The sequence below is a fragment of the Streptomyces sp. MCA2 genome (genome assembly GCF_023544705.1).
In the GTDB taxonomy this organism is placed as follows: domain Bacteria; phylum Actinomycetota; class Actinomycetes; order Streptomycetales; family Streptomycetaceae; genus Streptomyces; species Streptomyces decoyicus.
This window is the reverse complement of record NZ_JAMJFM010000013.1, coordinates 1-115343: the sequence shown is the minus strand read 5'-3', so window position 1 is coordinate 115343 and position 115343 is coordinate 1. Positions and strand designations below refer to the sequence as shown.

General features: G+C 71.1%; 92 protein-coding genes, 4 tRNA genes and 1 pseudogene (1 of these 97 running past the window's edge). 67 read left to right on the top strand and 30 right to left on the bottom strand.

Annotated features, from left to right (window positions below; genetic code table 11):
* The 6 genes from M8I34_RS13590 to M8I34_RS13565 form a co-directional block, all read right to left on the bottom strand.
* A protein-coding gene (locus M8I34_RS13590) for a 6-phospho-beta-glucosidase (protein WP_250049707.1) crosses the window boundary here: on the bottom strand, positions 1-378 show its 5' end (the start). 942 nt of this gene lie to the left of the window's left edge; only the first 378 of its 1320 coding nucleotides appear in the window; it begins with the start codon at positions 376-378; the stop codon falls past the left edge of the window.
* 6 nt (positions 379-384) lie between these two features.
* Positions 385-1293 (bottom strand): carbohydrate ABC transporter permease, encoded by a 909-nt coding sequence (locus M8I34_RS13585; RefSeq protein ID WP_250049706.1) that lies wholly within the window; start codon positions 1291-1293, stop codon positions 385-387.
* A gap of 6 nt (positions 1294-1299) precedes the next feature.
* Positions 1300-2256, bottom strand: a complete 957-nt coding sequence (locus M8I34_RS13580; RefSeq protein WP_250049705.1) for a carbohydrate ABC transporter permease — start codon at positions 2254-2256, stop codon at positions 1300-1302.
* A gap of 12 nt (positions 2257-2268) precedes the next feature.
* Positions 2269-3609, bottom strand: coding sequence for an ABC transporter substrate-binding protein (locus M8I34_RS13575; protein ID WP_250049704.1), 1341 nt, complete (start codon positions 3607-3609; stop codon positions 2269-2271).
* Positions 3610-3696: 87 nt separating this feature from the next.
* Entirely contained in the window at positions 3697-4890 is a 1194-nt protein-coding gene (locus M8I34_RS13570; protein ID WP_374210903.1) for an ROK family protein, read from the bottom strand.
* 289 nt (positions 4891-5179) lie between these two features.
* Positions 5180-6268, bottom strand: coding sequence for a mechanosensitive ion channel family protein (locus M8I34_RS13565; RefSeq protein WP_250049703.1), 1089 nt, complete (start codon positions 6266-6268; stop codon positions 5180-5182).
* Between the two features lie 289 nt (positions 6269-6557).
* Here M8I34_RS13565 and M8I34_RS13560 point away from each other — a divergent pair, with 289 nt between their 5' ends.
* The gene (locus M8I34_RS13560; RefSeq protein ID WP_030984321.1) at positions 6558-7094 is read left to right on the top strand and encodes an HNH endonuclease; all 537 of its coding nucleotides are present in this window, start codon (positions 6558-6560) and stop codon (positions 7092-7094) included.
* A gap of 274 nt (positions 7095-7368) precedes the next feature.
* Here the strand turns inward: M8I34_RS13560 and M8I34_RS13555 are convergent, their stop codons facing one another.
* Positions 7369-10323, bottom strand: coding sequence for a beta-N-acetylglucosaminidase domain-containing protein (locus M8I34_RS13555; RefSeq protein WP_250049702.1), 2955 nt, complete (start codon positions 10321-10323; stop codon positions 7369-7371).
* A gap of 467 nt (positions 10324-10790) precedes the next feature.
* Here M8I34_RS13555 and M8I34_RS13550 point away from each other — a divergent pair, with 467 nt between their 5' ends.
* From M8I34_RS13550 to alc, 7 genes are all read left to right on the top strand, one after another.
* On the top strand, positions 10791-11060 hold the full coding sequence (locus tag M8I34_RS13550) for a hypothetical protein (protein ID WP_026169402.1): 270 nt from the start codon (positions 10791-10793) through the stop codon (positions 11058-11060).
* 6 nt (positions 11061-11066) lie between these two features.
* Complete coding sequence (gene malQ / locus M8I34_RS13545) at positions 11067-13292, top strand: 4-alpha-glucanotransferase (RefSeq protein WP_250049701.1); 2226 nt, start codon at positions 11067-11069, stop codon at positions 13290-13292.
* A 146-nt stretch (positions 13293-13438) separates the two neighbouring features.
* Positions 13439-15115 carry an alpha-L-fucosidase gene (locus tag M8I34_RS13540; protein WP_250049700.1) on the top strand — a complete coding sequence of 559 codons (1677 nt, stop codon included), beginning with the start codon at positions 13439-13441 and terminating at the stop codon, positions 15113-15115.
* A gap of 79 nt (positions 15116-15194) precedes the next feature.
* Positions 15195-15443 (top strand): hypothetical protein, encoded by a 249-nt coding sequence (locus M8I34_RS13535; protein WP_244414770.1) that lies wholly within the window; start codon positions 15195-15197, stop codon positions 15441-15443.
* A 288-nt stretch (positions 15444-15731) separates the two neighbouring features.
* On the top strand, positions 15732-16712 hold the full coding sequence (locus M8I34_RS13530; protein WP_244414771.1) for an acyl-ACP desaturase: 981 nt from the start codon (positions 15732-15734) through the stop codon (positions 16710-16712).
* Between the two features lie 74 nt (positions 16713-16786).
* Positions 16787-17773 carry a LysR family transcriptional regulator gene (locus tag M8I34_RS13525; RefSeq protein WP_250049699.1) on the top strand — a complete coding sequence of 329 codons (987 nt, stop codon included), beginning with the start codon at positions 16787-16789 and terminating at the stop codon, positions 17771-17773.
* Positions 17774-17864: 91 nt separating this feature from the next.
* Positions 17865-19010 carry an allantoicase gene (gene alc, locus M8I34_RS13520; protein ID WP_250049698.1) on the top strand — a complete coding sequence of 382 codons (1146 nt, stop codon included), beginning with the start codon at positions 17865-17867 and terminating at the stop codon, positions 19008-19010.
* A 145-nt stretch (positions 19011-19155) separates the two neighbouring features.
* Here the strand turns inward: alc and pepN (M8I34_RS13515) are convergent, their stop codons facing one another.
* Positions 19156-21744 (bottom strand): aminopeptidase N, encoded by a 2589-nt coding sequence (pepN, locus tag M8I34_RS13515; RefSeq protein ID WP_250049697.1) that lies wholly within the window; start codon positions 21742-21744, stop codon positions 19156-19158.
* 211 nt (positions 21745-21955) lie between these two features.
* Here pepN (M8I34_RS13515) and M8I34_RS13510 point away from each other — a divergent pair, with 211 nt between their 5' ends.
* Entirely contained in the window at positions 21956-22483 is a 528-nt protein-coding gene (locus tag M8I34_RS13510) for a DUF1203 domain-containing protein (protein WP_250049696.1), read from the top strand.
* A 74-nt stretch (positions 22484-22557) separates the two neighbouring features.
* Here the strand turns inward: M8I34_RS13510 and M8I34_RS13505 are convergent, their stop codons facing one another.
* Entirely contained in the window at positions 22558-23589 is a 1032-nt protein-coding gene (locus M8I34_RS13505) for an aspartate-semialdehyde dehydrogenase (RefSeq protein WP_250049695.1), read from the bottom strand.
* 405 nt (positions 23590-23994) lie between these two features.
* Here M8I34_RS13505 and M8I34_RS13500 point away from each other — a divergent pair, with 405 nt between their 5' ends.
* On the top strand, positions 23995-25740 hold the full coding sequence (locus M8I34_RS13500) for a TIGR03767 family metallophosphoesterase (protein ID WP_250049694.1): 1746 nt from the start codon (positions 23995-23997) through the stop codon (positions 25738-25740).
* A 37-nt stretch (positions 25741-25777) separates the two neighbouring features.
* Here M8I34_RS13500 and M8I34_RS13495 read toward each other — a convergent pair whose 3' ends face one another.
* Both M8I34_RS13495 and pepN (M8I34_RS13490) read right to left on the bottom strand, forming a co-directional pair.
* Positions 25778-26800, bottom strand: coding sequence for a hypothetical protein (locus M8I34_RS13495; RefSeq protein ID WP_250049693.1), 1023 nt, complete (start codon positions 26798-26800; stop codon positions 25778-25780).
* Between the two features lie 124 nt (positions 26801-26924).
* Positions 26925-29528 (bottom strand): aminopeptidase N, encoded by a 2604-nt coding sequence (gene pepN, locus M8I34_RS13490; protein WP_250049692.1) that lies wholly within the window; start codon positions 29526-29528, stop codon positions 26925-26927.
* Positions 29529-29655: 127 nt separating this feature from the next.
* Here pepN (M8I34_RS13490) and M8I34_RS13485 point away from each other — a divergent pair, with 127 nt between their 5' ends.
* The gene (locus tag M8I34_RS13485; RefSeq protein WP_250049691.1) at positions 29656-30351 is read left to right on the top strand and encodes a DsbA family protein; all 696 of its coding nucleotides are present in this window, start codon (positions 29656-29658) and stop codon (positions 30349-30351) included.
* Between the two features lie 117 nt (positions 30352-30468).
* Here M8I34_RS13485 and M8I34_RS13480 read toward each other — a convergent pair whose 3' ends face one another.
* The 3 genes from M8I34_RS13480 to M8I34_RS13470 form a co-directional block, all read right to left on the bottom strand.
* A complete protein-coding gene (locus M8I34_RS13480; protein WP_250049690.1) occupies positions 30469-31110 on the bottom strand; it encodes a superoxide dismutase in 642 nt (213 codons plus the stop codon).
* A 136-nt stretch (positions 31111-31246) separates the two neighbouring features.
* A complete protein-coding gene (locus M8I34_RS13475) occupies positions 31247-32683 on the bottom strand; it encodes an amino acid permease (protein WP_250049689.1) in 1437 nt (478 codons plus the stop codon).
* 295 nt (positions 32684-32978) lie between these two features.
* A complete protein-coding gene (locus tag M8I34_RS13470) occupies positions 32979-34388 on the bottom strand; it encodes an amino acid permease (RefSeq protein WP_250049688.1) in 1410 nt (469 codons plus the stop codon).
* A gap of 326 nt (positions 34389-34714) precedes the next feature.
* Between M8I34_RS13470 and M8I34_RS13465 the strand changes: the two genes are divergently transcribed.
* A complete protein-coding gene (locus tag M8I34_RS13465) occupies positions 34715-35311 on the top strand; it encodes a biotin transporter BioY (protein WP_250049687.1) in 597 nt (198 codons plus the stop codon).
* 87 nt (positions 35312-35398) lie between these two features.
* Here the strand turns inward: M8I34_RS13465 and M8I34_RS13460 are convergent, their stop codons facing one another.
* Positions 35399-36883 carry an amino acid permease gene (locus M8I34_RS13460; protein WP_250049686.1) on the bottom strand — a complete coding sequence of 495 codons (1485 nt, stop codon included), beginning with the start codon at positions 36881-36883 and terminating at the stop codon, positions 35399-35401.
* Positions 36884-37094: 211 nt separating this feature from the next.
* On the opposite strand from M8I34_RS13460, the gene M8I34_RS13455 reads away from it, so the two are divergent.
* Together M8I34_RS13455 and M8I34_RS13450 are read left to right on the top strand one after the other, a co-directional pair.
* A complete protein-coding gene (locus M8I34_RS13455) occupies positions 37095-37580 on the top strand; it encodes a ribose-5-phosphate isomerase (protein WP_250049685.1) in 486 nt (161 codons plus the stop codon).
* Between the two features lie 70 nt (positions 37581-37650).
* Complete coding sequence (locus M8I34_RS13450) at positions 37651-38469, top strand: DNA-formamidopyrimidine glycosylase family protein (RefSeq protein ID WP_250049684.1); 819 nt, start codon at positions 37651-37653, stop codon at positions 38467-38469.
* Between the two features lie 25 nt (positions 38470-38494).
* Here the strand turns inward: M8I34_RS13450 and M8I34_RS13445 are convergent, their stop codons facing one another.
* On the bottom strand, positions 38495-39724 hold the full coding sequence (locus M8I34_RS13445) for a GNAT family N-acetyltransferase (protein WP_250049683.1): 1230 nt from the start codon (positions 39722-39724) through the stop codon (positions 38495-38497).
* A gap of 127 nt (positions 39725-39851) precedes the next feature.
* On the opposite strand from M8I34_RS13445, the gene M8I34_RS13440 reads away from it, so the two are divergent.
* Positions 39852-40997 carry a PP2C family protein-serine/threonine phosphatase gene (locus M8I34_RS13440; RefSeq protein ID WP_244414788.1) on the top strand — a complete coding sequence of 382 codons (1146 nt, stop codon included), beginning with the start codon at positions 39852-39854 and terminating at the stop codon, positions 40995-40997.
* A 132-nt stretch (positions 40998-41129) separates the two neighbouring features.
* Here the strand turns inward: M8I34_RS13440 and M8I34_RS13435 are convergent, their stop codons facing one another.
* On the bottom strand, positions 41130-42293 hold the full coding sequence (locus M8I34_RS13435; RefSeq protein ID WP_250049682.1) for an acyltransferase family protein: 1164 nt from the start codon (positions 42291-42293) through the stop codon (positions 41130-41132).
* 616 nt (positions 42294-42909) lie between these two features.
* On the opposite strand from M8I34_RS13435, the gene M8I34_RS13430 reads away from it, so the two are divergent.
* On the top strand, positions 42910-43104 hold the full coding sequence (locus M8I34_RS13430) for a hypothetical protein (RefSeq protein ID WP_030082107.1): 195 nt from the start codon (positions 42910-42912) through the stop codon (positions 43102-43104).
* Between the two features lie 54 nt (positions 43105-43158).
* On the opposite strand, the gene M8I34_RS13425 is transcribed toward M8I34_RS13430, so the two are convergent.
* Both M8I34_RS13425 and M8I34_RS13420 read right to left on the bottom strand, forming a co-directional pair.
* Entirely contained in the window at positions 43159-43545 is a 387-nt protein-coding gene (locus tag M8I34_RS13425) for an arsenate reductase family protein (protein WP_250049681.1), read from the bottom strand.
* Positions 43546-43658: 113 nt separating this feature from the next.
* Positions 43659-43729 (bottom strand) — tRNA-Gly (locus M8I34_RS13420).
* Between the two features lie 181 nt (positions 43730-43910).
* On the opposite strand from M8I34_RS13420, the gene M8I34_RS13415 reads away from it, so the two are divergent.
* The 5 genes from M8I34_RS13415 (at position 43911) to clpX (ending at position 48702) form a co-directional block, all read left to right on the top strand.
* A tRNA-Pro gene (locus tag M8I34_RS13415) sits at positions 43911-43987 on the top strand.
* A gap of 233 nt (positions 43988-44220) precedes the next feature.
* A complete protein-coding gene (tig, locus tag M8I34_RS13410; RefSeq protein ID WP_250049680.1) occupies positions 44221-45606 on the top strand; it encodes a trigger factor in 1386 nt (461 codons plus the stop codon).
* A gap of 297 nt (positions 45607-45903) precedes the next feature.
* Positions 45904-46506 carry an ATP-dependent Clp protease proteolytic subunit gene (locus M8I34_RS13405; protein WP_030082101.1) on the top strand — a complete coding sequence of 201 codons (603 nt, stop codon included), beginning with the start codon at positions 45904-45906 and terminating at the stop codon, positions 46504-46506.
* Positions 46507-46571: 65 nt separating this feature from the next.
* On the top strand, positions 46572-47249 hold the full coding sequence (locus M8I34_RS13400) for an ATP-dependent Clp protease proteolytic subunit (RefSeq protein ID WP_030082099.1): 678 nt from the start codon (positions 46572-46574) through the stop codon (positions 47247-47249).
* Positions 47250-47418: 169 nt separating this feature from the next.
* Complete coding sequence (gene clpX / locus M8I34_RS13395) at positions 47419-48702, top strand: ATP-dependent Clp protease ATP-binding subunit ClpX (RefSeq protein ID WP_020397704.1); 1284 nt, start codon at positions 47419-47421, stop codon at positions 48700-48702.
* Positions 48703-48828: 126 nt separating this feature from the next.
* On the opposite strand, the gene M8I34_RS13390 is transcribed toward clpX, so the two are convergent.
* Positions 48829-49791 carry a hypothetical protein gene (locus M8I34_RS13390; RefSeq protein ID WP_250049679.1) on the bottom strand — a complete coding sequence of 321 codons (963 nt, stop codon included), beginning with the start codon at positions 49789-49791 and terminating at the stop codon, positions 48829-48831.
* A 151-nt stretch (positions 49792-49942) separates the two neighbouring features.
* Here M8I34_RS13390 and M8I34_RS13385 point away from each other — a divergent pair, with 151 nt between their 5' ends.
* The gene (locus M8I34_RS13385) at positions 49943-52591 is read left to right on the top strand and encodes a valine--tRNA ligase (protein WP_250049678.1); all 2649 of its coding nucleotides are present in this window, start codon (positions 49943-49945) and stop codon (positions 52589-52591) included.
* Here M8I34_RS13385 and M8I34_RS13380 read toward each other — a convergent pair.
* A complete protein-coding gene (locus tag M8I34_RS13380; protein WP_250049677.1) occupies positions 52557-53771 on the bottom strand; it encodes a hypothetical protein in 1215 nt (404 codons plus the stop codon). The two genes, M8I34_RS13385 and M8I34_RS13380, sit on opposite strands and share 35 nt — an antisense overlap.
* Positions 53772-54028: 257 nt before the next feature.
* Here M8I34_RS13380 and M8I34_RS13375 point away from each other — a divergent pair, with 257 nt between their 5' ends.
* From M8I34_RS13375 to M8I34_RS13335, 9 genes are all read left to right on the top strand, one after another.
* On the top strand, positions 54029-55483 hold the full coding sequence (locus M8I34_RS13375) for a penicillin-binding protein 2 (protein ID WP_250049676.1): 1455 nt from the start codon (positions 54029-54031) through the stop codon (positions 55481-55483).
* 133 nt (positions 55484-55616) lie between these two features.
* A complete protein-coding gene (locus M8I34_RS13370) occupies positions 55617-57131 on the top strand; it encodes a folylpolyglutamate synthase/dihydrofolate synthase family protein (RefSeq protein ID WP_250049675.1) in 1515 nt (504 codons plus the stop codon).
* A 2-nt stretch (positions 57132-57133) separates the two neighbouring features.
* Positions 57134-57487 (top strand): DUF4233 domain-containing protein, encoded by a 354-nt coding sequence (locus M8I34_RS13365; protein WP_250049674.1) that lies wholly within the window; start codon positions 57134-57136, stop codon positions 57485-57487.
* Positions 57488-57623: 136 nt separating this feature from the next.
* On the top strand, positions 57624-58037 hold the full coding sequence (gene ndk, locus M8I34_RS13360; RefSeq protein WP_250049673.1) for a nucleoside-diphosphate kinase: 414 nt from the start codon (positions 57624-57626) through the stop codon (positions 58035-58037).
* A gap of 294 nt (positions 58038-58331) precedes the next feature.
* Positions 58332-59351 carry a rod shape-determining protein gene (locus M8I34_RS13355; protein ID WP_003985182.1) on the top strand — a complete coding sequence of 340 codons (1020 nt, stop codon included), beginning with the start codon at positions 58332-58334 and terminating at the stop codon, positions 59349-59351.
* A 242-nt stretch (positions 59352-59593) separates the two neighbouring features.
* On the top strand, positions 59594-60526 hold the full coding sequence (gene mreC, locus M8I34_RS13350) for a rod shape-determining protein MreC (protein WP_250049672.1): 933 nt from the start codon (positions 59594-59596) through the stop codon (positions 60524-60526).
* A 3-nt stretch (positions 60527-60529) separates the two neighbouring features.
* Complete coding sequence (gene mreD, locus M8I34_RS13345) at positions 60530-61243, top strand: rod shape-determining protein MreD (RefSeq protein ID WP_244414799.1); 714 nt, start codon at positions 60530-60532, stop codon at positions 61241-61243.
* 48 nt (positions 61244-61291) lie between these two features.
* Entirely contained in the window at positions 61292-63442 is a 2151-nt protein-coding gene (gene mrdA / locus M8I34_RS13340; RefSeq protein ID WP_250049671.1) for a penicillin-binding protein 2, read from the top strand.
* A complete protein-coding gene (locus M8I34_RS13335) occupies positions 63439-64653 on the top strand; it encodes an FtsW/RodA/SpoVE family cell cycle protein (protein ID WP_250049670.1) in 1215 nt (404 codons plus the stop codon). The genes mrdA and M8I34_RS13335 overlap by 4 nt, the downstream gene beginning before the upstream one ends.
* 7 nt (positions 64654-64660) lie before the next feature.
* On the opposite strand, the gene M8I34_RS13330 is transcribed toward M8I34_RS13335, so the two are convergent.
* Positions 64661-65107 carry an ATP-binding protein gene (locus tag M8I34_RS13330; protein WP_250049669.1) on the bottom strand — a complete coding sequence of 149 codons (447 nt, stop codon included), beginning with the start codon at positions 65105-65107 and terminating at the stop codon, positions 64661-64663.
* 180 nt (positions 65108-65287) lie between these two features.
* On the opposite strand from M8I34_RS13330, the gene M8I34_RS13325 reads away from it, so the two are divergent.
* From M8I34_RS13325 to obgE, 9 genes are all read left to right on the top strand, one after another.
* On the top strand, positions 65288-66961 hold the full coding sequence (locus M8I34_RS13325; RefSeq protein ID WP_250049668.1) for a CYTH and CHAD domain-containing protein: 1674 nt from the start codon (positions 65288-65290) through the stop codon (positions 66959-66961).
* A gap of 76 nt (positions 66962-67037) precedes the next feature.
* Positions 67038-68960, top strand: a complete 1923-nt coding sequence (locus M8I34_RS13320) for a TIGR03960 family B12-binding radical SAM protein (RefSeq protein WP_250049667.1) — start codon at positions 67038-67040, stop codon at positions 68958-68960.
* A 79-nt stretch (positions 68961-69039) separates the two neighbouring features.
* Positions 69040-69609, top strand: coding sequence for a GNAT family N-acetyltransferase (locus M8I34_RS13315; RefSeq protein WP_250049666.1), 570 nt, complete (start codon positions 69040-69042; stop codon positions 69607-69609).
* Between the two features lie 53 nt (positions 69610-69662).
* Positions 69663-70847, top strand: a complete 1185-nt coding sequence (locus tag M8I34_RS13310; RefSeq protein WP_250049665.1) for a hypothetical protein — start codon at positions 69663-69665, stop codon at positions 70845-70847.
* A gap of 48 nt (positions 70848-70895) precedes the next feature.
* Positions 70896-71696 (top strand): TIGR03936 family radical SAM-associated protein, encoded by an 801-nt coding sequence (locus M8I34_RS13305; protein ID WP_250049664.1) that lies wholly within the window; start codon positions 70896-70898, stop codon positions 71694-71696.
* Positions 71697-71916: 220 nt separating this feature from the next.
* Positions 71917-75774, top strand: coding sequence for a ribonuclease E/G (locus tag M8I34_RS13300; protein ID WP_250049663.1), 3858 nt, complete (start codon positions 71917-71919; stop codon positions 75772-75774).
* 225 nt (positions 75775-75999) lie between these two features.
* Entirely contained in the window at positions 76000-76320 is a 321-nt protein-coding gene (rplU, locus tag M8I34_RS13295) for a 50S ribosomal protein L21 (RefSeq protein WP_030082047.1), read from the top strand.
* A gap of 14 nt (positions 76321-76334) precedes the next feature.
* The gene (gene rpmA / locus M8I34_RS13290) at positions 76335-76592 is read left to right on the top strand and encodes a 50S ribosomal protein L27 (protein ID WP_018088248.1); all 258 of its coding nucleotides are present in this window, start codon (positions 76335-76337) and stop codon (positions 76590-76592) included.
* A 158-nt stretch (positions 76593-76750) separates the two neighbouring features.
* Entirely contained in the window at positions 76751-78187 is a 1437-nt protein-coding gene (obgE, locus tag M8I34_RS13285; RefSeq protein ID WP_244414809.1) for a GTPase ObgE, read from the top strand.
* A gap of 115 nt (positions 78188-78302) precedes the next feature.
* On the opposite strand, the gene M8I34_RS13280 is transcribed toward obgE, so the two are convergent.
* Positions 78303-80399: a HupE/UreJ family protein gene (locus M8I34_RS13280; RefSeq protein ID WP_250049662.1), complete on the bottom strand. Its 2097-nt coding sequence runs from the start codon at positions 80397-80399 to the stop codon at positions 78303-78305.
* Between the two features lie 466 nt (positions 80400-80865).
* Between M8I34_RS13280 and proB the strand changes: the two genes are divergently transcribed.
* The 5 genes from proB to M8I34_RS13255 all read left to right on the top strand — a co-directional run bounded on the left by proB (position 80866) and on the right by M8I34_RS13255 (position 85992).
* Positions 80866-81963 carry a glutamate 5-kinase gene (proB, locus tag M8I34_RS13275; protein WP_250049661.1) on the top strand — a complete coding sequence of 366 codons (1098 nt, stop codon included), beginning with the start codon at positions 80866-80868 and terminating at the stop codon, positions 81961-81963.
* Between the two features lie 238 nt (positions 81964-82201).
* A complete protein-coding gene (locus tag M8I34_RS13270) occupies positions 82202-82696 on the top strand; it encodes a hypothetical protein (RefSeq protein WP_250049660.1) in 495 nt (164 codons plus the stop codon).
* Positions 82697-82768: 72 nt separating this feature from the next.
* Positions 82769-84037: a glutamate-5-semialdehyde dehydrogenase gene (locus M8I34_RS13265; protein ID WP_244414813.1), complete on the top strand. Its 1269-nt coding sequence runs from the start codon at positions 82769-82771 to the stop codon at positions 84035-84037.
* A gap of 62 nt (positions 84038-84099) precedes the next feature.
* Positions 84100-84759 carry a hypothetical protein gene (locus M8I34_RS13260; protein ID WP_250049659.1) on the top strand — a complete coding sequence of 220 codons (660 nt, stop codon included), beginning with the start codon at positions 84100-84102 and terminating at the stop codon, positions 84757-84759.
* Positions 84760-84867: 108 nt separating this feature from the next.
* The gene (locus M8I34_RS13255; RefSeq protein WP_250049658.1) at positions 84868-85992 is read left to right on the top strand and encodes a hypothetical protein; all 1125 of its coding nucleotides are present in this window, start codon (positions 84868-84870) and stop codon (positions 85990-85992) included.
* 17 nt (positions 85993-86009) lie between these two features.
* Here the strand turns inward: M8I34_RS13255 and M8I34_RS13250 are convergent, their stop codons facing one another.
* Positions 86010-87125, bottom strand: coding sequence for a M48 family metallopeptidase (locus tag M8I34_RS13250; protein WP_250049657.1), 1116 nt, complete (start codon positions 87123-87125; stop codon positions 86010-86012).
* Positions 87126-87277: 152 nt separating this feature from the next.
* Between M8I34_RS13250 and M8I34_RS13245 the strand changes: the two genes are divergently transcribed.
* The 7 genes from M8I34_RS13245 (at position 87278) to M8I34_RS13215 (ending at position 91767) form a co-directional block, all read left to right on the top strand.
* Entirely contained in the window at positions 87278-87427 is a 150-nt protein-coding gene (locus M8I34_RS13245; RefSeq protein ID WP_250049656.1) for a hypothetical protein, read from the top strand.
* 118 nt (positions 87428-87545) lie between these two features.
* Positions 87546-87707, top strand: coding sequence for a hypothetical protein (locus tag M8I34_RS13240; protein ID WP_030082024.1), 162 nt, complete (start codon positions 87546-87548; stop codon positions 87705-87707).
* A 52-nt stretch (positions 87708-87759) separates the two neighbouring features.
* On the top strand, positions 87760-88371 hold the full coding sequence (gene nadD / locus M8I34_RS13235; protein ID WP_051817862.1) for a nicotinate-nucleotide adenylyltransferase: 612 nt from the start codon (positions 87760-87762) through the stop codon (positions 88369-88371).
* Positions 88372-88395: 24 nt separating this feature from the next.
* The gene (locus M8I34_RS13230) at positions 88396-90240 is read left to right on the top strand and encodes a LytR C-terminal domain-containing protein (RefSeq protein ID WP_250049655.1); all 1845 of its coding nucleotides are present in this window, start codon (positions 88396-88398) and stop codon (positions 90238-90240) included.
* A 257-nt stretch (positions 90241-90497) separates the two neighbouring features.
* Positions 90498-90932, top strand: a complete 435-nt coding sequence (gene rsfS / locus M8I34_RS13225; RefSeq protein ID WP_030984431.1) for a ribosome silencing factor — start codon at positions 90498-90500, stop codon at positions 90930-90932.
* Positions 90929-91582 carry a histidine phosphatase family protein gene (locus M8I34_RS13220; RefSeq protein ID WP_250049750.1) on the top strand — a complete coding sequence of 218 codons (654 nt, stop codon included), beginning with the start codon at positions 90929-90931 and terminating at the stop codon, positions 91580-91582. Before rsfS ends, M8I34_RS13220 begins: the two co-directional genes overlap by 4 nt.
* A 112-nt stretch (positions 91583-91694) precedes the next feature.
* Positions 91695-91767: transfer RNA gene (locus M8I34_RS13215), tRNA-Ala, on the top strand.
* Between the two features lie 94 nt (positions 91768-91861).
* On the opposite strand, the gene M8I34_RS13210 is transcribed toward M8I34_RS13215, so the two are convergent.
* Complete coding sequence (locus M8I34_RS13210) at positions 91862-92425, bottom strand: hypothetical protein (protein ID WP_250049654.1); 564 nt, start codon at positions 92423-92425, stop codon at positions 91862-91864.
* A gap of 31 nt (positions 92426-92456) precedes the next feature.
* Here M8I34_RS13210 and M8I34_RS13205 point away from each other — a divergent pair, with 31 nt between their 5' ends.
* Genes M8I34_RS13205 through M8I34_RS13195 form a run of 3 tightly spaced genes read left to right on the top strand, consistent with a single transcriptional unit; the run spans position 92457 to position 93467 of the window.
* The gene (locus M8I34_RS13205; protein ID WP_250049653.1) at positions 92457-92924 is read left to right on the top strand and encodes a hypothetical protein; all 468 of its coding nucleotides are present in this window, start codon (positions 92457-92459) and stop codon (positions 92922-92924) included.
* A 57-nt stretch (positions 92925-92981) separates the two neighbouring features.
* Entirely contained in the window at positions 92982-93230 is a 249-nt protein-coding gene (locus M8I34_RS13200; RefSeq protein ID WP_250049652.1) for a hypothetical protein, read from the top strand.
* Positions 93231-93233: 3 nt separating this feature from the next.
* Positions 93234-93467: a hypothetical protein gene (locus M8I34_RS13195; RefSeq protein WP_129296442.1), complete on the top strand. Its 234-nt coding sequence runs from the start codon at positions 93234-93236 to the stop codon at positions 93465-93467.
* A 362-nt stretch (positions 93468-93829) separates the two neighbouring features.
* On the opposite strand, the gene M8I34_RS13190 is transcribed toward M8I34_RS13195, so the two are convergent.
* Positions 93830-95173 (bottom strand): glycosyltransferase 87 family protein, encoded by a 1344-nt coding sequence (locus tag M8I34_RS13190; protein WP_250049651.1) that lies wholly within the window; start codon positions 95171-95173, stop codon positions 93830-93832.
* A 153-nt stretch (positions 95174-95326) separates the two neighbouring features.
* Between M8I34_RS13190 and M8I34_RS13185 the strand changes: the two genes are divergently transcribed.
* From M8I34_RS13185 to M8I34_RS13165, 5 genes are all read left to right on the top strand, one after another.
* Positions 95327-95399 (top strand) — tRNA-Ala (locus M8I34_RS13185).
* Between the two features lie 361 nt (positions 95400-95760).
* Positions 95761-97719 carry a protease pro-enzyme activation domain-containing protein gene (locus tag M8I34_RS13180; RefSeq protein ID WP_250049650.1) on the top strand — a complete coding sequence of 653 codons (1959 nt, stop codon included), beginning with the start codon at positions 95761-95763 and terminating at the stop codon, positions 97717-97719.
* A gap of 315 nt (positions 97720-98034) precedes the next feature.
* Positions 98035-100932: a leucine--tRNA ligase gene (locus tag M8I34_RS13175; RefSeq protein ID WP_250049649.1), complete on the top strand. Its 2898-nt coding sequence runs from the start codon at positions 98035-98037 to the stop codon at positions 100930-100932.
* A gap of 387 nt (positions 100933-101319) precedes the next feature.
* The gene (locus M8I34_RS13170) at positions 101320-102075 is read left to right on the top strand and encodes a hypothetical protein (protein WP_250049648.1); all 756 of its coding nucleotides are present in this window, start codon (positions 101320-101322) and stop codon (positions 102073-102075) included.
* Positions 102076-102309: 234 nt separating this feature from the next.
* Complete coding sequence (locus M8I34_RS13165) at positions 102310-103155, top strand: DegV family protein (RefSeq protein WP_244414823.1); 846 nt, start codon at positions 102310-102312, stop codon at positions 103153-103155.
* Between the two features lie 52 nt (positions 103156-103207).
* Here the strand turns inward: M8I34_RS13165 and M8I34_RS13160 are convergent, their stop codons facing one another.
* A complete protein-coding gene (locus M8I34_RS13160; RefSeq protein WP_250049647.1) occupies positions 103208-103378 on the bottom strand; it encodes a hypothetical protein in 171 nt (56 codons plus the stop codon).
* Between the two features lie 106 nt (positions 103379-103484).
* On the opposite strand from M8I34_RS13160, the gene M8I34_RS13155 reads away from it, so the two are divergent.
* From M8I34_RS13155 to M8I34_RS13130, 6 genes and pseudogenes are all read left to right on the top strand, one after another.
* On the top strand, positions 103485-104423 hold the full coding sequence (locus M8I34_RS13155) for a ComEA family DNA-binding protein (RefSeq protein ID WP_250049646.1): 939 nt from the start codon (positions 103485-103487) through the stop codon (positions 104421-104423).
* Positions 104420-107125 (top strand): annotated as a pseudogene (locus M8I34_RS13150) (ComEC/Rec2 family competence protein); the annotation flags it as partial. The gene M8I34_RS13155 and the pseudogene M8I34_RS13150, both read left to right, overlap by 4 nt.
* Positions 107126-107543: 418 nt before the next feature.
* Positions 107544-108347 carry a helix-turn-helix domain-containing protein gene (locus M8I34_RS13145; RefSeq protein WP_250049749.1) on the top strand — a complete coding sequence of 268 codons (804 nt, stop codon included), beginning with the start codon at positions 107544-107546 and terminating at the stop codon, positions 108345-108347.
* Entirely contained in the window at positions 108344-109663 is a 1320-nt protein-coding gene (locus M8I34_RS13140; protein WP_250049748.1) for an MFS transporter, read from the top strand. The genes M8I34_RS13145 and M8I34_RS13140 overlap by 4 nt, the downstream gene beginning before the upstream one ends.
* Positions 109664-109851: 188 nt before the next feature.
* Positions 109852-110337: an Rrf2 family transcriptional regulator gene (locus M8I34_RS13135; protein WP_250049645.1), complete on the top strand. Its 486-nt coding sequence runs from the start codon at positions 109852-109854 to the stop codon at positions 110335-110337.
* Positions 110337-111131, top strand: a complete 795-nt coding sequence (locus M8I34_RS13130) for an arylamine N-acetyltransferase (protein ID WP_250049644.1) — start codon at positions 110337-110339, stop codon at positions 111129-111131. Before M8I34_RS13135 ends, M8I34_RS13130 begins: the two co-directional genes overlap by 1 nt.
* An 81-nt stretch (positions 111132-111212) precedes the next feature.
* On the opposite strand, the gene M8I34_RS13125 is transcribed toward M8I34_RS13130, so the two are convergent.
* The gene (locus M8I34_RS13125) at positions 111213-111497 is read right to left on the bottom strand and encodes a hypothetical protein (RefSeq protein ID WP_374210904.1); all 285 of its coding nucleotides are present in this window, start codon (positions 111495-111497) and stop codon (positions 111213-111215) included.
* Between the two features lie 174 nt (positions 111498-111671).
* On the opposite strand from M8I34_RS13125, the gene holA reads away from it, so the two are divergent.
* Positions 111672-112655: a DNA polymerase III subunit delta gene (holA, locus tag M8I34_RS13120; protein ID WP_250049643.1), complete on the top strand. Its 984-nt coding sequence runs from the start codon at positions 111672-111674 to the stop codon at positions 112653-112655.
* 427 nt (positions 112656-113082) lie between these two features.
* Here holA and M8I34_RS13115 read toward each other — a convergent pair whose 3' ends face one another.
* The gene (locus tag M8I34_RS13115; RefSeq protein ID WP_250049642.1) at positions 113083-113997 is read right to left on the bottom strand and encodes a hypothetical protein; all 915 of its coding nucleotides are present in this window, start codon (positions 113995-113997) and stop codon (positions 113083-113085) included.
* A gap of 757 nt (positions 113998-114754) precedes the next feature.
* Positions 114755-115021 carry a 30S ribosomal protein S20 gene (gene rpsT / locus M8I34_RS13110; RefSeq protein ID WP_244414831.1) on the bottom strand — a complete coding sequence of 89 codons (267 nt, stop codon included), beginning with the start codon at positions 115019-115021 and terminating at the stop codon, positions 114755-114757.
* Positions 115022-115343 lie beyond the last annotated feature (322 nt).

The following is a 115343-nucleotide window of genomic DNA, read 5'->3' as shown; positions in this document are numbered from 1 at the left end:
GGCGAGGCCGCCGGCGCCGGTGGTCTCCTGGCCGACGCAGCCGCACTCCAGCGGCCAGGTCTCGTCCTGGTTGCGGGCGGCCTGGCCGCCGATGCGCAGTTGCAGCAGCACGGCGTCCGCGCCGTCGACCCCGGCGTCCAGGTTGCCGGTCCAGGAGATCCGGCCCGGGTGCCCCTGCTTGGCGAAGATCCGCCGGGCCAGGCCGCCCACCAGCTCCAGCCGGTCGGCGGCCGGGTCGATGAGGACGAGTTCCTCCAGCGGCAGGACGTCACGCAGCCGCGCGAAGCCGTCGATGAGTTCGGGGGTGTAGGTGGAGCCGCCGCCGACCACGGCGAGTTTGAGGCGGGGGCGGGGGGTGCGTCCCTCGGGAGACGGCATGCAGGATCAGCCCTTCACTCCGGTGAGCGTGACGCCTTCGACGAAGGCCTTCTGTGCGAAGAAGAAAACGAGCATGACCGGCGCCATGACCAGCACCGTCGCGGCCATGGTGAGGTTCCAGTTGACGCTGTGGGCGCTCTTGAAGGACTCCAGCCCGTAGGAGAGCGTCCAGGAGGCCGGGTTCTGAGCGGCGTAGACCTGCGGGCCGAAGTAGTCGTTCCAGCAGAAGAAGAACTGGAAGAGGGCGATGGCGGCGATACCGGGCCTGGCCATCGGCACGATGATCTGGAGCAGGGTGCGCAGCTCACCGCAGCCGTCGACCTTCGCCGATTCGATGTACTCCTGCGGGATGGTCAGCAGGAACTGCCGCAGCAGAAAGATCGAGTACGCGTCGCCGAACGCCATCGGGATGATCAGCGGCCACAGCGAGCCGGCCAGATGCAGCTGCTGCGCCCAGACCAGGTACATCGGGATCACGATGACCTGCGGCGGCAGCATCATCGTGGAGATGACCAGCAGGAGCGCGGTGCGCCGGCCGCGGAAGCGGAACTTGGCGAGCGCATAGGCGACGGGGACGGCCGAGCAGACGGTGAAGAGGGTGCCCAGTCCCGCGTACAGCAGGGAGTTCTTCCACCAGTCCAGGAATCCGGGGGTCCGGAGGACGGTGACGTAGTGGGACCAGTGCCACTCGTGGGGCCACAACTCGCCGCTCATCGCCTGGTCGTCGCTCATCACGGAGGTGAGGAAGACGAACACGAACGGCAGCACGAAGAAGAGCGCGGCGGCGACGGCGACGGTGTGGACGGCGATCCAGTGCAGCAGCCGGGTGCGGCGGGCACGGGCGCGGGCGGCCGGGTCCCCGGTGGTGCCGCCGCGGGACGGGGCGCGGCGCGTGGTGAGGGTCGTGGTGGTCATCTCGGATCAGTCCTCCGCCGGGAGCAGGCCGGCGCGCTTGCGCAGCAGCAGGGTGGTGACGGCCATGGCGATGACGAACAGCACGAGGGAGAGCGCACACGCCGCGCCGGTGTTGAAGTTCTGGAAGCCCAGGGAGTAGACGAGCTGCGGGACGGTGAGGGTGGAGTGGTCCGGGTAGCCGGGCTGGATGACCGTGCCGGGGCCGATGGAGACGCCGGAGGCGAGCTTTCCGGCGACCAGCGCCTGGGTGTAGTACTGCATGGTCTGGACGACGCCGGTGACCACCGCGAACATCACGATCGGCGTGAGGAACGGCCAGGTGACATAGCGGAACTTCCCCCAGGCGCCGGCCCCGTCCAGCTCGGCGGCCTCGTACTGCTCCCTGGGGACGTCCAGCAGCGCCGCCATGAAGATCACCATCAGGTCGCCGATGCCCCACAGGGACAGCAGCACCAGGGACGGCTTGGCCCATCCGGGGTCGTTGAACCAGGAGGGGGCGGGGAGTCCGACCGCCCCGAGGATTTCGTTGACGGGCCCGGTGCCGGGGTTGAGCAGGAAGACGAACGCCACGGTGGCCGCCACCGGAGGCGCCAGATACGGCAGATAGAAGGCCGTACGGAAGAGGCCGGGCCCCGACTTTATTTTGGTGACGAGGATGCCGATGCCCAGTCCGAAGAGCACCCGCAGCGCGACCATCACCACGACCAGCCACAGGGTGTTCCACAGCGCGGGCCCGAACAGCGGCATCTGCGTCAACACGTATTTCCAGTTCCGCAGGCCCACGAATTCCGGGGGTTCGATCTGGTTGTAGTGCACGAACGAGAAGTAGACGGTGGCGATCAGCGGATAGCCGAAGAAGACCGTGAAGCCGATGAGCCAGGGGGAGAGGAATCCGAGGGTACGCAGCCGCTCGCGGGTGCGCTTTCGGCGTAGAGCGGCAGGCACGGGGCCGGTGGATGCCATGGCGGTTCTCCGTCAGTTCTCGGACTGAAGATTGTCGGAGTCGATCTGGGCGTCGAGTCCGCGCAGGCCCGCGTCGAGATCGGGGACCTGTCCGGCCTCGACGCGGTAGGAGAAGTCCTGGAGCGCGGTGACGTACTGCCCGCCGTTGACGGACGGCGGCAGTGCCACGCTGTGCGGATTCCGCGCGATATCGAGGAACGTGCGGAACGTCGGATCGGTGTCCAGCCGGGGCGATTTCAGTGCCGCATGCGTCGACGGCACGTTATGGATGGCATTGGCGAACCGGACCACCTGATCGGTGTCCACGGTCAGGAATTTCACCAGCTCCCACGCCGCGTTCTGATGCCGGCTGCTGTGGGCGATACCGGCGACGGTCCCGGTGAGGTAGCCGCGGCCGTAGGTGTCCGCCCGGTCGTCCGGCACCGGCATCGGCGCGGTGCCCCAGGCGAAGCGGGCCTTTGCCCGGCGGAGCATCAGTCCGCGCCACTCGCCGTCCATGTGCATGGCCAGCTTCTGCGTCAGAAAGGCGTTCTGTGCGGACATCTCGTCGCCGAAGGTGGTCCGGAATTTCTCCAGCGGCCGGAAGCCGCCCTGGGCGGCCGTCAACTCGCGTGCGGTGGCGAAGAATTCCTTGCTCGCCGGATCCCTGGCGAGCCGGGACTTCCCGTTCCTGTCGAAGTAAGTCGGCCCCCACTGGGCGAACATCCGGTCCGGGCTGTTCTGGTAGAGGCGGAAGTCGGGCATGAAGCCAACCCGTTGGTAGGAGCCGTTTCTGTCCCGCCGGGTGAGTTTGACGGCGTCCCGTTTCAGCTCGGACATGGTGTGCGGGGGGCGGGTGATCCCGGCCTTCTTGAACGCGTCCTTGTTGTAGTACAGCCCGTAGGAATCGGCGAGCAGCGGCAGCGCGCACTGCTCGCCCTGGTAACTCGTGTAATCCAGAAAGGTCCTGGGGAAGACCTTCGCCTTGTCCACCCCGGTCTTCTTCAGGAACGGATCGAGGTCCACCCACATGCCCGACGAGCAGTACTGCCCCACATTGTTGGTGGTGAACGACGACACCACATCGGGTGCGTCGTCCCCGCCGGCCCGCAGTGCCTGGTTCATCGTCTCGTCGGTGACATTGGGCACCACCTTCACCGTGATATTGCGGTGCCGTTTCTCGAAGCGGGCGACGCTGTCGTCGATCGCTTTCCTTTCGCCGGCGGTGGACCAGCCGTGCCAGAACGTGAGCGTGACCGGCGCGGCCGGATCGTCGTGCGCACTGCCGACGCCGGGGTTGGCACAGCCCGGCACGAGCAGCCCGGCACCGGCCAGCACCGTCGACAACCGGATACGCAGACGGGGAATCGGCATGGCGGCCTTCCTTTACTGCGGAGGGAGCGGGAAGTGACGCGGGGGAAGTACGCGGGTGGTGCTCCGTACGGCGGGTCCGGCAGGCGCTCAGCCGGTGTGGAACACCGCCTCGCGCGCGTCCGCGAGCGCCGTCCGCAGCGCGCCGATGAGGATCGCAGGGCCGTCGATATCGCTCAGACGCAGCGTGGGGCGGGGCAGCGCGAGCCCGGTGAACTCCTCCTCGACCAGGGCGCGCAGCGTCTCCCCGCCGGCCTGGGCGACCTCGCCGGAGAGCACCACCAGCCGTGGGTCGACGACCGCGACCACGGCCGCGATCCCGGTCGCCAGCCGCCGCGCGACCTCGGCACGGACCTCGTCGTGCGCCATCGCCCCGGCGACCGTCCGGACCCCGGTGACCCCGTACTCCCGGGCCAGTTCGATCACGCTGGGCGAGCCGACGAGCCGCTGGAAGCCGCCGCCGGCGTCCGCCTGTGCGGCGCTGCGGTCGCCGCCACGGGCCAACGGGGCGCCGGGCAGCGGCATATAGCCGATCTCGCCCGCGCCGCCGGTGGCCCCGCGCAGCAGCTGACCGCCCAGCACGATGGCGGCGCCGACCCCCTCGTCGGCCCACACCAGCACGAAGTCGTCGAAGTCCTGTGCGGCCCCGTCGTACTGTTCGGCGACCGCCGCCAGATTCACATCGTTCTCGATCGTGATCGGCGTGCCCAGCACCTCGGCCAGCTCTTCCTTCAGCGCCCGCGAGTGCCAGCCCGGCAGATGCGGCGCATAGCGCAGCCGCCCGGTCTGCGGGTCCAGCGCGCCGGGTGTGCCGATCACCGCCCCGTGCAGCTCCTCGCGCCCCAGCCCGGCCTTGGCCAGCGCCCCGTCGACGGCCCTCGCGACCAGCTGCGCGGTCCGGTGGGGCGCGTCCTCGGCAACGGCGCCGGTGTCGACCCGCTCCTCCCCGAGCACCTGTCCGGTGATGTCGGCGACCGCGGCCGTGATCCCCAGCTGATCGACGGCCAGCGCGGCGATATGCGCCGCCGTCGGGTTGATCTCGTACAACTGCGCACTGGGCCCCGGCCGTCCGGTCACGTTCCCGGTGGTCCGCACCAGCCCCGCGGCCTCCAGCCGCGCCAGCAGCTGCGAGGCGGTGGGCTTGGACAGACCGGTCAGCTCCCCCATCTGCGTACGGGTCAGCGGGCCCTGCGACACCAGCAGATCGAGCGCCGCCCGGTCGTTCATGACCCGCAACACCCGCGGCGTCCCGGGCGTCCCCTGCACGCTCTGCCCACCGGCCATGACCGTCACCCCCGTTCACCCGGCGGCCGGAACGCCCGCCAGCATCTGTTAGGAAACCTTCCAATTGATGAAACAGGAAGGTAGGCGGCGGGCCGGGGCGGCGTCAATGGGTGGGGCGCGGCGACTTGCCCGTGCGCGGGCGGGCGCGGGAGGAGGCGGAACGGGCGCGACGGGAGGGGGCACGGAGCGGAGCGGGCCGCGCCTGAGAGCGCAAAAAAGGGGCGTACCGACCCTCAGGCGGTACGCCCCTCCACAGTGCGGTCCGGGCGCTCAGGCCCGGAACACCGGCCTACTTCCCCATCTTTGACGGCGACGTGATCGGGCTGGTCGCCATGGACTGCGGGGACAGCGGGTTGTTGAGGGCCGAGGGGGCGGCCATGCCGGCGGCGGGGTCCGCGGCTTCCTCCTCCTCGTCCTCGGGGGCCGGGCGCGGGGCGAGGTGGACACCGGCGGCGTCCAGGGCGTGCTTGATGCGCCAGCGCAGTTCGCGCTCCACGCCCAGGGCCTTGCCGGGCATGGTCTTGGCCGAGACGCTGATGGTGACCGTGTCGAGGTGCACCTCGCTCAGGCCGAGGACCTCCACCGACTCCCACAGCCGCTCGTTCCAGGGCTCGGCCTTGGACATCTCCTCGCCGGCCCGGGTGATGGTCTCGCGGGCGCGCTCCAGGTCCTGGTCGGCGGCGAGCACGACGTCCACGGCGGCGGTGGACCAGCCCTGGCTGAGGTTGCCGATGCGCTTGACCTCGCCGTTGCGGATGTACCAGATCGCGCCGTTGGGGCCGCGCAGCTTGGTGACGCGCAGGCCGACCTCGATGACCGTACCGGTGGCCACGCCCGCGTCGATCTCGTCGCCGACGCCGTACTGGTCCTCAAGGATCATGAAGACGCCGGAGAGGAAGTCGGTGACGAGGTTGCGGGCGCCGAAACCGATGGCGACACCGGCCACACCCGCGCTGGCCAGCAGCGGTGCCAGGTTGATCTTCAGGACGGAGAGCACCGTCAGAGCGGCGGTGCCCATGATCACGAAGGAGGCGACGCTGCGCAGCACCGAGCCGATGGCCTCGGAGCGCTGTCTGCGTCTCTCGGCGTTGACGAGCAGACCGCCCAGCGCGGTGCCCTGGGCGGCAGCCACGGTGCGGTTCATCCGCTCGATGAGCTTGGTGATGGTGCGGCGGATCACATGCCGCAGCACCACCGCGATCACGATGATCAGCAAGATCTGCAGGCCGGACGTGAGCCACGTCCCCCAGTTCTCCTGCACCCAGCCGGCGGCGTTGGTGGCCTTGTCCGTGGCGTCGTCGAGCGACGTCGGGCCGGATGAGCCGGGCGGGGCGGCGCTCAGGGGCGCGGCGGCGACCGGCGAAGCGGACCAGAACACAGTCGAACCTTCCGTGTGGGACAGCAGACCCGGGCCTCGGTGGGACCGCAGGAACCGGGCAGACCATCCACACTAACGGGGCAACGGGAGCGGTCCGCGCCCTTGTTCGAGTCGGATAGTTGTGCGGGGGCCGGAATGAGCCGAATCCGGTCGGACGTGCCGGTGTGTGGTGGAAAACACCTCCGACCCGTTACTCGGTCATGGTGGCGCTCTCCGCAGGCACCGGGGGACACTGTGGGGAGATCGTCCCGGCGCGAGCCACGCGCCGCCGGCGTACAAGGAGGCACCCGTGCCGCATGTCCTGGTCCTCAATGCGTCGTACGAGCCGCTCGGCGTCGTACCGCTCCGCCGCGCGCTCATCCTCGTACTCAATGAGAAGGCTGTGAGCCTTGAGGAGTCCGGCGCCCTGATGCACAGCGCGACCCATGTCATCCCTGCTCCGAGCGTGGTCCGCTTGAAGCGGTTCGTGCGGGTGCCCTTTCGCGGCCCCGTTCCCTTGACCCGCCGGGCGCTGTTCGCCCGTGACGGCGGGCGCTGTATGTACTGCGGTGGCGTCGCAACCAGCGTCGACCACGTCATCCCGCGCAGCCGCGGAGGTCAGCACACCTGGGAAAACGTCGTCGCCGCCTGCCGGCGCTGCAACCACGTCAAGGCCGACCGCCATGTCGCCGAGATCGGCTGGCGGCTGCGGCATCAGCCCGCTCCGCCGTCAGGACTGGCGTGGCGGATCATCGGCACGGGCCATCGGGACCCGCGCTGGCTGCCGTATTTGCAGCCGTACGGCGCGGATGACGCCCTTGCCCGGATCGAGGCCGTATCGGCGTAGGTCCGGGTTTTTCCGTCCCTGACGGTGGTGCCGAACGTCTCGCTCCGGCCGGGGCGGACGCCGCCGGACCCTCGCCCCATGGCCGACCGCCGTGGTGACGAGGGTCTCGCGGCGCCCACGACGGCAGCCCGCACCGCCTCTGTGGTGCGGCTCATCCACGGTGCGCGGCGACAGCCCTTCATGGCGCGCGTACGGCTCACCCGCGGCCCGCGACGGCAGCCACCGCGCTCGGCCTTCACTCCTGGCCCGCGACGGCCGTCACCGCCCTCGCCGTTCACTTGTGGTCCGTGACCGCGTACGCCTCCACCGACCACAGTGAGTAGCCGAAGCGGGTGGCCCGCTTGTCGCCCTGGATGCGGACGAACCGGGCGTCCTTGGCGTCCATCCGGACGGACTCGCGGCCGCCCTTGCCGTCCCTGACCGTGGCCGCCGTGCGCCAGCTGCGGCCGTCCGGCGAGACCTGGACGCGGTAGCGGGCGGCGTAGGCGTCCTGCCAGTTCAGGACGAGCCGGCCCAGGCGGGTGGGATGGGCCAGCGCGAACTGGAGCCAGGCGCCGTCCTCGGCGGTGGAGGACCAGCGGGTCCTGGGGTTGCCGTCGGTGGCCGCCGAGGCCGGGAAGTCGGCGGTCTCGTCCCCGGAGGAGGTGGCGACGGTGCCGTGCGCCAGGTCCTTGCCGCCGGTGCGCGGATACGACCGCACGGTCAGCGTCTGCCGCGCGCCGCCGAATTCCACCGGGATCTCATACGTCCCGGAGGGGGTGCCCTCGGGGACGTCGACCGTGATGCGGACCGTGGCGGTGCCGCCGCGCGGTGCGGTGACCTCCTCGGGGGCGTGCACGGTGAAGCCCTTGGGCGCCTTGACCGTGAGCTTCTCGCGGACGTCGCCGGGGCGGCGGGAGTAGATCAGGGCGTCCACCGTCGCGTTGCCGCCGGTCTGCGCGTCCGACTCCTTGCGGGACAGTTCGAGCCCGGCCGCCGGGGTGTCGTCGAACCACGGGGTGAAGGCGTGCACGGACGGCACATCCGCCCCCTTCGCCCAGGTCAGCCGCATCGCGTCGGCGCGCAGCCGGGGCGTTTTCGACTCGGTCCAGCCGCTGGCGGAGAGCCGGTCGAGGCGGCGCCAGCCCTCACCCGGGACATGCGCCTCCAGGGAGACGGCGCCGGCGGCCGCGCCCGGATCGGTCAGCGCGGTGACCGCGGCCAGCGGGCGGGCCCGCTCGAAGGGGACGGTCAGGGACGTCGGGCCGGTGTCGTCGTCGGGCCGGGTGGTGTCGTGGCGGGCGCCGGTCCAGGCGTCGGCCTCGGTCATCGCCCGCTCCAGGAACGGTGCCAGCACCCCCTTGCCGACCGTCGCCGGGCTGTGTTCGCACTCCTTGCGCAGCCGCTGCACCGTGCGCTGGGCCGACCAGGCGGCGTCGCCGTCGCCGTCGGCCTGTGCCATCAGCGTGTCCACGGCCTGTTCGCCGGCGCTGCCGTAGCGGGCCAGCTGCTCGGCCCACGGACGGATCTCGGCGGCCAGGTCCGCATGCAGGTCCCGGGGCGCGGTGCTCATGGTGTGGAACGCGGCCCGCAGCGCCTTGGCCGCCTTGGCCAGATCCGGGTCCCGGCCGGGCCGGCCGTGGTTGACCGCCGCCTCGCGGGCCTTCCAGAAGCGGTCGATCAGGGGCCGCAGATAGCGCGACTCGGTCCGGTCCAGCAGCGAGGACGAGGCGTTGCCGGCCAGCGCGCGCAGCGCGGCACGGGCCCGCGGATCGCCGCCCGCCAGATCGTCGATGGCCGCGTCCCAGGACTGCGCCGGGTGGTAGGCGCGCGGGTTCCACGCGTAGTCGGCTGCCGTGAACAGCGGGATACGGGAGGCGAGCGGCTGCTCCATGGCGTTGGCGAGCAGCGCGGTGGAGCCGGTCGCGACGGCCGGCTCACGGCCCTGGTAGGGGCCGAGGAAGATCCGGTCCTGGGCGTAGTCGTTGACCGGATAGTTGTCCATGGTGACCAGCGGGTGGCCGAACGCCTGGCGGGCGCCGGACAGCTCCCCGCCGGTGATGGTCCGCGGGACCACGCCGACGCCGGTCCAGGCCACCTCGACCCGGTCGCCGAGCGCATCGGACAGCGCCCGGCGGTACGCCGTCGAGCCGTCCTGGTAGTACTCGGTCGGCATCAGCGACAGCGGCTCGGCCTGCGGGTAGCGCCGTGCCAGATGGTCGGCGAGCGCATCGGCGACCCGGGCCTGTGCCTGGGCCGCGGCCTGCGGCCCCTTGCCGAAGGTCTCCGCGTCGGTGTCGCAGTGCCATTCGCTGTAGCTGACGTCCTGGAACTGGAGCTGGAAGGAGCGCACGCCCAGCGCCCACATCGCGTCCACCTTGCGCCGCAGCGCCCGCAGGTCCTCCTCGGACGACAAGCACATCGCCTGGCCCGGCGCGAGGGCCCAGCCCAGCGTGACGTGATTGGCCTTGGCCCGCTCGGCCAGCGCCCGGAATTCGGCGCGCCGGTCGGCCGGGTAGGGGTCGCGCCACCGGGCCTGGCGGTACGGATCGTCGCCGGGCGCATACAGATAGCGGTTCTGCTTGGTGCGGCCCATGAAGTCCAGCTGGGCGAGCCGCTGGGCCTGGGTCCAGGGCTGCCCGAAGAACCCCTCGGTGGTGCCGCGCACCGCCGTGCCGGGCCAGTCCCGTACGGCCACCGAGGCCAGCTCCCGGTGTGCGCCGTCGGTGACCAGCTGCCGCAGTGTCTGCGCGGCGTGGAAGAGGCCGTCGGGGCCGACGCCGTCGAGGGCGACGGTGTCGCGTCCCGCGACCTGGCCCACGGCGAGCCGGTAGCCGCCGGCGGGCAGATCCCCGCGGGCCGGTGCCCGCAGTGCCCGCAGCGCGTCCGTGGCCTGCTTGCCGCCGACCCGGATCACCGGTCCGGCCGCGGGCAGCCGGTCTCCGGGGGCCTTGCGATGCACCGTGTGCACCCCGGCGTCCCGCAGCAGGCCGCGCAGCACGTCCAGCGCGTAGGGATCGGCGTCCGGCGCGGCCACCAGCGTCGCCTCGCGGCCGAGCGGCACGGCGTCGCCGAGCTCCTGCATCGACTGCGGGCGCGGCCAGACGGCGGGCGCCTGCCCGGCGCCGGCCGGCCGTTCCGGCTGGTCGGGGGCGCCGATGGCGAGGTCCGCGGGCGCCGCCTGGGCGCTGGGTACCCCGCCGAGCAGACCTCCGATGACCGCGGCGGCCAGCGCGGTGGTCCCTGCCACCCGCGCACGGGCGCCCGCGCCGTTCCCCCTGCCGCTCCTACCGATACTTCCGACGCTCCATACGCCCCGGCCTCGCACGGCTGCTCCTCGTCCCCGTCCCACTTGCCGGTCTGCACCGGCAACCCCGTTTTTCCCGCCGATGCCCGTTCGGACAGACCTTCGGCGGTGAGCCCACCATTGTGACGGTTCGGGTGTCAACCAGGCATCGGCGGGGGTACCGGACGGCCGGCCGTGCGCGGGGTGCGGCCGGTGCCGCGGGCGGATGTGCGCGGCCTCGCAGGTCCGCAGAACTTCCGTCGAGATGCCCTGCTTTTCCGCGTTCTCTGCGCCTGCCGTCGTTCCCCGCAGTGAAATCGCCTGCGTGAGGCATAATGTGACGTGGGTCACGTTTCGTGAGCAGATGCGTCTGCGATCGTGTCGAGTGGGTAGGGCCCACGTGTCCCATTACCGATGAACGGGAGGCCCTCGTGGCCGCATCCGCTCAGCTGCTCCTCGACGCTCTGTCCTCCAAACCGGGAGGTGCGACGATGGAGCCCGACATCTTCGACGGGGTGTCCGACCCCGATTCCGGCCTCGACGGCTCCGGCTCCTACAGCTTCGTCGAGCCGCCCCTGACCAGCGAGCCCCCGCTCGCCGACGCCGCGCCGCTGACCAGCGAGGTCCCGATCGCCGCCGAGCTGCCGCTGACCAGCGAGCCGACGGCCGCGGGCATGGGTACGGAGTCCATGGAGGTCTGAGGACCCATGGGCCGCGCGCGGCTCGCCCGGCTGCACGGCATCGCCACCTCCTACGACCCCTCGCCGGGCAGGAGCGTCCAGATCGCCGACGACACCGTCGTCGCCGTGCTCGCCGCACTGGGAGTCGATGCCTCGACCCCGCACGCCGTACGCACCGCCCTGGCCGCGTACGAGGACGGCGCGGGCCGCGCACTGCTTCCCCGCACCGTCGTCGCCCGCCCGGACCGCCCGCCCGACCTCACCCGTCTCCCCGAAGGCACCGTCCTGCGGGTGGAGACCGAGGACGGCGGGCCCGCGGAGGACCTGGGGGCGCCCGATCCGGCGGCGCTCGCCCGGCTGCCCCTGGGTGTCCATGTGCTGCACGCACGGGCCCCCGACGGCCGTGGCGGCCGCGCCCGGCTGATCGTCGCGCCCGACCGGGTGCCCGCACCGCCCGGCCGCAGCCACGGCTTCCTGGTACAGCTGTACTCCCTGCTGTCCCGGCAGTCCTGGGGCATGGGCGACCTCGGTGACCTCGCCGATCTGGCCGCCTGGTCCGGGCGCGCCCTGGGCACCGGCTTCGTCCAGCTCAACCCGCTGCATGCGGCCGTCCCCGGCCCGCCCACCGACCCGTCGCCCTACCGGCCGTCCTCGCGCCGCTACCCCGACCCGGTCCATCTGCGGATCGAACACATCCCCGAGTACGCCCAGCTCACCGGCGCCGCGCGCTTACGGGCCGACGAGCTGGCCGCGCGGGCCCGTGCGCTGCGCGCCGAGGTGCTCGAAGGGGGCGCGCTGATCGACCGGGACGCGGTCTGGGCGCTCAAGCGCGAGGCCCTGGAGCTGGTGTGGTCGGTCCCGCTCACCCCGGGGCGGCGGGCCGCGTACTGCGACTTCCTCGCCGAGCAGGGAGAGGCGCTGGAGGACCACGCCACCTGGTGTGCGCTCGCCGAGCGGCACGGCCCCGACTGGCGCCGCTGGCCCGCCGGACTGCGCGGCCCGCGCTCCCCGGGCACCGCCCGGCTGCGGCCGCAGCTGCTGGACCGGATCGACTTCCACTGCCGGCTCGTCTGGCTCACCGACCAGCAGCTGGCCGCCGCGCAACGGGCCGCGCGGGAGGCCGGGATGGGCATCGGGCTGGTGCACGACCTCGCCGTCGGCGTCCATCCCTCCGGCGCCGACACCTGGGCGCGGCAGGACGACTTCGCCGCCGGGATGTCCATCGGGGCGCCGCCGGACGCCTTCAACTCCCGCGGCCAGGACTGGGGTCTGCCGCCCTGGCGGCCGGACGCGCTGGCGGCCGCGGGCTACGCCCCGTACCGCGAGCTGCTGCGCGGACTGCTGCGGCATGCCGGGGCGCTGCGTATCGACCATGTGATGGGGCTGTTCCGGCTGTGGTGGGTCCCGGAGGGCCGCCCGCCGACGGAGGGCGCCTATGTCCGCTACGACGGCGAGGCGATGCTCTCGGTGCTGGCCCTGGAGGCGCACCGGGCCGGCGCCGTGGTGATCGGCGAGGACCTGGGAACCGTCGAGCCGGGCGTACGGGGCGCGCTCGCCGCACGAGGCGTGCTGGGGACGTCGGTGCTGTGGTTCGAGCGGGATTACCAGGGAGGTCAGGGGGACGAGGGGGGCCGGAGGGGCCAGGGAGACGAGGGGGGAGGGCGGGAGGCGGCGGACGGGGAGCAGGGGGAGACCCGGGACGGCGCGCCGCGGGCCGATGTGGCCGACTCGGCGGATGCGGCGGATGGGCCCGGCGCGGCCGGCGGGCCCGGCGTGGCCCGCATCCTGGCGCCCCAGGAGTGGCGCAGTGCCTGTCTGGCGACCGTCACCACCCACGATCTGCCGCCCACCGCGGCCCGGCTGACCGGCGAGGACGTCGAGCTGCGCGAACGGCTCGGGCTGCTCGCCGGGCCGCCGGAGCGGGAGCACGCCCGCGCCCGGTACGAACGTGCCGAGTGGCTGCGGGAGTTGGTGCGGCGCGGGCTGCTGCCCGAGGGGGCGGGCGACGAGGAGGCGGCGGTCAGGGCCGTACACCGCTTTCTGCTGTGCACCCCGGCGCGGATGGTGGGCATCTGGCTGCCGGATGCGGTGGGGGACCGGCGCCCGCAGAACCTCCCCGGGACATGGGATGAATATCCGAACTGGCGGCTTCCGATCGCCGGTCCCGACGGGCGGCCGCACACCCTGGAGGAGCTGGCCGCCTCGCCCCGTCTGCATGCGCTGATGCGGGAATTGTCCGACGGCCAGCGGTAGTCCCGTCCACGGAACAGGGCCGGATACCCCGGGAATCCGCCGTTGCACACACCCTTCCGGTACGTCGTGCCGTCCGGCACCATGCCGTGGACACCATCCAGACATCCGACCATTCGCCTTACGTGGTCGGCGAGTTGGAGGGAACCATGGAACTTCGCCGCACCCGGCGGACGCTGTGCGTGCTCACGCTCACGGCGGCCGCCGCGCTCGTCCCCGTCACCGGCTCCCTGGCCCAGTCGCCGCCGACCGCCGCCGGCCCCTGCGACCGCCCCGTACGCCCCGCCTCCCAGCTGGCCGTCGAGCCCTGCGACACTCCCGCCCGGATCATCGACAAGGCCGCCCATATCGTCCCCACCAAGGGGCAACTCGCCTGGCAGAAACGGGAGGTCACGGCCTTCACCCACTTCGGAATGAACACCTTCACGGACCGTGAATGGGGCTCCGGCGCCGAGGACGAGAAGCTCTTCGATGTCTCCGGCCGCTCCCGTATCGACGCCGGCCAGTGGATGCGCGCATACAAGGCGGCAGGCGCCGAGCAGGTGATGCTCACCGCCAAGCACCACGACGGGTTCGTGCTCTACCCCAGCCGCTACACCCCGCACTCCGTCGCGGCGAGCCCCGGCCGCCCCGATGTCGTCGGTGCGTACGTCAAGGCCGCCCGCAGAGCCGGACTGAAGGTCGGGATCTACCTCTCGCCCTCCGACGGCGCCGAACTCCCGCACGCCTGGCACGCGCAGTGGGTCGAGGAGATCCGCAGGAAGCAGCAGGAGGGCACGCCGCTCAGCCTGCCCGAGCGGGTCGCCCTGGAGGACGGCGACCGGGCGCCCCGCGGCCTGGGCCGCTTCGGCAACGGCAGCAAGGTCACCGAGCGCACCATCCCCACCCTGGTCCCCGGCGACGACCGCGCCGCCGCCGTCCGCGGCGGCCGGCTGCCCGTCTTCCACGTCCGGGCGGACGACTACGACGCCTACTACCTCAACCAGGTCTACGAGCTGTTCACCCAGTACGGCCCGCTCGACGAGCTGTGGCTGGACGGCGCGAACCCCTGGACGGACTCCGGCATCACGCAGAAGTACGACGTCGCCCAGTGGTTCCGCCTGATCCACCGGCTCTCCCCGGACACCGTCGTCTTCGCCGGTCCGCAGGGCGCCCGCTGGGTCGGCAACGAGAAGGGCATCGCCCGGGAGACGGAGTGGAGCGTCACCCCCTCCGCCGCGGACCCCTGGACCGTGATGGCCGGCGGACTGCCGAACGACTCCACCGACCCCGACATCGGCTCCCGCGCCAAGCTCCTCGCGCCCACCACCAAGTACCTCCAGTGGTACCCGGCCGAGGCCGATGTCTCGCTGCGCCCCGGCTGGTTCCACCACCCCGGCGAACGCCCCAAGAGCCCGGCGCAGCTGATGGACCTCTACGAGAAGAGCGTGGGGCGCAACGCCTCGCTGCTGCTGAACGTCCCGCCCGCCAGGGACGGCCGGATCGCCGCCGAGGACGTCACCTCGCTCACCGCGTTCGGGACCGCCGTACGCGAGACCTACGGCAGGGACCTGCGGGCGGCCGGACCCGGGCCCCGGACCTTCGACCGGATCGGGCTCGCCGAGGACATCCGCCACGGTCAGCGGGTCGAGCGGTTCTCCGTACAGGCGCGGTCCGGCGGGACGTGGACGACGCTCGCCCGGGGCACGACCATCGGGCACCGGCGGATCCTGACGCTCGGGCAGCCGGTGACCGCGGACGCCGTGCGGGTCACCGTCGAGGAGTCCCGCGGGCCGGTCCGGCTCGCCCCGGTGACGCTGCACCGGAGCCGGGCCGCGGGCGGCTGAGCGGGTGTGGCACGGCCGGGTCCGCCGGTTGTGCCACCCCGGGCGCGCGGGGCACCGGGGCGTCCGATACGTTGACTTCGTGAGCAACAAGGTCAATAAGAATGTCCTGCGCGCCGGAACCATCACCGCCGGCACCGCGCTGATGCTGCTGATGTCGTCCCCCGCGTTTGCGCTCACCCGCGACGATGGTGACGACCCGGGTCCGGGTCTGAGCGTGATCGAGACGCTCGGCCTCTATGTCGCTGCACCCATCGTGCTCTTCCTGGTCATCGCCGGGCTGGTCGTCGCGAGCGACAAGCCCCGCAAGCAGGCCAAGTCCGAGGGCTGACGCCGGGCACCAGTGACGCTTCAGGGCGCCCCACGGTCACACGACCGCGGGGCGCCCTTCGTCATGCCCGGACCGGGCGCCGGACGGTGACAAGAACCGTGCGGCGCCCTTTGTCGTACTCGGATATTTCCGCAGGTGAAAAACGGGTTGTCGAGCGGCTAACGAGCGCTTTTCGACCGGTTTGAACAGGGGGAGGTGTTTAACCGGCCCTAACCTACGATGACGTAACCTACGGGTCCGTAGGTCAAACCTACGGACCCGTAGGTCATCGTCCCCAGGAGTTCCCCCGTGACCATCGCCCCCGCCCGCCATAACGGAGAGCTCGGCCAGGCCGCCTGGAGCGACGCTCAGCTCCTCTACGCGCTCGAAGAGGTCGTCGAGAAGGAACTCAACCGCCATCTGAAGATCGCCAAGGACTGGATGCCCCACGAGTACGTGCCGTGGAGCGACGGGCGCAACTTCCCCGGGCCGCTGGACGGCGAGGCCTGGGACCCCGCGCAGTCCAAGGTCAGCGACATCGGCCGGATCGCCCTCGTGGTCAACCTCCTCACCGAGGACAACCTCCCCAGCTACCACCACGAGATCGCCACCCTCTTCGGCCGCGACGGCGCCTGGGGCACCTGGGTGCACCGCTGGACCGCCGAGGAGGGCCGGCACGGCATCGTGATGCGGGACTACCTGCTCACCAGCCGTGCCGTGGACCCGGACCAGCTGGAGCAGTTCCGCATGGCCCACATGTCGGAGGGCTTCGAGTCCGACAACGCGCACAGCATGCTGCACTCGGTGGCGTACGTCGCCTTCCAGGAGCTGGCCACCCGGATCTCGCACCGCAACACCGGCCACCACTCCGGCGACCCGGTCTGTGACCGGATGCTGGCCCGGATCGCCACCGACGAGAACCTCCACATGGTCTTCTACCGCAACCTCCTCGGCGCGGCCTTCGAGATGGCGCCCGACCAGACCATGTGCGCGGTGCGCGACGTCGTCACCGGCTTCCGGATGCCCGGCCACGGCATGCCCGGCTTCGAGCGGTCGGCCGCCCGGATGGCCATCGGCGGGATCTACAACATGCGGATCCACCACGACGATGTGCTCCAGCCGGTGCTGCGCTATCTGAAGGTGCTGGAGATCGGCGGGCTCGGCCCGGCCGGGCTGGCGGCGCAGGAGGAGCTCGGGCTGTTCATGGACGGTCTGGACAGCCAGGCGCGGAAGTTCGACGAGCGCCAGGCCGCCATCCTCGCCCGCCGCGAGGCCAACCGCCGCGCCTGACGGCCGGCCCCGGCCGGCTTCCGGCTGCCGTCGCCCGCGGGCGGGCGGCCGCGGCGGGTGCGTACGCTGCCCGCATGGCCGACTGGGACCTCAAGAAGCTGCGCATCCTGCGCACCCTCCACGAGCTGGGCACGGTCACCGCGACCGCCGAGGCGCTGCACATGACGCCCTCGGCGGTCTCCCAGCAGCTGACCGGCCTGGCCAAGGCGCTCGGGGTCACGCTCCTGGAGGCGCACGGCCGGCGGGTGCGGCTGACCGGCGCGGCGCAGCTGGTGCTGCGGCACGCCGAGGCGGTCTTCGCCCAGCTGGAGCGCGCGGACGCGGACCTGCTCGGCTACCTCCAGGGCGAGGCGGGCCAGGTGCGGGTCGGCGCGTTCTCCACCGCCATCCCCGCGCTGGTGGTCCCGGCCGTCCAGGAGCTGCGCCGCAGCCACCCGGGCCTGTCGGTCGCCGTACGGGAGGCGGAGGCGGAGGCCGCCTACGAGCTGCTCGCGGAGGGCAGCGTCGATCTGGCGCTGTCGCTGGCCGCGCACGCCCCCACCCCGCGCGACCCCAAGTTCAGCCGGGTCTCGCTGCTCGCCGACCCGCTGGACGTGGCGCTGCCGGCCGGCCATCCGCTGGCCGCCGAGCCGGGGCTGCGGCTGGCCGATCTGGCGGACGAGCCGTGGATCTTCGGCAGCAGCGGGCCCTGGTCCCAGATCACCACCACCGCCTGCGAGAACGCCGGGTTCGTGCCCGAGCAGGCGCATGCCGCCGCCGACTGGAGCGCGATCTGGGCGATGGTCGCGGCGGGGATGGGCGTGGCGCTGGTGCCCCGGATGGCGATGGCGGGCGGTCTCGGCGCCGTCGGGCGCGGGGCGGGGGGAGATGCCCTACGGGCCGGGCGCGGCGGCGGGGGAGTGGCGCTGCGGGTGCTGCACGCCGACCAGCCGCGCCGCCATGTGGTCGCCGCCGCCCGGCGCGGCTCCGAAGGGGCGCCGGGCCCGGCCCGGGTGCTGGCCGCGCTCCGGCAGGCGGCCGCCGACCAGACGCCGGAAGACCCGACCATTCAGCTCAGCTGAACGTATTCCTCAAAAACTTTCGATGGACCTGAGGGGTGGTCCGCTGCGACCGTGGAGCGGTCCGCACCTCCCCAGCCGTCGAAAGGCAACGATGACCGCCAGCCCGGCCGCCGACTCCACTGATCCGCACGCCAACGACGCCAGTCCGTACGGTGGCGGAGACCCCTATGCCGACTACCGCGGCGGGGACTTCCCCTTCACCTCGCTCGTCGATCTCGCCGACCGCCGCTTCGGCGCCGGAGTGATCGCCGCGAACGACGAGTTCTTCGCCGAGCGCGAGAATCTGCTGACGCCCACGCCGGCGGTCTTCGACCCCGAGCGCTTCGGCCACAAGGGCAAGATCATGGACGGCTGGGAGACCCGGCGCCGCCGCGGCACCGACGGTGAGAACCCCTTCCCGGCCGAGGACGAGCACGACTGGGCGCTGATCCGCCTCGCCGCGCCCGGCGTGATCCGCGGGATCGTCGTCGACACCGCGCACTTCCGCGGCAACTACCCGCAGCAGGTCAGCGTCGAGGCCACCGCGCTCCCCGGCAGCCCCGGCCCCGAGGAACTGCTCGCCGACGGCGTGAAGTGGGAGGAGCTGGTCCCGCGCACCCCCGTCCGGGGCCACGCCGCCAACGGCTTCGAGGTCACCGTGGAGCGGCGCTTCACCCACCTGCGGCTCAAGCAGCACCCCGACGGCGGGATAGCGCGCCTCCGGGTCCACGGCGAGGTCGTGCCGGACCCGGAGTGGCTCGATGCGCTCGGCACCCTCGACCTGGCCTCCGTCCTGCACGGCGGCACCGTCGAGGACGCCTCCGACCGCTTCTACTCCTCGCCCACCCAGATCATCCAGCCCGATCTGTCCCGCAAGATGGACGACGGCTGGGAGAACCGCCGCCGCCGGGTCAGGGGCACCCACGACTGGGTGCGCTTCCGTCTCGCCGCGCAGGGCGAGATCCGCGCCGTGGAGATCGACACCGCCTACCTCAAGGGCAACTCCGCGGGCTGGGCCGCCCTGTCCGGGTGCGACGGCGACCCGTCCGACGAGGCCTCCTGGTTCGAGATCCTGCCGAGGACCAGGCTCCAGCCCGACACCCCGCACCGCTTCCCGCTGCCGCGGGCCGTCACCGCCACCCACGTACGGCTCGATGTCTTCCCCGACGGCGGCCTCGCGCGGATGCGCCTGCACGGCGCCTTCACCGAGGAGGGCCGCGCCGCCCTCGGCCGCCGCTTCGACGCCCTGAACGGCTGACCGCACCGCCTTCGTCGGCCGGGCGCCGCGGGAGGGGCGGCGTCACGCGCCGTGGCGGCGGAAGAAAATCCCGCCGCCACGGCGCGCGGCCCCCCTCACGAGGGTCCGGCGGAATCCGCGACGGCGGGACCATCACGTCGGACGACTAGGCCGCCGCGTCGGCCTTCTGCGCCTTCAGCGCCCGCTCGATCCCCGCCCGCGACTCGGTCATCAGCCGGCGCAGTGCCGCGCTCGGCTCGGCCGACGCCAGCCAGGCATCCGTGGCGTCCAGCGTCTCCTGCGAGACCTGGAGCGCCGGGTAGAGACCCACCGCGATCTGCTGCGCCATCTCATGGCTGCGGGAGTTCCAGATGTCCTTCACCGCGGCGAAGTACTTCGCGGTGTACGGCGCCAGCAGCTCGCGCTGGTCGGTCTGCACGAAGCCGCCGATGACGGACTCCTGGAGGGAGTTGGGGAGCTGGTCGGACTCCACCACCGAGGCCCAGGCCCCGTCCTTCGCCTCCGCCGTCGGACGCGCCGCGCGCGCGGACGCGGCATACCGCTCGCCCGCCGAGGTCTTGTCCCGGTCCAGCTCCGCGGCGATGGTCTTCTCGTCCGCGCGGCCGGTGGCGGCCAGCCGGTGCACCAGCGCCCAGCGCAGCTCGGTGTCCACGGCGAGCCCGGAGACCTCCTCGGTGCCCTCCAACAGGCCCTGGAGCAGGTCGAGCTGCTCATCCGTACGGGCCGCGGCGGCGAACGCGCGGGCCCACGCCAGCTGGTGGTCGCTGCCCGGCTCGGCCGCCCGCAGCTGTTCCAGGGACGCCGCGGTCCAGGTGGCCAGCCCCGTCTCACGCCACTCCGGTGCCGCGTACAGGTCCAGCGCCAGCTTCACCTGGCGGTGCAGCGACTGGACGACGCCGATGTCCGACTCCTTGCCGATACCGGACAGCACCAGCGACAGATAGTCGCGGGTGGCCAGTTCGCCGTCCCGCGTCATGTCCCAGGCCGACGCCCACGACAGGGCGCGCGGCAGCGACTCGGTGAAGTCGCCGAGGTGCTCGGTGACGGTCTTCAGCGACTCCTCGTCCAGCCGGACCTTGGCGTATGACAGATCGTCGTCGTTGAGGAGGATGACGGCCGGCCGCGCCTTGCCCACCAGCTGGGGCACGGCGGTCAGTTCGCCGTCCACGTCCAGCTCGATCCGCTCGGTGCGGACCAGCTTGCCGCCCTCCAGCTCGTAGACGCCGACCGCGATCCGGTGCGGCCGCAGTACCGGCTCGCCCTTGGCGCCGGCCGGCAGCGCCGGGGCCTCCTGCTTGACCGCGAAGGAGGTGATCACGCCCTGGGCGTCCACCTCGATCTCCGGCCGCAGGATGTTGATCCCCGCCGTCTCCAGCCACTTCTTCGACCAGGTCTTCAGATCCCGCCCGCTGGTCTCCTCCAGCGCGCCGAGCAGGTCCGACAGCCGGGTGTTCCCGTAGGCGTGCGCCTTGAAGTAGGCCTGTACGCCCTGGAAGAACTCGTCCATGCCGACGTAGGCGACCAGCTGCTTGAGGACGCTGGCGCCCTTGGCGTAGGTGATGCCGTCGAAGTTGACCAGCACATCGTCGAGGTCGTTGATCTCGGCCATGATCGGGTGCGTGGACGGCAGCTGGTCCTGCCGGTAGGCCCAGGTCTTCATGGAGTTGGCGAACGTCGTCCACGAGTGCGGCCACCTCGAACCCGGGGCGTAGGCCTGGCAGGCGATCGAGGTGTAGGTGGCGAACGACTCGTTCAGCCACAGGTCGTTCCACCACTCCATGGTGACCAGGTCGCCGAACCACATGTGCGCCAGCTCGTGCAGGATCGTCTCCGCCCGCACCTCGTACGCCGCGTCCGTCACCTTCGACCGGAAGACGTACTGGTCGCGAATGGTCACCGCGCCCGCGTTCTCCATCGCGCCGGCGTTGAACTCCGGCACGAAGAGCTGGTCGTACTTCGCGAACGGGTAGGCGTAGTCGAACTTCTCCTGGAACCAGTCGAAGCCCTGGCGGGTGACCGCGAAGATCTCCTCCGCGTCGAGGTGCTCGGCCAGCGACGGCCGGCAGTAGATGCCCAGCGGCACCGTCCGCCCGTCCTTCTCGTAGGTGCTGTGCACGCTGTGGTACGGACCGGCGATCAGCGCCGTGATGTAGGTCGAGATCCGCGGCGTCGGCTCGAAGCGCCAGACGGTGCCGCTCGGCTCCGGCGTCGGCGAGTTGGAGATCACCGTCCAGCCCTCCGGGGCCTTCACGGTGAACTGGAAGGTCGCCTTCAGATCCGGCTGTTCGAAGGACGCGTACACCCGCCGCGCGTCCGGCACCTCGAACTGCGTGTACAGATAGGCCTGCTGGTCCACCGGGTCGACAAAGCGGTGCAGCCCCTCACCGGTGTTGGTGTAGGCGCAGTCCGCCACGACCCGCACTTCGTTGCGGCCGGCCCGCAGCCCGGTCAGTGCGATCCGCGAATCCTTGAACACCTCGCCCGCATCGAGCGCCTCGCCGTTCAGCAGCACCTCGTGCACGGCCGGCGCGACCAGGTCGATGAAGGAGTCCGCGCCCGCCTCGGCCGAGTCGAACCGCACCGTGGTCACGGACCGGAACGTGCCGTGGCCGCTGCCGTCCGCCTCTCCCCCCTCCTGCGCGCCGGAGAGGTCGAGCTCGACCTCATACGCATCCACGGTCAGCAGGCGCGCCCGCTGCTGCGCCTCGTCGCGGGTCAGATTCGTGCCAGGCACCCGTTCGTCTCCTTCGCATTGGTCATTGCATCGGAACTTTCGGCCATCCTTCCATGTGGCCAGGGACTCAGGAGGGGGCGTATTTCCGGAGGTGGGCGCAGTCCCGGCACAGCACCGCGCCGGCACCTGGCGCCCCGAGGGACCGCGGCGCACGACCACGGCGTCCGATTGCCGCCAGCACGCCCCCACGGCAGGGCCCGATGCTGGCCGCATGACGACCTACACCCCTCTTCCCATCCCTCCCACCGCCCTCAAGGAACTGCGCGGCACCGACGACGCCGGGCGGCCCGCCGAGCCGTTCACCGCGCGTGCGGACGGGGTGCCGCTGGACTGCGTCGGGAGTCTGCTGCGCTGCTGTCTGCGGGACATCCGGGCCGGTGAGCGGGTCGCGCTCGTCTCGTATGCGCCGCTGCGCCGCTGGGCGGCCACGACCGGGGCGCGGCCCGGGGCGTACGAGGAGACGGGGCCGGTGTTCCTCCACGCCGAGGACTGCGCCGACCCGGAGGCCACCGCCACTGCGGAGGGCTACCCGGCCGGCCGGCCCGGCGGGCTGCGCACCGTGCGCCGCTACGACGCCGACGGGCACATCATCGGCGGCCGGCTCCTGGAGATCCCCGAGGACGCGGCCGCCGGGTTCGACGCGGCCTTCGACGAGGCGTTCGCGGACCCGGAGGTGGCGCTGGTGCACGTACGGGCCGTGGAGTACGGCTGCTTCCTGTTCGAGGTCCGCCGGGCCTGAGGCCGCACCGTCCCGAACGCACGGGTGCCCGTACGGAGACTCCGTACGGGCACCTCGTGTCGTGCGTGCGGCGGTCAGCCGCGCAGCTCGGCCGCGACCAGCTCCGCGATCTGGACGGCGTTCAGTGCCGCGCCCTTGCGGAGGTTGTCGTTGGAGAGGAACAGCGACAGGCCGTTCTCGGCGGTCTCGTCCTCGCGGATCCGGCCCACGAAGGACGCGTCCTGGCCGGCGGCCTGGAGCGGGGTGGGCACGTCGGAGAGGGTGACGCCGGGGGCGCCGGCCAGCAGCTCCTGGGCGCGGGCCGGGCTGATCGGACGCGCGAAGCGGGCGTTGACCTGGAGCGAGTGGCCGGTGAAGACCGGGACGCGGACACAGGTGCCGGACACCTTCAGGTCCGGGATCTCCAGGATCTTGCGGCTCTCGTTGCGGAGCTTCTGCTCCTCGTCGGTCTCGTTCAGCCCGTCGTCGACGATCGAGCCGGCCATCGGCAGCACGTTGAAGGCGATCGGGGCGACGTACTTGTCCGGCTCGGGGAACTCCACGGCCGAGCCGTCGTGCGTCAGCTTGGTGGCGTCCTGTTCGACGGCCTTGCGGACCTGGCCGTCCAGCTCCTCCACACCGGCCAGACCGCTGCCGGAGACCGCCTGGTAGGTGGAGACGACCAGCGAGACCAGACCGGCCTCGTCGTGCAGCGGCCGCAGCACGGGCATCGCGGCCATGGTGGTGCAGTTCGGGTTGGCGATGATCCCCTTGGGGCGCTCGGTGATCGCCGACGGGTTGACCTCGGAGACGACCAGCGGGACCTGGGGGTCACGGCGCCAGGCCGACGAGTTGTCGATCACGACCGGGCCGGCGTCGGCGACCTTCTCCGCCAGCGCCTTGGAGGTGGCACCGCCGGCCGAGAAGATCACGATGTCCAGCGCCGAGTAGTCGGCGGTGGCCGCGTCCTCGACGGTGATCTCGGTGTCCTGCCAGGGCAGCGTGCGTCCGGCGGACCGGGACGAAGCGAACAGCCGCAGCTGCTCGACCGGGAAGTTCCGCTCGGCGAGGATGCCCCGCACCACGCCGCCGACCTGTCCGGTGGCTCCGACGATTCCGATCCTCATGGGACTCCTTCTTTCTGGCCTGACTCGGGTGTCTGCTCGGAACACCTGCTCAGTAGTGCCTCCATCATGTGTGTGACACCCGTCGCCTTGTCCAATCCGTTCCATTCCGTGGCGGCTCGGAAGGCCGGATTACGACAGAGCGTGGCGGAATGGTCGCTGTGCGTACCCGGCCGGTCGCGGGCGTGCCCTGCGGATACCCCGCGGGGTGAACATCCGGTGACCGGCTGCCGCACCCCCGGGCAGCGCTCCGTGACCGGCCGGTGGCCGGCAGCTCCCCGTGCGGTGATGGGTTCCCCGCGTTGCGGTGGCGTTCACACTCAGGTCATCCCCGATGCCAACCATCCCAGGTGACAGGGCAGTTGTGCTGCCCGGCCGCCTTCGCGTTCGCACCCGGGGAGCCCGCGTATGTCCCGTATACGGTCCGCCGCCACCTTCGACCGCCGTACGTTCCTCACCGCCACCGGGGCCGTCGGCGCCGCCACCGGGCTGGGGCTCGCCTTCGGCGTCGGCCCGGACCGGCCGGCGCAGGCCGCCACCGTCACCTCCGGCCCGGCCCCGGCCGCGCCCGTCCCGGTCGATGCGCCCGCCGTCCCCCGTACGCCGTACACCCGGGGGACCACGCTTGCCGGCGTGTCCGCCCCGCGCGGCAGCGGCGGCTACCGCAGGCTCGCCGACGGCCCCGCCTGGAACCGGGTCGTCCGCGCCGATCTGGCCACCGCACACGGCGGGCGGGCCGAGCGGCGCACCGCGCTGGCGTCGTTCGTCCAGTTCACCGACCTGCACCTGGTCGATGTGCAGAGCCCGCTGCGCTACGAGTACCTGCGCGCCGAGACCGCCAGCGCCTGGCGGCCGCAGGAGGCGCTGTCGGTGGCCGGTGTGGTCTCGCTGATCGAGCGGGTCAACGCGCTGCCCGGCGGGCCCGCCACCGGCGCCCCGCTGTCCTTCGTGATGACCACCGGGGACAACACCGACAACAACTCCAAGCTGGAGCTGGAGTGGTTCCTGACCGCGATGAGCGGTGGCCGGATCACCCCGAATTCCGGCGACCCGCGCCGCTACGAAGGCGTCCAGGACAGCGGGCTGAAGCTGTACTGGCAGCCGGACAGCGCGCTGCGCGACGCCGACAAGCAGCAGGGCTTCCCGCGGCTGGACGGGTTCCTGGAGGCCGCGATCCGCACCGTCCACAGCCCGGGGCTGCGGCTGCCCTGGTACTCGACGGTCGGCAACCACGACTCGCTGCCCGGCGGCTGCTACGCCCCCGGCGACCCCTTCTGGACCGAGACCGCCACCGGCGGCCGCAAGCTGGAGACGCTGCCCGCCGCCGAGGCCGCGAAGGTCTGGAAGGCGGTCAAGGACGGCCTCGACCCCAAGGGCGCGGACTTCAAGCGGCTGCTGACCTCACACACCAAGCAGTCCAGGAGGGTCACCCCCGACGAGCGGCGCGCCCCCTTCACGCGGGCCGAGTATCTGCGCGCCCACCTCGACCCGGCGCACACCGGCCCCGGCCCGCACGGCCACGGCTACACCTCCGCGCATCTCGACGGGAACCGCCTCTACTACACCTTCCGGGTCTCCGACGACGTCCTCGGGATCAGCCTGGACACCACCGACCCCGGCGGCCACTACACCGGCTCGGTCGGTGACGCCCAACTGCGCTGGCTGGAGCGGACGCTGAAGGAGAACGAGAAGGGGGAGAAGGCGCATGTGCTGGTCTTCAGCCACCACACCAGCAAGACGATGAACAACACCCGCCCCGACCCGGCCCACCCGCACGAGCGGCGACACGACGGCGCCGAGCTGGTGGAGGTGCTCGCCGCCCACCCCGGCGTGGTCGGCTGGATCAACGGCCACAGCCACAAGAACGACATCACCGCGCACGGCAGCTTCTGGGAGATCTCCACCGCCTCGCACATCGACTTCCCGCAGCTGGCCCGGGTCATCGAGCTGGTGGACAACCACGACGGCACGCTGTCGCTGTTCACCACCCTGGTCGAGTCGGCCGCCCCGCACCGCACGGACTTCAGCGACCTCTCGCAGACCGGACTGGCGGCCCTCTACCGCGAACTGTCCTTCAACGCCCCCGAGGCCCGTACGGACCTGGCGGGCACGGCCGGGGACCGCAACGTCGAGCTGCTGCTCCAGCGGAGCTGACGGCCTCGGGACCGCGCCCGCGCCGGGGGAGATCCCCCTAGCGCGGCAGGACCGCGACATACGCGCTCGGCTCCCGGTCCCCGGCCGCCATCAGGGCCGTACGGATCACCGCGGCCTGCTGTTCGGGTGCCGTGCGCAGGGTGCGCGGCAGACAGCGGACGACGGTGATGCCGAGCCGCTCCAGGTGCTCGCGCTTGTGGAAGAACGGCGACTGGAGCGGGTCCTCCTCGGGGCGCGGTGCCCGGGTGTCGATCTCCAGGGCCACCGCGTGCTCCGGCCAGAAGGCGTCCACCCCGCCCAGGTGCGGCCCGCCCGGCAGCCGCAGCTCGACGTTCCACAGCGGGTCGGGCAGCCCGTGGGCGCGCACCATCGCATAGAGCCGCTGCTCGGCCAGCGCCCGGCCCTCGGCCAGCAGGGTGTCCACCGCGTCCACCACATGCGGCCGGGTCAGCAGCCGGGCCCGGCTCAGCTCCCGTACCACCGAGGTCGCCTCGCAGTGGCCGCCGCGCACCGCCTCGGTCAGCAGCCGGCGCACCGTCGCGGCGTCGGTGAGCGAGCCGACCGCGTCCGCCACCGCGCGGGGCACCGGCGCGGCCGGCACCCCGGTGATCTCCTGCGCGACGGGCAGCTCCACCGCCCGCACGATCCGCGCGAAACCGGTCGAGCGCAGCCGCCGGGTGCGGGCCACCAGCACCTCGATGCGGTCCAGGGCGAGCAGCGGGGGCGCCTCGGCGAAGCCGTGCAGGGCGAGCGCCGCCAGCCCCGTGATCATCGCCTCGGGGGCGTCCCCGGACGCGGTGGCCTGCAGGGGCACCGTCGGCCCCCGGTGACTGGCGTACAGCAGGACCGCATGCAGCCGGTCCTCGCTGGTGGGCGGTCCCGGGTGCAGCAGATAGATGCCGGGGAGCACCTGTTGCCAGGGGCCGCCGGGGCGGCAGCGTTCGGTGACCTCCGCCGCGGGGATGCCGTGCTCGCGCAGCTGACGGGTGGTCATCACCCGGCGGTGCGCGGCGGAGAGGTGCTGGAGGGGGAGGGGGGAGAGCGGGGTGTCGTGGTTCATGACCCCGAGATTCCCGCCTCCGCTCCGCCCCCTAACCGCTGTTACACGCCCGTACCACAAACCGGACAACCCTGTACTAAAGTACGGGCGTTCGACTGCCGAAAGGGGCTGGTCGCCACGGGGGTTACGGCCTCGGTCCGGCCGCCTCGTCACAAGCCTGTGCGCGCAGTGCCCGGGCCAGATCGTCCCGCTTCTCCAGGACCAGCCGGCGCAGCGCCGGAGCCGCCTGCGGATGCCCGTCCAGCCAGCCGTCCGCGGCGTCCAGCGTGGCCTGCTCCACCAGCCAGGACGGGAACAGCCCGCGCACCACCTCCATCGCGATCTCGATGGAGCGCTCCCGCCACACCCGCTCGATCGCGGCGAAGTAGCGCGGCCGGTACGGGGCCAGCAGCTCCCGCTGCCCGAACTGCGCGAACCCGGCGTCCGTCGCCTCCACCAGGGCGTTGGAGAGCACGTCGGACTCCACCACCTGCGCCCACGCCTGCGCCTTGACCTCGGCCGAGGGGCGGGCGGCCAGGCAGCGCACCTGGTGGCGCCTGCCGGAGGCGGTGTTGTCGCGGGCCAGCTCGGCGGCGATCACGGTCTCGTCCGCGACGCCGTGCGCGGCCAGCGGCTCCAGGATCGTCCAGCGCAGCTCCTGGTCCACGTCCAGGCCGTCGATCTTCGCCGTACCCGCCAGCAGGCCCTGGAGCAGCTGGAGATCGGCGGGGGAGGCGGCGAGGGCGATGAAGTGCCGGGCCCAGGCGAGCTGGTGGTCGCTGCCGGGCGGGGCCAGCCGGAGTTCGTGCAGCGTGCCTTCGGCCAGGTCCCGGGCGGCGCGCTCCTGGTCCTGGGGCGCGGAGTACTGCTCCAGCGCCGTCTGGGCCTGCCCGTGCAGGGACTGGAGCACGCCGATGTCGGTCTCCCGGCCGGCGAACCGCCGCACCAGATCGAGGTAGTCGCGGGCCGGCATCAGCCCGTCACGGGTCAGGCCCCACAGCGCGGCCCAGCACAGCGCCCGTGCCATCGGGTCGGCCAGCTCGCCGAGCCGGGCCCGCAGGGTCGCCAGCGAACCCTCGTCGAAACGGATCTTCGCGTAGGTCAGGTCCTCGTCGTTGACCAGCACCAGCTCGGGCCGTTCGAGACCGGCCAGCTCGGGCACGGTGGTCCGCGGCCCGGAGACGTCCACCTCGGCGCGGGCGTAGCGCACCAGCGCCGAGTCCCCGCCCCCGGAGAACGCGGTCTGCCGCCGGTAGAGACCGACCGCGACCCGGTGCGGCCGCAGCTGCGGGTGCGAGGGCGCCGCCTCCTGGAGGATGCTCAGCTCGGTGATCCGGTCCTGGGCGTCGTAAGTGACCTGCGGGGTGAGGGAGTTGACGCCCGCGGTCTCCAGCCAGGCCCGGGACCAGGCGGCCAGGTCCCGGCCGGAGGTCTCCTCAAGCACCGCCAGCAGATCCGTCAGCCGGGTGTTGCCGTAGGCGTGCCGCTTGAAGTAGCGCCGCGCGCCCTCCAGGAAGGCGTCCTGCCCCACGTACGCCACCAGCTGCTTGAGGACCGCGGCGCCCTTGGCGTAGGTGATGCCGTCGAAGTTGAGCTTGGCGTCCTCCAGGTCACGGATGTCGGCGGTGACCGGGTGGGTGGAGGGCAGCTGGTCGGCGCGGTAGGCCCAGGACTTGCGGCGGTTGGCGAAGGTGATCCAGCCGTTGGTGAAGCGGGTCGCCCCCACCAGCGCGAAGGCGCCCATGAAGTCCGCGTAGGACTCCTTGAGCCACAGGTCGTCCCACCACTGCATGGTGACCAGATCGCCGAACCACATGTGCGCCATCTCGTGGAGGATGACGTTGGCCCGTCCTTCATAGGACGCCTCGGTCACCTTGCCGCGGAAGATGAACTCCTCGCGGAAGGTGACACAGCCCGGGTTCTCCATGGCCCCGAGGTTGTACTCCGGGACGAAGGCGCTGTCGTACTTCCCGAAGGGGTACGGGAAGTCGAAGTGGTCGTGGAAGAAGTCCAGGCCCTGCTTGGTGACGGTGAAGATGTCGTCCGCGTCGAAGTGCTTGGCCAGGCCCTTGCGGCACAGTGCGCCCAGCGGGATCTCCAGCTCGGTGCCGTCCTCGAAGGTGCGGCGGTAGGTGTCGGAGACGTAGTGGTACGGGCCGGCGACCACGGCCGTGATGTACGTCGAGATCGGCTCGGTCACGGCGAAACGGTGCCGGCCGCCCTCGGCCTCGCCCTGCTGCGCACCGTTGCTGAGCACTCGCCAGCCCTCGGGGGCGGTCACCTCGAAGGTGAACGGGGCCTTCAGGTCGGGCTGTTCGAAGTTGGCGAAAACCCGCCGGGAGTCGGCCGGCTCGTACTGGGTGTAGAGGTAGACCTCGCCGTCCTCGGGGTCCACGAAGCGGTGCAGGCCCTCACCGGTCCGGCTGTAGGCGCACTGTGCGTCGACGACGAGGGTGTTCTCGGCGGCCAGGGAGTCCAGCGCGATCCGGGTGCCGTCGAAGACCGCCGCGGGGTCCAGCTCCCGGCCGTTGAGGGTGACGGAGCTGACCGACGGCGCCAGCAGGTCCGCGAAGGTCGAGGCGCCGGGCTCGGCGCAGCGGAAGCGCAGCGTCGTCCGGGAGCGGAAGGTCTCCGCGTCCGCACCGGAGGCGACCGCTGAGCGGACGTCCAGCACCACGTCGTAGGCGTCGACGCTCAGCAGCCGACCCCGCTCACGTGCCTCGTCCCGGGACAGATTCTCACCTGGCACGACGTGACTCCCTCGTCCTCGTCCACGAATATCGAACAACGGGAATCATGGCACGCCCGCCGTCGGTTGAACCTTCCACGGAAGCGCCCCGCTCACCGACCCAGCACAGCTCGCATAAGGAGACCCCGTGTCCGAGACCGCGAAGACCCCCGCAGACTTCTGGTTCGACCCGCTGTGCCCCTGGGCGTGGTTGACGTCCCGCTGGATGCTGGAGGTGGAGAAGGTCCGTCCCGTCGAGGTGCGCTGGCATGTGATGAGCCTGGCGGTGCTCAACGAGGACAAGCTCGACGAGCTGCCGGAGGAGTACCGCGAGAACATGCGCCCCGGCGGCAAGGCCTGGGGCCCGGTACGCGTGGTGATCGCCGCGCAGCAGCTGCACGGCGACGAGGCCGTGGGCAAGCTCTACACCGCGCTCGGCACCCGCATCCACAACGAGGGCCTCGGTGTGAATCCCGAGAGCATCGCCGCCGCCCTCGAGGACGCGGGGCTGCCCGCCGACCTGATCGAGTACGCCGACAAGGACACCTACGACACCGAGCTGCGCGCCTCCCACAAGGAAGGCATCGACCTGGTCGGCCAGGAGGTCGGCACTCCCGTCATCGCGGTCCCCGGCCCGGATTCTCACGGCGCGAGCGCAGCGAGCTCCAACGGGGGTGGTGGTCGGGCGACGGGTGGGCAGATCGCCTTCTTCGGGCCGGTCGTCACCCCGGCCCCCAAGGGCGAGGAGGCCGCCAAGCTGTGGGACGGGACGCTGATGGTCGCGTCCATCCCCGGTTTCTACGAGATCAAGCGGACCCGGACGCAGGGCCCGGTCTTCGACTGATCCGGCCGCACACAGGGGAGCGCCTCCACACGTATCGGACGTGTGGAGGCGCTCCGTCATTCCGCCTGCCGGGTGAGCGGTGAGAAGACGATCACGAGGCAGGACGACCGGTCGTCCTCACGGAGCGAGCAGCAGGTTGTTGGCGCGCTGCTTGGCGGACGCGTACCGCTTGGCCACGTCCTGCCAGTTCACGACCTGCCACATGGCCTCGATGAAGTCCACCTTCTGGTTCTTGTACTGGAGGTAGAAGGCGTGCTCCCAGGCGTCGAAGACCAGGACCGGGACCGAGCCCTGACCGACGTTGCCCTGGTGGTCGTAGACCTGCTCGACGATCAGCCGGCCGCTCACCGGCTCGTAGGCCAGCACGCCCCAGCCGGAACCCTGGGTGGTGGCCGCCGCCTTGGTCAGCTGGGCCTTGAAACCGGCGTACGAGCCGAAGCTCTCGGCGATGGCGTCGGCCAGCTCGCCCACACCGTCCTTCTCGTGGGGCTCGCCGCCGCCGTCACCGGTCATGTTGTGCCAGTAGATGCTGTGCAGGATGTGGCCGGAGAGGTGGAACGCGAGGTTCTTCTCCAGACCGTTGATGCTGCCCCACGCTTCCTTGTCGCGCGCCTCGGCGAGCTGCTCCAGGGTGTCGTTCGCGCCCTTCACATACGCCGCGTGGTGCTTGTCGTGGTGCAGCTCGATGATCTCGGGGCTGATGACCGGTGCCAGCGCCGCGTAGTCGTAGGGGAGTTCCGGAAGTGTGTAGGTCGCCATGCCGATCCCGCCTCCAAGCTGCTCAAGTGCAGTAGTTGCAAACAATGTGCAAGAGCACGCTACCAGCAGGAGTGATCACCGGCCGGTCATGGGCACCGGCCTGGTCCCAAAGACGCAGGCGGGGGGAGTGGGGTCGTTACTTCTCGGACAGGTCCGCGCCCTTGCCCAGCGACTGCTGCCGGACGAGCCCGATCACGGCCAGGACCACCCCGAAGCCGCCGGTGAACAGCAGCTGGATGCGCTGGTTCTCGTCGCGCAGCATCAGCAGCAGCACCGCGACGATGCCCGCCAGCGCCACCCAGGTCAGGACCGGGAAGGCCCACATCTTCACCACGAGCTTCTCGGGCGCCTCGCGCTCCAGCGTCCGGCGCATCCGCAGCTGTGCGGTGGCGATGAAGCCCCACACCACCAGGACGGCCGCGCCGACCATGTTCAGCAGCCACTGGAAGAGCGTGTCGGGCCACAGGAAGCTCAGCGCCACCGCGAGGAAGCCGAAGGTGGCGCACAGCAGGACGGCGCGGCGCGGGACGCCGCCGCTGACCTTGCCGAGGAAGGCCGGGCCCTGCCCGCGGGAGATGAGCGAGTACGCCATCCGCGAGGAGCCGTAGAGGTTGGCGTTCACCGCGGAGAGCAGCGCGATCAGGATGACCACGTTCATGATCTGGCCGGCCGCCGGGATCTTGAGGTAGTCCAGGACCGCCACGTACGGGCCGCTCTTGGCGATGGCGGGGGCGCTCCAGGGGATGACCGTGACGATGATGGCCATCGAGCCGACGTAGAAGAGGGCGATCCGCCACATCGCGGTGCGCACGGCGCCGGCGACACCGCGCACCGGGTCCTTGGACTCGGCGGCCGCGATGGTCACCGTCTCCAGACCGCCGTAGGCGAACACCGAGGCCAGCAGACCGACCATCAGGCCGTCGACGCCCTTGGGCAGGAAGCCGCCGTCACCGGTGAGGTGCGAGGTGCCCGGGGCGTGGGTGCCGGGGAGCACGCCGAAGATGGCCAGCAGGCCCAGCACCAGGAAGATGCCGATCGCCGCGACCTTGAGGGCGGCGAACCAGAACTCGAACTCACCGAAGTTGGAGACCGCGGTCAGGTTCGTTCCGGTGAAGATCACCATGAACAGCAGGACCCACATCCACGGCTGGGTGCCCGGGAACCACTGCAACATCACATCCGCGGCGCCCAGCGCCTCGGCGGCCACCGCCACACACAGCAGCGCGGTGAACATCCAGCCGACCGTGAACCCGGCCCAGGAGCCTATGGAGCGCTCGGCGTGCACGGAGAAGGAGCCGGAGGCCGGATTCGCCGCGGCCATCTCGCCGAGCATCCGCATGATCAGCATGACCAGCGCGCCGGAGACGGCGTAGGCCAGCACGATGGACGGGCCGGCCGCCGCGATGCCTTCGCGGGAGCCGACGAACAGGCCCGCGCCGATCACCCCGCCCAGGGCGATCATCGAGAGATGGCGCTGCTTGAGGCCGTTGGACAGCGTGGAGCCGCTGCCGGGGCCCTGGACCGCGTCGCCATGCTCGCGCGCGGGTGCGGCGGACGAGGGTGTCCGATTCATGTCGTACCTGTCCCAGTAGGTGAGAGCGGAGCAAGGCGATACTGCGTTCTCCCGGGGCCGCGACCGGTGCGACGGCGCTGCCGGGCCCCCTGGATCCCCGCCGGGGCGGCGGATCGCGCAGGGGCCTGCCGACGGTGAACTCCGGGGTCCTCGGCAAAGCGGGCTCAGTTTGAGCGCCGGTGTCCGCTCAGGGCAACAGTCGTGCAGCGAATGTTCGGTATTCAGACGTTTTCGCGACTGTGTGTGTTCGATCCGTCGTCAGTTATGACGCGGTGTGATGTCCACCGCAGGGGCCTCAGCGGCGCGCGCGGCGGCCCCGGAGCTCGCGTGCGCCCGCGACGAGCAGCACCAGACCGGTCGCCCCGGCCGACCACAGGAGCTGCGGCCGAGCCGCCTCATCGGTCAGCATCAGCACCAGCACACCGCCCATCGCCAGCAGCGCCGCCCAGGTCAGATAGGGGAACGCCCACATCCGCAGGGTCAGCTTCCCGGGCGTCTCGCGCTCGATCCGCGGCCGCAGCCGCAGTTGGGAGACGGCGATCAGGCCCCAGACGAACAGCAGCACCGCGCCGACCGCGTTGAGCATGTAGAGGAAGACCGAATCCGGCCATTTCAGATTCAGCAGCACGGAGACGAACCCGAAGGCCACCGAGGCGAGCACGGCGCGGCGCGGCACCCCTCCCGACACCTTCAGCAGCGCCCGCGGCGCCTCGCCCCGCTCGGCCAGCGAGAAGACCATCCGCGACGAGCCGTAGAGATTGGCGTTCAGCGCGGAGAGCAGCGCCACGAACACCACGATGTTCATGATCTTCCCGGCGCCCGGCACCCCGATACTGTCCAGCACCGCGACGTAGGGGCTCTTGCCCGGCTCCATCGACGACCAGGGCAGCAGGGTCACGATGACCAGCATCGAGCCGACGTAGAAGAAGAGGATGCGCCACACCGCGCTGCGCACCGCCCGGCCCACCGCGCGCGCCGGATCGTCCGACTCGGCCGCGGCGATGGTGACGACCTCCAGACCGCCGAAGGCGAACACCACCGCCAGGACACCGGAGATCACCCCGCCCCAGCCGTGCGGCAGAAAACCGCCCTGCCCGGTGAGGTTCGCCGGCCCGACCGGTTCGGTGTCCGGCAGCACTCCGAAGACCGCCAGCAGGCCCAGTACGAGGAACAGTACGATCGCGGTGACCTTCAGCGTCGCGAACCAGAACTCGAACTCGCCGAAGTTCTTCACCGCGGCCAGGTTGGCGACGGTGAAGACGACCATGAAGATCAGCACCCAGCCCCACTGCGGCACCCCCGGCACCCAGCCGTTGGCTATTCGGGCCGCGCCCGAGGCCTCCACGGCGAGCACCACGACCAGCAGGAACCAGTACAGCCAGCCGACACTGAACCCGGCCCAGCGCCCCAGCGCCCGCTCCGCATGTACCGAGAACGCGCCGGAGGCCGGCATCGCCGCCGACATCTCGCCGAGCATCCGCATGACCAGCATGGCCAGCGCACCCGCGATCAGATACGACAGCACGATCCCCGGCCCGGCCACCGCGATCCCCGCGCCGGAGCCCACGAACAGGCCCGCGCCGATCACTCCGCCCAGGCCCAGCATCGTCAGATGGCGCTGCTTGAGGCCCGCGGACAGCGGCTCTTTGCCCTCGGAGCCCGCCGCCAGGGAGGGCTCGGCGGGCTGGGTCGGTGCGTCGTGCATGGGCTCGTACTCTCGCAAGGGCCGGGGCGGCGGGGCCGCCGGCGGATTGGGGGAACTCCACAGGTCACCGCGGGGCGGACCCAGTGTCACCGCACCTCGCGCGCTACCACAAAACCGGTGTTTTACAGCGGCCCCGGCCGTGATGAGCATCACGTGACCTGCAATGACGTATCGCGCCCCGTCAGGGCCGGGCATTCTGGCGGTTGTTCGGAACTCTCCAAGCGGGCCGGTGAGGCTTTGTCAGCGCCACACGATGATCGCCGGCGGCCCGCTGGACTAACGTCATCGCGTCCCGTCCCGTATCCCTCTCACCTCGCGGAGTCCTGATGAGCACTGCCGCTCTCACTCGTCCCGGCGCAGTCCTCGCCGATCTGCTGCCGGCCGCCACCGCCTCCCGCGCCCGCGTCCGTGACGCCGCGCTGGTGCTCGGCGGCGCCGCGCTCACCGGCATCGCGGCCCAGATCGCCGTCCCGGTCCCCGGCTCCCCGGTCCCGGTCACGGGCCAGACCTTCGCCGCGCTCCTGGTCGGTGCCTCGCTCGGCGCGAGCCGCGGGCTGCTCTCGCTCGCGCTGTACGCCCTGGCGGGTATCGCGGGCATGCCGTGGTTCGCCGGCGGTGCCTCCGGCGTCGGCGGTGCCACCTTCGGCTACATCGCGGGCATGCTGCTCGCCGCCACCGTCGTGGGCGCGCTGGCCCGCCGCGGCGGCGACCGCGGGGTGCTGCGCACCGCCGCCACCATGGCCGCGGGCACGGCCCTGATCTACGCCGTCGGCGTCCCCTACCTCGCGCTGAGCACCGGCATGTCCTTCGGCCAGGCCGTCGCCGTCGGACTCGTCCCGTTCCTCATCGGTGACGCCCTCAAGGCCGCGCTGGCGATGGGCGCGCTGCCCGCGGCCTGGAAGCTGGCCGGGCGCCGCGGCTGAGCAGGCGCCGTACGCCGCACGCAACGGGCCGGGCCCCGCAGTCACCGTTTCGGTGCGTGCGGGGCCCGGCCCGTGGCCTGTGTCCTGCTAGCCCCGGTCCGCGGGCCGGGCGGCGACGCCGGGGGCGCCCGCCGCTTCCGCCGCCGCGGTCTCCCGCGGCCGCCGCCGGTCCAGGATCAGCCCGACCGCCAGCACCACCACGGCCGCGACCACCGACAGCACCATCTGCTGGCGCCCCTCGGGGTTGTAGAACATGTAGCCGATGACGAAGACGATCAGTGCGATCGTCGCGTAGGTCAGCCACGGGTACAGCCACATCCGCACCGTCAGCCGCTCCGGCGTCTCCCGCTCGATGACCCGGCGCATCCGCAGCTGCGAGAGGCAGATGACCAGCCAGACGAACAGCGCCACCGCGCCCGAAGAATTCAGCAGGAACTGGAAGACGGTGTCCTTCGAGGTGTAGCTGAAGATCGTCGCAATGAAGCCGAAGGCGACCGACGCCCAGATCGCGACCGCCGGCACCCCGCCCTTGTTGACGGTGGCGAACGACTTCGGCGCATCTCCGCGCTGTCCCAGCGAGAACGCCATCCGGGAGGCGGTGTAGAGCCCGGAGTTCAGACAGGACAGCACCGCGGTCAGCACCACGACATCCATCACGGTGCCCGCGTACGGAATGTCCAGGGACTCCAGCACGGCCACGTACGGGCTCTTCTCCACCGCCTTGGAGTTCCACGGCAGCAGCGTCACGATCACCGCGATCGAGCCGATGTAGAAGAGCGCGATCCGCCAGATGACGCTGTTGACGGCCTTGCGGACGGCCTGCACCGGGTTCGGCGACTCGCTCGCCGCCAGCGTGACGATCTCACTGCCCATGAAGGAGAAGACCACCAGCAGCATGCCGGAGAGGATCGCCCCCGGACCGTGCGGCAGGAATCCGCCGTGCCCGGTCAGATTCTCCGTGCCGACCGGGGAGCCGCCCGGCGGCAGCCCGAATATCGCCAGCGCGCCGATCACGATGAAGACGACGATCGCGACGACCTTGATCCCGGCGAACCAGAACTCGAACTCGCCGAACGAGCCGACCGAGACCAGGTTCGTGCCGGTCAGCACGATCATCACCAGCAGCGCCCAGGCCCACTGCGGGACGGCCGGGACCCAGCCGGTGAGGATCGCGGCGGCCGCGGTCGCCTCGACGGCCAGCACGACCGACCAGAAGAACCAGTACAGCCAGCCGATCGTGAAGCCGGCCCAGCGGCCCATGGCCCGGTCCGCGTACGCGGAGAACGAGCCGGACGTGGGCGAGGCCGCGGCCATCTCGCCCAGCATCCGCATCACCAGCACGACCAGCAGACCGGTCAGCGCGTAGGAGAGCAGGATGCCGGGGCCGGCGGCCGCGATACCGGCGCCGGAGCCGACGAACAGGCCGGCACCGATGACACCGCCGATGGCGATCATCGACAGATGGCGGTTCTTGAGCCCTGCCTGGAGCCCGTCCTGCGACTGTCCCCCGGTGGGTCCGCTGCCGGGGGTGCCGGTGGGGACCGGTGTGGTGGTAGGCGGGTGCGCGCCCATGTGCACCGTCCTTCGTGGTTCGCGGATGGATCCCTCGCATTAGATCTTCGTTCACCGTGGATTGGAAGGTCTGAAGCCGGATTGTTGTGTGAAACCCTGGAAGGTTGTGCACCGCGCTTGCGTACGGAAGGCGGGGGGTCGCTTTCTGTGCACAGTGCCCCGGGAAGACCCAGCGGCGCCTACCCGGCGCCGCTCGTGTCACACTCATCGCATGCGCGTGTACCTCGGCTCCGACCATGCCGGTTTTGAACTCAAGAACCACCTCGTCGAGTGGCTCACGGCCCACGGCCACGAGCCCGTCGACTGCGGTCCCCACATCTACGACGCCCAGGACGACTACCCGCCGTTCTGTCTGCGTGCCGCGGAGAAGACCGCCGCCGACCCGGACAGCCTCGGCATCGTGATCGGCGGCTCCGGCAACGGAGAGCAGATCGCCGCCAACAAGGTCAAGGGCGTCCGGGCCGCACTGGCCTGGAGCGAGGAGACCGCCAAGCTCGGCCGCGAGCACAACGACGCCAACGTCATCTCCGTGGGCGGCCGGATGCACACCGAGGCGGAGGCGACCAAGTTCGTCGAGATCTTCCTCGCCACCCCCTACTCGGGCGAGGAGCGGCACACCCGCCGCATCGACATGCTCTCGGCCTACGAGACCACCGGCGAACTGCCCGCCATCCCCGCCCACCACCCGCAGGGCTGACCCCCGTTCATCCCGTCGCCCGCCCACCCCGGCCGCCGGGGAGGGCGGGCGCGCCCACTGGAGGACATCCGTGCCCGAGGGGCATACGATCCACCGCCTCGCCCTGGACCACCGCTCCCGCTTCGAGGGCGAACCGGTCCGGGTGAGCAGTCCGCAGGGCAAGTTCACCGGCGGCGCGGCGCTCGTCGACGGCCAGGTCATGACGACCGCCGAGGCGCACGGCAAACACCTCTTCCTCGGCTTCGGTGCGGACCGCTGGGTCCATGTCCACCTCGGGCTGTTCGGCAAGCTCGGCTTCGGCACGGCCCCCGCCCCGCCGCCCACCGACACCGTGCGCCTCCGGCTCGCGAACCCGTCCGCCTACGCGGACCTCCGCGGCCCCACCACCTGCGCACTGATCACCGAAGCCGAGAAGCACGCGATACACGACCGGCTCGGCCCCGACCCGCTGCGCCCCGGGGACGACGGCACCCGCGCCTGGCAGCGGATCTCCCGCAGCCGTACGACGATCGCCGCGCTGCTGCTCGACCAGAAGATCATCGCCGGAGTCGGCAACGTCTACCGCGCCGAGGTCCTCTTCCGCCACGGCATCGACCCCTACCGGCCCGGCCGCGACCTCACCCGCACCGAATGGGACGCGCTCTGGGCCGACCTGGTGTTCCTGATGGCCGAGGGCGTCCGGGACAACCGGATCGACACCGTCCGCCCGGAACATCTGCCGGAGGCCATGGGCCGCCCGCCGCGGGTCGACGACCACGGCGGCGAGGTGTACGTCTACCGCCGCGCCCACCTGGGCTGCCACATCTGCGGCAGCGAGATCCGCACCGCCGGTCTCGCCGCCCGCAACCTCTTCTGGTGCCCGGGCTGCCAGCCGTCCACCGGCGGCTGACGGCCGGGCCGGCCCGGACCGGCCCTCAGAACCCGTGCGGCAGCCAGGGCGCCACATCCGACCCGAACGCCACCGACGCCGCCGCCAGCGCACCGGGCCGCAGCTCCCGCACCCGGCCCGCCGCCGCCAGCGACGACAGCGAGAAGCCGCCCAGATACGCCGACCCCAGCTCCCGTACGGACAGGGCCAGCTCGGCCGGGTCCGCGGTCCGCGCGCAGGAGGCGCCCGCCGCGTCACCGGACAGCCGCCAACGCCCCTCGTTCCACGGGCAGAAGGGGTCCGTGACCTCCAGCACCACGTCCACCGGCGTCCGGTACGTCCGCGCCGCCAGCGCCGCGCCCGCCTCCACCGGCCGCACGAACAGCGACTCGTCCAGCCGGATACCGCACCGCCGCATGTCCGGGACGAGATGCAGCAGCGCATCGTCCACCGGCCGGGTGGACACCGCCACCGACGACGTCAGGTCGATCCCGAACAGAAAGCGCCACAGCGCCGCGTACCCCACCGGGTCCAGCGCCTCGACATCGCGCACCCGCACCGTGCCCGACGGCCCGGCGTGGTCCCGGCCCGGCTTGACCGCGAAGCGCGCATATCCCCGCACTTCGCCGTCCACCTCGGCCAGCACACACTGAAGCACCCCGGCCCCGTCCCGTTTGCCCGGGTCGTCCAGTACGGGGATCCGCTCCCAGCCGGGCCGCCGGGCAAGCATCCCGGGCCGGGCAGGCACCAGCCGGGCATAGACCCGCTCGCAGTCGGCCACCGCGGCCGCCGGGTCCACCAGCCGCAGCCGTACGCCGTCCACACCGGGCAATTCGGGGGCGGGCAGCCGCACGGTGTCCACGGTCAGCTGCATGTCCTGGGCCGCCGGACCGTAGCCGAACCGGCCGTAGATCGCCGGCTCCGAGGCGGTCAGCGCCGCCAGCGGCTCACCGCGCTCCCGGACGTCCGCCAGCTGGTGGCGCATCATCGAACGCAGCAGCCCGCGGCGGCGGTGCGTCGGCTGCACACTGACCATCGAGACGCCCGCCACGGGCACCTCGGCCCCGCCCGGAACCGTGAGCCCGAACGAGAACGACCCCGCGGTGGCGACCCACCCGCCGTCGTCCCACACGCCGAATGAGCGCCCGGTCTCGGTGAGCTCACGACGCAGGGCGCGCTCCTCAGGAGGCAGCGGCAGCCCTCCGAACGCCAGGTCCAACGTGTCGGCCCAGCTGTCCCATTCGACGTCCCGCAGGTCCCGCAATTCCGTCGCCATACTCCATGCCTAACAGGACACTCTCCGGACGCGCGACCGCATTTCGAACAGTGTTTCCCGGCAACGCGCCAGGACGACGTGCGGCGAATCGACGCGCCGCCGAACGGGTGGATAAGGTCCCAGAGAAATGACACGCGGCCAGGGCACGGACACCCTGACGGCCCGGATGCACAAAGGCCTGCACCGGGCCCGCGTCGGCGTGCGCAAGGCCGGGGTCGACTACTTCCGCGGCGACGGCTCCGACCGGTTCGCGCTCGCCGTCCTCCTCATCGCCATACCCGCCATCGCCGCGGGCACGCTCCGGTGGCCGGAATGGATCGCCCCGACGGCCCTGGTCCTGCCGGTCATCGCCGGCGGACTGCTGCTGCGGCCGGCCAACCTCCTGGTCCTGTACGGCGCCTCCGCGGCCGCACTGGTCGTCGAGGCCGCGCTGTTCGGCCCGTACGACGAAGGACCGGAGCGGATCACCCCGGGCACGGTCCTGGTCGTCGCCGCGGTCGGGTTCTTCGGGCTGCTGATCGCGCAGTTCCGCAGCCGGGTCGGGGTGCCCTGGCGGCGTGGCGGCACGATGCTCTTCGACCTGCGCGAACGCATCCGCGTCCAGAGCAAACTGCCCACGCTGCCCGAGGGCTGGCACCACGAGATGGCGCTGCGGCCGGCCGGCGGGCAGTCCTTCTCCGGCGACTTCGTGGTGGCCTCCCGCACCCACGGCGGCCACATCCTCGAAGTGGTGCTGACCGATGTCTCCGGCAAGGGCATGGACGCGGCCTCCCGCGCCCTGCTGCTGTCCGGCGCCTTCGGCGGCCTGCTCGGCTCGCTGCCGCCGCACGGCTTCCTGCCCGCCGCCAACGGCTATCTGCTGCGCCAGGACTGGGACGAGGGGTTCGCGACCTCCATCCATCTCGTCCTCGACCTCGAATCGGGCGACTACGAGCTGCTCTCCGCGGGACATCTGCCGGCCCTCCAGCTCAGCGCCGGCAGCGGCCGCTGGGAGGAGAAATCGGGGGAGGGGCCGCTGCTCGGCGTCTACGACGGCGCCCAGTTCGACCCGGTCAAGGGGCGGCTGCGGCCGGGTGACGTGCTGATGCTGTTCACCGACGGCCTGGTCGAGGCCGCCGACCGCGATATCGCCGAGGGCATCGACCGGCTGACCGGCGAGGCCGACCGCTATGTCGCCAGTGGCTTCGCCGGGGCCGCCTGGCATCTGATCGAGGCCGTCGCCAAGGACGTCAACGACGACCGCGCGCTGCTGCTGATCTGCCGCGACGCGTGACGGGAGCGGCACCGCCCGGGGCGGAAGCGCCCGGGGCGGAAGCGGCGCGGGCGGAAACGCCGGGGACGGAAGCGGCCCGTCCGCTCTCCCCGCCGCCGGGTCCTGCTCCGTCGGCCAGGGAAGGAAGCGTGCTCAGGCGCTGACGCGGGCCCGTGCCGCGTCGGCCGGGTCCTTCCGGAACGCCCAGGCCATCGTCGGCTCCATCGCGAAGCGGAACATCCTGCGGACCGGCGGGGTGCACAGGGCCGTCACGATGCCGCCCGCGATCAGCGTGACCGCGATCTCACCGAGCGGCGAGTGCAGCCAGGCGTAGTCGTCGAACCAGCCCCAGAACCGCGAGCCCTTGGCCAGGAAACCGTGCAGCAGATAGCCGTACAGCGTGCCGGCGCCCAGCACCGTGAACCACGTCCGCCGCGTCGGCACCCAGGAGAAGAAGCAGGCCACCATCACGATCGAGCAGCCGAAGAGCGCCAGTGTCATGATCGCGCCGATCCACCAGGTGGTGCCCAGCTCCTGGGCGCTGTCCCGGTGGTAGAACCACGCCGAGGACATCCGGGGCGCGGCCCAGTAGGCCATCAGCAGCGCACCGGCGAAGACCGGCAGCGAAGCGATCCGCACCGCCCGCCGCTGCACCATCTTGAAGTGCTCCGGCCGCAACGCCAGCCCCAGGACGAAGAACGGGAGGAACTGGAGCACCCGCTGGAGGTCCAGGTCATCGCCGATGTCCGGGGACACCGAGGCCATGACGGCGATGGCCACCGCGAGCGGAATCGGCCAGCGCACGACCTTCCACAGCGGGGTGGTCAGCCGCCAGATGAACAGGGCCACCAGGAACCACGTCAGGAACCAGGGGTCGAGCAGGCTGACGGGGTGCCCGGGATCGTCGTCCGCCCAGCGCTTGAAGAACGCATAGGCCGTCTCGAAGAGGACGTAGGGGACCGCGACCCCGGTGACCAGCCGCTGCAACCGGTCCTTGCGCATGTCGAAGCTGCGCGAGAAGTAACCGGAAATGATGATGAAGGCCGGCATGTGGAAGGTGTAGACGGTCATGTAGAGCGCCTCGGCGGCCCGGCTGCTGTCGGTCAGCGGTTCCCAGGCGTGCCCCATCGCCACCAGCACGATGGCCAGGTACTTCGCGTTGTCGAAGAAGGCGTTGCGGCCCTCGCTCTTCGGTGCGGGCGCGGCCGTGTCCTGCGCCGCGCCCGACGGCTGCTCCGCGGGCTCCGCCCGGTCCGTGCCCTCCGCCGCCCGGGCAGGGGGAAGTTCGCGTCGGGGTGTCGCGGCAGCGGGAAACATTGGAGGCACGATAGCGGCGGTCGGCGAATGCGTAAAACCGCCTAGGAGCCATTCCCCTTTTCCTCGGGGTTCCCTCGCGTTTTCCTAGGGTTCCGCCGTGGACGGCCCGCGGATAAAATCCGCAAGCGCGGGGAAGAGACCCCTCCTCAGCCGTCCGATTCATCCCCTATCATCCCCTCAAATCACCCCGTATCCCCCGCAAACGACTCTGGGGGAATGTCCGATTCCTTAGTCTTATGTCCGAATGCTAATAAGCCTTCGTGGCGCGCCGTAAGGCAGTGACGGATGCCACGGACAGGAAATTCTCCGGACCCGCAGGAATGATCGGAATGCGGCGGACGAATGACCGGGTCGAATTACCGACGCGGCATCAGGCGAGGGAAATGCACCACCCGGTCCGGCCTCTCGCGTTCACCGTGCGGCCACCGCCGCGCCACCCGTGCGTCACCCCACCGCGGCCCCACGGACCGCCACCGGCTGGAATCGGGCAAAGCGTTGGCCGATGATTCGTCACCGGCCTGCAATGGGCATGGAGTTGGTGGCACGATGGGTGCAGGGGGGTGTGCGCGGCATGCCCCCGGGCCGGTGAGGCGTTCCGACCGAGGGTGTGATCAGTGTGGCTCTATCGCTGTCAGTTGTGCTGCTGTTGGGGATCATTCTGATCGTGCTGATCAGAGGGAAGTCGATCAAGGCGGGCCCGGCGTTCGTCGCCATACTGTTCGGCTTCTTCCTCGCCTCCACGGGCATGGCGCCGTCCATCAACCGGTTCCTCAACTCGATTGCGGACACCATCAACCACATCACCTTCTAGGCGGCCCGCCTCAAGGTGTCCGCCGGCCTCCCCGTGCCGTGCGCCGCACGGGGTTCAGCCGTTCGAGGTCTCTTCGCTCCCGGTCCGCGCCACGGCCTCGCGCACGGCATCCTCGCTCCGTCCGACCAGCGCCGAGCCGTCGTCCGCGGTGATGATCGGGCGCTGGATCAGCCGGGGGTGTGCCGCCAGCGCCGCGATCCACCGCTCGCGCGCGGCGTCGGTGCGCTCCCACTCCCCAAGGCCCAGCTCCTTCGCCTCGGTCTCCTGGGTCCGGGTGATGTCCCAGGGCTCCAGGCCCAGCCGCGTCAGCACCCCGCGCAGGTCATCGGCGTCCGGCGGGTCTTCGAGATACCTGCGCACGGTGTAGTGGGCGCCCGCCTCGTCGAGGATCTCCACGGCCGAACGGCACTTGGAGCACGCGGGATTGAGCCAGATCTCCATGCAGACCACCTTATTGACCCGTGACCGCGGTGCGAAGGGGTGTGCAGGCGCGCGTCAGTCCGTTCCGGACAGCAGAAAACCCCAGGCCATCCGGTCTGGGGTTTCCTCTTACGAGCGGGCGACGGGAATCGAACCCGCGTAGCCAGTTTGGAAGACTGGGGCTCTACCATTGAGCTACGCCCGCGAGCGCCACAGGTCGCAGGACCTCGGCACGCAGTGCATCCTAGCGGGTCATGGCGGTGTGCCGCACATCCCTTCCCGCGGACGGCGTGCGCCGCGGCATTCCCCGCGGGCCGCGCCCGCCGGGCATCCCGATAACTGGCAGCCGCGCCCCCTGCGGCCATGTACCCTACGTGTCGCACCGACGGGGTGTGGCGCAGCTTGGTAGCGCGTCCGCTTTGGGAGCGGAAGGTCGTCGGTTCGAATCCGGCCACCCCGACCAGCAGCAGGTCGGCCCGGCAGTACGCAGTCGGGCACAACCTCGGCCCACCATGGCAATGCCGCAAGATCAGCGGCTAATCATGATCGCGTTGTGGGCGTCATCCTCCTTGCAGTTACTATGCAAGTTGCGTGCCCGTGTGTCTGTGTACCGGGCGTGATCGACCGGACCCGGATCAGCCGGGTACGGCAGATCTCAAGCAGAACCCCAGAAGTCAGCCCCAAGGAGACCGAACCGTGAAGAGCGCCGTGGAGACCCTGAACCCGACTCGGGTTCGGCTCACTGTCGAGGTGCCCTTCGAGGAGCTCAAGGACAGCCTCGACGCGGCGTACAAGAAGATCAACCAGCAGGTCACGGTGAAGGGCTTCCGTCAGGGCAAGATCCCGGCCCGGGTCATCGACCAGCGGTTCGGTCGTGGCGCCGTGCTCGAAGAGGCCGTCAATGACGCGCTCCCGAAGTTCTACACCGAAGCGGTCAACGAGGGTGAGCTGAACGTCCTCGGCCAGCCCGACGTCGACATCACCGAGCTGAAGGACGGCGAGCTGCTGGCCTTCACCGCCGAGGTCGACATCCGCCCCGCCCTCGAGATCCCGGACTACTCCGGCATCGAGGTCGAGGTCGACGCCGTGGAGGTGTCGGACGAGGACGTCACCAAGTCCGTCGAGCAGCTGCGTGAGCGCTTCGCGACGACCAGCCCGGTCGAGCGCGCGGCCCAGGACGGCGACGTCCTGACGCTGAACCTCGAGGCCAAGGTGGACGGCGAGGTCCTGGAGGACGGCGTCGCCGAGGGTGTCACGTACACCGTCGGCTCCGGCGAGCTCCTCGACGGCATCGACGAGGCCGTCACCGGCGTGGAGGCCGGCGGCAGCGCCACCTTCACCTCCGAGCTCAAGGGCGGTTCCGCCGAGGGCAAGGAGGCCGAGGTCAAGGTCGAGGTCACCGAGGTCAAGTCCCGTGAACTGCCCGAGCTGGACGACGACTTCGCGCAGCTCGCCAGTGAGTTCGACACCTTCGAGGACCTCCAGGCGGACAGCCGCAAGCGCCTCGAGCAGATGAAGAAGTACGACCAGGCCACCCAGGCTCAGGAGAAGGTCCTGGACGAGCTGCTCAAGCTCGTCGAGGTGCCGATGCCGGAGAAGCTGCTCGCGGACGAGATCGAGACCCGCAAGCACAACCTGGTGAACCACCAGCTCGGTCAGATGGGCCTCGACCTCGCGAAGTACCTGGAGATCCAGGGCAAGAGCGAGGAGGAGTTCGACGCCGAGACCAAGGAGCAGGCCGAGAAGGGCATCAAGACCCAGTTCATCCTGGACGAGCTGGTCAACAAGGAGAAGCTGAACGTCAGCCAGGAGGAGCTCACCGAGCACCTCATGCGCCGCGCGCAGTCCTCCGGCATGTCCCCCGATCAGTTCGCCCAGGCCGTCGTCGAGGGCGGCCAGGTGCCGATGCTCGTCGGTGAGGTCGCCCGCGGCAAGGCCCTCGCGGTCGTCGTCGAGGCCGCCACGGTCAAGGACAGCAACGGCGAGGTCATCGAGCTCGACGACGAGGACGAGACGGCCGAGACCGTCGAGGCCTCCGAGGCCACCGAGGCCGAGGGCACCGAGGAGAAGCCCGAGGCCTGAGCCCCGGACGCTTCCATGCGCCTGCGCGCAGTTCTCTGATCACGGGCCCGAACACGCACGTCCGCGTGTTCGGGCCCGTGGTCGTACCACCCCGTGAGCCTGCGCTCACAGCGAACAGTTATCGATGCGGGATGGCGTTGTCCGACCTGCGCGTTAGGGTCCGTAGATACGAGGGCAGGGGAGTCCCTGAAACCGCGCCGGGGCCACACACGGCGCCGCCTCCCCACGCCCCAGCAGACGACGCTGAGACGGCCTGGAGCCGTCCGACAACGAGCAGGTGGACACGTGACGATCCCGATGCCTTCCGCCGCCGCTGAGCCGACCTTCGGTGGCCTCGGCGACCAGGTCTACAACCGGCTGCTCGGCGAGCGGATCATCTTCCTCGGCCAGCCGGTCGACGACGACATCGCCAACAAGATCACCGCGCAGCTGCTTCTTCTCGCCGCGGACCCGGACAAGGACATCTTCCTCTACATCAACTCCCCGGGCGGCTCGATCTCGGCCGGGTTGGCGATCTACGACACCATGCAGTACATCAAGAACGACGTGGTGACGATCGCGATGGGCCTCGCCGCCTCCATGGGCCAGTTCCTGCTGAGCGCCGGCACCCCGGGCAAGCGCTTCGCGCTGCCGAACGCCGAGATCCTCATCCACCAGCCCTCCGCGGGCCTGGCCGGCTCCGCGTCGGACATCAAGATCCACGCCGAGCGGCTGCTGCACACCAAGAAGCGGATGGCGGAGCTGACGGCCTTCCACACCGGTCAGACCGTCGAGCGGATCACCCAGGACTCGGACCGCGACCGCTGGTTCTCCGCCGACGAGGCCAAGACGTACGGCCTGATCGACGATGTGATGACCTCCGCCGCAGGCGTTCCGGGCGGGGGCGGCACCGGGGCCTGAGCCCCGTACCACTCGCCCTTGAGCCCCCACCCCACTTGATCGCCACCAGGACGGTGAACACCACGATGAACAACTACCCCGGCAGCGGCCTCTCCCAGGGCGCGGAGTCCGAGTTTTCCGGCCCGCGCGCCGAGTCCCGCTACATCGTCCCGCGCTTCGTCGAGCGCACCTCGCAGGGCGTGCGCGAGTACGACCCGTACGCGAAGCTGTTCGAGGAGCGCGTGATCTTCCTCGGCGTGCAGATCGACGACGCGTCGGCCAACGACGTCATGGCGCAGCTGCTGTGCCTGGAGTCGATGGACCCGGACCGGGACATCTCGATCTACATCAACAGCCCGGGCGGCTCCTTCACGGCGCTCACGGCCATCTACGACACGATGCAGTTCGTGAAGCCGGACATCCAGACGGTCTGCATGGGCCAGGCGGCCTCCGCCGCGGCCGTGCTGCTCGCCGCCGGCACCCCCGGCAAGCGGATGGCGCTGCCGAACGCCCGTGTGCTGATCCACCAGCCGTACAGCGAGACCGGCCGCGGCCAGGTCTCCGACCTGGAGATCGCCGCCAACGAGATCCTGCGGATGCGCTCGCAGCTGGAGGACCTGCTGGCCAAGCACTCCTCCACGCCGATCGAGAAGATCCGTGACGATATCGAGCGTGACAAGATCCTGACCGCCGAGGAGTCCCTGGCGTACGGTCTGGTCGACCAGATCGTCTCGACGCGGAAGTCGTCCGTCTCCATCGGCTGACGATCTTCGCGAAGTGAGCCGGAGCGTTGCCCCCTTGGACCGGAATCGGATCGAGTGAACCGAGTCGGTCCAAGGGGGGCCCGTACGGGGGGCCCGGCAAGGTACCGTCGATAGGCAAGCACCCGGGTCCGCGGAGCAATGCGGATCCCAGGCGAAGGGGAAGCACCTCGTGGCACGCATCGGTGACGGCGGCGACCTGCTCAAGTGCTCATTCTGCGGAAAGAGTCAGAAGCAGGTGAAGAAGCTCATCGCGGGACCTGGTGTGTACATCTGCGACGAGTGCATCGACCTCTGCAACGAAATCATCGAGGAGGAGCTCGCAGAGACCTCCGAGGTGCGGTGGGAGGAGCTCCCCAAACCGCGGGAGATCTACGAGTTCCTGAACGGCTATGTCGTCGGCCAGGACCCCGCCAAGAAGGCCCTCTCGGTGGCCGTCTACAACCACTACAAGCGGGTGCAGGCGGGCGAGAACGGCCCCGGACGCGGCGAAGAGGGCATCGAGCTCGCCAAGTCCAACATCCTGCTGCTCGGCCCGACCGGCTCCGGCAAGACGCTGCTCGCGCAGACCCTCGCCCGGATGCTGAACGTCCCCTTCGCGTTCGCCGACGCCACGGCGCTGACGGAGGCCGGCTATGTCGGTGAGGACGTCGAGAACATCCTCCTCAAGCTGATCCAGGCCGCGGACTTCGACATCAAGAAGGCCGAGACCGGCATCATCTACATCGACGAGATCGACAAGGTCGCCCGGAAGAGCGAAAACCCGTCGATCACCCGCGATGTCTCCGGCGAGGGCGTCCAGCAGGCGCTGCTGAAGATCCTGGAAGGCACCACCGCCTCCGTCCCGCCCCAGGGCGGCCGCAAGCACCCCCACCAGGAATTCATCCAGATCGACACCACCAACGTCCTCTTCATCGTCGGTGGTGCCTTCGCCGGCCTGGAGAAGATCATCGAGGCCCGGTCCGGTGCCAAGGGCATCGGCTTCGGCGCCACGATCCGCTCCAAGCGGGAGATCGAGTCCAAGGACCAGCTCCAGGACGTCATGCCGGAGGACATGGTGAAGTTCGGGATGATCCCGGAGTTCATCGGCCGCCTCCCCGTCCTCACCTCGGTCCACAACCTCGACCGCGAGGCCCTGCTCCAGATCCTGGTCGAGCCGCGCAACGCGCTCGTCAAGCAGTACAAGCGCCTCTTCGAACTCGACGGTGTCGAGCTGGACTTCGACCGTCCGGCCCTGGAGGCCATCGCCGACCAGGCGATCCTGCGCGGCACCGGCGCCCGCGGTCTGCGCGCCATCATGGAGGAGGTCCTCCAGGCGGTGATGTACGAGATCCCGTCCCGCAAGGACGTGGCCCGCGTCGTCATCACCGAGGACGTCGTCCACTCGAACGTGAACCCGACCCTCGTCCCGCGCAACCGCGGCGACTCGGGCGAGCCGCAGGAGAAGAGCGCGTAGGCGCACGCAGCACGCATCACAAGAGCCGCCCGGCAGCGCGATCGCTGCCGGGCGGCTCTGTGTCGTCGTCCGAAGCCGGTGGTGCCCGGCCAGGCCGCCGGTGCCTCAGGACCGGGGGCCGCGGGGCTACTTCTCCTTGCGGACCTCGTCACGGATCTTGGCGGTCTTCTCGGAGAGCTGCTCGGCGCCGGGTGTCGTCGCGGTGGCGCCGCCTGTGGGGGACGGTGCGGCCAGTGCCTGGACGACGCCGATGGCGCTGCTGTCGCCCCAGATGCAGGTGGAGACGGTGACGGGCACGCTCACGCCGCTCCGCGTGATGGTGATTTTCTGGGTCCTACACTTCATCACGGAGCCGTCGAAGCCGTTCGGGGAGTACTCGGTCGTCGGAGTGACGTCCTCGATCTTGGCGCCCTTGTCCTCAAAGGTCTTCTTCTGGCCCTCGTCCACCTTGGCGAACATCTGACCCACGGTTCCGCCCGGGTCGGCGACGTTGCCGTACACGCCGCTAACCGTCAGCTGAAGCCCGCCGTCCCCCTTGTAGCCGGAGCTGACGCCCTTGGCGTTCGTGATGCCCAGCGCCTTGGCTTCCTTGTCGTTGGCGAAGTCCTCGGTACCCGAGTTGCCGGCTCGCTGAGCCTTGGTGAACTGCCCGCTCAGCAGCGTGTTCGGCAACGAGATCGTGTAAGGCTTCACATCGCCGCCCGACCCGAAGGCGAAGTACGCGCCCACGCCGATCGCCGCGACGACCGCGACCGCGCCGACGATCAGGCCGATCTTCTTGCCGTTGCCGCCGCCGGTCTCCGGGGGACCCTGCGGGATCATGCCGTAGGGGGTCTGCTGGCCGCCGTACGGAGCCTGCTGGCCGTAGCCGGGCTGGCCGCCCTGCTGGGGGTAGCCGTAGCCCTGCTGAGGGGGTGCCTGGCCGGGCTGCTGGGGGTAGCCGTAGCCCTGCTGCGGGGGAACCTGGCCGCCCTGCTGCGGGTAGCCGTAGCCCGGCTGCGGGGCCGGCGGCTGCTGCGGCTGGCCGTACGGGCCGGGCTGCTGGGGCTGCTGACCGTACGGGCCGGGAGGCGGCTGGTTGAAGCTCATGGAACGGTTCCCCTCGTGACAACTGGAGCCAGTTGAAGTTCTGCGTGATGTTTATGCGCTGCCGACATCCTGTACGACGCCGCTGACAGCCGTGGCCCCGGGGGCGAAACCGATTCGAAGCTGCGACATCCGCGCCCGTACACTGTCCGTCGTGACCGAGAACACTCAGCAGAGCAACCACAGCGCCCCCGAACTGCCGACTCAGTACACGCCGGCCGATGTAGAGGGGCCGCTGTACGAGCGCTGGGTAGAGCGGGGTTATTTCGAGGCGGACGAGAAGAGCGACAAGCCGCCGTACACCATCGTCATTCCGCCGCCGAACGTCACCGGCTCCCTGCACCTGGGGCACGCCTTCGAGCACACGCTGATCGACGCGCTCACCCGCCGCAAGCGCATGCAGGGCTACGAGACGCTCTGGCAGCCGGGCATGGACCACGCCGGTATCGCGACCCAGAACGTCGTCGAGCGGGAGCTCGCCAAGGAGGGCGTCTCCCGTCACGACCTGGGCCGTGAGGCGTTCGTCGAGCGCGTCTGGCAGTGGAAGGGCGAGTCCGGCGGGCAGATCTCGGGCCAGATGCGGCGTCTGGGCGACGGTGTCGCCTGGTCGCGTGAGCGCTTCACGATGGACGAGGGCCTGTCCAAGTCCGTCCAGACGATCTTCAAGCGGCTCTACGACGACGAGTTGATCTACCGCGCCGAGCGCATCATCAACTGGTGCCCGCGCTGTCTGACCGCCATCTCGGACATCGAGGTGGAGTACCAGGACGACGAGGGCGAGCTCGTCTCCATCCGGTACGGCGAGGGCGACGCCTCCATCGTCGTGGCGACGACGCGGGCCGAGACGATGCTCGGGGACACCGCGGTCGCGGTCCACCCGGAGGACGAGCGCTACGCCCATCTCGTCGGCACCGAGATCGAGTTGCCGCTCACCGGCCGCCGGATTCCGGTCGTCGCCGACGAGCACGTCGACCCGGAGTTCGGCACGGGCGCGGTCAAGGTCACCCCGGCGCACGACCCCAACGACTTCGAGATCGGGCGCCGGCACGACCTGCCGAACCTCGCCGTCCTCGACGAGCGCGGCGTGATCACGGCCCACGGCCCCTTCCAGGGCCTGGACCGTTTCGAGGCCCGTTCCGCGATCGTCGGTGCGCTGCGCGCCGAGAGCCGGATCGTCTCCGAGAAGCGCCCGTACACGCACTCCGTCGGGCACTGCTCGCGCTGCAAGACCACCATCGAGCCGCGGCTGTCGATGCAGTGGTGGGTCAAGGTCGGCCCGCTGGCGAAGGCCGCGGGTGACGCGGTCCGCGAGGGCAAGGTCAAGATCCACCCCAAGGAGATGGAGTCCCGCTACTTCGGCTGGGTCGACAACCTCCACGACTGGTGCATCTCGCGGCAGCTGTGGTGGGGCCACCGCATCCCCGTCTGGTACGGGCCGAACGGCGAGGTCGTCTGCGTCGGACCGGACGACGAGGCGCCCACCGGCGAGGGCTGGACGCAGGACACCGACGTCCTGGACACCTGGTTCTCCTCCGGGCTGTGGCCGTTCTCCACGCTCGGCTGGCCCGAGCAGACCCCGAGCGTCGAGAAGTTCTACCCGAACGCCGTCCTGGTCACCGGCTACGACATCCTCTTCTTCTGGGTCGCCCGGATGATGATGTTCGGGCTGTACGCGATGGACGGCACCCCGCCGTTCCACACCATCGCGCTGCACGGCATGGTCCGCGACCAGTTCGGCAAGAAGATGTCCAAGTCCTTCGGGAACGCGGTCAATCCGCTGGACTGGATGGACTCCTACGGCTCGGACGCCGTCCGGTTCACGCTCGCCCGTGGCGCCAACCCCGGCGTCGACGTCCCGATCGGCGAGGACTGGGTCCAGGGGTCCCGTAACTTCGCCAACAAGATCTGGAACGCCACCCGCTTCGCGCTGATGAACGGTGCGACGGTGGAGGGCGAACTCCCGCCCGCCGAGCAGCTGTCGGCGACCGACCGGTGGATCCTGTCCCGGCTGAACTCGGTCGTCGCCGAGGTCGACGCGTACTACGACGACTACCAGTTCGCGAAGCTGTCGGACACCCTCTTCCACTTCGCCTGGGACGAGGTCTTCGACTGGTACGTCGAGCTGTCCAAGACCACGTTCATGGCGGGCGGCCCGGCCGCCGACGCCTCGCGCCGGGTCCTGGGCGAGGTTCTCGACGTCACGCTGCGGCTGCTGCACCCGATCGTCCCGTTCGTCACCGAGACCCTGTGGACGACGCTGACCGGCGGTGAGTCGGTCGTGATCGCCGACTGGCCGAAGGCTGTGCTCGTCGCAGGGGCCGACGCCCCGGGCGGCTTCCGGGACGCGGCGGCGGAGCGGGAGATCGAGACGGTCCAGCAGGTCGTCACCGAGGTCCGCCGCTTCCGCTCCGACCAGGGGCTCCAGCCGGGCCAGAAGGTCCCGGCGCAGCTGGAGCTGTCCGGTACGGCGCTGGCCGCGCACGAGGCCGCGATGCGCTCGCTGCTGCGGCTCCAGCCGGCCGGTGAGGACTTCAGCGCCACCGCCTCGCTGCCGGTCGCGGGTGCGAGGGTCGCGCTGGACCTGTCCGGCACCATCGACGTCGAGGCCGAGCGCAAGCGGCTGACCAAGGACCTCGGCGCCGCCGAGAAGGAGAAGGCGCAGGCCACCGCCAAGCTCGGCAACGAGGCGTTCCTCGCCAAGGCGCCGGAGAAGGTCGTGGACAAGATCCGCGGCCGGCTGGAGGCCGCGGAGGCGGACATCGTCCGGATCACCGCCCAGCTGGCGGCCCTGCCCCAGGCGTAGGCGCGGGACCGGGCCACGGTCCGGGATCCGGGCCGCCCATGGGCCCCTCGTGTGCAGGCCCCTCGTCCGTACGGGCGGGGGGCCTGCGCCGTCCCTGCCCCCGCCACCCCCGTTCGCGTACCGGCCAGAACAGGACATACGCCGTCGAGGCGGCCACGAACGCCAGGCGGATCAGGCCCCGGGCGGCATCGTCGGGGACGGCGAAGACACTGCCGTAGAGGATGAGCAGGGCCAGCCAGCTCCACCAGGGGACCAGCCGGCGCTGGCCGATGACGTCCCACAGCAGGGTGCCGAGCAGCACCGACGCGGTGTAGTACGTGTAGACGCTGGGGTCGAGGACGATGCGGGCGTTGGCGCCCAGCAGGACCACCGCCGCCCAGCGGCCCCGCCGGACGGCGACCGAGCCCAGGGCCAGGCCGAGGGCGGCCTGCGCGGGGCGGTCCCAGCCGGGCGTCTCGGGGTCGCCGACGCCCAGCCAGCGCAGCGCGGACGCCGGATGGTTGGGGATGGCGAAATTCGCCGCGGCGAAGGACTGCGAGTCGCCCAGGAAGAACGGCAGCCAGGCGAGGGCGACCAGGCCCGCGCACCACAGTCCGGCGCGCAGCCACTTCTCCCGCGGCAGGGCGAGCAGCAGGGGGAGAAAGGCCAGTGCGGTGGGCTTGGAGTCCATCGCGAGGGCCAGCCAGCCGCCGGTGAGCGCGGCGTTGCCGCGGGTGACGGCGCGTACCGCGAGGGCGGTGAAGAACAGCGCGAGGACATCGTCGAGATGCCCGAAGCGGACCGCCACCTCGATCCACATGGGGATGAAGGCCAGTCCGGCGATCAGTACGCGCTGCCGCAGCCGCTGGTGGTTGGTGCCGGTGCCCAGGAAGTGGTGGGCGGCGCTGCGGCCCGCCAGCACCACGATGACCAGGCCCAGCAGCGACATCAGGGCCGCGGCCAGTAACTGCCCGGTGGCCTCGGGGAAGGGGTTGAACAGCCCGGCGGTCAGAAAGCTGAGCGGGCCCATCTGGAGCTCGGGGTGGTGTGCGTAGAGGTTGAGCCCGCCGGAGCCGTCGCCGGCGTCGCCCTGGTAGATCAGTGCGCCGCCGGTGCGCAGATAGTGCCAGGAGAAGCCGCCGTGCGGTTCGACGACGACGAACCACAGCACCGTCCAGGCGGTGAGCAGTATCAAATGCATCCGCTGACTGATCGCCGGCACCCGTCTTCCGCTCCTGCCTTCCCGCGCTGCCTCGTGTTGATCACCGGGGACGTGCACAGCCCGCCGTGGAAGAGGGTCAACGGCGGCGACACGTTGTCCCGGCCGGGCGATCAGGGCGTTCTCATCGCGCTCTCATGTGGCCCAGGCACGGTGGGACGGAATGCCCGAATGCCCGAATGCCGGAATGCCGGAGTTCCAGCGGAACCGCATGTCCACCACCGAGGAGCCGCGCCCCCATGAACAAGCCCCTGCGCCGGGCCGCGATCTTCTGCCTGGCCCTCATCGTCGCGCTGATGGGCTGGGTCACCTGGCTCCAGGGCGCAAAGGCCGGCGAGTACAAGGAGGACCCGCACAATCCGCGGGTGGCGATCGGCAAATACGCGGCGCCGATGGGCAACATCCTCGTCGGCGGGGAACCGGTGACCGGCTCCGCCGCCACCTCCTCCACGCTCAAGTACAAGCGGACCTACAAGGACGGCTCGCTGTACGCCCCGGTCACCGGCTTCACCTCGCAGATCTTCGGCAGCAACCAGCTGGAGAACCTCTACGGCGACCTCCTCGACGGCTCCGACAGCCGGCTCCAGAGCCCCGCCGACGCACTGACCCGCACCCGGGCCAAGGGCGGCGACGTGGTCACCTCCATCGACCCCGCGGTGCAGAAGGCCGGCCGGCGGGCGCTGGGCGGCAAGAAGGGCGCCGCCCTCGCCATGGACCCGGCCACGGGGCGGGTCCTGGGCATGGTCAGCACCCCGTCGTACGACCCGGGGAAGTTCGCGGGTTCCGGCAGCGCCGACCAGAAGGCCTGGAAGAAGATGTCCGGCGACTCGGACCACCCCGAGGTCAACCGGGCCCTGCGGCAGCCGCTGCCGCCCGGGTCCACGTTCAAGCTGGTGGTCGCCGCGGCCGCGCTGGAGAACGGGCTGTACTCCTCGGTGGACGAGGCCACGCACAGTCCCGACCCGTACACCCTCCCGCACACCCGCACCAAGCTCACCAACGAGAACGCCTCCGCGCCCTGCAAGAACGCGGACATCCGCACCGCGCTCCAGTACTCCTGCAACACCGTCTTCGCGAAGATGGCCGTCGACCTGGGCAAGGACAAGGTGAAGGCGCAGGCCGAGAAGTTCGGCTTCAACGACGAGAAGGTGGACACCCCGGTGCGGGCCGGCACGAGCCGCTACCCCTCCGACATGGACGAGGCACAGACCGCGCTGTCCGGGATCGGCCAGTTCGACGACCAGGCGACCCCGCTCCAGATGGCGATGATCTCCTCGGCCATCGCGAACGGCGGCGAGCTGAGGACCCCGCAGCTGGTCGACGCGCTGACCGACGGCGGCGGCACCACCGTCCAGGACTTCGCCCCCAAGACGTACGGCGACGGCAAGACCATGTCGGCGGGCACGGCTCAGCAGTTGCAGTCGGCGATGCAGACGGTCGTGGACAAGGGCACCGGGTCCGGCGCGAAGATCGGCGGACTGACCGTCGGCGGCAAGACGGGCACCGCCCAGCACGGTGTCGACAACAGCGGTACGCCCTACGCCTGGTTCGTCTCGTACGCCAAGGACGGCAACGGACGCCAGGTGGCGGTGGCCGTGATGGTCGAGGACGGGCATGCCGCCCGCAACGAGATCTCCGGCAACGGGCTGGCGGCCCCGACCGCACGGGCCATGATGAAGGCGGCACTGTCGTAGGCGAGGGGCGGCTCCGGCGTACGGGCGCGTTCCGGGGGCGGGTCACGCCGTCCGTCGCCCCGGGATGCGGCGCGGTACCGGCCGGGGGCAGCGCAGCGCACCGCTGTCACACGTGCCTCGTAGACTGGTCGGCGTGAGCGAGCGCCCCCAGAACGACGACCCCGACCCGAACGAAGCCTTCGACGAACTGGTCGAGGCGGAGACCGACCGTGACCCGGATCTTGCGGTGATCGAGGCCGGCAGCCGGACCTTGCGCGCCCAGGCCGGGCCGCCGCAAGGGGACGGCATCCCCGCCCGCCCGGCCGATCCCGAGGTCGACCGTGCGCTGCGCGCCGTCGAGGACGAGCTGGCAGGCCGCTGGGGTGAGACCAAGCTCGACCCGTCCGTCCAGCGCATCGCGGCGCTGCTGGACATCCTGGGCGAGCCCCAGCGCGCCTATCCCTCCATCCACATCACGGGCACCAACGGCAAGACCAGCACCGCCCGCATGATCGAGTCCCTGCTGTCCGCCTTCGATCTGCGCACCGGCCGCTACACCAGCCCGCATGTCCAGTCGATCACCGAGCGGATCAGTCTGGACGCCGCCCCGATCTCCGCCGAGCAGTTCATCGAGACCTACCGGGACATCGCCCCGTATGTGGAGATGACCGACGCCCAGCAGGAGTACCGCCTGTCGTTCTTCGAGGTGCTGACGGCGATGGCGTACGCCGCCTTCGCGGACAGCCCCGTGGACGTCGCGGTCGTCGAGGTCGGCATGGGCGGCACCTGGGACGCGACGAACGTCATCGACGGCGATGTCGCCGTGGTCACCCCCATCGCCCTGGACCACACCGACCGGCTGGGGGAGACGCCCGAGCAGATCGCCGGTGAGAAGTCCGGGATCATCAAGAAGGACGCCACGGTCGTGCTGGCCCAGCAGCCGGTGGACGCGGCGTCGGTGATGCTCAAGCGCGCGGTCGAGGTGGATGCCACGGTCGCCCGTGAAGGCATGGAGTTCGGGGTGCTGAACCGCGAGGTCGCGGTCGGCGGGCAGATGCTGACGCTGCGCGGACTGGGCGGCGAGTATCCCGAGATCTTCCTTCCGCTGTACGGCGCCCATCAGGCCCACAACGCCGCGGTGGCGCTCGCCGCGGTCGAGGCGTTCTTCGGCGTCGGCTCGGATCACGCCCGCACCCTCGACATCGACACCATCCGCTCCGCGTTCGCCGCCGTCAGCTCGCCCGGCCGGATGGAGGTCGTGCGGCGCAGCCCGACGGTCGTGCTGGACGCGGCGCACAACCCCGCGGGTGCGCGGGCGGCGGCCGAGGCGGTCACCGAGGCGTTCGGGTTCAGCCGGCTGGTGGGCGTCGTCGGCGCCAGTGCGGACAAGGACGTACGGGGTTTCCTGGAGGCGTTCGAGCCGATCTTCGCCGAGGTCGTGGTGACTCGTAATTCGAGCCATCGTGCGATGGATCCCGATGAGCTGGCCGGCGTCGCCGTCGAGGTCTTCGGTGCCGAGCGGGTCCAGGTCGAGCCCCGGCTCGACGACGCCCTGGAAGCGGCGATCACCCTCGCCGAGGAAGAGGGCGAGTTCTCCGGAGCGGGTGTGCTGGTGACCGGCTCGGTGATCACGGTCGGCGAGGCCCGGCTGCTGATGGGGAGGAGCTGACCATGCGCACGCTGTGTGCCGGCACCCTGATAGGCGAATTCTTCGTGATCGGCTTCGCCGGCCTGGTCGCGATGCAGATGACCGAACTGCCGGCGGCCACGATCTGGACGGTCAGCGGGATCGCGATGCTGCTGAGCATCCTGCTGTGCGGGATGCTGACCCGTCCGGGTGGCGTCCAGCTCGGCTGGGTGCTTCAGATCGCGCTGATCGCCAGCGGTTTCGTGGTCCCGACGATGTTCTTCCTCGGTGGGATCTTCGCGGCCCTGTGGTGGGCGTCGGTCCACTTCGGCCGCAAGATCGATGAGGCGAAGGCCCGTTGGGCGGCGCAGGCCGAGGCGCCGGCGGAGCCCGCCTAGGAAGCCTGCCGCCGCCCGGTCCCGGCGAGGCCCTCAGGGGCACGTCAGAGGCCGGGGGCGGGCCCGCGCAGGGCCTGGTCACCCATGTAGCCTCAATGCACCCGCTGACCGTTGTTCATATCCAGGGAGTTTCTCCGTGAGCCAGCGCACCCTCGTCCTCCTCAAGCCTGACGCCGTCACGCGCGGTCTGATCGGCGAGATCATCGGCCGTATCGAGAAGAAGGCCGGCTGGACGATCAGCGCGCTGGAGCTCCGCAGCCTGGACCGCGAGATCCTCGAGCAGCACTACGCCGAGCATGTCGGCAAGCCGTTCTACGAGCCCCTGGTCACGTTCATGTCCTCCGGACCCGTGGTCTCGATGGTCATCGAGGGCGAGCGGGTGATCGAGGGCGTACGGATGCTCGCCGGTCCGACTGACCCGATTGCCGCGCCGAGTGGGTCCATTCGTGGGGACTTCGGAACGATCACCCGAGAGAATCTGATCCATGCGTCGGATTCCGAAGAGTCCGCCGAGCGCGAGATCAAGATTTTCTTCCCCGGCATTTCCTGACGCTTCATCAGCTGCACACCCCCCGTGACCAGGGGCGACCGACAAAATCATCGGTCGCCCTTTGGTGTATACGACACGATCGGGGGAACGCATCACCGCGACACGACGTCACCATTAAGGGGGGCGGGTGCGTGTACGGCTGACAATGGCGGAACAGCCTCCCGACGTGTTCGAGTGGGCGCACTACGAACTACGATGGAGGCTTCCGCGCCGCACAGCGCATCACCTCCTGCCGACCTCCAGTAAGCATTCGCTCCAGTTGGGAAGGCCAGACGTATCCTCATGGGGAACAACATGTCGTTCATCGGCCGTGACATGGCTGTCGACCTCGGGACCGCCAACACGCTGGTGTACGTCAGGGGCCGCGGCATCGTCCTCAACGAGCCGTCGGTCGTGGCCATCAACACCAACACCGGCGGCATTCTCGCGGTAGGTGCTGAGGCGAAGAAGATGATCGGGCGCACGCCCGGCAACATCGTCGCCGTACGGCCCCTGAAAGACGGCGTGATCGCCGATTTCGAGATCACCGAGCGGATGCTCCGCTACTTCATCCTCAAGATCCACAAGCGGCGCTATCTGGCCCGCCCGCGGGTCGTCGTGTGTGTCCCCTCCGGCATCACAGGAGTGGAGCGCCGCGCGGTCATCGAGGCGTCGACCCAGGCCGGTGCGCGCCAGGTGCACATCATCGAGGAGCCGATGGCCGCCGCCATCGGGTCCGGCCTGCCGGTCCACGAGGCCACCGGCAACATGGTCGTGGACATCGGCGGCGGGACGACCGAGGTTGCGGTCATCTCGCTGGGCGGCATCGTCACCGCGCAGTCCATCCGGGTGGCCGGCGATGAACTCGACAACGCGATCATCCAGCACATCAAGAAGGAGTACAGCCTTCTGCTGGGCGAGCGCACCGCCGAGAGCATCAAGATCACCATCGGTTCGGCGTACGACCTCGAACAGGACGAGCACACCGAGATCCGCGGCCGCGACCTGGTCTCCGGCCTGCCGAAGACCGTCGTCATCTCGGCCGCCGAGGTCCGCAAGGCCATCGAGGAGCCGGTCAACTCCATCGTCGACGCGGTCAAGACGACGCTCGACAAGTGCCCGCCGGAGCTGTCCGGTGACGTCATGGACCGCGGCATCGTGCTCACCGGAGGCGGCGCCCTGCTCCGCGGCCTCGACGAGCGGCTGCGCCGCGAGACCGGTATGCCCATCCACATCGCCGAGGACCCGCTCGACTCCGTCGCGCTCGGTTCCGGCAAGTGCGTCGAGGAGTTCGAGGCGCTCCAGCAGGTTCTCGACTCCCAGCCGCGCAGGTAGCAGGACCCGGGTCCCGAGCGCGCCGCGGCCGTCGAGCGGCGTCCGCGGCGTTCGGGAACCATGGCGACAGCGGCCGATCCGTCCGGCGGATCGCTGATATACAGGCACAACTTCCCGACAGACACGGTGCACTGACGCTTCACCGTCCGGCACCGTCACACAGGCACAACGCTCAACTCCCGAACGAGACCGGCGGGGCCCGCAGCCGGCCGGTCCTACGAGGAAGGACACGGCCGCCGCACGTGAGGGACACACGAGAGAGCCGGCTGCTGCTGGTGCTGCTGGTCGCGATCGCGTTCGCGCTGATCACGGTCGATATCCGCGGCGGCGAACAGTCCCCGCTCGATGGCGCCCGGCAAGCCGCCGCCTCCGCCTTCGGCCCGGTCGAAAGCGGCGTCGCCCGCGTCGTCAACCCGGTCGGCAACGCCGTCGGCGCCGTGCGGGACTCCGGCGCCCGGCACAACCGGATCAGCAAGCTGGAGCACGAGAACGAGGCGCTGAAGGCCAAGCTCGGCTCCTCCGACCGCAACCGCAACCGCGCGGCCGAGCTCGACAAGATCCTCAAGACCGCGGGCACCGGCCAGTACGGCATCAAGGGCGCCCAGGTCATCGCCATCGGCTCGGCCCAGGGCTTCTCCTGGACCGTCACCATCGACGCCGGCACCCGCGACGGCATCGCCCGCGATATGACCGTGCTCAACGGCGACGGTCTGGTCGGCCGGGTCACCACCGTCGGCACCGACACCTCCACCGTCCTGCTGGCCGCCGACCCCGACTTCACCGTCGGCACCCGCATGGAGAAGACCAACGAGATCGGCTTCGCCAACGGGCAGGGCGTCAGCTCGCTGCGCGTCCAGCTCCTCAACGGCAAGGCCAACATCAAGCGGGGCGACCGTCTGGTCACCTTCGGCTCCAGCAAGGACAAGCCGTTCGTGCCCGGCGTGCCGGTCGGCAGGGTCGTCAAGGTCGAGCCGTCCAACGGCGATCTGACGCGCAACCTCCAGGTCCGGCCCTTTGTCTCGTTCTCCCAGCTCGACATCGTCGGCGTAGTCGTCGCACCGCCCCGCCAGGACCCGCGCGACACCGTCCTGCCGCCCGCCCCCGCGAAGCCCAAGCCGACGCCGACGGTCACCGTCACGGCCACCCCCTCCGCGAGCGCTTCTCCCAGGAGCTGACCGATGCGCATCAACCGGATCCTGCTCTCGGCCCCGCTGGTGGTCGTCGCCCTCGTCATCCAGGTCACCATTCTCGCCAGACTCCAACTGCCCGGCGCCGTACCCGACCTGCTGCTGCTCGTGGTGCTCGGCCTCGCGCTGGTCTACGGCCATGTCGGCGGCGCGCTGGTCGGCTTCTTCGCCGGACTGCTGGCCGACCTCGCCCCGCCCTCCGACCACGCCATCGGCCGCTATGCGCTGGTGCTCTGCGTCATCGGCTATTGCGCGGGCCTGACCAAGCCGGAGTCGGGCCAGCACCGCTCGGCGACGCTGCCGCTGCTCGTCGTCCTCGGCGCCGCCATCGGCTCGACGCTGATGTACGCCGGCGTCGGTGCGCTGGTCGGTGACACCGCCGCCCGGCACGTCGGCATCGTCGGACTGCTGCTCAGCGCCACCCTCTACGACCTGCTGCTGGCCCCCTTCACCGTCCCGCTGGTGATGGCGCTGGCGCGCAGAACGGAAGGTGAGGCGCTGGCCGGCGACGGCTCCGGTTCGAGCGGCGCGGCCGGCCGGGATTCCGGGTACGGCTGGCTCACCACCGGCACAGGTCTCAAGGCCAGCCGTGGTGCCATGAAGTCCGTGCGTACGGGGACGGGCATCGGCAGCCAGCGCGGCAGTCTGCTCGGCAAGTCGGCCCGCGACAAGGTGGGCCGCATCAAGGGGGTCAAGCGACTGTGACGCCCTCGCTCCTTTCGACCACCACCCCTCGTGGAGGCGCTGCGCGCCATGAGTAATCTTCCGGAAACCCGGACCTCCCGGGTCAGCGTCCGGCTCATCGCGATCCAGATCCTGGTCTTCTCCCTGCTGCTCACACTCGGCGGCCGGCTCTGGTATCTACAGATCCGCAACGGCCAGGAGTACGCCACCGAGGCGAGAAACAACCACGTCCAGCAGGTCATCGAGCCCGCCACCCGCGGCTCCATCCTCGATGCGCGCGGGGTGCCGCTGGCCGACAACCAGACCCGTCTGGTCGTCTCCGCGAGCCGTACCGAGCTGCTGAAGATGAAGGACGACGGCAAGGGCGTGCTCGGCCGGCTCGCCAAGGTGCTCGGCATGTCCGAGAAGGAGATCCGCAACAAGGTCCGGCTGTGCGACGCCAAGACCCCGCAGCCCTGCTGGAACGGCTCGCCCTACCAGCCGATCCCGATCACCGACGAGGCCACCACCCAGCAGGCCCTCCAGATCCGCGAACGCTCCGAGGCCTTCCCCGGCATCAGCGCCGAGCCCACCGCCGTCCGCCGCTACGCCGCTCCCGGCGACGCCAACACCGCCCAGGTGCTCGGCTACCTCTCGCCGGTCACCGACGAGGAGATCAACAAGGCCAAGGACACCGACTCGCCGTTCCTGCGCTCCGACCAGATCGGCCGGTCCGGTCTGGAGCGTACGTACGACCGCTATCTGCGCGGCAAGGCCGCCGTCACCCGCTATGAGGTGGACAACCTCGGCCGGGTCATCGGACAGGCCAACAGCGAGAAGGGCCAGGGCGGCGCGAGCGTCGTCACCAGCATCGACGCGCGGGTGCAGGCCATAGCGGAGAAGCAGCTCGACCAGGCCATGAAGGACGCCCGTAAGGTGCACGACCGGAACACGGGCACCAACTACAAGGCCGACTCGGGCGCCGTGGTCGTGATGGAAGCCAAGACCGGCCGGGTGGTGGCGATGGCCTCCAACCCCAGCTACGACCCCAATGCCTGGGTCGGCGGGATCTCCGGCAAGGACTACGCCCACCTCACCGGCAAGGACTCCAACTACCCGCTGCTGAACCGCGCCATCCAGGGACAGGCCGCCCCCGGCTCGATCTTCAAGGTCATCTCGACCACGGCCGCGATCAACGCGGGCTACGACTTCAACGGCCACTACCCCTGCACCAGCTCGTACAGCATCGGCGGCCAGACCTTCAAGAACTTCGAGGGCGAGGGCCACGGCGACATCAGCCTGGGCCGGGCGCTGGAGGTCTCCTGCGACACCGTCTTCTACCGGCTCTCGCACGAGGAGTGGAAGAAGGACGGCGGGGACAAGCCCAAGAAGGACCCCAACGACTGGTTCTACCGGACCGCCCACCAGTTCGGTCTCGGCAAGGAGACCGGCATCGACCTCCCCAACGAGGTCACCGGCCGGGTCCCCGACCGCAAGTGGAAGAACGCCTTCTGGAAGGCCAACAAGTCCGGCTGGTGCAAGCAGGCCAAGGCCTGGCCCAAGAAGAAGGACTTCGCCACCAAGCTCGCCCGTGAGGGCTGCCTCGAAGGCATGAAGCTGCACGCCTACGACTCCATCAACTACGCCATCGGGCAGGGCGACACCCTCGTCACCCCCATCCAGATGGCGACCATCTACGGCGCGATCGCCAACGGCGGCACGCTCTACAACCCGACCGTCGGCAAGGCCATCGTCAGCCCCGACGGCAAGAAGGTGCAGCCGGTCAGGCCCACGTCGCACGGCAAGCTGCCCGACAGCCCCAAGACGCTCCGGCAGATGGACTCCGCGCTGGCCGGTGTGGCCACCCGCGGTACCGCCGCATGGCGCTTCCAGGGCTGGCCGCAGGACAAGATTCCGATGCACGCCAAGACGGGTACGGCCGAGGTCTACGGCAAGCAGACCACCTCGTGGTTCGCGACGTACACCAAGGACTACACGATCGTCATGACGATCTCCCAGGGTGGTACCGGATCCGGCGCCTCCGGTCCGGCCGTACGCAACATCTACAACGCCCTGTACGGAGTCGACGAGAAGGGCGGGATCGACCCGAAGGCCGCCCTGCTGCCGAAGCCCCAGGGCTCGCTCCCCAAGATCGAGGGTGACGGGACGATCCAGGCCCAGCCCATCAAGCCGTACGTGCCGCCGTCGCCGTCGCCGTCCGCATCGGAGAGCCCACAGTGACGACCAGCCACACCTCCCGGGCGTTCTCGATCCGGCGCTACACCCCCGAACTCGGCACCTGGGGCAAGCTGACGGCGCGTGATTCGGTGCTGCGCAAGCTGGACTGGATACTGCTGCTGTCCTGCCTGGTGCTGTCGCTGATGGGCTCGGTGCTGGTCTTCTCCGCCACCCGCAACCGCACCGAGCTCAACCACGGCGACGAGTACTACTACTTCCTGCACCATCTGCTCAATCTCGGCATCGGCCTGGCACTGGCCGCCGGCACGATCTGGCTCGGGCACCGCACCCTGCGCGGTGCGGTCCCGATCCTCTACGCGCTGTCGGTCGTGCTGGCACTGCTGGTGCTGACGCCGCTGGGCGCCACCATCAACGGCTCGCGTTCCTGGCTGGCGATCCCCGGCGGTTTCTCGCTCCAGCCCGCCGAGTTCGCGAAGATCACCATCACGCTCGGCATGGCGATGATCCTGGCGTCCCGGGTCGACGCGGGCGACCGCCCGCACCCCGGCCACCGCACCGTCGTCCAGGCCCTCGCCCTGGCCGCCGTCCCGGTCGCCGTGATCATGCTGATGCCCGACCTCGGCTCGGTCATGGTGCTCGGCGCCGTCATCCTCGGCGTGCTGCTCTCCTCCGGCGCCTCCAACCGCTGGATCCTCGGCCTGGGCGGCACCGGCGTCGTCGGCTGTGTGGCCGTCTGGCAGCTCGGCATGCTCGACGCCTACCAGATCGCCCGGTTCGCCGCGTTCGCCAACCCGAGCCTCGACCCGGCCGGTGTCGGCTACAACACCAACCAGGCCCGGATCGCGATCGGCGGCGGCGGGCTGACCGGTTCGGGTCTCTTCCACGGCAGCCAGACCACCGGACAGTTCGTCCCCGAACAGCAGACGGACTTCATCTTCACCGTCGCCGGTGAGGAGCTCGGCTTCCTGGGCGCGGGCCTGATCATCGTCCTGCTCGGTGTCGTCCTGTGGCGGGCCTGCCGGATCGCCCGGGAGTCCACCGAGCTCTACGGCACGGTCGTCGCCGCCGGCATCATCGCGTGGTTCGCCTTCCAGGCCTTCGAGAACGTCGGTATGACCCTCGGCATCATGCCCGTCACCGGCCTTCCCCTGCCGTTCGTCTCCTACGGCGGCACATCCATGTTCGCGGTCTGGATCGCGATCGGGCTGCTCCAGTCCATCCGGGTACAGCGCCCGCTGTCGGCCTCGCGCTGACGCCGCGTCACGGGGCGAGGTGCAGCTCGAACCAGAGCGAGGCGGACCGGGGCAGGCCCTCGAACGGCGTCGTGCCCCAGTCGTCGGCGAGCCGACCGGTCAGCAGCATCCCGTAGTCGGCGGCCTGCTCACCGGCCGTCGGCGCCGGCCGCGGAATCCGGGCCGGCGCCTCGTCGTGCACGCTGATCCGCAGTCCGTGCCCGGCGGTCAGCATCCGCAGCAGGATGTCCGCCGACCGCGGCGTCCGCAGATGGGAGCGGGTCACCGCCTCCGAGGTGAGCAGTACCGCGGTGTCGGTGAGCGGGGCGAGGCCCGTGCGGCGCAGGACGGCACGGACGAAATCGCGGGCGGCCTTCGGGGTCGTGGGGGTGCTCGGTGCGGTCAGGACATAGGGGCGGGCGCCTGCCGAGAGGCGGAGGGGTGTCCGGGTGGCGGGTGCGGCTGGGGGGTGCACGGGTGTCTCCCTCCCCGAAGGGGCCGAGTGAGCGCCGATTGCACTCTGCGTATTCATCTCGTCACACACCGTAAGTCACGCCGTGGGGCGCGTGCCACCCTCTGCTCCGGATCCCGCCATGCGGCAGCTCCCGTGGGCGGGCGGGTGGTCGCGGCCGGGATGGGTGGCTAGCCTCGATGCATGGCGGAAACCGTGCGAGAAATCGAACGCAAGTACGACATCGACGATGATGCGCAGCTGCCCGATCTGGCCGGTATCGACCGGGTCGCCACCGTGGTGGAAGCCGGCGTCGAAGACCTTGACGCCCTCTACTACGACACCGCCGGCCACCGCCTCGCCGCCGATGGCATCACGCTGCGCCGCCGCACCGGCGGCAAGGACGCGGGCTGGCATCTGAAGCTGCCGGTCGCGCCGGGGGTGCGGGACGAGGTGCGGGCGCCGTTGTCCGATGCGCCGCCTCCGGAACTGACCGCCCTCGTCCGGTCGCGGGTGCTGGACCAGGAGCTGGTTCCCGTCGTACGGCTGCGGACGCGGCGCACGGTGCACCTCCTGAAGGACGCCGCGGGGGTGCCGCTCGCCGAGGTGGCGGTGGACGAGGTGCGGGCGCAGCGGGCGGGCAAGGCCGCGAGGAAGGCGGAACTGCCGCCGGGGCCCGCCGAGGCCCGCTGGTGCGAGATCGAGGTGGAGCTGACCGGGGGCGGCGACACCGCGCTGCTGGACGAGGTCGGCAGGGCGCTGGTCGCCTCGGGCGCGCGCCCCGCCGCGGCGCAGTCGAAGCTGGCGCGGGCGCTGGCGGAGACGGGGGCGGCGCGCGACCGGCCCGCGGCGGACGACGCCGGGCCGGGCGGGCGCCGTGCCGAAGGCTCCGGAAAGCGCGGGGGGAAGGGCGGCGGAGGGAAGGGCAAGGGCGCCGGGAAGAAGGCCGCGACCCGGAAGGAGGCCGGGAAGAAGGCCGGGAAGAAGAAGGGGTGCACGGCCGGGGACGTGGTGCTCCGCTACGTCCGTGAGCAGGTTCGGGTGATCATCGAACTGGATCCGGCGGTACGGCGGGACCTGCCCGACTCGGTGCACCAGATGCGGGTCGCCACCCGTCGGCTGCGCAGCGCCTTCCGCTCGTACACCAGGGTGCTCGACCGCGCCGCCACCCAGCCCGTCGGTCTCGAACTCAAGTGGCTGGCAGCGGAGTTGGGGGTGGACCGGGACCGCGAGGTGCTGACCGCGCGGCTGCGGAAGGCGCTGGCCGACGTGCCCCCGACGCTCCGGCTGGGACCGGTGGACGCCCGGCTGCGCATCTGGGCCGAGCGGCGCCGGGCCGGCTCGCGGAAGGAGGTGCTCGCCGTACTGGACGGGCCTCGCTACCTGTCGCTGCTGAAGACGCTGCACGCCCTCCTGGAGGAGCCGCCGCTGCGCCCGGCAGCCGCCCGGCCGGCGCCCCAGCTGGTGTCCAAAGCCGTGCTGAAGGACTACCGGCGGCTGGCCCGCCGTGTGGAGGCCGCGCTGGCCGCACCGGCCGGGCGGGAGCGGGACGAGGCGCTGCACGGTGCCCGCAAGGCCGCCAAGCGGACGCGGTACGCGGCGGAGGCCTCCCGTCCGGCGCTCGGCCCGCCGGCGAAGAAGTTCGCCAAGCGGATCAAGCGGGTGCAGCAGCTGCTGGGCGACCACCAGGACAGCGTGGTGGCGCGCGGCGCACTGCGCGAACTGGCGACCCAGGCACACCAGGCCGGTGAGGGCGGCTTCACCTTCGGTCTGCTCCACGGGCGCGAGGAGGCCCTGGCGGCCGACCGGGAACGGGAGCTGCCGGGCCGGTGGAAGAAGGCCTCGCGGCGCAAGCACCGGGCCGCGTTCCGGCGGTGAGAGCACTGTGCGAGGGGGCGGCCCCCCGAGCGGTTACGCTTGAGAGTCGCCCCCTGCCAGCTCACAAAGGTTCGAGATGTCTGCCGAGTCGGTCTTCCCGCAGCTCGAGGCCCTGCTCCCGCATGTGCAGAAGCCCATTCAGTACGTCGGCGGTGAGCTGAACTCCACCGTCAAGGACTGGGACTCCTGTGACGTGCGGTGGTCGCTCATGTACCCGGACGCCTACGAGGTCGGTCTGCCCAACCAGGGCGTCATGATCCTCTACGAGGTCCTCAACGAGCGCGAGGGCGTGCTGGCCGAGCGCACGTACAGCGTGTGGCCGGACCTCGAAGCGCTGATGCGTGAGCATCACGTCCCGCAGTTCACGGTCGACGCGCACCGCCCCGTCGGCGCCTTCGACGTCCTCGGTGTCTCCTTCTCGACCGAGCTGGGGTACACCAACCTCCTCACCGCCCTGGACCTCGCCGGTATTCCGATGCTGTCCAAGGACCGTACGGAGGACCACCCGATCGTCCTCGCCGGCGGCCACGCGGCCTTCAACCCCGAGCCGGTCGCGGACTTCCTGGACTGCGCGGTCGTGGGAGACGGCGAGCAGGCGGTGCTGGAGATCACCGAGATCATCCGCGCCTGGAAGGCCGAGGACCGGCCCGGCGGGCGCGATGAGCTCCTCTTCCGCCTGGCGAGGACCGGCAGCGTCTACGTCCCCAAGTTCTACGACGTCGAGTACCTGGCCGACGGGCGGATCTCCCGCGTCGTGCCGAACCGCTCCGGCGTCCCGTGGCGGGTCTCCAAGCACACCGTCATGGACCTGGACGAGTGGCCCTACCCCAAGCAGCCGCTCGTCCCCCTGGCCGAGACCGTCCATGAGCGGATGTCGGTCGAGATCTTCCGTGGCTGCACCCGCGGCTGCCGTTTCTGCCAGGCCGGCATGATCACGCGCCCCGTACGGGAGCGAAGCATCACCGGCATCGGCGACATGGTGGACAAGGGGCTGAAGGCCACGGGATTCGAGGAGGTCGGCCTGTTGTCGCTGTCCTCCGCGGACCACACCGAGATCGGCGACCTCGCGAAGGGCCTCGCCGACCGGTACGAGGAAGACAAGATCGGTCTGTCGCTGCCGTCGACCCGTGTCGACGCCTTCAACGTCGATCTTGCCAACGAGCTGACGCGCAACGGCCGTCGCTCCGGTCTGACCTTCGCGCCCGAGGGCGGCTCGGAGCGGATGCGCAAGGTCATCAACAAGATGGTCTCCGAAGAGGACCTGATCAGGACCGTCTCCACGGCCTACGGCAACGGCTGGCGGCAGGTGAAGCTCTACTTCATGTGCGGTCTGCCGACCGAGACCGACGAGGACGTGCTCCAGATCGGCGACATGGCGGTCAAGGTCATCGCCGAGGGCCGCAAGGCCTCCGGGCAGAACGACATCCGCTGCACGGTCTCCATCGGCGGCTTCGTCCCCAAGCCGCACACCCCCTTCCAGTGGGCGCCGCAGCTGTCGGCGGAGGAGACGGACGCCCGTCTCGAAAAGCTCCGGGACAAGATCCGCGGCGACAAGAAGTACGGCCGCTCGATCGGCTTCCGCTACCACGACGGCAAGCCCGGCATCGTCGAAGGCCTGCTCTCGCGCGGCGACCGCCGCGTCGGTTCGGTCATCCGCGCCGTCTACGAGGGCGGCGGCCGCTTCGACGGCTGGCGCGAGCACTTCTCCTACGACCGCTGGATGAAGGCCGCCGAGGAGACGCTGCCCGACTTCGGCGTGGACGTCGCCTGGTACACCACCCGGGAGCGGGAGTACGAAGAGGTCCTGCCCTGGGACCACCTGGACTCCGGCCTCGACAAGGACTGGCTCTGGGAGGACTGGCAGGACTCGCTCGACGAGACCGAGGTCGAGGACTGCCGCTGGACCCCGTGCTTCGACTGCGGCGTCTGCCCGCAGATGGACACCGAGATCCAGATCGGCCCGACCGGCAAGAAGCTGCTCCCCCTGTCCGTCAAGTAGCGCCTGCACCACGCCTCTTCGGCCCGGCCTCCGCACCCTGCGGGGGCCGGGCCGTGGCATGCTCCGGCACAATGAGGCGATGGCACCGCAGCTCATCGCCCCCACCGTCGCCGTCCATGCCTCGTTCCTCGCCGCGATGGACGAATTCCGTGCCGACGGTGCGGAGTCCGCCCCGCACTCCACCCTGGCCGGCGAGCTGACGACGTGGCACAGCCGCTGGCCGACCGCCGAAGGCTTCGCCGAGTACGTCGAACTGGCCGGCGGCGTCATGAGCAACACACGCGCCGACGGTGTGGTCCCCATGACCACCCGCTGGTGGGTGGACGGCGACACCTACCTGGGGCGGTGCACCTTCCGCCACCACCTCACCCCGTCCCTCCTCAACTGGGGCGGCCACCTCGGGTACGGCGTACGCCCCGGTGCCCGCCGCCGGGGCCACGCCACCGCGATCCTGCGCGCCGCGCTGCCGATCGCCCATCACGAGCTGGGCATCGACCCGGTGTTGGTGACCTGCGACGACACCAACACCGGCTCACGTAAGGTCATCGAGGCCTGCGGCGGGATCTTCGAGGACCAGCGGGACGAGAAGCTGCGCTACTGGATCCCCGCGGCGACCGCCGCCGGACAGCAGCCGCACCGGCCCGCCTGAGGCGCCGGGGCAGGGCAGTACGTACCAGGACAGCAGTACAGGGGGACGGGCGAATGGAGCCCAGCGACAGGGAACGACAGGTGCCCGCCCGTTACGAGCCGGGCGAGGGCTGTGTGACGACCGTGGTCCGGCTGCCGGTGCGGATCGTGGTGCTGGTGCTCGTGGTGCCGGTGCGCCTGGTGTGGGATGCACTGGCCGCCGCCGGCCGGGCCGTGGACCGCAGCGTGCTGCGCCCCCTCGGCCGCGGCCTCGCCTGGTTGTGGCGCACTCTCGTGGCCGTCCCCGTGGTGTGGGCCTGGCGCACTCTCGTGGTCATCTCTGTGGCGTGGGCCTGGCGGATCCTTGTCGTGATCCCGTTGAGCTGGATCTGGCGGACGCTGATTGTCGCCCCGTTGGTGTGGCTGTGGCGCTCCGTTCTCGCGCCGGCCGGCCGGGGGACCGCCATGGCGGTGGCGTGGCTGGTCCGGTATCTGGTGGTGGTCCCGGCGAAGTGGCTGTACACCTATGTGCTGACGCCGGTGGGGCACGGCATCGTCCGGGTGCTGGGCGCACTGGGCGTGGCCCTGGCCTGGCTCGGCCGCGCGCTGTTCGTGTGGCCGTGGGTGACCCTGTGGCGGTATGTACTGGCACCCGTCGGCCGGGGAATCGGCGCCGCGGTGGCGTGGCTTGTCCGGTATCTGATCGTGGTCCCCGCCCAGTGGCTGTACGCGTACGTCCTGACGCCGGCCGGGCACGGCATCGCCTGGCTGGTGCGCGGCATCGGCGCCGTACTCGCCACACTCGTGCGGTGGCTCGTGGCCGTGCCGGTGGTCACCCTGTGGCGTTATGTGCTGGCGCCGGCCGGGCGGCTGCTGGCAGCCGTGGTGACGGTGGTCGTCCGCGAGGTCGGGGCGGCGTTCGGGCTCTGCTGGCGGGCCGCCGGAATCCTCTCCCGGGCCCTCGGCCGGTTCCTCGGCACGGTACTGCGGTGGGTCTTCGTCGAACCGCTGCGGTGGGTCTACCGCACCGTGCTCACCCCGCTCGGGCACGTCATCCGCGACGGCCTCTGGCGACCCGTCCGGCAGGCGCTGCGCACCGCCCGCGCAACCGTACGGCAGACCCGCAGGGAGATCCGGCGGGCGCTGTTCGGGGCCCCCGCGCAGCCGCCGCGGGCCGCAGCTGCCGCGCCCCGCCGGGAACCGGGAGCTCCCGGGACACGTACTCTAGGTAGCAGTACGACCGCACTCACGAAGGACTGAACGACACTGGGCAAGCGACAGCCCGAAGGCCCGCCGCCCGCACCGGCGGTGCAGCGCATCCGACTGCGCTACACCAAGCGCGGCCGCCTCCGGTTCACCAGCCACCGCGACTTCCAGCGCGCTTTCGAGCGGGCGCTGCGCCGCGCCGAGGTCCCCATGGCGTATTCGGCGGGCTTCACCCCGCACCCCAAGGTGTCGTACGCCAACGCCGCCCCGACCGGTACGGGCAGTGAGGCCGAGTACCTGGAGATCCAGCTCGCCGAGCGCCGCGACCCGGACACCCTCCGCACCCTTCTCGACGAGTCGCTGCCGGACGGTCTCGATGTGACCGACGCGGTCGAGGCCCACACCAGTGGTCTGGCCGACCGGCTCCAGGCCTCGGTATGGGAGATCCGGCTCGACGGGGTCGAGGTACAGGCCGCCGAGCGCGCCGTCGCGGCGTTCCTCGCCGCGGAAGAGGTGCAGGTCGAGCGGCGTACGAAAAATGGCATCCGGACCTTTGACGCGCGGGCCGCAGTGGCGCGTCTGGAGGCCGCAGGTCGCGACACCGATAGGCCCGACGGCAATGCCTGTGCGATACTGCGGCTGGTTGTTCGGCATCTGACACCTGCCGTTCGACCCGACGACGTCCTGTCCGGCCTCCGAGCTACGGCCGACCTGGCGCCGCCGGTCCCCGCAGCGGTGACCAGGCTGGCGCAGGGGCTGCTCGATGAGGAGTCCGGCGCGGTGACTGACCCGCTAGCGCCCGACCGCGACGCTGCCACGGCCGCCCCATCCACGGCCGCCGGGCTGAGTGCCGCGAAGGCGACGAGTGGGGCCTCCCCGGCAGCCGGGGAAGGTACTGCGTAGGACTGCCGTCGTCGCGTCGCCGATCAGCCAGGGAGCCACCCCGGTCCGGCAGACGCACTGACCAGGAGACTTTCGCCGGTCCCTGCCCTACGGGGACCGGTGAGCGAGACGACAGCTCCCGTGCGGCGCCCACGCCCCGGACAGCGGGACCGCGCTCATCACGCGGACCGCGGCCGGAATCAGGCGCGGCGCCCGGGAGCGTGACGGGAGAACCGCCCGCATGCTCGAGCCCATTGAGCCCACCCGCTCCACGCCGTCCGAGGACCGTGGTGCCGACGACAATCACTCACCCAGCGACACGCTGCCGCCGCGCCGCAGGCGCCGTGCGGCATCCCGGCCGGCCGGTCCGCCGTCGGCCGGTGGCGCCGCCGAAGCAGTGGTGAGCACCGAGAACGCCGCCGCGTCCGTGGCCGATCCGGCCCTCGCCGAGGAGACGACCGCTTCCGCGGTCACCACCGGAGACGAGGCCAAGCCGGCCCGTACCCGCCGCCGTGCGACGCGCAAGGTCACCGCCCCGACCGGAGCCCCGCAGCCGGCCGCCGCCGAGCAGCCCGAGGCAGCCGCCGAACCGGCCGCAGCCGAGACATCCGCTGCCGCCGAAACGCCTGCCGAAACGCCTGCCGAGACGCCCGCCGAGGCGTCGCAGACCGAGGACGCCGCGCCGCGCCGCGGCCGCCGCCGGGCGACCCGCAAGGTGTCCGCCCCCGCCGGCCCCCCGCAGGCCGAGGCCGGCCAGGAGCCTGCCGCCGCCGAGGCGCCCGCGCCCGCCGCCCAGCCCGTCGAGGCCGCCGCGGAGGCCGCGCCCGCCGCCGAGGAGACCGAGGACGCCGCGCCGCGCCGTTCCCGTCGCCGGGCCACCCGTAAGGCCACCGCTCCGGCCGGCGCCCCCCAGGGGAGCGACGCCGACGAGGCCGCCGCCGCGACGGACGAGAGCGCCGCACCGGCCGCTCCCGCCGCCGAGGAGGAGGCCCCGGCCCCCGCCGAGGACGCCAAGCCGCCCCGCACGCGCCGCCGTGCCACCCGTAAGGTCACCGCCCCCTCGGGTGCGCCGCAGGCCGCCGGGGAAGCCGAGGAGACCGGGGCAGCGGAAGCCGCGGAGGCGCCGGCCGCCGAGGCCGAGACCGCAGAGACAGCAGAGACCGCCGAGGCCCCCCGCCGTCGGGCGCGCCGCCGTGGCGAGCGTGCCGCGGAGCCGGCCGCCGAGGCGCCCCGTGCCGAGGAGGAGCCCGCGAAGGAGGCGCCGCAGCGCGGCCGTCGCCGCGCGCAGCGGCCGCCGACCGCCGTCTTCCAGGCGCCGGTCTTCACCGAGCCGATGTTCCAGACGCCGGAGACCGCTGCCGCCGCCGCTGCCGCGGCCCGCCAGGAGGAGACCCCGGCCGAGCCGGCCGTGGAGGAGCAGCCCGCCGGCGGTGCGCGCCGCCGTCGCCGTCGTGGCGCCCCGGCCGAGCCCGAGCAGGTCACCGCCGCCCCGGCCGAGGAGCCGGCGGCCGAAGAGGCCGAGGCAGCGGCCGAGCCGGAGACCGAGCAGGCCGAGAGTGGTCACGGCGAGGACGAGTCCGCCGACCGCCCCTCGCGCCGCCGCCGCCGTGGTGGCCGTCGCCGCCGCCGCGGTGAGTCCGCCGAGGAGCAGTCCGCCGAGGGCCGTACGGACGACGAGCGCGAGAGCGCTCAGGCCGAGTCCGAGGAGAGCGACGAGCAGGCCGACGAGCAGCCGGAGACGCAGGAGGAAGCCGACGAGCAGTCGGGCGGCGGCTCCAGCAGCAGCCGCCGTCGCCGTCGTCGCCGCCGTCGCACCGGTGACACCGGCGAGGACGGGACCGGCACCGCCGACGACCCGGAGCGCACGGTCGTCAAGGTCCGCGAGCCCCGTAAGAAGGACGAGAGCACCAGCGCCGACGAGGTGCAGTCGATCAAGGGATCGACCCGCCTGGAGGCCAAGAAGCAGCGCCGTCGTGAGGGCCGCGAGCAGGGCCGCCGCCGGGTGCCGATCATCACCGAGGCGGAGTTCCTCGCCCGCCGCGAGGCCGTCGAGCGGGTGATGGTCGTCCGCCAGAGCGGAGAGCGCACCCAGATCGGCGTCCTCGAGGACAACGTGCTCGTGGAGCACTTCGTCAACAAGGAGCAGGCGACCTCGTACGTCGGCAATGTCTACCTCGGCAAGGTGCAGAACGTCCTGCCGTCGATGGAGGCCGCCTTCGTCGACATCGGCAAGGGCCGCAACGCCGTGCTGTACGCCGGTGAGGTCAACTTCGAGGCGCTCGGCATGTCCAACGGCCCGCGCCGCATCGAGACCGCGCTGAAGTCCGGCCAGTCCGTGCTGGTGCAGGTCACCAAGGACCCGATCGGCCACAAGGGCGCCCGGCTCACCAGCCAGGTCTCGCTCCCCGGCCGCTACCTGGTCTACGTGCCCGAGGGCTCGATGACCGGTATCAGCCGCAAGCTGCCCGACACCGAGCGGGCGCGGCTGAAGCAGATCCTCAAGAAGATCGTCCCCGAGGACGCGGGCGTCATCGTGCGCACCGCCGCGGAGGGCGCGAGCGAGGACGAGCTGGCGCGCGACGTCCAGCGGCTCCAGGCGCAGTGGGAAGAGATCCAGAAGAAGGCCAAGAGCGGCGGCAGTTCCAATGCGCCGACCCTGCTCTACGGCGAGCCGGACATGACCGTCCGGGTCGTCCGCGACATCTTCAACGAGGACTTCTCCAAGGTCATCGTCAGCGGTGACGAGGCGTGGGAGACCATCCACGGCTATGTCGCGCACGTCGCCCCGGACCTCACCGACCGGCTCCAGAAGTGGACTTCGGACGTCGACGTCTTCGCGACGTACCGCATCGACGAGCAGCTGATGAAGGCGCTGGACCGCAAGGTCTGGCTGCCCAGCGGCGGTTCGCTGGTGATCGACAAGACCGAAGCGATGGTCGTGATCGACGTCAACACCGGGAAGTTCACCGGTCAGGGCGGCAATCTCGAGGAGACGGTCACCAGGAACAACCTGGAGGCGGCCGAGGAGATCGTGCGCCAGCTGCGGCTGCGCGACCTCGGCGGCATCGTCGTCATCGACTTCATCGACATGGTGCTGGAGTCCAACCGGGATCTGGTGCTGCGGCGGATGCTGGAGTGCCTGGGCCGGGACCGGACCAAGCACCAGGTCGCCGAGGTCACCTCGCTCGGCCTGGTCCAGATGACCCGTAAGCGGGTCGGCCAGGGCCTGCTGGAGTCCTTCTCCGAGTCGTGTGTGCACTGCAACGGCCGTGGCGTCATCGTCCACATGGACCAGCCGACGACGGCCGGTGGCGGTGGCAAGCGCAAGAAGAAGGGCAAGGGCGCCCAGGCGGAGCCGCATGTCCACGAGGCCGAGGCGGTCGAGCCGACCCCGGACGGTGGCGCGCCGGAGCTGGAGCCCGCCCCCGTGACGGAGGCAGAGCTCCAGCCCGCGGTGGACGGCACCGACGAATGGTTCAGCAGCCCTGCCGAGGCCGAGGCGGCCGCCGGGCGCGGCCGTGGCCGCCGCCGGGTGAGCCGGAAGGTGTCCGCCCCGGCGGGCGCCCCCAAGGCCTCGGAGGAAGCCGCCGAGATCGTCGTCCCGGCCGAGTCGGCGCCGGCGCCGGCAGCGGAGCCGGAGACGGTCCCGGAGCCGGTCGCCGAGGCGCCCGTCGCGGAGCCCGCACCGGCCCGTCCGCGCCGCCGCGCGACCCGTAAGGCGACCGCTCCGGCGGGCGCCCCCAAGGCCTCGGAGGAGGCCGCCGAGATCGTCGTCCCGGCGGAGCCGGCGCCGGCGACGGAGCCGGTCACCGAGCCCGAGCCGGCCGAGGTCGCGGAGCCCGTCGAGGGCGCCGGGGCGGAGGCGGAGCCCGCGGCCAAGAAGACCGCGAAGAAGGCGACGGCGAAGAAGGCCGCCGCCAAGAAGGCCCCGGCGAAGAAGACCACGGCCAAGAAGGCGGCGGCGAAGAAGACCACCACCGCCACCACCGCCAAGAAGGCCGCGGCGAAGAAGACCACCGCGAAGAAGGCGGCGCCGAAGAAGGCGACGAAGGCGACGGCCAAGAAGACCGCTGCCGCGTCGGCTTCCGCGGAGGACTGAGCAGCAGGCCGTGCCCCGGGCCGTCAGCGGTCCGGGGCCGGTTTGACCCCCTGGTCAAGGCCCCGTAACCTTGACCGTCGGTGTCTGTGACACCAAACCCCTGAGCAAACACCTCTCGGTCCGCCGAGGGAGGCCGCTCGTCCATTCGGATTCCACGGGCCCCATCCCGAGCCCGTGTGAGCGGCTGGCATCAGAGGATCCGTTCCTAGCGAAAGAGAGTTCCGCGTGTACGCGATCGTGCGCACCGGCGGACGCCAGCAGAAGGTTGCTGTTGGCGACGTCATCGAGGTAGACCGCATTTCCACCAGCAAGGTCGGCGACACCGTCGAGCTCTCCACGCTGCTGGTGGTCGACGGTGACGCAGTCACCAGCGACCCGTGGGTCCTGGCCGGCGTGAAGGTCCAGGGCGAGGTCGTGGACCACCACAAGGGCGACAAGATCCGGATCCAGAAGTACAAGAACAAGACCGGTTACAAGAAGCGGATCGGCCACCGCCAGCTCCACACGGCGCTGAAGATCACCGGCATCGACGCTCCGGCGAAGTAAGGGACTGAGGAGACATGGCACATAAGAAGGGCGCATCGTCCACTCGGAACGGTCGCGATTCCAATGCTCAGCGGCTCGGCGTGAAGCGCTTCGGCGGTCAGGCCGTCCTCGCCGGTGAGATCCTGGTCCGCCAGCGTGGCACCCACTTCCACCCGGGCACGGGCGTCGGCCGCGGCGGCGACGACACCCTGTTCGCCCTTGCTGCCGGTGCGGTGCAGTTCGGCACCCACCGTGGCCGCAAGGTCGTGAACATCGTTCCGGTCGCCGAGTAATTTCGGCCCGGCCGAGCGATAGCTCAGCATCAGCACCACTCAGGGGCGGACCGCCTTTTCCCGCGACAGCGGGAAGGCCGGTCCGCCCTTGCGTGTTAGTACAGAGACATGCGCGCAGTACAGCGACATACCCGTAGTTATCTGGAGGCACCCCCACCATGACCACCTTCGTGGACCGCGTCGAGCTGCACGTCGCCGCGGGTAACGGAGGCCACGGCGTGGCCTCCGTGATGCGGGAGAAGTTCAAGCCGTTGGGCGGCCCGGACGGCGGCAACGGCGGCCGCGGCGGCGATGTGATCCTGGTCGTCGACCAGGACGTCACCACCCTTCTCGAATACCACCACCACCCGCACCGCAAGGCCACCAACGGCCAGCCGGGCGCGGGCGACAACCGCTCCGGCAAGAACGGCCAGGACCTGGTCCTGCCGGTCCCCGACGGCACCGTCATCCTGGACCGTGAGGGCAATGTGCTCGCCGACCTCGTCGGCCAGGGCACCACCTTCGTCGCCGGCCAGGGCGGCCGCGGCGGCCTCGGCAACGCCGCGCTGGCCTCCGCCCGCCGCAAGGCCCCCGGTTTCGCGCTGCTCGGCGTGCCCGGCGAGGCCCGCGACATCGTGCTGGAGCTCAAGACCGTCGCGGACGTCGCGCTGGTCGGCTACCCGAGCGCCGGCAAGTCCTCGCTGATCTCGGTGCTCTCCGCCGCCAAGCCCAAGATCGCCGACTACCCCTTCACCACCCTGGTGCCCAACCTCGGTGTGGTGACGGCCGGTTCGACCGTCTACACGATCGCGGACGTCCCCGGCCTGATCCCCGGCGCGAGCCAGGGCAAGGGCCTGGGCCTGGAGTTCCTGCGGCATGTCGAGCGCTGCGAGGTGCTCGTCCACGTCCTGGACACCGCGACCCTGGAGGCCGACCGTGACCCGGTCTCCGACCTCGACATGATCGAGGAGGAGCTCAAGCAGTACGGCGGCCTGGAGAACCGGCCCCGGATGGTCGTCCTCAACAAGATCGACGTCCCGGACGGCAAGGACCTCGCCGACATCATCCGCCCCGACCTGGAAGAGCGTGGCTACCACGTCTACGAGGTCTCCGCGGTCGCCCATATGGGCCTGAAGGAGCTGTCCTTCGCGCTCGCCGATGTCGTCTCCAAGGCCCGCGCGGCAAGGCCCGTACAGGAATCCACCCGTATCGTCATCCGGCCGCAGGCCGTGGACGACGCCGGCTTCACGGTCACGGAGGAGGGCGAGAACTTCTACCGTGTGCGCGGCGAGAAGCCCGAGCGCTGGGTCCGGCAGACCGACTTCAACAACGACGAGGCCGTCGGCTACCTCGCCGACCGCCTCAACCGCCTCGGTGTCGAGGACGCGCTGCGCAAGTCGGGCGCGCACGCGGGCGACGGCATCGCCATCGGCCCCGAGGACAACGCCGTCGTCTTCGACTGGGAGCCGATGATGGCGGCCGGCGCGGAGATGCTGGGCCGGCGTGGCGAGGACCACCGCATGGAGGCGCCCCGTCCGGCCGCGCAGCGCCGCAAGGACCGGGACGTGGCGCGGGACGAGGCCGACCAGGAGTACGAGGGCTTCAAGCCCTTCTGACGGCCCGTCCGGCGGTCCGCTGCACCGCACAACGGGGAAGGCCCCCGGGAGTTCTCCTCCCGGGGGCCTTCCCCGTTGGCGTTCTGCACCGAGGCCGTGAGCGGCCCGCTGCGGCCTAGACGGCGGCCGTGGTGTCCGAGGCGCCGCTGGCCTCGTGCTCGGCCGTCTCGGAGGCGTCCATGTCCTCCTGCGAGCGCTGGCCGGGGATACCGGACAGCCGGTTCTCCATCCGGATGCGCCGCTCGTCGGCCTTCGCGCACAGATCCAGCGCGGCCTGGTTGAAGCGGACCGAGGACGGCGGGTCCGACGGGCCCAGCAGGTGCTCCTTGAGCTCGGCCCGCTCCGCGGCCAGGGTGTCCTGCTCCGGGTCGCGGACCGCGTCGAGGAGACCGGCCACGCCGTCCGCCTCGGGCGTGAGGATCGTCGCCGCCCGCACGGTCGGGAAGTTCGCCCGGAAGTCGTCCTCGCTCATCCCCGAGGTGTTGGCGACCGCGTACGGCTTCTCGCTGCTCAGGTAGTCCGAGACGACGCTGGAGACATCGCTGATCAGCACATCGGCCTGGTTGAAGCAGCTGAAGATGCCGGGGCGGGCGGTGGTGATGATGCGGTGCTCCCACCGGGGGAAGGACTTCCAGTACGCCTCCTCCCAGGCGGTGACGGCCGCGGCGACGGCGGCGGCGCGGCCCTCCTCCGGGGTGCCCTGAAGCCGCATCCGCTCCAGCTCGTCCGCGCTCTTGCGGAACGCGGACGTGGTCAGCGCGTTGAGCGCCTCGGTACGGCGGGCCAGCTCGGCGGCGGCCTCCGGGCCCGGCCGCTCCCCGCTGCGCCGGGTGTTGGCCTCCGTGATCATCGCCTGGATGCGGGTGTTGGCGGCGCCCGCGCGCGGGTCCACGGAACCGGTCATCGGGTGCGGCTTGTACAGCAGTTGCACGTTCTCGTCGGCGAGCAGCTCGCGGACGATGTTCTCGCCCGCCAGGATCACCGAGGTGTTGCCCGGGTTGCCGTCCCAGCCTTCCCAGGTCGGGGCGTACAGCACGGTCGTCATCCGGTCGGCCGGGGCACCGTCCTGCCGCTGGATCGGCTCGATCGGGGCCAGCTGGGGGCGCCCGACCTCGATGACGTCCTTGTCCTCGACGCCGATGTCGGCGAGCTGGTAGCGGTCACGGGCCGCCGGACCCGCCACCCATACCTCGTCGTACGCCTTCGCGTACGGGTTGCAGGAGGACAGCTTGTCGCTCTCGCCGTGGTTGGTGAAGGCGTGCTTGATGGAGGGGATGCGCAGGATCTGCGAGGTCTTGCCGGAGTTCGCCGGGTGCAGCAGGACCTTGAGCGTGGAGTGCTCCAGCCGCATCAGGTTGGCGACCTTGGGGATGCAGACGATCGGCACGTCCGTGGCCTCGATCTTCTGCACCATGAAGCGCTCACGGAGCACGATGATCGGGTTGCCGTCGAGGGAGGCCAGCGTGCTCAGCCACATGTTGGCCTGGTAGGCGGAGGAGGAACCGCCGGAGAAGTACATGCCGACCGTCGGCCGGTACTCGGCCAGCCAGTTGTCCAGCCAGGCGAGGGCCTGCTTCTCGCTGGCCACCCGCTTCTTGGGCAGCAGCCAGGTGCCCAGGTAGAGCGTGCCGCCGGCGGACAGGGTCAGGGAGACGGCCAGGCCGATGCCGCCCCAGTACGCGTCGGTGGTGATCGAGGTGAGCATCATGCCGACCGTGGTGGGCACGGAGAAGCGCAGCAGCCGCCGGCCCGTCTGGCGGGAGAGGATGCGCGGCGGGGCGTCGCACAGCCGCAGCGCGCTCGCGTCGATGTTGCGGGTCACGAACGGCATGCTGCGGGTCCTGCGGACCAGCACCGCGACCGCCTGGCACACGAAGTGGGTGCCGTAGAAGAGGAGCAGCGTGATGGTGAGCGGCGCCTGCTCCTCGAGCGGGTTGATGCCGTCGATGTGCAGCAGGCCGACCAGTATCAGCATGTCGCGCAGCAACTGGCGCACCGTGACATCGAACCGGATCCGGCCGAGCACCGCGAGCAGGCCGGGCTGCTTGTGCTGGAGGACCAGGTCGAGACCCAGGTTGACCACGGATGCGGCGATGAACAGCGGGATGACGGGCAGCAGCGCACCGACCAACTGGGCGGTGAACGCGACCATCATCGCGAAGAGTGCCGCGAGCTGGACGGCTCGGCGGGGGGCGATTCCGGCGGAAGGCACGGGGGAGGGCTCCTGGCAGCACGAATGGTCAGGGGGAGGCCGAGGGGGGCGGCCGGGTCCCGCGCTGCGACGCCGCCGGAGCGGCGAAACGGGACCGATGGACACCCGACCGTATGACCTTGTTGGCCTTGGTGACAATCTGCTGTGGCTCTCATCACCGCGAAAGCGGACCAATCGAACGCAACCTCTTGGCCTCGGCTTCCGTCTTAAGGAAAACCGCGTGGCCATGAAAAATCCCGGAAGTAGGGCCCGGGAATTGCGGCCCCCATTCTGCGCCCTCGGGTCCGCGCCGGGTCCGGCCGGTCCCTCCGAAGGGCGTCCGCCAGGCGATATCACGAAGCGCCCGCAGGCCGCCCTGCCGTAGATTGCGCCCGTAGGGCCGTGGTGCGGGTCGGGCAGGGATCCCCCGTACGGCGGTGGGATCGGCGAGCACAGGGGTATGCAGGTGGCAGGCGCAAGGCAGGACGTGAAGGACGCTCGCCGGATCGTGGTGAAGGTCGGCTCCTCCTCGCTGACCACGGCCGCCGGGGGACTGGACGCGGACCGCGTGGACGCGCTGGTGAACGTGCTGGCCAAGCACCAGGACAAGGAGATCGTGCTGGTCTCCTCCGGAGCCATCGCGGCCGGTCTGGCGCCCCTGGGGCTCGACAGGCGGCCCCGCGACCTGGCCCGGCAGCAGGCCGCCGCCAGCGTCGGCCAGGGCCTGCTGGTCGCCCGCTACACCGCCTCGTTCGCCCGCTACGGCCGCCGCGTCGGCCAGGTCCTGCTGACCTCCGACGACACCAGCCGCCGGGCCCACTACCGCAACGCCTACCGGACCCTCGACCAGCTGCTGGCCATGGGCGCCGTACCGATCGTCAACGAGAACGACACCGTCGCGACCGACGAGATCCGCTTTGGGGACAACGACCGGCTGGCGGCCCTGGTCGCCCATCTCGTCCGCGCCGACCTGCTGATCCTGCTCTCCGACGTGGACGGCCTCTACGACGGCGATCCGGCCACCCCCGGCACCTCCCGGATAGCCGAGGTGCGCGGGCCCGAGGACCTGGCGGGCGTCTCCATCGGCAGCGCGGGCAAGGCCGGCGTCGGCACCGGCGGCATGGTCACCAAGGTCGAGGCGGCCCGGATCGCGGCCGCGGCCGGCATCCCGGTCGTCCTGACCTCCGCCGTGCACGCCGCGGACGCGCTCGCCGGCAGCTCGACCGGCACCCACTTCCTGCGCACCGGCCGCCGCTCCGCCGACCGGCTGCTGTGGCTCGCGCATGCCTCGACCCCGCGCGGCGCCCTCGTGCTGGACGACGGAGCCGTGCGGGCCGTCGTCGAACGGCGCTCCTCCCTGCTGCCGGCCGGCATCGCTTCCGTGGACGGGGAGTTCTCCGCCGGTGACCCGGTCGAGCTGCGGGACGGCGACGGCCACGCGGTCGCCCGCGGGCTCGTCAATTTCGATGCCAGGGAAATCCCCCGATTGATGGGCCGTTCGACCCGCGATCTCGCCCGCGAGCTGGGCCCCGCCTACGAGCGGGAGGTCGTGCACCGCGACGATCTGGTGCTGCTGCACCCCTGAGCACGCCCCCTGGGCCGAGGGTCGTCACGCTCCGTGCACATTTTCCCCCGCATGGTGCGGAGACCAGCCTTTCCGTACAGACCTTGGGGAAAACGCCCCGCGACGGGCCGCGGACTGGTCAACTTTGTTGCGGAGGCGCCGCAGGGGAGCGGCGCCCGCAGCGCACGAGCGCACCCGCCGACGTACGACGGCTCCGCACCCCCGAGGGCGGAGCGATTCGCATCACAGGAGGCCGCCGGTGAGACGAGGGCGCCCAGGGGCCCTGCCCCGAGGGGCGGCGGAACGCACGCTGACCAGCGTCGGGACCGCCGAGGACACCGGCCGGCCGGACGAGCGGGACGCGGAGGGGGACAGGGCGGCGCGGCCCGGACCCGAGGGCGGGCGCCGGGAGGCGTCCCGGCTGTGGCACATCACCCTCAGTGTCTCCGGCGCCGAGGCCCCGCTGAAGGAGGTCAGGCGGGCGCTGGAACAGCTCGCCCACGACCACCCCTTCCTGCTGACCAGCCGCTACGCCAACGACCACGCCGAGATCCGCTACTGGGAGGAGGCGCGGGACCTGCACGACGCCGCGGCGGTCGCGCTGCGGCTGTGGGGCGAGCACCGCTCGACGGCCAGGCTGCCGCCGTGGGAGATCGTCGGCCTGGAAGTCATCGACCGCGAGACCTACCACCAGCGCATCGCGGAGGGGTACGGCCCGCCCCCGGCCTCACCGGTCGGCGTCCATCCCTTCTGACCAGCGGTCGTCCGCGTCCCGCGCTGTGAGATACGGCGTGGCCGCGGCCTGCCGCCCCGCTAGGCTGCCGCCATGACCAGCAGCGCATCGCACTCCTCGCCCGTCCTCGAGACCGCCCGCCGCGCGCGGGAGGCCGCCGCCGTCCTGGCGCCGCTGCCGCGTACGGCCCGTGACGCAGCGCTGCTCGCCATCGCCGACGCCCTGGTGGCCAAAACCGGCACCATCGTCGCCGCCAATGCCGAGGACACCGCGAAGGCGCGGGCCGCGGGCACCGCCGAGTCGATCGTGGACCGGCTCACCCTGACCCCCGAGCGGATCGCGGCCATCGCCGCCGATGTCCGCCAGGTCGTGGCGCTGCCCGACCCGGTGGGCGAGGTGCTGCGCGGCTCGACCCTGCCCAACGGTCTCGACCTGCGGCAGGTCCGGGTCCCGCTCGGTGTGATCGGAATCATCTACGAGGCCCGGCCCAATGTGACGGTGGACGCCGCGGCCCTGTGCCTGAAGTCCGGCAACGCCGTGCTGCTGCGCGGCTCGTCCTCCGCGTACGCCTCCAACAGCGCCCTGGTGGACGTGCTGCGGGACGCCGTCCGGAGCGCCGGGCTGCCCGCCGACGCGGTGCAGCTGGTGCCCGGCGAGAGCCGCGACTCGGTGCGCGAGCTGATGCGTGCCCGCGGTCTGGTCGATGTGCTGATCCCGCGCGGCGGCGCGTCCCTGATCCGTACGGTCGTCGAGGAGTCCACGGTCCCGGTCATCGAGACCGGCACCGGCAACTGCCACGTCTACGTCGACGAGGCCGCCGACCTCGACATGGCCGTCGACATCCTGGTCAATTCCAAGGCCCAGCGGCCCAGTGTCTGCAACGCCGCCGAGACGGTGCTGGTGCACGCCGGGATCGCCGAGAAGTTCCTGCCGCGCGCCCTGGCGGCGCTGACCGAGGCCGGGGTGATCGTGCACGGTGACGCCGCCTGGCAGCAGGCGGGTCCCGGGCTGGTCGCCCCCGCCACCGACGAGGACTGGGCGACGGAGTACCTCTCGTACGACATCGCGGCCGCCGTGGTGCCCGACCTGGACGCGGCGGTGGCGCACATCCGGCGCTGGACCTCCGGCCACACCGAGGCGATCGTCACCACCTCGCAGGCCGCCGCCCGCCGTTTCACCCAGTTGGTGGACTCCACCACGGTCGCGGTCAATGCCTCGACCCGTTTCACCGACGGCGGCCAGTTCGGCTTCGGCGCGGAGATCGGCATCTCGACGCAGAAGCTGCACGCCCGTGGCCCCATGGGGCTGCCCGAGCTGACGTCCACCAAGTACATCCTCACGGGCGACGGCCACACCCGCTGAAGCGTCCCCCGGATTCCCCGTTCTCTCTGCCCAAAAGGACCGCCCGGGGCTAACCTGGACGGGTGTCGGACGACGTGGGGGGCAAGCCGTTCCCGGACGGTGAAGAGCCCGACGAGCACCACCACGGGAGCCACGGAAAAGCGGACGAAGAATTCGCCTCCGTGGTCTTCGACGAGGAATTCGTCCGGTCCGCGCAGATTCATGAACCCTCGGCGGTCGAGCGGATGCTGGCCGCCGCCGAGGCGCGCGCCGAGGCCGAGGCGGCCCGCTCCGGGCCCGGCTTCGGCCCCGAGGGCGACGACCCGGACGAGCTCGGCCCCCGCGGCCACCGCCGCGCCCGGGGAGCCGACGACTACGACGGGTACAGCGACTACCCGGAGTACGAGGACGACGGTGAGTACGGCGACTACCCCTACGGCCCGTACGGGCCCTACGGCGGTGCGCTGCGCCCCTACCGCGGCAGCAGCCGCTGGCACCGGCCGGTGGCCTGGGTGCTGGCCGTGGTGATGGGCATCGGGCTGGTCGCGCTGGCCTTCAGCGCCGTCTACCGGGGCTCCTCGGGGCGGACCCAGAGCCCGGCACCGGCGCCCACGTCCAGTGGGGTGGACGCCCCCACCACGGCCGGTATGGACAGCGTCCGGACGGCGCGGCCCGGCCTGCCGTCCGTGCCGTCGGCGGGGCCCGTGCGCCCGTCCTTCTCGGCCGTGCCCAGGCCGAGCTGACGCCGTGGCGCGCTGCCCGCAAAGCGGGTTTTTGAAACGGAATCGAACCGGTGAACTTGTCCGGCGCCCCAGCGTTTACCTTCGCCCCGGCAGACCTACTCTTGTTGTATGACCGGGCCTGGTGACCCTCCCGAAGGGACGCCCAACGGCGCCCAGGGAGGCGGTGAGGACGAATACCGATCCGTCGTCTTCGACGAATCGTTCGTGCGGGCTGCTCGGCTACAGGAATTCTCCGCGGACGAGCGGCTGGGCGAGCATCACTCGCCGGCGGTCAGGACCCGGCATGCGTGGATGCGGCTGGGCGGCTCCCGGCAGGCCGTCCTGCTGGTGCTGCTGATCGTTCTCGCCTTTGGCACCGCCGTCTACATGGGCATCCGCCACCCGTACAAAACCCCGGAGACGGTCCGGTCACAGCCGTTGCGCTCCGCGGTGGTGCCGCTCGCGCCGGCCGGTGAGGTGCCGGGCGCCACACCCGAGGATCTCTTCGCCCACAGCCCCGCGGCCAACTACCGGATCGGCGCCGCGGGCGTGAATCTGCCCCCCGTCACCCGCACCGAGCACTTCTCCGACGGCCAGCTCGTCTCCGCCCTGACCGTCGCGAAGGACTACATCGTCCGCTCCTCGCTGGACCCGGACACCCTCACCGGCGGCTCCGTACGGCCGGTGCGGCTGCTGCTCGACACGAGCCAACTCGACCAGTTCGACCGCAGCCTGGCGCGCCCCGACGACAACGGTCACAATGCGGCGACCGGTTGGCTGGTCCGCTTCGACCCGAAGCAGACCCGGCTCGCCGACCGGAACGTACGGGTCAACGGCACCCTCTCCGCCTCGGAGCTGAGCCCGGACGCGCTCGACGTGACCGCCGACTACACCTTCGTCTACGCCGTACGGCCCGCCCCGGGCGCGCAGGACGCCGCTCGGGCCCAGGACGTCGGCAAGGCCACCCCGGGCGCCGCCTCGCTGGTCACCGTCCGGCGCGAGGTGCACTTCCGGCTGAGCCGCGAGAACCTCACCGACCACCGCCTGGAGGTGCTCCAGAGCAGCCTCCAGGCCGGGCCGCTGGCCTGCTCCTCGAAGCCGGCCGACGCGCTGCGCCCGCTGTTCGCGGGACAGCACGCCGGCAAGGACCGGCCCACGGGCACCGACCCCTATGCCAGGGACCGTGCCAACCCCTCACTCTGCGGTGAGCTGGCGCCCTCCGCCCAGCCGAAGCCGCGGCATCCGATCCGTTAGGAGCCCCTTAGGGGCCCTTAGGAGCCCTCCGGGCGGTCGGTTCCGCCGGTTCCGCCGGTTCCGCCGGTGCCGTTGGCGCCGCCCGAGCCGTCGGGACGCGTGCCGCCGCCACGGAAGACCGTGTCGCGCAGCTTGCCGCCCAGATCGCCCGCGCCGCCGGCGATATCGCGCACCAGACCCATCAGCGGGTCCTTGCTGTTGCGCACCGAGTCGGCGTAGTGCGCCGCGGAGTCCCGGAAGGAGTCGGAGACCGAGGTGTCCTTGTCCTCGTCCCGGCGCGGGTAGTGGCCGTCCATGATCCGCTGGTAGTCGCGGCTCTCCGCCCACTTCTTCAGCTCGGCCGCCCGCACGGTCGTGAACGGGTGGCTGCGCGGCAGCAGGTTGAGGATCTTCAGCACGGAGTCGCGCAGATCGCCGCCCGACTCGTACTCCTCCGCCTGCTTGAGGAAGGCGTCGACATTCATCTCGTGCAGATGATTGCCGCCGGCCAGCTTCATCAGACCGCGCATCGAGGCCTTCAGATCCTGCCCGACCAGCAGCCCGGCGCGGTCCGCGGAGAGCTCCGACTTGCGGAACCACTCGCGCAGTGCGGTCACGATCGCCATGATCGCGACATTGCCCAGCGGGATCCAGGCGACCTTCATGGCCAGGTTCGTCAGGAACAGCAGGATCGTGCGGTAGACGGCGTGCCCGGACAGGGCGTGCCCGACCTCATGGCCGATGACCGCCCGCATCTCCTCCTCGTCCAGCAGCTCGACCAGGCCGGTCGTCACCACGATGATCGGCTCGTCCAGACCGATGCACATGGCGTTGGGCTGCGGGTCCTGATTGACGTACATCGGCGGGACCTTCTCCAGGTCCAGGATGTAACAGGCATCGCGCAGCATGTCGTTGAGGTGCGCGAACTGCTGCTCGCCCACCCGCACCGAGTCCGACAGGAACAGCAGCCGAAGGCTGCGCTCCGGCAACAAGCCGCTGAGCGTCTTGAAGACGGTGTCGAACCCGCTCAGCTTGCGCAGCGCCACCAGCGCCGACCGGTCCGCCGGGTGCTCGTACGACCGCGACGAGATACCGGGGAACCGCCGCCGGTCCCGGCTCGGAACGTTCGCGCTGCCGCCTGGGCTCTCCGTCATTGGGGCCTCCCCCTGTTCGACTGCGTGTGTTTCAGACTAGAGGACGCCACCGACAGCCGAATGGATGCTCGGGCGTACGCTGGCGATCGCACCAATGCCCGCACAGGCCCGTACAAATGACCACACGGGCCGTACCAGAGGAGCGCACCGTCATGCCGTATCCGAGCGTGCTGCTCGCCGCAGCCCAGGAGACCGCCAGGGACGGCGGGCCCGGGTGGATCCTGCGAACCGTGATCATCGTCGGCGTCGTGGGCGCCGCCCTGCTCGCCTGGTTCCTGCTGCGCGGCTACGGCCAGGACTGACCCCGCGGGCTCCCTCCGGGCGCGTCCGGGCGGAGTCGCCGTGAGCCCGCGGTGAGACGGCGCTTACGATGTGGTGGAAGTCTCCGCCCGACCCCAGCCCGGATTGGTCCTGCTGACGATGAGCCTGCACTCCACCGCACAGTCCCTGGTTTCCCTCGCCGCCGAACCCGGACACGAGGGCGGTCACGCCAGCCTCAGCCCCTTCGTGACCGGCGGTGGCGCCCTGGTTGTCCTGCTTCTCCTGCTCTGGATCACGACCCGCTTCAACCGGGACCGCTGAGCCCCGGCACCCGGCCCCCGGTATCGCGCGCCGCCCAGTAGGGTCTGCACGCATGGGAGAGCACACAGGGCCCGTGAAGCGGCGACTCGGAGTGATGGGCGGGACGTTCGACCCGATCCATCACGGACACCTGGTCGCCGCCAGCGAGGTGGCCAGCCAGTTCCACCTCGACGAGGTCATCTTCGTACCCACGGGACAGCCGTGGCAGAAGAGTCACAAGAAGGTGTCCCCGGCCGAGGACCGGTATCTGATGACGGTCATCGCGACCGCCTCCAATCCGCAGTTCTCCGTCAGCCGGATCGATATCGACCGTGGCGGCAAGACGTACACGATAGACACGCTGCGTGATCTGCGGGCGGAGCACCGTGACGCGGATCTGTTCTTCATCACCGGCGCCGATGCGCTCAGCCAGATTCTGACCTGGCACGATGCCGCGGAGCTGGTCTCGCTCGCCCACTTCATCGGGGTGACCAGGCCCGGCCATGTCCTCGCGGACCCCGGGCTGCCCGAGGGGGCGGTGTCCTTGATCGAGGTGCCGGCGCTGGCCATCTCCTCTAGCGACTGCCGCACGCGTGTCGCCCAGGGGGATCCGGTCTGGTATCTGGTGCCGGACGGTGTGGTGCGCTACATCGACAAAAAAGAGCTGTACCGCAACGACCGCTGACGGGGCTGACGGAAAGGGGCACCGGTGAGCGACCGACAGGATCCGTACGGGCCGCAGGACCCGTATGCCCACGACCCATATGCCCAGGGGCAGCAGGGGCAGCAGGGGCAGACGAGCTACACCTACGACGCCTACGGGCGGCCGGTGTACCGCGACGCCGCACCGTCGTCGTACGAGCAGCACTACGACGCCTACGGGCAGCCGGCCGCCCCGGCCGCCTACGAGGGCTACGACCCCTACGCCGGCCAACAGGGCGGCGGCCAGGCCCCGCAGGCGCAGCAGGGCCACCCGACGTACGAGCAGGGGCAGGCGGAGTACGGCTATGACCCGTACGACGGCCGGCAGGTGCAGGCCCAGCCGGGCTATCCCCAGCAGTACGACCCGTACGCCCAGCCCCAGCAGCCCCAGCAGCAGCCGCAGCAGCAGGAGTGGATCCCGCAGCAGGCCCAGCAGTCCCCGTACGAGCAGGTCTCCTACGCGGAGCAGCCCCGCTACGACGAGCCCGCTCCGCAGCACCAGGACAGGCAGCCCCGGCCGCCGGCCCCGCGCGCCCCGGCGGACGACACCGTGCAGCAGGGTCCCGCGAGCGGCTCTCCCGGGCCCTCGGCCGACGACCCGGAGTACCGCACGGAGCAGTTCTCCTTCATCGAGGAGCCGGACGAGGACTCCGAAGACGTCATCGACTGGCTGAAGTTCACCGAGAGCCGCACCGAGCGGCGCGAGGAGGCCAAGCGGCGCGGCCGCAGCCGGATCGTGGCGCTGTCCGTCGTGCTGGCTCTGCTGGTCGCCGGCGGCGTCGGCTATCTGTGGTGGGCGGGCAAGCTGCCCGGTCTGGCGGGCCCCGGCACCGGACCGGCGGCCGCGGCAGGCGGGCAGAAGCGCGACGTCCTCGTCGTCCACCTGCGGGACACCAAGTCAGGGAACAGCTCCACGGCGCTGCTGGTGGACAACGAGACCACCCACAAGGGCACCACCGTCCTCCTGCCCAACAGCCTCATCGTCTCCAAGGACGACGGGACCAGCACCACGCTCGGCAAGTCCGTCAAGGACGACGGCACCGAGCCGACCCGGGACTCCCTCAACAGCCTCCTGGGCGCCGACCTCAAGGCCAGCTGGCGGCTGGACACCCCGTATCTGGAGAACCTCGTCGAGACGGTCGGCGGGATCACCCTCGACACCGACGCCACCGTGCCCGGCGCCAAGAAGGGCGCCTCCCCGGTCGTCAAGCAGGGCAGCGCCCAGGACCTCAACGGCCAGGCCGCCGTCGCCTACGCCACCTACCAGGCGCCGGGCGAGCCCCAGACCCGGCAGCTCCAGCGGTTCGGCCAGGTCATGCAGGCGACCTTGAAGAAGGTCTCCAGCGACGCCGACGGCGCCACCGCCACCGTGAAGTCGCTGCTCCAGGTGCTCGACCCGCCGCTCACCGAGGGCCAGCTGGGCAGCTCGCTGGCGCAGCGGGCGGAGCTGGCGAAGACCGGCGGGTACGGCACGACCATGCTGCCCGTGCAGGCGAACGGCACGCTCAGCCCGACGGCCACGGCCGAAGTGGTCAAGAACGTGCTCGGCGGCACGGTCAAGAAGACCGCCCCCGACGCGACCGCCCGGGTAGCGGTCCGCAACGCCACCGGCAACCCGGGAGCCACGAAGAAGGCGCAGGTCTCGCTGCTCAACGGCGGCTACAGCTTCGTCGACGACGGCACCGGCAGGGCCGCCGCCACGTCCCGGATCACCTACGCGGACGCCGCCCAGAAGGCCAAGGCCGCGGAGGTCGCCAAGACCCTGGGCCTGCCCGCGGGCGCGGTCGGGCAGGGCAAGGGCGCGGCGAACGCCGACATCACCGTGGTCCTGGGCCAGGACTACAAGGGCTGACCGGACGCGCTCGGCCCCGCCGACGAGGAACGGCGGGGCCGAGCGGTCCCGAATCCGGCGCTGACCAGCCCGGACATCGAAACCGACCAGAGGGTTCGAAAACCCAGTCGGGAGTGTCGGTGGTCCGTGAGACCCTTGAGGGGTACTTGACCGCCGATCCGGTCGCCCATGGGGACTGCGGCGCGCGCCGCGGCTCAGCAGTGAGCCAGCTGCCCCGCCGGGCCGGAAAGGCTGCCCCTCGACCCGGAAAGCCGCTTGTGACCGCCACGGACCGTTCCATCGAGCTCATCAACGCCGCCGCCCAGGCCGCGGCCGACAAGCTCGCGCACGACATCATCGCGTACGACGTCAGCGACGTCCTCTCGATCACCGACGCCTTCCTGCTGGCCTCGGCGCCCAGCGACCGCCAGGTCAAGTCGATCGTCGACGAGATCGAGGAACGGCTCAACAAGGACCTCGGCGTCAAGCCGGTCCGCCGCGAGGGCGACCGCGAGGCCCGTTGGGTGCTGCTGGACTACGTCGACATCGTGGTGCACGTCCAGCACAGCGAGGAGCGCGTCTTCTACGCGCTCGAGCGCCTGTGGAAGGACTGCCCCGAGATCGACCTTCCCGAGGAGGCCAAGGCCACCCGCGGCAAGGCCGCGGAGCACGCCGACGCCACGGCGGGCGAGCAGGACGGAGAACTGCTCTGAACGGCACCAAGGGCGGCCGGGGCCGCCGCATCGTCCTCTGGCGCCACGGCCAGACGGCCTGGAATCTGGAACGCCGCTTCCAGGGGTCGACGGACATCGAGCTGACCGAGGAGGGCCTCGGCCAGGCCCGCCGTGCCGCCCGGCTGCTCGCCGCCCTCGGACCGGACGTCATCATCGCCTCCGACCTGCAACGGGCCGCGGCGACCGCCGACGAGCTGGCCGCGCTCACCCGGATCGACGTGACGCACGACGCAGCCCTGCGGGAGACCTACGCGGGCTCGTGGCAGGGCCTGACGCACGACGAGATCCTCGCGCAGTACGGCGAGCAGTACACCGCCTGGAAGCGCGGTGAGCCGGTGCGGCGCGGTGGCGGCGAACTGGAGACCGAGGTCGCCGACCGGGCCGCTCCCGTGGTGCTCAACCACGCCGACAAGCTGCCCGAGAACGGCACCCTGGTCGTCGTCAGCCACGGCGGCACGATCCGTACCACCATCGGCCGGCTGCTCGGCCTGGAGGCCCATCACTGGGAGGGCCTGGGCGGTCTGTCGAACTGCTGCTGGTCCGTGCTGGGCGAGGGCGCGCGCGGCTGGCGCCTGATGGAGCACAACGCCGGCACTCTGCCGGTGCCGGTGCTCGGCGACGACGACTGACCCCGCAGGGCGGCCCCGGCCGACTGGATTTCACATCTGGGCAGGTCGCAGGCTAAAGTTCTTCTTGTTCGCGGCGCCGCCGGGGGAAACCCGGGGGAGCGGAACAAGGCCCGGGGCTATAGCTCAGTTGGTAGAGCGCCTGCATGGCATGCAGGAGGTCAGGAGTTCAATTCTCCTTAGCTCCACAACCCGGAAGATCCCGCCTCCAGACGGAGGCGGGATCTCTGCGTTATACGGGATCCCTCACCACACGGAATCGCTCACCGGCCGGGGTCGTGGTCAGCGCTCCGCGGGCGCGCCGCCGCTGCGCTCCCATCGCTGCTCCAGCTCCGCGCGGGCCCGGGAGGCGGGCCGCAGATGCTCGGGGCAGCCGATCAGCGGATCATGGATGCCGCGCAGCGCCTCCGTCAGCTCCCGGCTCTCCTCGTCGGCCGGGGTGTAGACGACGATCCGGGTCTCCGGGACGCCGCCCACCGCCAGTGACGTCGAGACCAGCCGTATCTCACCGACCGAGGCATGCTGGATCACCTTCATGCGGTTCCGCGGCGGCGAGACGTCCCCGGCCTCCCACAGCCGCGCGAAATCCGCGCTGACCCGCGACAGCCGCCCGATCAGCGACTCCCACGCCGGCTCGCCCACATGCCGGCCGTACGAACTGCGCAACTGCGCCACGAGGGCGGGGAACTCCTCGTCGCGGTTGAGGATCGTGCAGCAGCAGGGAGGTGTGGTGAAGAGCTGCCACAGGACGTTGCGGGCTGGACCGCGCGCCAACGCGACGGTGGGGAAGACCTCTTGGTAGGCCGTATTGGAGGCCAGGACGTCATAACGGGCGTTGTAGACCACCGCCCTCCACTACAGCGCGCTGCGCACCGGGTTGACGTTCGTCCCCACGGCGCTCGCCTACGGGGCGGTGGGGCTGTGGTGGCGGCGGCTGCCCCGACGGCTGCATCCCTTCCTGGTCCCGGGCGGGTTCGTGGTGGTGTCCGCCGCGCTGGTGGGGATCGGGCCGGCGTTCAAGGACGGCGGGGCCGGCGGCGGCGTCTGGCTGTTTGTCGCGTACGGCGCCATCGGGGCGGGCCTCGGTTTCGCCCACAGCCCCAGTCTTGCCGCCGCGTTGGGGTCCGTACGTACGGAGCACGCGGCGGATGCGAGCGGTCTCGTGGTGACCGTCAACCAGGTCGGACTGCTGCTGGGGACCTCCCTTTTCGGGACACTCTTCCTTAATCGGCTGGCGGAGGCGGGAGCCGGTGCGCCGTCGCGGGCACTATGGGGGAGCATGCTCGCGCTGGCGGGTGCGGCGGCGGTGGGCGGGTCGGCCTGGATGACGAGAAGGCGGACCTGACCCGGTCCGTGGTCCGTGGCAGAATCGGACGGCGCCGGCAGGGGAGGAGAGATCGCGATGCCCACGAGCATCCTCGAGGAGGTCAATGACCTGCTCGAAGTGGCCGAGGCGCAAGGTTATGACTGGTTGCCGGAATATGCGCTCCGCTTCACCTGCCCTGTTGACGGCCCCCTCCCCTCGGGCAGCGGCACTGACGGTTCCGCTCTGCAATGCCCCTCCTGCCGCTCCTCCCATGTGGCGCAGGTGCTGGGTGCCAACGGTGGCATTTCCTTCGTTTGTACGGCCTGCGGCCACAGTTGGAGCTGATGGATGGGCGCCCACAGCAGGAAATGTGACTGGTGCGGCAGCGGTACGCCGATCGTCCGTGACATGGAACCGGTCAACGCCGAATACCAGTACTGGTGCGAGGAATGCGCCCGCGCCCTGGTCATAAAAGGCGACCCCATCGAGACCTACCGTGAGCTCGACGGGGAGCCGATCTACGGGCGGCTGCTGGACGAGCACTGCACGCTGAAGCGTTTCTACTCGTTCGCGACGGCCTGAGCGGGGGCGTGGCGCGGGGCGTGAGCGAGGCCGTGAGTGAGGGTGTCCCCCGTGGAGGCGGAGGGGGGTGTCCGCCCGGTGCGGCGTCCGTTTTCTCTGGCTGACGCAGACTCGGGCAACCCTCGGGCGGTACAGGACAGTTCGCTCCAGAATCGGGCAGTATCGGTCAGGGGTGAGCGTTCCCGAGCGGCTGCGGGCAGTCTCGAGCAGTCTCGAGCGGTTTCGGTCAGGCGGAACGGCCGTCGAGGGGCGCGCCGTTGTGACACATGTGCGACTCTCACCACTCCGTCCCGCGGCTCAATCCCGCAGCCCCACTCCGCAGGCCCACCCCACGACTCAATCCCGCAGTGAGGGCAGCCGGTTCATGTGCCACTCGCGGTATCGGCAGGCCGGGGCTCGCTGTTCCGCCCCGGTCGCCCGCCGGGCCGCCACAGCCGGGCCGCGGTCAGTGCCAGCAGCGCAAGACCGGCGATCGGATAGACGTCGGAGAGCAGTATCTGGGCGCCGTTCTGGTGCAGTTCCTCGTGGTGGTGCCAGCGGTGCGGCACCCACCACAGCGCGAACGAGCAGAACAGCAGGCCCAGGGCCACGGTGGCAGCCCACCAGCGGCGGGCGGCGGTGCCGCTCCGCCGTAGCGCCTCCGAGCCGAGCAGGATCACCATCGGTACGCACCACACCCAGTGGTGGGACCAGGAGATCGGACTGACCAGGAGAGCGGTCGCGGCGCAGGCGACGGCCGCCCAGGCGCGCTGCCCGCGCAGCAGCGATCCGGCAGCGAGCGCCAGACCGAGGGCCGCGGCCGGAACGGCGACCACGATCCAGGCGGTGCCCGCATCGTGGGTGTGCAGCAGCCGGGCGAGGGCGCCGCGCAGCGACTGGTTCGCGGTGATCTCCACCTCACCGACCCGGTCGGCGGCGAAGACGATCTCGGTCCAGAAGCGGTGCGAGTCGCGTGGCAGCGCGAGCGCGGAGAGGAGGGCGGTGGCCAGGAAGGTGCCGGTGGCGACGGCGGCCTGCCGCAGCCAGGGGTTCCAGGCGGCGCGCGCCCCCGCGCCGGAGCGGAGCAGCTGCCCGGCGCGGACGGCGCCGGTCACGGCGAGAAATACGGCGAACAGCGCCGGGGTCAGCTTGAGGCCGGCCGCGATACCGATACCGATGCCCGCGAGCCGGTGGGTGTCCTTGCGGGTCAGGTCCCACAGCACGAGCGCGGCGAGCAGAAGGTTGATCTGGCCGTAGCGCAGCGTCGTCCACACCGGCTCGCACCACACCAGCAGCGCCGAGACCGCGAGGGCCGCGGCCGGCCGGGGGAGCCTGCGGGGCCGGCCGGCCAGGCGCAGCGAGAGGTGGACGACGGCGACGAGCAGCAGGAGGTTGCCGACGGTGGCGAGGGTGCGCATCTCCGGGACGCCGAGGAGGGTGAGCGGGGTGAACAGCAGCGCCGCGAAGGGCGGGTAGGTGTTGGGCAGGTGCGCCGAGGTCGCCACCATGTCGTAGAGGGACTCGCCGTTGCGGACGGTGAAGCCCTCGGCGCGGTAGACCATGAGGTCGAGCATCGTCACGTGCGCGAGGCGCTGCACGACCCAGAAGACGGTGAACGAGACCAGGCAGGCGAGGGCCGCCGCATGGGTCGGATACCGGCGGACGAGACTCCTGCCGGGGCGGGCGCCGCCGGGCTCGGTGGGCGCTTCCAGCTCCAGCGCGGTCACGGCGTACGGCTCCCCTGGACGAATCGGACACAGATCGCCGACAGTACCGCGCGTCGCGCCGAGGGGCCCCGGGCAGAACGATTTGGCAGAAGCCGGGGAGGTCCGTGTAATGTAGGCGATGCCGCAGCGGGGAACCGGGCGGGAACAGAATACGGGGCTATAGCTCAGTTGGTAGAGCGCCTGCATGGCATGCAGGAGGTCAGGAGTTCAATTCTCCTTAGCTCCACAGTGAACAGAGCGGGTCGTCCGATGCGGACGGCCCGCTCTGTTGTGCGTGTGCGGGGCCAGGGTGTCCCGGCCGTTCGCGCCCGGCGGGGTTCGTCCGGGATTGCGCTGATTTCCGGTCAGTGAGCCGTCCGTTATGGCGAGTTGAGTGTTCGCTCCACGCCCCTTCCTGGTCCGTGCTTGCCATTCCTTGGTCTCTTCTTGGTGCTCGCATGCCCCTGACATGAACGGTTCACCGAAAGAGTGACGCATCGCGCGAGCGTCACATCCCGCGCATTCACCGCTCGTGCGGTGCCGCGCGCCCGCGCACCGGCGCGGCGCGGCACCCCGCGGCGCACCGCATCGCCACAGCAGGGGGTTACATGAGATCAAGCCGCACCAGATCACTGCGCGCCCGCGCCGGTCTGGCCTGGGCAGCGACGCTGCCGCTGGTCGCCGGTGCGCTCGCGCTCGGCGCACCCGCCGCCGACGCCGCGGGCCACGACGGCGGACGGCACGCGCTGGCGGGCACCAAGCCCCTGTGGGCCACCCGGCAGGCCGACCAGGGCGCCACCTCCGCTTCCGCGGCCGTCACCGCCCGCGTCTACCTGGCCGGCCGTGACGCCAAGGGGCTCGCGGACTACGCCCGGGCCGTGTCCGACCCGCACTCCGCCGCGTACGGGAAGTACCTGAGCCCCGCCCAGGTGCGTGCCCGTTACGGTGCCACGCACGACCAGATAGCCAAGGTGACCGGCTGGCTGAAGAAGTCCGGCCTGACGGTCACCGGCACCACCAACCGGTATGTGACGATCACGGGGGACGCGGCCGCCGCCGAGCGGGCCTTCGCCACCGACCTGCACAACTACCGCAAGAACGGCCACACGTACCACGCCCCGTCGGCCACCGCCTCCGCGCCCGCCTCGCTGGCCGGCGCGGTGCTGACGGTCACCGGTCTGAACAACGCGCCGCGGATGGCCGAGCACCACTCCAGCGAACTGCCGCCGCCGGAAGGGGTCTTCCGCAACTCCGGCCCGTTCTCCTCGTACTACGGCTCCAGGACGGACAAGAAGCTGCCGTCCGCCTACGGGGGTAAGGCGCCGTACGCGATCAAGGGCTACACCGGCAAGCAGCTGCGGGCCGCCTACGGGGCGAAGAAGTGGACCGGCAAGCACGTCACCGTCGCGATCACCGACGCCTACGCCTCGCCGACCATCGCCCAGGACGCCGGCAAGTACGCCGCCCGCAACGGTGACCCCCGCTACCGCCGCGGCCAGCTCTCCCAGGTGCTGCCCGCGGACTACACGCACATCGAGGACTGCGGCGCGGCCGGCTGGTACGGCGAGGAGACCCTGGACGTCGAGGCCGTCCACGCGGTCGCCCCCGACTCCGACATCGTCTACGTCGGCGGCGCCTCCTGCATGGACGACGATCTGCTCGACTCGCTCGGCAAGATCATGGACGGGCACCTCGCCGACATCGTCTCCAACTCCTGGGGCGACATCGAGGCGAACGAGACCCCGGACGTGGCCGCCGCCTACGACCAGCTCTTCCAGCAGGGCGCGGTGCAGGGCATCGGCTTCTACTTCTCCTCCGGCGACAACGGTGACGAGGTCGCCAACACCGGCACCAAGCAGGTCGACACCCCGGCGAACTCCGCCTGGGTGACCGCGGTCGGCGGTACCTCCCTGGCCGTCGGCAAGCACGACGCCTACCAGTGGGAGACCGGCTGGGGCACCCTGAAGGCGGCGCTCTCCAAGGACGGCAACGACTGGACCGGATTCCCCGGCGCCTTCAACGGCGGCGCAGGAGGCGGCACCAGCAAGACCGTCGGGCAGCCCTTCTACCAGCGCGGCATCGTGCCGGACGGGCTCGCGAAGGCGAACGGCGGCGGCGCGATGCGCACCGTCCCGGACATCGCCGCGGTCGCCGACCCCAACACCGGCTTCCTGGTCGGCCAGACCCAGACCCTGCCGGGCGGAAAGCTCGGCTATGACGAGTACCGCATCGGCGGCACCTCACTGGCCGCGCCGGTGATCGCGGGCGTCCAGGCGCTCGCCCAGCAGGCCCGGCACGGCGTCGCCATCGGCTTCGCCAACCCCGGTATCTACCAGCGCTACGGCACCGCCGCCTACCACGACGTCACCGACCACCCGCTGGGTGCCGGCCGTGACCTGGCGGTCGTCCGCGTCGACTACGTCAACGGCGCCGACGCCGGCGAGGGCACCACGACCTCGCTGCGCAGCCTGGGCAAGGACAGCTCCCTGCATGCGGGCGTCGGCTATGACGACGTCACGGGCGTGGGCTCGCCGGGCGCCGGATATGTCAGCTCCTACCGCCCCTGACACCGGGGCACGGCACCGCCTCCCCGCGCCGTCCGCGGCCCCGGTGGAGCGGCGGTAGGGGCAAGGGGTAACGGGGGCGGGGCCCGTGTTGGGGGAATCCTCAGCGCGGGCCCCGTACGCCCTGCGGTACCCTGACGCCATGCGTGCCGTACGCCTTCTGCTTAGCGGGCCGCGCTGATCAGTACCGACGGATGACAGAACCCGTCGGAATCGGCGCGGCGTCCCCTCCTGTGCGAGGGGTCTTTTTGTTTCCGGCGTGCCGGGGATTTTGGCGCGTTTCCGCAGGCAGAGACGATCGATGGAGCTTTGAGGACGATGAGCGAGACGACTACCGCTGCCGAGACGGCAGCGCCGCACCGCTATACGGCCGCGCTGGCCGCCGACATCGAGGCGCGCTGGCAGGACTTCTGGGAGACCGACGGGACCTACGAGGCCCCGAACCCCCAGGGGGAGCTGGCCGGCGACGCCGAGCTGGTGGCCCGCCCCAAGAAGTTCATCATGGACATGTTCCCCTACCCGTCGGGTGCCGGTCTGCACGTGGGCCACCCGCTGGGCTTCATCGCCACCGACGTATACGCCCGCCACCAGCGCATGACGGGCCACAACGTCCTGCACACCCTGGGCTTCGACGCCTTCGGCCTGCCCGCCGAGCAGTACGCGGTGCAGACCGGCACCCACCCGAGGGTCTCCACCGAGGCCAACATCGTGAACATGCGGCGCCAGCTGCGCCGCCTGGGCCTGGGCCACGACCAGCGCCGCTCGGTCGAGACGATCGACCCGGCGTACTACAAGTGGACCCAGTGGATCTTCCTCCAGATCTTCAACTCCTGGTACGACCCGGAGGCGGACGCGGCCCGCCCGATCGACACCCTGGTCGCCCAGTTCGAGGCCGGCACCCGCCAGACCCCCGACGGCCGGCCCTGGAGCGAGCTGACCGCTCTGGAGCGGGCCAACGTCCTGGGCGAGTACCGCCTGGCGTACGCCTCGGACGCGCCGGTCAACTGGTGCCCCGGCCTGGGCACGGTGCTGGCCAACGAGGAGGTCACCGCCGACGGCCGCTCCGAGCGCGGCAACTACCCGGTCTTCAAGGCCAAGCTGCGCCAGTGGAACATGCGCATCACCGCCTACGCCGACCGGCTGCTGAACGACCTGGACGCGCTGGACTGGCCGGAGGCCATCAAGCTCCAGCAGCGCAACTGGATCGGCCGCTCCGAGGGCGCCCGGGTCGACTTCCCAGTGGGCGACGACAAGATCACCGTCTTCACCACCCGCCAGGACACCCTGTTCGGCGCGACGTACATGGTGCTGGCGCCCGAGCACCCGCTGGTCGCCGGCTCCGACAACGGCTCCGGCACCGGCTCCATCGTTCCGGACGCCTGGCCCGAGGGCACCCACGACGTCTGGACCGGCGGACACGCCACCCCGGCCGACGCCGTCGCCGCGTACCGCAAGCAGGCCGCGTCCAAGTCGGACGTCGAGCGGCAGGCCGAGGCCAAGGACAAGACCGGCGTCTTCACCGGCGCCTTCGCGACCAACCCGGTCAGCGGCGAGCAGGTCCCGGTCTTCATCGCCGACTACGTCCTGATGGGCTACGGCACCGGCGCGATCATGGCCGTCCCCGCGCACGACAGCCGCGACTTCGCCTTCGCCCGCGCCTTCGAGCTGCCGATGCGCTGTGTCGTCGAGCCGTCGGACGACCGCGGCACCGACCCCTCGGCCTGGGACGACGCCTTCGCCTCGTACGACGCCAAGATCGTCAACTCGTCCGGTGAGACGGTCTCGCTGGACGGCCTGGGCGTCGAGGACGCCAAGGCGAAGATCACCGCCTGGCTGGCCGGCCAGGGCATCGGCGAGGGCACCGTCAACTTCCGGCTGCGCGACTGGCTGTTCAGCCGGCAGCGCTACTGGGGCGAGCCGTTCCCGATCGTCTACGACGAGGACGGCGTGGCGCACGCGCTGCCCGAGTCGATGCTGCCGCTGGAGCTGCCCGAGGTCGAGGACTACTCCCCGCGCACCTTCGACCCGGACGATGCCGACACCCAGCCGGAGACCCCGCTGTCCCGCAACGAGGACTGGGTCCATGTCGACCTGGACCTGGGCGACGGCAACGGCATCAGGCGCTACCGCCGCGAGACCAACACCATGCCCAACTGGGCGGGTTCGTGCTGGTACGAGATGCGCTACCTGGACCCCGGCAACGCCGACGCGCTGGTCGCCCCGGACATCGAGCAGTACTGGATGGGACCGCGTGAGGGTCAGCCGGCCGGCGGCGTCGACCTGTACGTGGGCGGCGCGGAGCACGCCGTACTGCACCTGCTGTACGCCCGCTTCTGGTCCAAGGTGCTGCACGACCTGGGACACGTCTCGTCCTCCGAGCCGTTCCACAAGCTGTACAACCAGGGCATGATCCAGGCCTTCGTCTACCGGGACAGCCGCGGCATCGCCGTCCCGGCGGCCGAGGTCGAGGAGCGCGACGGCGGCTACTACTACCAGGGCGAGAAGGTCAGCCGCGTCCTGGGCAAGATGGGCAAGTCCCTGAAGAACGCCGTCACCCCCGACGAGATCTGCGCCGAGTACGGCGCGGACACCCTGCGCCTGTACGAGATGGCGATGGGCCCGCTGGATGTGTCGCGGCCGTGGGACACCCGGGCCGTCGTCGGCCAGTACCGCCTGCTCCAGCGCCTGTGGCGCAACGTCGTCGACGAGGCGACCGGCGAGGTCACCGTCGTCGACACCGAGCCGGACGAGGACTCCCTGCGGGCCCTGCACAAGGCGATCGACGGTGTCACCCAGGACATGGCGAACCTGCGCTTCAACACCGCCATCGCCAAGGTGACCGAGCTGAACAACCACCTGACCAAGGCGGGCGGCCGGGTTCCGCGCACCGTCGCGGAGCGGCTGGTGCTGCTGATCGCCCCGCTGGCCCCGCACATCGCCGAGGAGCTGTGGCACAAGCTGGGCCACACCGGCACCGTGGTGCACGCGGACTTCCCGGTCGCCGACCCGGCGTATGTCGTCGACGAGACCGTGACCTGCGTCGTGCAGATCAAGGGCAAGGTGAAGGCACGCCTGGAGGTCGCCCCGTCGATCTCCGAGGCGGACCTGGAGGCGGCGGCACTGGCCGAGCCCGCCGTGGTCGCGGCGCTGAACGGCGCGGGCATCCGGAAGATCATCGTCCGGGCGCCGAAGCTGGTGAACATCGTCCCGGCGTAGGCCGCTGTGGGGCGCCCGGGGACGGTCCCGGGCGCCCGGGGATGAGGTTTCGGGGGGCCGAGGTCGAGGGGTCGGGCGCCTGGGGGCGAGGTTTCGGGGGCCCGAGGTCGAGGTTTCGGGGGTCGTGGCGCTCGGCGGGGCCGGGGGCGCGTGCCGGTGGGACTTCGGTGCCGCGGCGGCCGTGCGGGCCGGCGCCATTCCGGGCGTGCGGCCTCGGGGTGCGGCCCCGGGCGCGCGGATGTGGTGCTTCACGGGCGCCATGGGTGTTTTCCCCTACGGGCAGGTTGGGGGGTCGTCCGGAACCCGTGACCGGCCCTGGCCGTTTACCGTGGAGGTACAGGGGCGCGGGCGAGGAACCGGCGCCGCCGAGACGTCTGGGGAGAGCCCATGGAAGCTGCTGTTGCCGTCTTCGGGCTGCTCTTTGTGCTGTTCGTCCTGGCAGGGGTGTTCGTCACGGTCAAGGCCGTGAAGGCGGCCAAGGCCGGTGTGGACCGGACGGTCGCGCAGGCCCGCAGAACCGTCGAGGACACCACCCTCCGGGCCCGGCAGTTCGCCCAGCCCGGTGTGGTCGGCGAACTGGCACAGCTGCGCCTCTCGCTGCGCACGTCCATGCGCGCCACCCAGGAAGCGCTCCACAGCGGTTCCTCGGAGGATGCCTCCCTCAGCGAGGCGATCGGGCTCTTCGAGCGACTGAGCGTCCATGGCCATGAGCTCGACGATGAACTCAAGCGGCTCGAACGTGAGCCTGACCGGGCCACCATCGCCGACCGGCTCCCGGAATTCCGTGAGCGGCTGGAACGGATCACGCACTCCGCGGAGTCGCTGCGCTGGGCCGCGCGCGACCGTGCCCGCAAGTTCGCGGACGACGATCTTGCCTCGCTGAGCGACCAGATCGATGTGGAGTCGGGAGCGCTGCGCCACTGGACCCGGGTCGAGGGCGCCGAGGACCCGCTGCGGGAGCCCGTACAGGAGCGCCGCCCGGGGCAGGGGCAGGCGCAGGGGTCGGGCCAGGCTTCGGCCGGCAGCGGCAACTCCTGGGGCCCGGACTCCGAGGACCCGCCGGCGATCACCGCCCAGGACCCGCGCACCCAGCCGTCCTACCCGTGGCAGAAGGCACCGCGGACGGAGGAGACGACGACGTGAGGCTGTGAGCCCGCGAGACATCGGCGGGGTGAGGGGTGGGGTGGGGGCGGGGCGGGGCCCCGGGGGAGACCGCGGTGAGGCCGGGAGCGGCGAGTATCGGCGAATCTGCGAGGATCTGAGGGCCGGGACAGCGTATTTTCCGGGGGCTCTTGGCAGAGCCTTGGGGAAACCTGGAAGATCTTGGGGAGGGGCCCGCACTGTGCGGCGCCGAGATCCCCGGATAACCTCCCAGTCATGTCCCGCCATGTCGCGATCGTCACCGATTCCACGGCCTACTTGCCGCGGACGGCTGTCGAGCGTCACCGCATCACGGCCGTTCCGCTGACCGTCGTCCTGGGGGACCGGGCCCTGGAAGAGGGCACCGAGATCTCCGCGAGATCCGTCGCCCAGGCGCTCCAGAAGCGCCGGCCCGTGACGACCTCCCGGCCCAGTCCCACGGTGTTCGCGGACACGTACCGCAAGGTCGCGGCGGCCGGCGCGGGCGGCATCGTCTCGCTCCACCTCTCCTCGGAGATCTCCGGCACCTACGACGCGGCGGTGCTGGCGGCCAGGGAAGCGCCGGTACCCGTACACGTCGTGGACACCGGGATGGTCGCGATGGCTCTCGGCTTCTGCGCCCTCGCCGCCGCGGAGACGGCGGAGGCGGGCGGGGACATCGACGAGGCGGTCGCCGCCGCGGAGAAGCGCGCCGCGGGCACCTCCGCCTACTTCTACGTCGACACTCTCGACTATCTGCGCCGTGGCGGCCGGATCGGCACGGCGCAGGCGCTGCTCGGCTCCGCGCTCGCCGTCAAACCGCTCCTGCAACTGGCCGACGGGCGGATCGAGCTGCTGGAGAAGGTCCGTACGGCGTCCAAGGCCATCGCACGGCTCGAGGAGATCGCCGTGGAGCGGGCGGGCGGGGGCCAGGTGGACATCGCGGTCCACCATCTCGACGCGGCGGAGCGTGCGGAGGCCCTGGCCCAGCGGCTCCGGGAGCGGGTGCCGGGGCTCCATGAGCTCCATGTGAGCGAGGTCGGCGCGGTGATCGGCGCGCACACGGGGCCGGGGCTGCTGGGGGCTGTGGTGTCGCCGCGGTGAGAGCGGCGGTCGGTTTGCCCTGTGGGTGACGGAGTTATCCACAACTGGGGCGTCATCCACCGGATGTGCGGCGACGCGGCGAGATCTGCGCGAGGTGCTTAGCGTCGATCGGTATGAACTCCTCTCGATCCGCGTGGATGGCTTCGCCGGCCTGGTCGACGGTTTCCGGCCCGTCAGGTGCGTCGGCCTTGTCCGCGCCGCCGCCTTCGGCGTTCTCCTCCAACTCGCCTGCTTCATCTGCTTCGTTGGCTTCTTCGGCTACCGCGGCTGCCTCGGCTGCGTCGGTTTCTTCGACTTCTTCGACTTCTTGGGCTTCGTCCCCTGCGTCGGTGCTCGCCGCTCCCGCCGGTCCCTTGGCTCCCGCCCGTGCGTCGGAGCGGCGGGAGGGGGAGCGTGAGCGGGTGCGGGCCCGGGTCGCGGCGATCTTCGGCGATCCGGGTGCGGTGGCCGGGGCGGGGCCGCCGGGTCCTGGGCATGATCCGCCGGGGCCCGGGAGCGATCCGCCGGGGCCGGGCCGCCGGGAGCGGGCATGGCTTGCGGTGCGTGAACGGCTCCCGCTCTGGGTGCAGTTACGCTGCGGCACCGACCCGAAGGCGCTCGTCGCCCTGGTCCTGGTGCTCGTGGTGGCCGTGGGATTCGCCGTGCAGCACTTCTGGACCGGTCGCGCCGAGCCGGTACGGGCCCCGGCAGCCGAACGGTCCGCGGTGACGGGCGGCCCCGGGCCACGCTCACCGTCGCCGCCGTCCTCGTCCTCGTCTGCCGCTGCGGTGGCGCATGGTCCGCCGGGCGGTGCGGGGCGGCAGCTGGTCGTCGATGTCACGGGCAAGGTCCGGCACCCGGGAATCCACCGGATGCCGCCGGGGTCGCGGGTGATCGATGCGCTACAGGCCGCGGGCGGGGTGCTGCGCGGAGCGAGCACCCGCGGGCTGAACCGGGCGCGCCCGCTGACCGACGGCGAACAGATCGTGGTGGGCGCGGCCGGTGCGGCCGGAGGCGGTGCCGGTCCCGCCGGTGCGGGGGGCGGTGGGTCAGGGGGTGGGCTGCCCAGTGCCGGCGGCGGCCAGGCCGGCCCGGCAGGTCCGGTCAGCCTCAGCACGGCGACCGAGCAGCAGCTCGACTCCCTGCCCGGAGTGGGGCCGGTCCTGGCCCGGCACATCATCGAATTCCGTACCCAGCATGGCGGGTTCACCTCGGTGGACCAGCTCCGCCAGGTGACCGGCATCGGTGACCGCCGCTTCGCCGATCTACGTCCCCTGGTGCAGCCATGACCGGTGCCCGCGCCACCGTTCACGCCGCGGCGGAGTCACCGCACGGCGCCTCGGACCCGCATCAGGAGGGCCCGGCCGATCTGCGGCTGGTCGCGCCCGCACTGGCGGCCTGGGCGGGCGCGGTGATCAGCCTGGGCGCTCCCGGCGGGGGAGTGGCGGTGGCCTGTTGCGGGGCTGTAGGGCTCGCGGTGTTCGCGTTGCGGGTGGCCGTGGCGCGACGCAGGGCGGAGCGAGTCCCGGAGGAGGCGGAGCGTGCCTCGGAGGAGGCGGAGGAGGCGGAGGAGGCGGAGGGGAGGGAGGGGGCGGAGAGGGACGTCGTCGGGCCTCGGGCCGACACCGCCCGGCGAATGGCGGGGGCGCGCCGTCCCCGCTCTCCCCGCCGCTGGTCCGCAGGGGCGTTCGTGGCCCTGGCCGCGGTGCTGCTGTGTGCCGCGGCGGGGGCTGCGTCGGCGGCGCTGCATGCGTCGGATGTGCGGCGCGGGCCGCTGCCGGCCCTGGCGGAGCGCTACGCGGGGGTCACGGCGGAGCTGGAGGTGACCGGCGATCCACATCTGACCCGCCCCAAGGTGCGAGGCTCCCAACGGACGCCCCCGGTACTGGTGTTCACTGCCGAGGCCGTCCGCGTCACGGCACCGGACGGTGCGATCACTGCCGTACGCACGCCGACGCTGGTGGTCGTACGGCAACGCGGAGGCGGCGGCGATGAGCGCGGCCCCGAAGCTCGCGGGAGCCTCGCGTCGGCATGGCGCGGGCTGCTGCCCTCGACACGTATCCGGGTGGTGGCGCGCGCCGTACCGCCGCTGTCCCCGACAGACGAGGTTGCCGCCGTGCTGCGGATCACCGCCGATGCGCCGCCGGTCAAGGTCGGTGCGCCGTCCCCCCTTCAGCGGCTGGCGGGACATCTGCGTGCCGGGCTGCGGGAGGCCACCGACGGGCTGCGTCCCGATGCCCGAGCGCTGTTGCCGGGGCTCGTGGTGGGGGACACCTCGCGTGTGCCGCCGGATCTCGACGACGCCTTTCGTGCCACCGATCTGACGCATCTGCTGGCCGTTTCCGGCAGCAATCTGACGATTGTGCTCGCCCTGCTGATCGGGCCGCCCCACCTCGCGACGCGCGCCGAGCGCCGCGGGCTGGCGCCGCGTCTGGGGCTGTCGCTGCGCGGCACGGCCGTCGTCGGCGGCGCGCTTGCCCTCGCCTTCGTCGTGGTGTGCCGTCCGGACCCCAGCGTGCTGCGGGCCGCCGCCTGCGGCCTGATCACCCTGCTGGCGATCGGCACCGGCCGCCGCCGCTCGCTGCTCCCGGCCCTCGCCGCGGCGGTGCTGCTCCTGGTGCTCTACGACCCTTGGCTGGCCCGTAGCTATGGCTTTCTGCTGTCCGTCCTGGCCACCGGCGCACTGTTACTGCTCGCGCCGCGCTGGAGTGCCGCGCTCCAGCGCCGTCGGGTGCCGCCCCGGATCGCCGAGGTGATCGCCGCCGCGGCCGCTGCCCAGGCGGTCTGCGCCCCGGTCGTCGCCGTATTGGCGGCCCGGGTGGGCCTGGTCGCGGTGCCCTGCAATCTGCTGGCCGAACTGGCCGTGGCTCCCGCGACGGTGCTCGGCTTCGCGGCCCTCGCCGCCGCCCCGGTCGCCTTGCCGGTCGCCCAGGCGCTGACGTGGTGCGCGGGCTGGCCTGCCGAGTGGATCGCCGGCGTCGCCCGTACAGGCGCAGCGCTGCCGGGGGCGGAGTTCGACTGGCCGGGCGGCTGGACCGGTGGGCTGGTGCTGGCGGCTGCCACGGTGGCCCTGGTGCCGGTCGCCCGCCGGGTGCTGCGCCGCCCCTGGCTGTGCGCGCTCTGTGTGCTGGCGCTGATTCTGGCGGTGTGCCGCCCCGCCCCGATCACCCGTGTCCTCACCGGCTGGCCACCGCCGGGGTGGCGGGCCGTGGTCTGCGACGTGGGGCAGGGCGACGGCTTGGTACTGGCGGCAGGGGACGGTACGGCGCTGGTGGTGGACACGGGGCCCGAGCCCCACGCCATCGACCGCTGCCTCAACGACCTGGGGGTTCGGCGCATCCCCCTTCTCGTCCTGACACACTTCCACGCCGACCATGTGGACGGGCTCCCTGGAGCGCTCCGCGGCCGCTCGGTCGGTGCGATCGAGACCACGACGCTCCAGGACCCGCCGGGGCAGGCGCATTTCGTGCGTACTACGGCTGCCGCGGCCCGGGTTCCTGTCGTCCGGGCCGAACCGGGCGAGCGGCGTCAGCTGGGCCCACTCACCTGGGAGGTCCTCTGGCCACCCGCTCCGCCCGACATACCAGTCCCCGGCAGCCCCACCGACCCCAACAGCCAACCGGCCGGCCTCGACGCCGTAGAGGGCCCCAACGACGCCAGCGTCACCCTGCTGGTCCGTACTGGCGGGCTGACCCTCCTGTTGCTGGGTGACCTCGAACCACCCGCACAGCGGGCACTGTTGGCGGCCCATCCGGAGCTGGGCGGCGTCGATGTCCTGAAGGTGGCACACCACGGCTCCGCCAACCAGGATCCGCCGTTGCTGCATCGGCTTGCCCCGCGCCTGGCCCTGATCTCCTGCGGCGCCGACAACCCGTACGGCCATCCGGCGCCCCGCACCATCACGGCACTGCGCGCCCAGGGCGCCCGGGTCCTGCGGACGGACACCGACGGAGCCATCGCGATCCTGGGCACAACGGCCAGGCTGTCGGCGACGGTCAGCGGCCACCGAATCAAGGTCCGCCTGGCAGGCGGCCGGAGAACCCGGACTCGTCCGGGCGGCGGCCGTCGACCCGGCGGCGGTACATCCGGCGGCGGTGAGGCCGGCCGCCGTCGACCCCAGGCGCGGACGGTCGGCAGCCGTCGCTCACGTGCCCGTGCCCGTGCCCGTGTCGGCCCCGGGGCCCTTCCGGTGGGCAAGCGCCGGAGCAGACGCCGCCATTGGCGCCCATCGCTGCCCGTTCGGCCGCTCCCGGCTCGCCTTCCCGGTGGGCAGGTGGCGTTCGCCGGAATTCTGCGGCCGGCGCAGGGCACAGGCCTGCCCCAGAAGCATCCGGCAGCCCGTCGCCAGAGATTCGTCCGACGCCCCGAAAACCCTTGTAAAGGAACCTTTCTAAAGGTAGCTTTACATCATGGCGAAGGAGAAATCAGAGCGGTCCACGGAGACCGAACCGGTGGGGCCCGACGCGGTGGGCGAACTGCGGCCGCAGTCGGAGCCGTTCGCCGACTGCACTCGGCTCTCCGATCCGCGTGCGCTGCGCGCCTATGCCCACCCCACCCGCATGGAGCTGGTCGGGCTGCTGCGTCGCGAAGGTCCGCTCACCGCCACCCGCGCGGCCGAGCTGACGGGGGAGTCCGTCGCCAGTTGCTCGTACCACCTGCGGATGCTCGCCAAGTACGACCTGGTGGAGAAGGCCGAGGGCGGACGGGGGCGGGAGAAGCCATGGCGGGCGACGGCACAGTTCACCGGCTGGCCGGAATACTCCGACGATCCCGACGTCTTCGAGGCCTCCACGGCCCTGAACGTCGCCCTTGCCGAGAACTACTTCGCCAAGATGACGCATGCCTTGGAGCAGCGCGCCGCCCTGCCCCGCGCATGGCAGCAGGCCGAGCAGTACGGAGATGTCTCGCTCTATCTCACCGCCGACGAACTCACCGAACTCGACGAACGTGTAACGGAGTTGCTCAGTCCGTATGTGGGCCGGTTGCAGGACCCGGAGTCGCGGCCGGCCGATGCCCGGCTGGTGAGCTTCCTGCGGGTCGCCTTCGTCCGTCACCTCGAGGCGCGGAGCGGCAGCGCATCTCGTGCCGAGGACGGAGATCCGGGCGGCGGCGGGCCGGCAGCTGGAGCTGGCGCCGCAACCGCGGGCAGTTCCTCGGCTCACGACTCAGCCGTGACCGAGGGCTCGAGCCCGGCCAAAGGCGGGGCCTCATGAGGCCGTTAGCGAGCCGGGTCCCCGCCCTCCTACGGGAGCGTGCCTTCCGCCGCTACTGGACGGCTCAGTCCGTCTCCCTCATCGGCGATCAGATTTCCCTCATCGCCATCCCGCTCGTCGCGGTCCTCGCCCTGGGTGCCGACGCTGCCGAGATGGGCCTGCTCAAGACCGCTGAGCTGCTGCCCGCCCTGCTGCTGAGTCTCCCGGCGGGCGCCTGGATCGACCGGCGGGCCCGGCGGCGCCGGATCATGATCGCTGCCGATCTGCTGCGTGCACTGCTGATCGTCTCCCTGGCCCTCGCGTACGCCGTGGGCGCGCTCACTCTCGCCCAGCTCTACGCCGTCGCCTTCATGGTCGGTGGATGCACCGTCCTCTTCGAGATCTGCAATGCGACCCTCTTCGTCTCACTCGTTCCCAAGAGCCGTTTCGTCGCGGGCAATTCCCTGCTCAACGGCAGCCGCGCGATGGCCTTTGTCAGCGGACCCGGCGCGGGCGGTCTGCTCGTCCAGTTGCTCGCCGCGCCGGTGGCCCTGCTCGCCGACGCACTGACCTTCCTGTACTCCGCCGCGCTGCTGGCGCGTATCGCCCCGACCGAGCCGCCGCCCGCACCGTCGGCCAAGGGCTACGTCACCGAGGGACTGCGCTGGGCGCTGCGGCATCCCACGATGCGCGCGATGTTCGCCGCCTCCGGGACGGTGCAGTTTTTCAATCTCATGTTCCACACCCTCTTCGTGCTCTACGCCACCACTGAACTCGGTTTGAGCGCGGGCCTGTTAGGGACGGTACTGGGGAGTGGCGCGATCGGCGGACTCATCGGTGCGGCGGCCGCGGGACGAGTGGTGCACCGTATCGGCATCGGTCCGACCATCCTCCTCGGCTACGCCGCCTTCACCGTGCCGCTCCTGCTCGTTCCGCTGGCCGCCGGTGCCACTCCACTGGTCATCGCTCTGCTCTTCCTCGCCGAGTTCCTCTCCAGCGTCGGTGTGATGCTCGTCGACATCTCCTCCGGCTCACTGCTCGCCGCGCTGATACCGGACGCCCTGCGCTCTCGCGTCGCCGGTGCGTCCCGCACCCTGAACTACGGCTTTCGCCCCCTCGGGGCGATGGCCGGCGGCGCACTCGGCACGGCTGTGGGGCTGCGTCCCACTCTCTGGATCGCCACCGTCGGAGCCGCCCTCTGCCTTCTGTGGCTGCTGCCCTCGTCCGTCCCCCGAATACGCACCCTTCCGGGAGCCACCACGAGCCACGAGCCTGCACCCGGGCCGGACCCCACCCCCTCCGTACACCTCCCTGAACGCACGGGCGAAGCCACGTAGGGCGGTGTACACGAACAGCCGCGTGGGACCGGGGATCCTGCTGCTCCGCAGGCGGGAGGCGGCGGGCAGTGCTGTGCAGAGGGCCCGATGGGTCATGCAGGCGACGCCGGAAGGGGGATTGCGGAGGGCGGATCGCGGGTGGGCGCATCGCGCAGAGGTAATGAACCAGGATCTGTAGACTCCAGATTATGAGGATGAGTGAAGGCGTCGAGTGGGGCCTGCACTGCTGTGTGACGCTGGCCTGGCTCGAAGGGGAAGGGCCCGTGTCCACCGCTCGGCTGGCGGCTTCGTTCGAGTTGCCTGCGGCCTACCTGAACAAGCGGCTACAGGCGCTGGTTCGGGCCGGGATCCTGAGCTCCACGCCAGGCGCGCGGGGCGGCTTCCAGTTGGCGCGGCCGCCGGAGCGGATCACGCTGATGGATGTCGTCGCCGCGATCGAGGGCACCGAAGACGCCTTTCGCTGCGCCGAGATCCGTCAGCGGGGGGCCGGTGCCGAGGCCTCCGGCAGGGAGTTCGGCAGGCCCTGTGGAATCTCCACGGCGATGCGCAAGGCCGAGCTGGCCTGGCGGCGTGAGCTGGCCGCGCAGACCCTCGCCGACGTCATTGCCGCAACGCCCGCCTCGGCGGTCGAACGGACCCGCCGCTGGTTCGCCTCGGAGAGGACGCACACCTGATGGACACCGCTGCCGCTGATGCCTACCTCGCCCGGGTCGGCGCCGCCCGCCCCGCGGCCCCCGATGCCGACGCGCTGCATGCTCTGCACCTCAGCCATCTGCGTACCGTCCCCTTCGAGAACCTCTCCATCCACCTCGGCGAAGAGATCGTGCTCGCGGAGCAGCCGCTGCTGGACAAGATCGTCGGCGCCCGGCGGGGCGGCTTCTGCTACGAGCTCAACGGCGCTTTCGCCATGCTCCTGGGCGCGCTCGGTTACGAGGTCGACCTGCTCCCCGGCCGCGTGTTCGGCGCCGACGGGCCCGGGATCCCGTACGACCACCTTGCGCTGCGCGTCCGGACGCCGAGCGGGCCGTGGCTTGCGGACGTCGGCTTCGGCAGGCACAGTCACTTTCCGCTGCGCTGGGACAGCCGGGCCGAGCAGCCCGATCCCGGTGGTGTGTTCCGGATCGAGGAGACGGGTGAGGGGGACCTCGATGTGCTGAGGGACGGCGCTCCGCAGTACCGCCTCGAGCAACGTCCGCGTGCCTACACGGACTTCGAGGCCGGCTGTTGGTGGCACCGAACCTCGCCCAAGTCGCATTTCACCCAGTCCCTGGTGTGCTCCCGGCTGACGGAGACCGGCCGGGTCACGCTCTCCGGCCGTACGCTCGTGACGACCGGGGCGGACGGTGCGCGGGATGAGCGCCAGGTGGGCGAGGACGAGGTCCTCGCCGTCTACCGGGAGCAGTTCGGGATCGTCCTGGGGCAGGAGCCCGTGGTCGGCGGGGTGCGGACGCCCGGGAGCGGCGCTTAGACCCGTGGCTCGTGGCTCGTGGTCCGTGGATCGTTGTGATGCGGCCCGTCGTCACTCGGCTCGTCGCCACGCGGCCCGTCGTTACTCGGCCTCGCGCCAGCCCTCGTACTCGGCCGCGAGGTCGTGCAGCCGCGCCGGGTCGTGGGCGGCGGCCGGGTCTTCGACCACGACCAGCCACTGCGCATCCTCGGCGTCGTCCTCACCGGCCAGGGCGTCCCGTACGAGCTGGGGCTCCTCGGCGACACCGAAGCGTTCGGTCAGCGCCTCGGCGACCTCCTCCGCTGCGTCGCGGTCAGGAAGGACCAGTACATGCCGTACGTGTGGTGGGTGTGGGGCAGCATCATTCACCCGGCCATTGTCCGACAGGGGGGTGGTGGTCCTGTCCGGCAGGGGGCACCAAAGCCGTCCGGGGCGGAAGTTGTGGAAGCGGTCCGGGATTCGTTTTGGAAGTGGACCGGGACAGGTCGTCAAAGCGGTCCGGGACGGGGCGGCAAAGCGGTTCGGGGCGGGTTGTCAGTGGGGCGTGGGATGCTGGACGCGATGGCCAGGAAGACAGCTCAAGACGACCCGCTCGCCCCCGTCACGATCGCGGTGGGCCAGGAAGACCTGCTGCTGGATCGTGCGGTGCAGCAGGTGGTGGCGGCTGCCCGGGCGGCGGATGCGGACACCGATGTGCGCGACCTCACCCCCGACCAGCTCCAGCCCGGCACCTTGGCCCAGCTGACCAGCCCCTCGCTCTTCGCCGAGCGCAAGGTCGTCGTCGTGCGCGCCGCCCATGATCTGTCCGCGGACACCATCAAGGACGTCAAGGCGTACCTCGGCACGCCCGCCGAGGAGATCACGCTGGTGCTGCTGCATGCCGGCGGCGCCAAGGGCAAGGGCCTGCTGGACGCTGCCCGTAAGGCCGGGGCGCGGGAAGTGGCCTGCCCCAAGATGACCAAGCCGGCCGACCGGCTGGCCTTTGTGCGGGGCGAGTTCCGGGCGGTCGGGCGTTCGGCGACGCCGGAGGCCTGCCAGTCGCTGGTCGATGCGATCGGCAGCGATCTGCGTGAGCTGGCCTCGGCCTGTTCGCAGCTGACCGCCGATGTCGAGGGCACGATCGACGAGGCCATCGTCGCGCGCTATTACACGGGGCGGGCCGAGGCGTCGAGCTTCACCGTCGCGGACCGTGCGGTCGAGGGCCGCGCCGCCGAGGCGCTGGAGGCACTGCGCTGGGCGATCGCCACCGGAGTCGCCCCCGTCATGATCACCAGTGCGCTCGCCCAGGGCGTCCGCGCCATCGGCAAGCTGGCCTCCGCCCCGCGCGGCGCCCGCCCCGGCGACCTCGCCCGCGAACTCGGCATGCCGCCCTGGAAGATCGACCGCGTACGGCAGCAGATTCGCGGCTGGTCGGCGGACGGCGTGGCCACGGCACTGCGCGCGGTGGCGGCGGCCGACGCCGGGGTGAAGGGCGGCGGGGACGATCCGGAGTACGCCCTGGAGAAGGCCGTCGTGGCGATCGCCCGGGCGGCCCGGTCGCGGTGAAGTAGGTGCGGTAGTAGCCGCGGGCTCGTCGGCAGGCAGGGGTGGGTTCGCTTGCCGGCAACGAGGCGGCCGTCACCCAGCTCTGTCCTCACCGCCCCCGGCTTTACGGCGTTCCGTCCCCATCGCACGTCGGCCGTACGGGGTTCCGTGCTCATTGCTCTCAGGCCAAATTGCGCTCCGCCCTCACCGCACGCCGGCCGTACGGCGTTCCGCCCTCACCGCACTCCGGCCGTACGGCGCTCCGCCCTCACCGCAGGGCCTCAGCGCGATCAACCGTCAGGCGGTCGGCTGCTCCTGCGGTCCGATGCCTCTGGTTCGCTGCCCTGCGGTCGGCTGCTCCTGCGGTCCGCTGCCCCACGGCCCGCTGCCCCCGCGGTCCGTTCGATTGCCCCCGAGGCCCGTTCCAGTACCCCTTGCGGTTTCACCCTCACCGAGACCGTGAGTTCTGGAGTCGCTTGAGTGTCTCCGTCGCGCTGGTCTTCAGCATCGTGGCCACTTCGGTGGCCGTCGGCTGCTTGCCGCTGCTGCTGCCGCTGCTGCTCGACGCATAGCTCGACCACGTCGACTGGTACGTCATCCAGCCGTCCCGGACGCCGAGGATCACATACGAGCTGTTGCTCGTGCCGCCCTCGTCCTTCCGGGTCACCAGGTAGGCCTCGTCGCCGAGTCCCGTCACGGCCTCGACCCGGTAGCCGACCGAGGCGTCCTGCTTCTCGTACGAGCGGTAGCCGTCGGCGAACTCCGGCGCGGGGTCGGCCCCCCGGTGCAGCGTGGCGGTGTTGTAGAGCCAGGTCGAGGAGTAGGCGGAGCTGCCAGCGTTCTCCTGCTCGAACGAGACGTTGCACGTCATCGTGTCCAGGGTCTTGAGCTGGGTGCCGCTGTGCTGCGGGTTGGCGTCCTTCGAGGTCGTTCCGGTGTTCGTCTTGGTCTTGAAGTGGGCGTCTTGGAAAGGCGTCAGCGAGGTGTCCGCACACAGATCGCCGGTGTAGGCGTAGCCCGCGAGATCGGGGGTGGGCTCGGAGGAGAAGCCCCCGGTGGCGAACAGCACGGACCCCCAGATCGCGGACGCGGCGACCGCCCCGCCGACCGCCCACAGCCAGCCGGACATTCCACGGCCCGCGCCGCCGGGCGACGCTCCGGGGGCACCGATGGGTGCCCCTACGGGCGGAGCGGGTACGCCGGGTGCCGGATAGCCGTATGCGGCACCCGGCCCCTGCGGCATGGCCTGTTGTGCGTAGGGATTCTGCTGTGCGGGCACCGGATTCTGGGCTGCGGGCACCTGGCCGTACGGGTTGGGCTGTGGCGGGCCGTATGGATTGTTCTGTTCCCCCGGAATGGACATGGCGGCAGCGTAGCGGAATCCGTCGAAAGCGAACCCGGATCTGTGGCCCGGAATTTCCCCCCATGGCCGGCTTCCCGAGCCGCGTCCGCACCGCCCCACCCCCCCCGTACACAAACCGGGTCCGTTTCCGTCACGCCCCATGACGAGCCCCCGATATCAAGTGCCCCATAACGACGGCCCGACAGCAGGCCCCCTACAACAGAACTCCGCAACAAGACGCTGCCAACCCCACTACCAACCCCACTACCAACCCCACTACCAACCTCACGCCAACTTCACTGCTAACAAATCCCCACCACCACATCCCGCCACCAGATCCCCCAACAGAGATCACAACAAAGGCCCCGCACAAAGGCCCCACACAAAGCCCCCGCAACACCCCGCAACAAAAGCCCCACGTAAGCCGCCCACGCCACCCACGCCGCCCACGCCTCCCCCACACCAAAGAACCCAACAAAAGCCCCGGCGATAAAAGGCCGCAACGCCTAAAAACCAACAAAAGACCCCGCCTCGCCCCTGGGGAAGGGGCGAGGCGGGGTCTTCGTATCAAGCTGTTGCGGCTTGGTCGGCGGTTGACACCGAGTGAGCCGGGTTGCGCCGCACCCGCGTGGCGAACGCAGGCCGTGTGCGGCGCGGTGTGCATCGGTCAAGGAGCGGAGAGAGGGGCCGCTGAGTCCCTGCCGACAGGAGTACTACAGGTGTTGCGATGGACGAAGATCAGGCCTGGACCGGCCGACGATCTCCTCCGGTAGGAAGGTCAGCCCTTGAGGGACGCGACCTTCTTCGCCATCGCCGACTTCTTGTTGGCGGCGGCGTTCTTGTGGATGACACCCTTGCTGACGGCCTTGTCGAGCGTCTTGGCAGCGGCGGCCTGGGCGGTGGTGGCCTTCTGAAGGTCACCGGCCTCCACGGCCTCGCGGGTGCGACGGATCGCGGTCTTGAGAGTGGACTTGACAGCCTTGTTGCGCTGACGAGCCTTCTCGTTGGTCTTGATCCGCTTCATCTGGGACTTGATGTTCGCCACGAAAGAGCCTTTTCAGGTTCGTTGGAGTTTCGAGTGGCGCCTCGTACGTGAGAGGGCACGAAGCGCAGTGGACCAGGCTACCAGCAGGGTCTACGGCCTCCCAAACCGGACCGGACCCACCGCCCGGCAGCCCGGCCCCGGGCCCGAGCCATCCGCCCCGCGGCCGCTGACCTGCCCACCGCCCGGCAGCCCGCCCCGGCCCGAGCCACCCCCCTGGAGACCGCCCGCCTCTGGGGGCCGCCCGCCTCCGGGAGCCGCCCCCCCCAGGTGGGCGCCCCCCACCCCACGGCCCCCCCCCCCCCCCACAAAAACCCCCCCCCCC

Excerpts from the sequence above, each read along its gene's own strand:
- M8I34_RS13585 (WP_250049706.1), bottom strand. The coding sequence starts at position 1,293 with ATGACCACCACGACCCTCACCACGCGCCGCGCCCCGTCCCGCGGCGGC.
- M8I34_RS13580 (WP_250049705.1), bottom strand. The coding sequence starts at position 2,256 with ATGGCATCCACCGGCCCCGTGCCTGCCGCTCTACGCCGAAAGCGCACC.
- M8I34_RS13575 (WP_250049704.1), bottom strand. The coding sequence starts at position 3,609 with ATGCCGATTCCCCGTCTGCGTATCCGGTTGTCGACGGTGCTGGCCGGT.
- M8I34_RS13570 (WP_374210903.1), bottom strand. The coding sequence starts at position 4,890 with ATGGCCGGTGGGCAGAGCGTGCAGGGGACGCCCGGGACGCCGCGGGTG.
- malQ (WP_250049701.1), top strand. The coding sequence starts at position 11,067 with ATGGGCCGCGCGCGGCTCGCCCGGCTGCACGGCATCGCCACCTCCTAC.
- M8I34_RS13540 (WP_250049700.1), top strand. The coding sequence starts at position 13,439 with ATGGAACTTCGCCGCACCCGGCGGACGCTGTGCGTGCTCACGCTCACG.
- M8I34_RS13525 (WP_250049699.1), top strand. The coding sequence starts at position 16,787 with ATGGCCGACTGGGACCTCAAGAAGCTGCGCATCCTGCGCACCCTCCAC.
- alc (WP_250049698.1), top strand. The coding sequence starts at position 17,865 with ATGACCGCCAGCCCGGCCGCCGACTCCACTGATCCGCACGCCAACGAC.
- M8I34_RS13510 (WP_250049696.1), top strand. The coding sequence starts at position 21,956 with ATGACGACCTACACCCCTCTTCCCATCCCTCCCACCGCCCTCAAGGAA.
- M8I34_RS13505 (WP_250049695.1), bottom strand. The coding sequence starts at position 23,589 with ATGAGGATCGGAATCGTCGGAGCCACCGGACAGGTCGGCGGCGTGGTG.
- M8I34_RS13500 (WP_250049694.1), top strand. The coding sequence starts at position 23,995 with ATGTCCCGTATACGGTCCGCCGCCACCTTCGACCGCCGTACGTTCCTC.
- M8I34_RS13495 (WP_250049693.1), bottom strand. The coding sequence starts at position 26,800 with ATGAACCACGACACCCCGCTCTCCCCCCTCCCCCTCCAGCACCTCTCC.
- M8I34_RS13480 (WP_250049690.1), bottom strand. The coding sequence starts at position 31,110 with ATGGCGACCTACACACTTCCGGAACTCCCCTACGACTACGCGGCGCTG.
- M8I34_RS13475 (WP_250049689.1), bottom strand. The coding sequence starts at position 32,683 with ATGAATCGGACACCCTCGTCCGCCGCACCCGCGCGCGAGCATGGCGAC.
- M8I34_RS13470 (WP_250049688.1), bottom strand. The coding sequence starts at position 34,388 with ATGCACGACGCACCGACCCAGCCCGCCGAGCCCTCCCTGGCGGCGGGC.
- M8I34_RS13465 (WP_250049687.1), top strand. The coding sequence starts at position 34,715 with ATGAGCACTGCCGCTCTCACTCGTCCCGGCGCAGTCCTCGCCGATCTG.
- M8I34_RS13460 (WP_250049686.1), bottom strand. The coding sequence starts at position 36,883 with ATGGGCGCGCACCCGCCTACCACCACACCGGTCCCCACCGGCACCCCC.
- M8I34_RS13455 (WP_250049685.1), top strand. The coding sequence starts at position 37,095 with ATGCGCGTGTACCTCGGCTCCGACCATGCCGGTTTTGAACTCAAGAAC.
- M8I34_RS13445 (WP_250049683.1), bottom strand. The coding sequence starts at position 39,724 with ATGGCGACGGAATTGCGGGACCTGCGGGACGTCGAATGGGACAGCTGG.
- M8I34_RS13440 (WP_244414788.1), top strand. The coding sequence starts at position 39,852 with ATGACACGCGGCCAGGGCACGGACACCCTGACGGCCCGGATGCACAAA.
- M8I34_RS13435 (WP_250049682.1), bottom strand. The coding sequence starts at position 42,293 with ATGTTTCCCGCTGCCGCGACACCCCGACGCGAACTTCCCCCTGCCCGG.
- M8I34_RS13425 (WP_250049681.1), bottom strand. The coding sequence starts at position 43,545 with ATGGAGATCTGGCTCAATCCCGCGTGCTCCAAGTGCCGTTCGGCCGTG.
- M8I34_RS13405 (WP_030082101.1), top strand. The coding sequence starts at position 45,904 with ATGCCTTCCGCCGCCGCTGAGCCGACCTTCGGTGGCCTCGGCGACCAG.
- M8I34_RS13400 (WP_030082099.1), top strand. The coding sequence starts at position 46,572 with ATGAACAACTACCCCGGCAGCGGCCTCTCCCAGGGCGCGGAGTCCGAG.
- M8I34_RS13390 (WP_250049679.1), bottom strand. The coding sequence starts at position 49,791 with ATGAGCTTCAACCAGCCGCCTCCCGGCCCGTACGGTCAGCAGCCCCAG.
- M8I34_RS13380 (WP_250049677.1), bottom strand. The coding sequence starts at position 53,771 with ATGCATTTGATACTGCTCACCGCCTGGACGGTGCTGTGGTTCGTCGTC.
- M8I34_RS13375 (WP_250049676.1), top strand. The coding sequence starts at position 54,029 with ATGAACAAGCCCCTGCGCCGGGCCGCGATCTTCTGCCTGGCCCTCATC.
- M8I34_RS13365 (WP_250049674.1), top strand. The coding sequence starts at position 57,134 with ATGCGCACGCTGTGTGCCGGCACCCTGATAGGCGAATTCTTCGTGATC.
- M8I34_RS13355 (WP_003985182.1), top strand. The coding sequence starts at position 58,332 with ATGTCGTTCATCGGCCGTGACATGGCTGTCGACCTCGGGACCGCCAAC.
- mreD (WP_244414799.1), top strand. The coding sequence starts at position 60,530 with ATGCGCATCAACCGGATCCTGCTCTCGGCCCCGCTGGTGGTCGTCGCC.
- mrdA (WP_250049671.1), top strand. The coding sequence starts at position 61,292 with ATGAGTAATCTTCCGGAAACCCGGACCTCCCGGGTCAGCGTCCGGCTC.
- M8I34_RS13325 (WP_250049668.1), top strand. The coding sequence starts at position 65,288 with ATGGCGGAAACCGTGCGAGAAATCGAACGCAAGTACGACATCGACGAT.
- M8I34_RS13320 (WP_250049667.1), top strand. The coding sequence starts at position 67,038 with ATGTCTGCCGAGTCGGTCTTCCCGCAGCTCGAGGCCCTGCTCCCGCAT.
- M8I34_RS13315 (WP_250049666.1), top strand. The coding sequence starts at position 69,040 with ATGGCACCGCAGCTCATCGCCCCCACCGTCGCCGTCCATGCCTCGTTC.
- M8I34_RS13310 (WP_250049665.1), top strand. The coding sequence starts at position 69,663 with ATGGAGCCCAGCGACAGGGAACGACAGGTGCCCGCCCGTTACGAGCCG.
- M8I34_RS13300 (WP_250049663.1), top strand. The coding sequence starts at position 71,917 with ATGCTCGAGCCCATTGAGCCCACCCGCTCCACGCCGTCCGAGGACCGT.
- rpmA (WP_018088248.1), top strand. The coding sequence starts at position 76,335 with ATGGCACATAAGAAGGGCGCATCGTCCACTCGGAACGGTCGCGATTCC.
- obgE (WP_244414809.1), top strand. The coding sequence starts at position 76,751 with ATGACCACCTTCGTGGACCGCGTCGAGCTGCACGTCGCCGCGGGTAAC.
- M8I34_RS13265 (WP_244414813.1), top strand. The coding sequence starts at position 82,769 with ATGACCAGCAGCGCATCGCACTCCTCGCCCGTCCTCGAGACCGCCCGC.
- M8I34_RS13255 (WP_250049658.1), top strand. The coding sequence starts at position 84,868 with ATGACCGGGCCTGGTGACCCTCCCGAAGGGACGCCCAACGGCGCCCAG.
- M8I34_RS13250 (WP_250049657.1), bottom strand. The coding sequence starts at position 87,125 with ATGACGGAGAGCCCAGGCGGCAGCGCGAACGTTCCGAGCCGGGACCGG.
- M8I34_RS13245 (WP_250049656.1), top strand. The coding sequence starts at position 87,278 with ATGCCGTATCCGAGCGTGCTGCTCGCCGCAGCCCAGGAGACCGCCAGG.
- M8I34_RS13240 (WP_030082024.1), top strand. The coding sequence starts at position 87,546 with ATGAGCCTGCACTCCACCGCACAGTCCCTGGTTTCCCTCGCCGCCGAA.
- nadD (WP_051817862.1), top strand. The coding sequence starts at position 87,760 with ATGGGAGAGCACACAGGGCCCGTGAAGCGGCGACTCGGAGTGATGGGC.
- M8I34_RS13200 (WP_250049652.1), top strand. The coding sequence starts at position 92,982 with ATGCCCACGAGCATCCTCGAGGAGGTCAATGACCTGCTCGAAGTGGCC.
- M8I34_RS13195 (WP_129296442.1), top strand. The coding sequence starts at position 93,234 with ATGGGCGCCCACAGCAGGAAATGTGACTGGTGCGGCAGCGGTACGCCG.
- M8I34_RS13180 (WP_250049650.1), top strand. The coding sequence starts at position 95,761 with ATGAGATCAAGCCGCACCAGATCACTGCGCGCCCGCGCCGGTCTGGCC.
- M8I34_RS13175 (WP_250049649.1), top strand. The coding sequence starts at position 98,035 with ATGAGCGAGACGACTACCGCTGCCGAGACGGCAGCGCCGCACCGCTAT.
- M8I34_RS13170 (WP_250049648.1), top strand. The coding sequence starts at position 101,320 with ATGGAAGCTGCTGTTGCCGTCTTCGGGCTGCTCTTTGTGCTGTTCGTC.
- M8I34_RS13165 (WP_244414823.1), top strand. The coding sequence starts at position 102,310 with ATGTCCCGCCATGTCGCGATCGTCACCGATTCCACGGCCTACTTGCCG.
- M8I34_RS13145 (WP_250049749.1), top strand. The coding sequence starts at position 107,544 with ATGGCGAAGGAGAAATCAGAGCGGTCCACGGAGACCGAACCGGTGGGG.
- M8I34_RS13140 (WP_250049748.1), top strand. The coding sequence starts at position 108,344 with ATGAGGCCGTTAGCGAGCCGGGTCCCCGCCCTCCTACGGGAGCGTGCC.
- M8I34_RS13135 (WP_250049645.1), top strand. The coding sequence starts at position 109,852 with ATGAGGATGAGTGAAGGCGTCGAGTGGGGCCTGCACTGCTGTGTGACG.
- M8I34_RS13130 (WP_250049644.1), top strand. The coding sequence starts at position 110,337 with ATGGACACCGCTGCCGCTGATGCCTACCTCGCCCGGGTCGGCGCCGCC.
- holA (WP_250049643.1), top strand. The coding sequence starts at position 111,672 with ATGGCCAGGAAGACAGCTCAAGACGACCCGCTCGCCCCCGTCACGATC.
- M8I34_RS13115 (WP_250049642.1), bottom strand. The coding sequence starts at position 113,997 with ATGTCCATTCCGGGGGAACAGAACAATCCATACGGCCCGCCACAGCCC.